Origin of the sequence: Leisingera sp. NJS201 (assembly GCF_004535885.1) — a bacterium.
Taxonomy (GTDB): Bacteria; Pseudomonadota; Alphaproteobacteria; order Rhodobacterales; family Rhodobacteraceae; genus Leisingera.
In genome coordinates, this window is record NZ_CP038234.1 from 57,672 (window position 1) to 170,149 (window position 112,478).

The window sequence follows — 112,478 nt, forward strand, 5'->3', positions numbered from 1 at the left end:
CGCCAATTCGCTGCGGTTCAGGCGGCCTGGGGCTTGTTCGATGGTGTGGAATGACATGGGTTTGCTCCTCATTCGTGACGGGTTTTCGTCCTCTCCTCCCTAGGCATTCCCCATCAGGGTGTTTCCTGTCAAGAAAAAAGATTTCATTTAAATACATTCGCGCGAGTGTGCGCCCGCGCGTCGCGCTCTCGCGTACGCGCGGGCGCACACTCGCGCGAGGGCGGCACGCCGGGGTCATTGTTCGAGGTGGAAATCCCCCTTGGCGGCGCGGTTGGCGTAGTAGAACGCAATCGCCTGGGCGCGGTTCTTGACCGAGAGTTTTTCGTAAAGGTTCGACAGGTGGAACTTCACGGTGTTGGTGGAGATTTCCAGCTCCTTGCTGAGCTCCTTGTTGGTCAGCCCTTTCGACAGTGCCTCCAGCATAGTGCGTTCGCGGCGGGACAGTTGCTCGATCGGATCGGCCTGCAGGCCGCGCACGTCGAGGAAGGGGAAAACCATCTTGCCCTCGGCGACGGCGAGGCAGGTATCCAGCACGTCTTCGACCGCGCTGGAGCGCGGCGCAAAGCCGGCCGCGCCCGCGCCCATCGCCTTGCGCGGCACGTCGCCGCTTTCGTCGGCGTAGACCACCAGCCGCGGCGCGTTGGCTTGCTCGCGCAGCACCTCGATCAGCTTGGCACCGCCAAGTGCCGGCAGGTTCCAGTCGATAATCCCGACCTGGACCGGCACCCGCATCACCGTTCCAAGGAAGCCTTCGGCGGTGGCGGAGGTCGCGACCAACGAGAATCGCGGGTCCTTGTCGAAGATCTCGGACATCGCCGACAGCACCAGCGGATTTGCGTCAGCAAGCATGACCGAAATCGGGGAAACTTTGTCGCTTATAGGAGCCATTTGGTGCCCTTTTGTTGAAAACTACCTGAATGGGTAGGGTCAGTTTCGGTATGCAACGGTATTTTTACCGGTTTGGGTAGGTTTTATACCATCCTATTAGATACCCAAAAGCAGGATATAGGAATGTTGCGGGTTTTGTCGACCTAGGGTTTCCTTGGGTTAACAGATGTTGCACGACAGGAAACAAACCTTCCCGCAGTGAAGACCACCGTGATGAAGGCCCGTGACCTCCGGCACATCGGCAACGGACACCAACAGAGGTTTGACCCGATGACAGAACCCACGATCTTCCCCAGCCTGGAAATCCCGGAAACCCTGGCCGCAGGCCCTGGCCCGGGTAATACCGACCCCCGCGTGCTGCAGGCCTTTGCCAACACCGGCCTGGCCGACCACATGCAGGCGGATGTGCTGCGCGGCATGATCGAGTGCAAGCAGATGCTGCGCGATCTTTGGGGCACTGCCAACACCTACACCTACGGCGTCGGCGGCACCGGCTTCTCGGGCCTCGATTGCATGCTGAACGCAATCCTGCCGGGCGACACCGTGGTTGCCTTCCAGAACGGCACCTTCTCGGGCATCGACGCGATGACCATCCGGATGAAGGCCGCCACCCGCGAGGAGCTGGCCGCCGACGCGATGAACCCGCAGCCTGCCTCCGTCACCGTGATCGACGTGCCGCATGGCGAGTCGGTCTCCGGCAAGCTGGTGGAACAGGTGCTGGCGGACAAGAAACCAAAGTGGGCCTTCATGGCACATTGGGAAACCGGCTCGGGCCGTATCAACGACCTCAAGGGCTTCTCGGACGCTTGTGAGAAGCACGGCGTGATGGGCCTGATCGACGCGGTGTCCTCGCTGGGCATCGAGGATTTTTCGATCGACGATTACCCGGGGGTGGCCGGCTGGGCGTCCTGCCCGCAGAAAGGCGTGCTCTGCCTGCCGCTGACCTATGCGCCGGTGTCCTTCACCGACCGCTACATCCAGACCGTGCGCGAGAACGGCTGCCATTCCTATGTCCACAACCCGATCCTGGAAGCCCGCCACTGGGGCATCGTGGACGGAGAGGATGTCGCGGCCGGCACTTACCACCGCACCCATTCCGGCTATGCGGTTGCCGCTTTCCACGAGGCGCTGCGCATCACCCTGCAGCATGGCCGCGCCCAGAAGGCCCGCGACTATGCCTTCCACGAGAAAGCCCTGCGCGATGCCGTGACCGCGATGGGTTGCGACGTGACCTCGAACATGACCAGCCTAGTGGTTTTGAACCTGCCCGGCGATCTGGCCGGCCGCGAAAAAGAGCTGGTGGGCAACTGCCGCGCCGTGGGCTTTGGCATCTGGCCGACCCTGTCGGAGCCGGTCCAGGTCCGCATCGGCATCCTGAACCAGATCACACCTGCCGCCATCACCGACATCGTCAACCGCTTCGGCAAGGCGATGAACGACATGGGGGCAAATGTCGACCTTGAGGCGATCAACGCCCTGCTCGACCAGCATTACACAGCAGCTCTTGAGCCCGCTGAGTAATAGATTTCCGCATCCATGAGGAGGAGAGGACCATGGATATCCACGAATATCAGGCCAAGGAAGTTCTTAGCAACTTCGGCGTGACCGTTCCGCCGGGCGCGCTGGCCTACAGCCCTGAGCAGGCGGCCTATCGCGCGCGGGAACTGGGCGGCGACCGCTGGATCGTCAAGGCTCAGGTTCACGCAGGCGGCCGCGGCAAGGCGGGCGGTGTCAAACTGTGCAACTCCGAAGCTGAGATCTATGAGGCGACCGAGAACCTGTTCGGCAAAAAGCTGGTGACCCACCAGACCGGACCCGAAGGCAAAGGCATCTACCGTGTCTATGTCGAAGGTGCAGTGCCGATCGCCCGCGAGATCTATCTCGGTTTTGTGCTGGACCGTTCCAGCCAGCGAGTGATGATCGTTGCCTCGTCCGAAGGCGGCATGGAGATTGAGGAGATCTCCGCCGAGCGCCCCGAATCCATCGTGCGCTCGACTGTTGAGCCGGCAGTGGGCCTGCAGGACTTCCAGGCGCGGGAAATCGCGTTTGCCCTGGGCATCGAACCGGCGATGACGCAGCAGATGGTGCGCACCCTTAAAGGCTGCTACCAGGCGTTCTCCGAACTGGACGCCACCATGGTTGAGATCAACCCGCTGGTGGTTACCTCGGACAACCGGGTCATTGCGCTGGACGCCAAAATGACCTTTGACGACAACGCCCTGTTCCGTCACCCGCAGATAGCTGAGCTGCGCGACAAATCCCAGGAAGATCCACGCGAAAGCCGTGCTGCTGACCGCGGCCTGTCTTATGTCGGCCTGGAAGGCAACATCGGCTGCATCGTCAACGGTGCAGGCCTGGCGATGGCGACCATGGACACCATCAAGCTGGCCGGCGGCGAGCCTGCCAACTTCCTGGACATCGGCGGCGGTGCAACGCCTGAGCGGGTTGCCAAGGCGTTCCGCCTGGTGATGTCCGACAGCAATGTGCAGGCAGTTCTGGTCAACATCTTCGCCGGTATCAACCGCTGCGACTGGGTGGCCGAGGGCGTCGTGCAGGCGTTGCGCGAGGTCGAAGTGGACGTGCCCGTTGTGGTCCGCCTTGCAGGCACCAATGTGGAGGAAGGCCAGAAGATCCTGGCACAAAGCGGCCTGCCGCTGATCCGCGCAACCTCGCTGATGGAAGCCGCTGAGCGGGCCGTCGGCGCGTGGAAAAACGACCTCGACCAGAACACTCGTGTGAGGGCAGTTAAATGAGCATCCTTCTTGATCGCGAAAGCAAAGTCATCGTTCAGGGCATCACCGGCAAAATCGCCCGGTTCCACACCAAGGACATGATCGAATACGGGACCAACGTTGTCGGCGGCGTGGTGCCGGGCAAGGGCGGCGAAACCGTCGAAGGCGTGCCGGTCTTCAACACCGTGAAAGAAGCGGTGGAGGCCACCGGCGCCAATGCATCCCTGGTGTTTGTGCCGCCGCCGTTTGCTGCCGACTCCATCATGGAAGCAGCGGATGCGGGGATCAACTACTGCGTCTGCATAACCGACGGCATCCCGGCACAGGACATGATCCGCGTGAAGCGCTATATGTACCGCTATCCCAAGGACAAGCGGATGATCCTGACGGGGCCGAACTGCGCGGGCACCATCTCGCCGGGCAAGGCGCTGCTGGGCATCATGCCGGGCCATATCTACCTGCAGGGCACCGTGGGCATCATCGGCCGTTCGGGCACCTTGGGGTATGAGGCCGCTGCGCAGCTGAAAGAGCTGGGTCTGGGCATCTCGACCTCGGTCGGCATTGGCGGCGACCCGATCAACGGCTCCTCCTTCAAGGATATTCTTGAATGGTTCGAGAAGGATCCGGAAACCGAGGTCATCGCGATGATCGGTGAAATCGGCGGCCCGCAGGAAGCGGAAGCCGCGGATTACATCAAGAACCACGTGACCAAGCCGGTTGTGGCCTATGTCGCGGGTCTGACCGCACCCAAGGGCCGCACCATGGGCCACGCGGGCGCGATCATCTCGGCCTTCGGCGAGAGCGCTTCCGAGAAGGTGGAGATCCTGTCGGCGGCCGGTGTGACCGTTGCCGAAAACCCCGCCGTGATTGGTGAGACCATCGCAAGCGTGATGAAAAAGAACGCCGCCTGATCCGGCTTTGGGTCAGGCGCGACGCTCCACCCCTGGCCTGGGGCAATGGCAGGGGTGGAGCGCATTAATAAAGCATAAGCACGACAGGGAGATGAAATCATGGCAAAGCCCAAGGTTCTGGTGACCCGCCGCTGGCCCGCCGCAGTCGAGGCGCAGCTTTCTGAAGCCTTTGATGCTGTGCTGAACACTGGCGACAAGCCATTGAGCGAGGCGCAACTGCGCGACGCAATGAGATCCTATGACGCTGTACTGCCGACGGTGACCGACAAGATCCCGGCCAGTGCGTTTGATATCACCAAGCCCCAGGCACGGATCCTCGCTAACTACGGTGTGGGCTACTCTCATATTGATATGCCCAGTGCGGCAGGCCACGGCATGACTGTGACCAACACCCCCGATGTTCTTAGCGAATGCACTGCCGACATCGCCATGACGCTGCTTTTGATGGTGGCCCGCCGCGCAAGTGAAGGTGAGCGTGAAGTGCGTGCCGGTGAATGGACCGGCTGGCGTCCGACCCATCTGGTCGGCACCAAAGTATCCGGCAAAACGCTGGGTATCGTCGGCTTTGGCCGTATCGGCCAGGAAATGGCCCGCCGCGCGCATCATGGCTTTGGCATGAAGATTGTGGTGCAGAACCGCTCCCGCGTGTCGCCGGACATTCTGGCCCGCTACAACGCTACTCAGGCTGACAGCTTGGAAGAGCTGATGCCGCAGTGCGATTTCGTGTCACTGCACTGCCCGGGCGGAGTTGCAAACCGGCATCTTATCAACACCCGGATGCTGAACCTGATGAAGCCGGACGCATTCCTTATTAATACCGCCCGCGGCGAGATTATCGACGAGCTGGCCCTGTCCCGCGCCCTGTGGTTCGAAACCATTGGCGGCGCCGGGCTGGACGTGTTCGATGGCGAACCGCGCATCAACCCGGATTTGATGGACTGCGACAATCTGGTGATGCTGCCGCACTTGGGCAGCGCCACCCGCGAGGCGCGCGAGGCGATGGGCTTCCGTGTGCTCGACAACCTGACTGATTTCTTTGCAGGGCGCGAGCCACGGGACCGGGTGATGTGATGGGAGATCCTGCTGAAACCGCGGACGCGGAGTACACCGGCGCAGGTTATGCCGCCGAGCTACGCACCGAATTGCACGCTCTTTGGCTGGATGTCCTGCGCCAGCGCGCGCCTGAGATGGCAGAACGGGCCACCGGCGAGCCTGCCTGGGATCTGTCCGATGGCCAGCACGCGACCGCCTATATGCAGGCGTTCAACATCTGGTTCCAGCTGCTGAAGATCGTCGAGGAAAACGCCGCCATGCGCGACCGCCGCATGGCCGAAACCCAGGATGGCCCGGAAGTGGTCGAAGGCAGCTTTGCCCGCGCCCTTGATCTGGCCGGCGAGCTGGCAACGCCCGAACGGCTGCAGGAGGTCGCGGGCCAGTTCTCCATCGGCCCGACCCTGACCGCGCATCCGACCGAAGCCAAGCGTGTCACAATTCTGGAAATTCACCGCCGCATCTACCGCGGGCTGGTGTCGCTGGAGGCCAAGCGCTGGACTCCGCGTGAACGCGCCGGCCTGCTGGAGGATCTGCGTTCGGAAATCGACCTGCTGTGGATGACGGGCGAGCTGCGCCGCGACCGGCCCAGCCTGCAGGATGAAATTCAATGGGGGCTGCAATTCTTCCGCGACAGCCTGTATGAGGCGGTGCCGCAGCTGTTCGAGCGCTACATCGACGCCGCCGAACCGCGGCTGGGTGACAGCGCTGATGCGCCCTGTCTTAAGTTCCATTCCTGGATTGGCGGCGACCGCGACGGCAATCCGAATGTGACGGTGGATGCCACGGCGGCAGCGCTGACCGCGAACCGCGCAGCCATTCTCAAGCGCTACCAGAAGGCGCTGGCCACCGCTGCTGAACGAATTTCGATCTCTGCCGCCGTGTTTGCACTGCCTGACAGCGCCTCCAGCCGGCTGGCAAAAATCATCACAGCGGCGCCGGGCGCTGCCGGCCTTGCGGCTCGCAACCCGGGCGAAGTCTTTCGCCAGGCGCTGACAGCTATTCATGCCCGTATCAAGGCAACCGCCGCCGAGCAAACCGGAGCCTATGCGCATCTGGGCGATTTCGTCAGCGATCTCACCCGGGTTGAGGAAGCGCTGGAGGAAATCGGCGCCAACCGGCTGGCGGCCCGTTACGTGCGTCCGATCCGCTGGCAGGCCGATGTCTTTGGCTTTCGCACAGTGACGCTGGACATCCGGCAGAATTCCACTGTGACCACTGAAACGCTGACTGAAATCTGGTCGCGCTCCGGCCAGGTGCCGGAACTCGGCAGCGCCGAATGGTCGGCGCGCCTCCGCTCTGAGCTGGGCAGTGCTTCGCTGCCCTATATGATGCCGGATGAATTGAGCCCGCAAAGCGGCGAACTGCTGAAACTGCTGCGGCTGATGCGCGATGCCGGTGCCGGCGAAGACCCGCATGCGATGGGGCCGTTTATCCTGTCGATGACCCGCTCTACAGACGACCTGCTCGGCGTCTATCTGCTGGCGCGCTATGCCGGGTTTGGTGCCGAAAAAGCTGCGCTGAAAGTTGTGCCGCTGTTTGAAACCATCGGCGACCTTCGGGCGGCCCCTGGCATTCTCAACGGCCTCTTGGACGTCCCCTTCGCCCGCCGCTCGCTGAAATCCGGCGACAACCGGATCGAGGTGATGCTGGGCTATTCGGACAGCAATAAGGACGGCGGTTTCCTTTGTTCCACCTGGGAGCTGGAGAAAGCGCAGCGCCTGATCACCCGCACCCTGGCCGCGCATCGGATGAAGCCGGTGTTCTTCCACGGCCGCGGCGGCTCGGTCTCCCGCGGCGGAGCGCCTGCTGAACGCGCCATTGCCGCCCAGCCCGCGGGCACCATCGCAGGCCAGTTGCGGATCACCGAGCAGGGCGAGGTAGTCAGCTCCAAATACGCCAACCGCGGCACCGCGCTGCACCAGCTGGAGCTGATGGCTTCCTCGGTCCTGCGCCATTCGCTGCAGGAAGGCACGCCGCCAGTGAGTCCAGAGCATGACGACGCGTTCGAGGCCCTCGCCGGCATGTCGCAGGCGGCCTATTCCAACCTTCTGAATGCGCCCGGCTTCCTGGACTACTTCCAGCAGGCCAGCCCGGTAGAAGAGCTGGCCATGCTCAAGATCGGCTCGCGTCCCGCCCGCCGCTTCGGCGCGGGCTCACTGGATGATCTGCGCGCCATCCCTTGGGTCTTTGCCTGGTCGCAAAACCGCCACATGATCACCGGCTGGTACGGCTTCGGCTCGGCGGTGGCCAGTTTCCGCAAGTTCCGCGGCGCGCGGGGTGATGGGGTTCTGCAGGACATGTTCCGTAACTCGCCACTGTTCCGTCTGGTGGTGGACGAGGTCGAAAAGACCCTTCTGCAAAGCGATATGGAGATTGCTTCGGATTACGCTACGCTGGTGCAGGACGCGGAAATCCGCGAGCGTATCTTCGGCACCATCCGCAAAGAATACCAATTGGCCCGAGAGGCGATTCTGTTCCTGACGGGTGACAGCAGCCTGGCCGGCCGCTTCCCGCGCTTGCGCGCCCGCTTTGGCCGGGTTGAGCCCATGCTGCGCGAAATTCACAAAACCCAGGTGCGTCTCCTGCGGGAAGAGCGCGCCGAGAAGCCTTCAACAGTGCCGGTCCCGCTGATGCAGTCGATGAACTGCGTTGCCGCGGGGCTTGGCTGGACAGGATAGACAGGAGCCCCGAATGTCCAAAGACCTCTTTTTCACCCAACCCCTCTCCGAGCGCGACCCTGAGCTTTATGCGTCGATCACCGCCGAGCTGGGCCGCCAGCGCGACGAGATCGAGCTGATTGCCTCCGAGAACATCGTCTCGGCGGCGGTGATGGAAGCGCAAGGCTCTGTGCTGACCAATAAATACGCCGAAGGCTATCCGGGGCGCCGGTATTACGGCGGCTGCCAGTATGTGGACGTGGCTGAAAACCTGGCCATCGACCGCGCCAAGGCGCTGTTCGGCTGCGACTTTGCCAATGTGCAGCCGAACTCCGGCAGCCAGGCGAACCAGGGCGTGTTCCAGGCGCTGATCCAGCCCGGCGACACCATCCTGGGCATGGATCTGGCCTCCGGCGGCCACCTGACCCATGGCGCGCGCCCGAACCAGTCGGGCAAGTGGTTCAACGCGGTGCACTACGGCGTGCGCGAAAGCGACAACCTGATCGACTACGACCAGATCCAGGCGCTGGCAACCGAGCACCAGCCCAAACTGATCATCGCCGGCGGCTCCGCCATCCCGCGCCAGATCGACTTCGCCAAGTTCCGTGAAATCGCCGACAGCGTCGGCGCCTATTTCATGGTCGACATGGCCCATATCGCGGGTCTGATCGCGGCCGGTGAGCACCCCTCGCCGTTCCCGCATGCGCATGTGGCCACCACGACCACCCATAAAACCCTGCGCGGCCCGCGCGGCGGCATGATCGTGACCAATGACGAGGCGATTGCCAAAAAAGTGAACTCGGCGATTTTCCCCGGCATCCAGGGCGGCCCGCTGATGCATGTGATAGCAGGCAAGGCGGCGGCCTTTGGCGAGGCGCTGAAGCCTGAGTTCAAGACCTACCAGAAGCAGGTCAAGGCCAACGCGGCGGCCCTGGCGGACCAGCTGATCCAGGGCGGGCTGGACATCGTCACCGGCGGCACCGATACCCATGTGATGCTGGTCGATCTGCGTCCCAAAGGTGTGACCGGCAACATCGCCGACAAGGCGCTGGGGCGGGCCCATATCACCACCAACAAGAACGGCATCCCGTTCGACCCGGAAAAGCCCACCGTGACCTCGGGCCTGCGCCTCGGGACCCCGGCCGGCACCACCCGCGGCTTCGGCGAGGCAGAGTTCCGCCAGATCGCCGATCTGATCATCGAGGTGATCGACGGTCTGGCCGCCAACGGTGAAGACGGCAATGCGGATGTGGAAGCGGCGGTGCGCGCCAAGGTCGCGGACCTCTGCGCCAGATTCCCGCTGTACCCGAACCTGTAAGCCTTTGCAGCATTGAGACCACAAACCGCCGCGGCCGATCAGCCGCGGCGGTTTTCCATTGCGGCAAGGGCAAGGCTCCCGCGCCCCGCAGGTGCATCAAAGATGCCCCGGCACGGGCCTTGGGCCCGGCAGCGCCCCTGCGGGGTGCTGCCCGCGCCGTGCACCAGCACGGCGCCATGCCCAACGCTTTCGGGTCTGCCTGTGGCAGGCTGGAAAGGGGCGGGAGCGGTTGGCGGCTGGACGCGAAGGTGCCCGTTTGCAGGAGAATGCCCGGCAAAAAGTGGAAAGACCCAAAAAAATGTGGGAAAATGTGGGTTGACCTTGTAAGCCGGAAAAAATCCATGCCTTATGGCGTCAGGCAGTTAATCGCGAACAGGCTCACTCTTGTCGGACTCACTTTCTCTATCTCACCGCGAATTGGAGCTGGTGGACGCTTTGCGGCGCTTGGGCGGATCAGCCCGCAGTGCAGAGCTTGCAAAAATGCTGGATGTTTCCGAGGAAACTGTGCGCCGCACCATCAAGGCTCTGAACAAGGCTGGAGCCGTGCAACGGGTGCATGGCGGTGCCTTTCTGGCAGGGCCGCAAAGCGCGACCAGCTTCGCCCGGCGGATTTCTGAGAACCAAAAGGAAAAAGCCCGGATCGCGGCCCGGATCGCTGGACATGCCCGTGATGGCATGGCGCTGTTTCTGGATGTCGGCTCTACCACAGCATTTGTTGCCGAAGAGCTGCGGCAGAAGACCGGGTTGATCGTGGTCACCAATTCTATCGGAGCGGCACAGGCACTGGCAAACCACAATGGCAACAGGGTGCATTTGCTGGGTGGTGAATTGCAAAGCAATGAGCGCGGCACCTTTGGTTTTGTGGCTGAGCAGCAAGTCCGGCGGTTTGCGCTGGATCTGGCCATACTGTCTGCAGATGCATTTTCTGCCAAACAGGGCGTACTCTATCACAGTGCGGCCGAGGCGCAGCTGGCCGGGGTGGTTGCCGATTGCACAGAGCAGGTGGCACTGGCCATGGCCCATCCTAAGTTTGCGGAATCTGCGCCGCATTGCGGACCCTCTCCGCGCAAGATCAGTCTGCTGTTTACCGACCGCAGACCTGACAAGAAACTCTCAGCAGCGCTGGCAGGCTGGGGGGTGAAAGTGGACGTTGTTCCAGGTGGTAAAGATGACTGACGAACAGCTGCCTCTGCGGCAGTCTGAAATGCAGGCCGCTTGATGGGCGGCCGCTGGAAATGCCCGCAGCAGCTGCCTCAGGAACGGGGTAAGATTGCATTGGTTGCGACTGGGACAGAAACACCCCGGCTACAGGCCGCAAGCAGGAACTGACATGGCGATTTTGACTTTTTTGATCAGTCTGGCGGGAGCCACGATGCTGCTTCTCTATGCGGTGCGGATGGTTCGCACCGGGATCGAGCGCAGCTATGGCGCCTCGTTCCAGCGGCTGCTGACCGGACGGCAAAGCCATCTGCAGGCGGGCCTGATGGGGCTGATGCTGGCGATCGTACTGCAAAGTTCGGCTGCCGTGGCGCTGCTCACCTCCGGGTTTGCGGCCAGCGGCTATCTGGCCTTTCCCACAGGGCTGGCCATCGTGCTGGGCGGCGATCTGGGTTCGGCGCTGATCATTCAGATCCTTTCCTTTGATCTTGATTGGCTGGTGCCGGTGCTGCTGGCGGCAGGCGGGTATCTGTTCGTCAAGACCGAGGCCAAGAAGGCGCGGCAGCTGGGCAGGATCTTGATGGGGGTCGCCTTCATTCTGATTTCGTTGCGATTTCTGCGCGAAGCGATGGATCCGATCCGCGACAGCGCTTTTCTGCCGGCGGTTGCAGGCTATTTGGCGCGGGATTACATCACGGCGTTTCTGGTCGGTGGCGCGCTGGCTTTTGTGATGCATTCGTCAGTAGCCGCTATCCTGATGTGCGTGACGCTGGTGCAAATCGGTGCGATCCCCTTTGCCGCAGGCCTTTCACTGGTATTGGGGGCGAATTTCGGTTCTGCCTTCATTCCCGTCTGGCTGAGCCGCGGAATGGATTTGCGGGCACGCCGCATCCCATATGCCAACCTGGCTTTGCGCGGCACCTGGGCGGTGATCTGCCTGTTCGGTGCCAATCTGGCGCTGCGCCAGGGGGTGTTGGGGGATCCGCAAGGCGGCCAGATGCTGGTCAACGCGCATCTGGCCTTCAATGCGTCACTGCTGGTGCTTGCGCTGCCGGTTTGCACAACGTTGGGAGAAATCTTTGCCCGGCTGTTCCCCGAACCCGCGCAGACAGAGATAAACCATCCTGGGCGGCCTGTCAGTGCGCTGGAGCAGGGCAGCTATGGCTCAGCTGCGGTGTCTGTTTCGAACCTTAAACGCGAGCTGCTGCGAATGTCGGATCAGGTTAATGCCATGTTCCGCCCGGTACTGGAACTGTACCAATCGGGTGGCAAGGAGAAAATCAAGACCGTCCAGCTGATGGACGCCGAGGTCAACGCTGGGCTCTCCGGTGTCCGGAAATATGTGGCTGCGATCCCCGAGGATGGCTTTGATAAAGAACAGCTGAAGACGGCCCGCAGCCTGATGGAATATGCGATCCGGCTGGAAACCGCTGGTGATGTGGTGGCGCGCCGGCTGACAGTTCTGGCGGGTGATTTGAACAAAAGGAACCTGAGCTTCTCCAGGGAAGGCTGGATGGAGATCACCCGGATGCATGAGGCAATCCTGGCCAATATGCAGCTGGCCTCCAATGTGCTGATCTCCGATGATTTGGAAAGTGCGCGGCTGTTGAGCCTGGAAAAAACCGAATTGAAGCGGATGGAGCACGACAGCCGGAAACGTCACCTGAAACGGTTGCAGAATGGTGCCCGGGAAAGCTTTGACACGTCCGATATCCATTTGGAAACGCTGCGTGCCTTGCGCGAATTCAACAGCCACATTGCAGCTGTGGCCTATCCGGTTCTGTACCGGAACGGTCAGCTGCTGGAGACCCGGCTAATCAATGAAATGCTGCCGGAAGACGCCGAGTGACGCTTGAAATCCAGCCGCCTGCCTAAAGGCCTGCCCAGAACATGACCCTTTTTATCATCGCTATCATCTTGTCGGCAGCGCTGTTGCATGCTGTGTGGAACGCCATCGTGAAGACGGCTGCGGACCGCACCACCACACTCGGGCTGGTTGCCTTTGGCCACGTGATCCCCAGTGCCGTGATGATCACAATTCTGCCGCTGCCTTCTGCTGAAAGCTCTGTCTATATCCTGCTCTCAACGGTGGTTCACTTCGGGTACTACTACATGCTTGGCCGCGCCTATCAGCACGGCGACCTCAGCGTCGTTTACCCGATCGCCAGGGGTATCGTGCCGGCGCTTGTCGGCATATGGGCGATGATCTTTGCCGGCGAGGTTTTGCCATTGCAGGCCTGGGCGGGCATTGCGGTGATTGCCCTTGGCATCCAGCTCAGCAGCTGGAAGGCGCTGCGCTCGGGTGTCGGGCGCGCGGCTCTTGGTTTTGCCGCGGGGACCGGTTTTTGCATTTCGATTTATTCATTGGTCGACGGTATCGGCGTGCGTTTGTCCGGTAACACGCTCAGCTACTGGGCCTGGGGGGCATTTCTGCACATTTTTATCGCCGGATTCATTGCTGTGCGCAAGCGCAGCACGCTAGCGGCTTTGCCCAGGCGGACATGGATCCTGGGGATTGCCGGAGGGCTGGTATCCATGACGGCTTACGGGCTGGTGCTTTATGCCAAGAACTTTGCCCCGCTTGGCGCTGTTTCCGCGCTGCGGGAAACGTCGGTGATCTTTGCCGCGCTGATCGGATTTTTCTTTCTCAAAGAAGGATATTGGATACGGCGGCTTGGTTCTGCGGTATTGATGGCCTGCGGTGTGGCCCTGATCGGAATGGCTGTCTAGATCCTGTGCGGCTTGATGCGCTGGCGCAATCAATGGGATTGGGTTGAGACCTCAGGCTCTTGCTCTGGGCTGCGTTTCAAGGGCGGCAGTATCTGTCAGAAATGATGCCAAAGTGTGCAGCAGAACTGCCTTTTTGACCGGCTTGGCCAAGAAGTGATCCATGCCCGCATCCAGGCAGGCTTGCCGGTCGCTGGAAAACGCGTTGGCCGTCAGGGCAATGATTACTGGCTGGGGAAAGGGCAGATTGCGGATCTCCCGGGTGGCCGCAATGCCGTCCAACTCGGGCATCGACATATCCATCAGGATAATATCCGGCTGTTGTTCCTTGAACATGTCAACTGCCGCGCGGCCATTCCCGGCTTCAGCCAATTCCACCGGCTGACCGCGCAGAAATTTGCGGATCAGCAGCCTGTTGGTCTGGTTGTCCTCAGCCAGCAAAACCTTGCAAGGCCTGATCTGAGGCGCGGTGTCCAATAAAAACTCTGCGGCCGGGGAGGGCGCTTGCCTGGCTGGCGACATTTGCAGTTCCAGCCGGAAGCAAGAGCCTTGGCCGGGATCTGATTTAACCGAAATGCTGCCGCCCATCCGCTTGGCCAGCATGCTGGAAATGGTAAGCCCCAGCCCGGTTCCGCCAAACTCCTTTGTCGTTGCCGCGTCTGCTTGGGTGAAGCGGTCAAAGATATGGCGCGCTTGTGAGTCGGAAATTCCGATCCCGCTGTCCTCAACTTCGGCGATCAGGCGGCATGGGTTTCCGTCGGCATGCGAGACGCGGACGTCAATTCTGCCTTGCGGCGTGAACTTGACAGCATTGCCGATCAGATTGACCAGAATCTGCCGCAATCGCCCGTCATCTCCATGCAGCCGCTCCGGTAGCCCGTCAGCGTAAGAGACCTGCAGCGACAGGCCTTTTTCCAGCGCTTTCGGGCGGAACAGCCCCGCCGCACTGCCAATACAGTCGCGCAGGTCGAAATCCTCTTCGGTTATAGAGAATTTCCCGGCTTCCAGCCGCGACAGGTCAAGGATGTCATTGATGATCTTCAGCAGTGCCTGGGCCGAACTGCGGATGGTTTCCACATTTTGCTGTTCATCCAGCGAAAGCTCCGCGTCAGCCAGCAAATCAGCCATGCCGATGATACCGTTCATCGGAGTGCGGATTTCATGGCTCATATTGGCCAGGAATTCCGTTTTGGCCCGATCGGCCTGTTCGGCCGCAACCTTGGCCTCGGCCAGTTCCCGTTCACGCAGTTTGCTATGGGTGATGTCGCGTTCAATGCCGATAATCAGGTCGACTGTGCCATCTTCGCGGGTCACTGGGACGATATTGGTATCGAACCAGGCTTCTTCCCCTGATTTGGTGTAGGTGAGCACTTCGTTGTGATAGCGGATGCCAAGGTCCTTGTGGCGGTTCATTTCCCGGATCACGCCAAGATCGGTATCCGGGCCGTCCAGCAATTCTGAAGGTGTCCGGCCAATTGCCTCGCTGGCGGCATAGCCTGTGACGCGGGTGAAGGCCTCGTTGACCCAGAGGATCTGCCGCTCTGCATCGGTCAGGATGATACTGTCGGACGCGTGTTTTGCGACCAGCGACAGACGGTGCAGTTCCGCCTGTTGTTTTTGCAATTCGGCATGGGCGTCTTCCAGTGCGCGTTTGCCGTGTTTCAGTTCGCTGTTCCGCTCGGACAGAGTCTGATTCGCACGGATCAGTTCTTCGCGCAGATGGACATCCTCCGACACATTCCAGTTGACGCCAATCATCCAGTCGCGGCCTTGCGCATCTGTAAACGGGCTGGCCAGCGCCCGGATATGCTTGAAGGTGCCATCTTCCAGAACAATCCGGAAGTCCGAGGCGAAATGTGTCTTGTCCCGTTCCGCTGACTGCAGTGCCTTGGCCACCCGGTCCCGGTCGCCGGGGTGCAGCATGGCCATCCATTCGGCTCCCTCCGGCGGCCCGTGCTGCACGGGTAGGCAGTAGAGTTCATGCATGCGGCTGTCCCAGCTCACCTTCTGACTCACCGTGTCGCATTCCCAAATGCCCACACGGGAAGTTTTGACTGCAATTTCCAACCGCCGCGAGACGGCCTCCAGCTCGGCTTCCCTGCGCCGCAGCTGGCCGATAACGGTTTGCCTTGCAGCAGACAGCCTGCCGGCCAGAAACGTCGGGAAAACGACAAGTGCCGCCGCCGCCAAAAGACCCAGCCTCAGCTTCCACAGGTTGCCAGGAATACTTTGCCAGCCGCCTCGGGGCCGGGCGGCCAATTTCCAGGAACCAACTGGCAGGTTTATGTCCAGCAGAACGGGATCTCCGGTCAGCATGTCCGGCACGCCGAAAAACTGGCGGCCAGAGGGGCCCGTCCCGTCTTGGCCGGTCAGCGCTATTTCCAGGCCGCCCTTGTTTCCATGGATTCCGGTCTCGGTGTAAAGAGTGCCGGTTGCGACCACAGCCGAGAGAATGCCCCAAAACTGCCGGTCAGTCCCCGACCCCGTGAAAATAGGCAGCCGGTAGATAAACCCGGAGCCGCCCTGTACCAGGTTTACCGGCCCGGCCAGCACCATGTCACCGCTATCGCGAACCCGGTGTGCCGCCGCCCGCTGTGCGGCATTCTGATTGTAGTCCAACCCGATGACGGGTTCGTTTCCTTTCACCGGATAGACCAAGGAAACCACTAGGCCGGGAGCTGCAGCGATGTGCCTGATGGCGGTCTTTCCCTCCAGCACCTGTGCGGCCATCCGGCTGAACCGCGCCTGCTGCATGTCCGGTTCGGTGGCCAGCATCGCTGCCAGCCCGCGCAGCCGCTGATAGTCGCCATTGACTTGGCCTTCCAGCCGGGACTTGAGCATCCCTGCCTCTTGCTGGACCCTGGCACGTTCAGACTGGTGGTGGATTGTGGCGTTTTGCTGCTCAGCGTAAAACCCTGCAGCACAGACTACCGCCAAGGCAAGCAGGGCGGGCAGGTATGTCCGGTTGCTGAAGGCGCGCAGCCAGCGAGCAGGAAGTTTAGACACGGCCATCTTGCCACCTTTGCATTTGCGCGAAGCACTGCTGGCATCCGTGTCCAGAATGTATGCCAAGTGTTCGGTTCAGCCCCAATGTCCTCTTAAAGTCTGAAAATAGGGTTTTCACAACACCGGTGCAGGCTGAGCGGCGCTGCGGCCGCCAACGCGGCGTCCGCAGCGGGCCGTTGCGCGACAGGTTTTGCAGCTAGGCTGTTGTCTTTGCCACAATGTGCTCTGCTCCAGTCGGGATCAAAAGTCCTGCCATTTTGCCAAGGCGGCCGAGCCCTCCGTGGCGGGAATGGCGGAATGCGTCTCAGGCAAATCATCCCAGCCATAGCCATGAGCGGATGGCTGGACTGGTTCCGGCACCTGGCGGGGCGAAGGTGTGTCCATACCGACATTGAAATTGTCCACCAGCCCGGCCAGCTTGGAGGCGTCGCCGTTCAGCAGCTGGCCTGCTGCCGTCATCTGCTCCACCATCGCGGCGTTCTGCTGGGTCACCTGGTCCAGTTGCATCACGCCGGTGTTGATTTCACCAATGCCCGTGGATTGTTCTGCTGCGCCCTCGGCAATCCCCGAGACAAGCCCCGAGATATGGGTAACCTGGGAGACGATGCTGTTCAGCGCCTCGCCGGCTTTGCCGACCAGATCCACGCCCTTTGCCACTTGGTCACCGGAATTGGAGATCAGCGCCTTGATTTCCATGGCCGCATCCGAGGACCGCTGCGCCAGGGCCCGCACCTCGGAGGCAACAACAGCAAAACCGCGTCCGGCATCGCCTGCGCGCGCCGCCTCGACGCCTGCATTCAGCGCCAGCAGGTTTGTCTGAAACGCGATATCGTCGATCACACCGATGATCTGCGAAATATGGGAGGCCGATGCTTCGATCCCGTTCATCGCAGAAACCGCGTTTCGCACCACTTCACCGCTGGCCTCGGCTTCGTCCCGGGCCTCGTTCATGGCGGTTTCCACCCGGCGTGCGCCATCGGCTGCAGCCTTAACGCTGGCGGTCATCTGATCCAGCGCGGCAGCGGTCTGCTCCAGCGTGGCGGCCTGGCTTTCGGTGCGCTGCGACAGATCATCCGAGGCCTGGCTGATTTCAGAAGTGCCATTGCGGATGCTGGTGGTGGCTTCCACCACTTCGCGCACTGTATTGTTCAAGGTGTCAGCCGTCTGGTTGAAATCAAGGCGCAGGCCCTTGTACGCTTCCGGGAAAGGTTCTGTAATCGGGTTCGAAAAGTCCCCGTTTGCCAGCCGCTTCAGGCCGTTACGCAGTTCACCAACAACGAGATCCTGCTGGCGTTGCAATTCAGCCCGTTCCTCTTCTGCCGTCTGGGCATTTTGCAAGTCAGTTTTGAAACCTTCGAGGATACCGGCAATATTGCCGAATTCATCGCCGGTGCCATGACCGGCGACCGGGTGATTGTAATCCTTGGCTGCGATGTGCTCGACACTGTCGGACAGGGCCGAAACCTTGCGGGCAATGCTGCGGGCTGCCACCCAGGACAGGAGTGCCACAGCCAATGCCACGCCAACGGCCTGCAGCATGGCGGCGTTGGACAGGCTGTTTTGGGCTGCCAGCGCCTCGGCGCTGTCAACTTCCAGGACAATGCCCCAGGTCCGGTCTTCGAGGGCGACGCCCGCAGCCATGGCTTCGACCGGTTGGCCCGCCAGGCCCGGAGTGCCCGAAAAACTGCTTTTCCCGCCGCCAAGTGCCGCCGTAATCTGTGCCAAACCGGGCAGGTCCGACAAGGCCTGATGCCCGTTGCCGCGGTCCGAAGCAGTCAATGCGACTCCATCGCCGCGCACCAGGTAGGCCTGGCCGGATTCCCCCAGCAGACTGGAGTGGGACAGAAGCTCAGAGATGTCTTCAACCGGGACGCGCAGCACCAGCGCCCCCATCATTGCGCCTTTCTTCAGGATCGGAGCTGAGATGAACATTGCCGGGCGGCCGCTATCGGCTTTGTAGGCAGCCATTTCCGACAGGAACACTTGGCCGCGCTCCAGTTCCAGCGCGGCGCGGAATGCTATGCCCAACCCGCTGTCCTGATACGGCCCATCCAGGTAATTCAGCGCAAAATCATCGTTCTTTTGCACCGCATAGACCATGTTGCCCTGCACATCCAAAAGATAGGCGTCCAGGAACCCCTGTTCTTCCAGAAAGGTGACAAATCCGGTGTGATTCATCTTGTGGCGGATGGACCAGGCGGATTTGTCTTTGGCATCGAGCAGCTTGTAGCGCTCACCTGCAGGGTTGGGGTTGCCGTCTGCATAGGCGGCGCGCAGATGCCCGCTGGGATCATCGCCCAGAGAATAGAAACCGTTGGAAAAATCCCGCAATGCCGTTTCAACTGCTTTACTGGCCACCAGTGTCCGGGTCTGCGAGCGCAGGTCGGCCACCCAGTTCTCCAGTGCCTCTTTGCGCTCTTCCAGCAGTGTCGCATATGCGGCTTCCCGGTTGGCCTTCAGTGCTTGCCCGGCCTCCCAGGCAAAGAATAGGCCAGAGGCGAGGGTCAGAATTATCGTGGGGGCGGCGATAGACAGCGGCAGTTTGCGGCCCAATGGCATATTCGCCCAGAATTTGAACAGTCGAGTCATTGCAGCGTAGTTCCCATCAACATTTGAGTCTGCCGGCAGCCTGGGAGCAGCCGTGAACGGTGCCAGCTGAGTGGCGCCTGATGGCAAAACACTTGATGGGATTCATTTCGGCAGCGTTAAATTATGTGCCAAAACCCCTGATTTGCTGCATTTGGCAGGTCATATGCAGCAAAAAAGCAGATCCATTTTATCTGTGCCCTTACGCGCCTGTTGCGAATCGCCGGTGCACCACTGAGCCGTGCCGCCCTCCGGCCGGGCTTGGAAGAGCAGCGAATCCCCTGCGCCAGTTTCAGTATCCGCTGCACAGGGTAAATTGCATTCAAGGGTGGCAGGACAGGCGGGCTGCGAGTCTGAGGATATGAAAACCCCTGTGCTCACGGTGATTTTGCGTGTTTGCTGCGCTCGTCTTACTGGAACAGGCTGCCGAAAAAAACCGGCACTATCTGGTCAGCATTCTGAAAACATTCAATTTTTGAAAGATGGTGCTGCTGGAGAGAATTGAACTCTCGACCTCTCCCTTACCAAGGGAAAAGGCCATTTAAAGAAAAGCAAGTAATATCAACATCTTGCGAAAACCTCAAAATGTCACTTCCCGGATTTTGCCCGGATCGCGCTTTCTGCCCGGCTTGCGCGCCCGTGCGGTTGTTCCTGGGTTTGGGCGGCGGTGAAAGGAAAATTCAAGTGCAAGAGCAAGCGACGGCGGATCAGCAGATCCTTGCCATTTTGGGGGAGCTGCAGGCGGCTATCGGGGGTGATGTTACCCGGCTCAAGCCTGATGAGGTGGACCGGGTGCGCGAGATACTCAGGCATGGCAAAATTCTGATTGAGATTGCCAAGTATGAGGAAGCCAAGGGAATTGTGCGTGCGCGCTGGCGCAGCGTGATCCTGGGGCTTGCGGCTGTTGCATCTGGTCTGGCGTTGCTTTGGGAAAAGTTTGCGGCCCTTGGTCGGTGGGCTTTGGGGTTGGTGCAATGAGGGGGCCGGTTCACCCGTGCCGTCGCAAGATGCGGCCTTTGGACTGGCTGAGCGCGGTGTTGATTGCGCTGGCGGTTGGATCTTCTGCAGTCCCTGTGGTTCTGCCGGAGATCCTGCGCGTGGTGCGCGCGGTTCCTGCAGCGCAGCCGGAATGCCCATCACAGCAGGCAGCGCCCCAACAGCTCAAAGTGTTTGATCTGTAAGGAATGCCAAAGGCCCGCCTGATGGCGGGCCTTTGGTGTGTTTTCAGTTGTCCGTGTAGTGGTCTTTGTTGGACTATTCGGTTTCGCGCGCCGCTGCGCGGTCGATGCGTTCAATCTCGGCGGCAATCAGGGCGCCAGCGCGCACCAGGTCCTCGCGTGGCGTCTTGGGCTTCCACCATCCAATATCCCAAGGCCAGAAGCCTTGCGGGTTGGCGGCATCGGCGCGGTAATTGGTGTTGGTGAAGGCACTGAAGGCATAAGCGGCAGCGGCGGCAGACATCGCGCCATCGCTGTGTTCGTCGTCATGCGCTGGCGTCCAGCCTTCCTTTTCAATCTGGCGCTGGCGCTCTGCCGCGATGGCTTCAATTCCAGTCATGGTTTGCTCCTGTGGTTTTGCGGGCATCCCTAGGAAGCCCCAATAGTCTTCCGGCCAAATATCGTCTGCCATGTCGGCCTCCGGGGCTTAGATGGATGAAATTGCGAGGGGCGCGCTCTGCTCCGAAACTGGTCGACGCAGGGAAAGATTGTCGCCAGCTCGCTTGCCAGCCTCGACGCCCTCGGAAAACACACTGACCTTGCGGTTAACCGCCTTTTTGAAGCCAAGGCTTTCATAGTGGTCATCCAGTTTCTTGTTTTTGACGATCATGACCTCTGTGCCAGTTCCTCGGCCTGCGTCGTCCAGCGTCTCGGACATGGCATAAAGCCGCTGCGCAATTCTTCTGGCCATGTAGATGGCAAATGACTTTCGGTCTTTTGCCCGAATATGTGGCGGATATGGCCCCGGATCGTAGTTTGCGCTTTCAACCTTGATGGCATTCAGGATGTGGCCATGCAGCCAAACTGCAAGGTCACGTTCTGCGCTGTAGCCGTGGTAAGTCATGGCCGAACCCTCAGAAACGCAACCTTTGAAGGCCACGCGGGTGTTGGTGAACGCGGCAATCGCATTTTGCACGTAAACCATTGCGCCGCCCGGCCTGCCATTGGTCCAGCGGGTGTAGCTGGCGCCGATATCTTCAGCCTGATCGCCGGAAATCTCATCCATCGTGAAGCCAAACTTACTCATCAAGTCCATGGACTTCTGCATGCACAGATTGACCTCTGCTTCACTTGATGCTGGGTCGTTCGCTCGGGCCAGCAGGGCCCGAGCGCGATCTCTCATAGAAAGTTGTGTCATGCTGTTTGCCTTCCATCTTCCTCAAAGGGTTCAAATTCTTCCGGCGGCAGGGGTGTGTATTCGTCTGCCGCCGCCGCGCGGGGTTTCGGTTTCGGGATGGCCGGCACATCTTCGCGCTTCATGCCCAAGGCGTGCCGGAGATCATCAAACATGGCGTAGACGTTGACCGGGTTGTCACAGGTCCATACGCCCGCCATCAGGATCGCGCGGGCGGTAACGCGCAGATGGCGGCCCGCGCTCACGGCGGCTTCGGTGGTGTCGGGGCCTGCGCCGAACATGGCCTTGATCCGGCTGGCCGCCGATTTCTCGACCATTTCGCGGGCGCGCTGTTCTGAGCTGAAGGGGCCTAGCACCTGGGCGGCACCTGGAAGTGAACACAGCCCGGCAAAGGTTTCGCCATTGGGGCCGGGCGTCCAGCCGGGTGAAACCTGCCCAACCTTGAGGCGGCCAATGAAATAGTAAGGCCCGGCCCAATGCGCTGCGGTCATTTGATGGCCTTCAGTTTGAAGCCGGTCCAGCCGGTAATTTGCTCCTTGAGGAAGCGGATCGACTTGCCGTTGATCTGGTCGATCTTCTGCAGGCGCATCTTGATTGTTGTCTGGGGCCATGCTGCGAGGCCTTCAGCCTCCTGCCATTTCTGGAACGCTGTGATTGCATCGCTTGTCGATGTGAAAGAACTGTCCGATCCGTCAACGCTGCAGCGTTCGGAAAGGAAGCGCTTGACGGTTTCCTGCGGGTCCTCAAGGGCGGCGCGCACAAGGGGATCGCTCTTGGCGGCCCCGGTGCCCCGCAATGTCTCGCGCGCCTCATCCCGCCGGTTTTCCTGGCTGTGCGCTTCATCCCGCAGCCGGAATGCCAGAAGTAGGAACACCTTTTTGCGGGCTTCTGCTTTGGCGCGCTGCTGGCCTTCTTCAAGGTTAAAGCTCTTGGGGTCCGCGCAGGCGCTTTCTCCGGTCACGGTGAAGCTGTTCTGCAGCTCAATAGTGCAGATGGTGAGCGTGGTGCCCTCTGGCACATGATAGAGTTCCCGGCGGATTTCGAGATCTACCATTTCGGGGGTAACGCGCAGGGCATCGGTTTTGTCGGTCATAGGGCTTCCTTTAAAGGTGTAAATACAGCTAAAAGGTGTCAACTGAGCAAAAAAAAGGTCGTGAGATCTTTGCCCGTCGTATGTGGGGCGAACGACCTGTTCTTGAAGTTCTCGATGCCCCCGGTTCATTGATGGGAGGGCGTACATGTGCCAGCGCCAACTTGCTTGAATTGCACGTGCGGCGGCCAGATTGGCGCTAGTGATCCCGTGTTTAATCTTGGCGCACTCAATCCGGTGCTCAAGATCCTGCAGTTCTGGTGACATTGGCTTCCTCCTATCAGCGCACGGCGCGCAGGTTGTTGGCGTTGGGTTGCAGTCCGCGCCGGAAGTCCCAGCCGTGTTGCAGCAGGCGTTCCGGCAGGTCGTCGGGCGCAATCTTGCGGTAAATGTTGGCGGTGTCCGCATCGGCCCATCCGCCTAGATCCAAGAGCTTTCCGAAATCCTTGGTTTGCGAATAGAACCATGTTGCCCATGTGTGCCGGATCGTGTGCGGCGTCACCTTGCGCGGTCCTTTGCTTTCCAGCCCGGCGCGGTCCCGTGCCTTGTTGAATGCCGTTTTGATCTGGCCGCCGGTGTTTTCGCGCGGCTCATAGGGTTTGCCGCGCGAGGTCAGAAACAGCTCGCGCGTTTCCGGCAGATCGTCGGTGCAGATCATCTGGCGGGCGCGTTCGGGAAACTCGACCATACGGGGGTGGCCGTTTTTCGTTTCCACAAGATACGCTTGCCGGGTGCCCTGGTAGAAGGTGGACGCTTGCAGGCTGAGGGTTTCGCTCACCCGTGCGCCCGTGCCGATCATGAACCCGATGATCCTGCTGAGATGTGGGGGCAGCTCAGCCGCGAAGGCTTCAAATTCCTCTGGCGTCAACCATCGGGTAGCTTTTGTATCTACCTTGCGCCGCCGGAGCTTGACCGCATCGCAAAGCTTGTCCTCGGCGGCCATGTTCATGATGGCTGAGACTGGTGTGATGAGCTGGCGGTTTATCGTGGCGGAACTGGCGTTCGGATACAGTTTTTTTGCTGCTGTATTGATCGCAGCATTGTCAATCTCGGACAGTTTCTTGCCCGCGAAATGGCGCAGCAGCGGCTCAAGAAAGCGTTCCTCACCGTCTGCCATCAGGTAATTTACTGTGGCTTCCTCGAAGGTGGCTGTCGCTTTCTTTCCAAGGGCAGCACGTTGGAGGATTTGCGCTTCCGTCCTGATGCGGATCGCGTCTGCCGCTTTTCGGTTACTAGTTTGAGTGCTGCGGTCAACGTGGATCCCTGCGACCGTGCCGCGGATGTACCAGTTGGGCGAGCCGGGTTTTTGTCTAAGCTTGAGGGGCATGTGTGTTGCTCCGTGATAAAGGCATCTGCCAGATCTTCGCGCCGGTAGAGTACTTTGAATTTTCCGCGGGTTTCGATCCACTTCAACCGGCCTTCACGGCGGAGAGTGTCAAGGCCGCTGCGATTGGTGACAATCCCATGCTTGGCCAGCCACGCAATGGCATCATCCGTATTGAGGTTCTTATCTGCGGTGAGGATCTGCAGCTTGTTCATTTGCCGGATCCCTCATGGAAAATCATGCCGCAGGTCAAAAAAAGAAAGAGAATCAATAGGCAAATGCCAAGTCCTGAGCCGTCAATCAGGGCCACAACCGGGCCATCTGATGGCGGCCATGCGCTTGCCTGTGGCAGTAGTGTGTCAACCTTGTCCATGCTCTCACCTTTAAGGGTGTATCCAAGGTGTATCACACATTTAAAGGTGTGACGCAAGCATTTAAGGTTTCAAAATAGAATTTAGGGTGTACATCTAGATGTAGTGCATCTCCGGGTTGACCGACGCAAGTTAGCGTCATATGGGTGTGTATATGCAGTTTTAAGGTTGGAAGGATAAAATAATGTGTGAGCCGCGATTGCCCCATATGGGCGGTGCGCAGCCAGTGCCGGAAAGCGTTGAGGCTTCCCGGTGCGGCGGTGGGGGTTCCCGCAAATTCAGTATGACGGGCCATGATCAAAGGCGGCCCGCTGTTGTTCAGGAAAGTGAGTTCGAAGTATTTGGCGCTCTTGCCGCCCTGGCTGCTGGCCGTGATGAGCAGGGTCTGAATGAGCTGGCCGATGATCTGGAAAATTTCATAGCAGCGCGTGGCTCTGCTTGATCAAACAAGAAAATGCGGCGCACGCGCCGCATTTCATTTTCTGAGTTTTGAATCTTTTGGCCTGATGCTGGCGTTAAGCCCCGCCTTTTTCGGCGGCAATAAACGCCTCAAGATCTCTTTCATCAATATTGTCGATTAGCTTAGCCAACCTGATCCGGGCCGGGGAAATTTGGTGATCGGATACGATGAGCGAGATCGGCACGCCTAACAGCTCACAAGCTGAAAGCAGGTTTGCTAAAGTAATGTCGGTTTCACCACGGCAGAACTTGCCTAGAACATTGTTGCTCATGCCGCCTTTTTGGGCAGCGGATGTTTCGCTGTAGTCGCTTAGCGCAATGGCCATTCTCAAATTAATGCGGGCGTTTTCGACTTTGCGCAGGACCTCGGGCCTGCGCTCGGACTTTGGTTTCGCCATTTGGATTACCTAATCAATTCTATTTTTTTGCGTGGCCGGGCTGTTGCCCCTGCTGGAATGGCTAACATTTAAAGGTGGGGTTGGCAACTTCAAGTATGGATTACCCCCAATAAGGTGCGATTGCCGGGTTGACCACACCCTTAAAGGTGTTATGCATACATATAGTGTTTGATTTGCGAGGAAGCACCAATGAAGGAACAAGGAATTTTGGCGGATTTACCGCCGGTCAACGTGTTTCGCGGCTGGCTCTTGTGTGCTGTTGCTGACTTGGAGCTTCCCGCCCAAGTTGTCTCCGGTGCTACTGGGGGTATTAATGCGGTTGGCCGTTTTTTGAGCGACGGCAGCAAGGATCTCATGTTGTCCCGTGCGAATGCCGTAGAGACATTTGTGCGAGCTGAGGCGGCCAGGAAAGGGCGGATCCTGCCGCCTGTCGCTGAGTATGACGTTCGATCCTATGCGGATCGCGTCTGCTCCAAGCTGGATGAGCGCTTCCCAAATTGGCGTAAGTCGTTCGCGGATCCGGCGGGGTGCGAAAATGTATGATTGCACCCTGACGTTGAGCGAGAGAGAGCAAAAAGACATTGCGCTCATTGCGCGTGATTTCGCCGCTCAAAATGGTCTGCCGCCGGTTTCGGTGGATGAAATGGCTACTGAACTGCTGCGCAGTCATTTGGTTCTTTGCCGCGATTGCCCTGGCGTCCTGCCCGCACCCGATCCGGACCGGCTTAAGCGGACGGTTCGCAAGCGACTGATCAAGGGTAAGGGCGGTGTGAGCCTGCAGGATGGCGTCAATGCAAAGGCTTGATCTGTCCCATTACGCTGCTGACTGTCGTCGCCTTGTGCGCCGTGATCAGCGGCGTGATCCCAAGATGCCGAATTGCGCAATTGGACTGCGCCGGATTTGCGGCACCTGTTCTGCCTTTCCGCCGGATGCGGAAATCCGGGCAAAGGCGCAACTTTGTTCGGTTCGGAAAATAGAAGTGGACGGCCCGCGTTGTGCGGCGTCCTGCCCTCTCTGGTCGCGCAAAAGCGCGCCTGTTTCTATCAATCACAAAGGAATTTCGTGATGCCCAAAGGTACACGTGAATATCGCACGATCATCGTTCATGGCCGGGCGGGCTGTGGGAAAACGCATCATGGCAAGGATCTCGCCCATGCCTTGGGTTGCCGCGAGGTCGTTGACGGCTGGGGCGATATGGGTCTTGCAAATGGTTTCCTGCCGCCGGTTACGCCCGGCGCGCTTCACCTGACAAATCTTGATCTGTCTCAGGCCGTTACGTGTCCGCCTAAGGATGTGCTTATCCTGTCGTTTGACGCGGCTATGTCGTCGGCCTTTGTTCTGGGGCGGTTTGATGGCGGGTTCACTTAACAAGGTGATGCTGATCGGGCACCTGGGCCGGGATCCTGAGGTGCGCTCATTCCAGAACGGCGGCAAGGTCTGCAACCTGCGCATTGCCACCTCTGAAAGCTGGAAAGACCGCAACACAGGTGAGCGTCGTGAGCGCACGGAATGGCATTCCGTCGCCATCTTCAATGAGGGCCTTGTGAAGGTGGCAGAGCAATACCTGCGCAAGGGGCCAAGGTCTATATTGAGGGCCAGCTGCAAACCCGCAAATGGCAGGATCAGAGCGGGCAGGACCGCTATTCAACAGAGGTGGTGTTGCAGGGCTTTGGCTCAACGCTGACCATGCTTGACCGGCGGGAGGGTGGCAGCTCGGGCGGTGGGTCTGGCGGCGGCTATGACGGCGGTTCCAGCGGTGGCTACGGTGGTAGCTCGGGCGGCGGATCCGGCGGTTTCGGTCACGGCATTGATGATGATGAAATCCCGTTCTGACATTGAACGGCCCGCGGGCGGTGACTTATTCCGCCCGCAAATCCCCCGATTTTCCCAACTGATTGAGGTGCCGCTATGGCGCTGGTGCATGATCCCCGGATTGATGATGCTCGCGACCGCTCGATGCGCGAGGTCTTGGACAAGTTGCCCCCACTCGCTGGCGTGAAATTCGGCAAGCGGGAAGGCGTTGGGCCGTGCCCCAAGTGCGGCGGCGATGATCGGTTCTCAATCAACCTGAAAACCCGTGTCTATAACTGCCGGTCATGCGGCGGAGGTGATCACATCGGGCTTGTGCGGCTCGTGCTTGATTGCGACTTCATGGAGGCAATTGAGTTTCTGGAAGGCGAGCGGGGAGTTGAGATTGATCCCGCTGAGCGCGAGCGTCGCCGGAAAGTCCGCGAGGATCAGAAGGAAAAGGATGAAGCCGATGAGGCGCAGTACCGCGCCTGGGCGATCCGCGATGCAATCAGCATTTGGCAGGCTTGTCAGCCGTTTCGGGGCACTCTGGCAGAGGAATATCTAGCCTTCCGGGTGCCGGGGTTTGAGTTCTTGCCTTTGGCCTTCATGTGTTTCCGGTTCATCCCTGACCTGCCCTATGTCAAGCGGATCAAAAAGCGGAACCACACGTTACATTCCGGCCCGGTTCTGGTTGCCGCGGTTCAGGCGCCTGATGGCATGATGCGCGCGGTGCATCGCACTTGGATTGACCTTGATCAACCAAGCGGCAAGGCGCAGATTTTCACACCCGATGGCAAGCCGCTGCCGTCCAAGGTGGTGCGCGGATCCAAACAGGGCGGCGCGATCCGTCTGACTGGCAATGCCTGCGGATCATCCATGGTTTCGGGTGAGGGTATTGAGACAACCCTGACCGCCCTGGTTGGCGGCGTCCTGCCGGGTGCGAGCTATTGGGCCGGTGTGGATCTCGGCAACATGTCGGGCAAGCGCGTCGGCGGCAAGTTTTCGGATGAGCCTGATATGGATGGCGGCCCGTCGTTTGTACCGCCCTGCACTGTAGATGATTTTTGGCTGATCAAGGACGGCGATAGCGAGCCGCGTGAAACCCAAGCAAAGCTAACAGCCTGCGCCAAGCGGGCGATGCGGATCAATCCCGGCCTTAGCGCGCACATCGTCCCAACTGTGCCGGGTGGCGATCTAAACACGATGATTAAGAGGCCGGGCGAGCAATGAATGAACAATACGATGATGTGCGCGCGTCCTTTGACCGGGCTGAGCGGGTCTATCCTGATGGCTATGACCCCGGCCCGGATCCCCGCACCCCTCAAGATGCCGGCCCATATGATCCCGCCCATGATCCCGATGAAATCCTTGCGCAGGAATGCGCGGTTTTTCCGCTGAACGACTACGGTAACGGCAAGCGGTTCAAGGGATACTTTGGTGCTGACTGCCTGTTTGTTCCGCGTGTGGCGTGGTTCACTTGGAAAGATCGCCTGTGGGAACAGGATGACGATCAGCTTGAAACTCGCCGCCTTGCACAGCAGGTTTCCGGCAAGATCACCCGCGAAGCGCAGTACATCCGCCTTGAAGAATGGGAGGAAATGCAGGTCGAGGCGGGTGATCAAGCGCGTGAGGAAGTGGCGGAGATCAAAGGGGTCACACCTTCCAAGCGCTCAGAGGAACAAAAGGCGCGTCTGCGGGATCTGGAAAAGGTTGTCGAGCGCGCCGACGATCTGAAAAAGAAACTGGCGGCCTTGCGCCGCGGGCACCATTCCCACGCCAAGGCGGCCGGAAATACAAGCCCGATCAACAACATGATGCGCGAGGCGCAGGTTGATCTTTATCAGCCGCTCACCCGGCTGAATGAGGATCCGCTAATGATCAACACCGAAACCGGCGTGATCCGGTTCCGGGTGGAAATGAACCCGCGGACCAATAAGAAAAAGCTGGTCCGCGAGGTGCTGCGGCATGACCGGGAACAGTACCTTTCAAAGATGATGGCGGTGGAGTTCAATCCGCAAGCTCAGTGCCCGGATTTTGACAAGTTCCTGCTTTCGATCCAGCCGGATCCTGAGCTGCGCGAGTTTCTGCAGCGCTGGTTTGGCTACTGTCTGACCGGCCTGACTGATGAGCAAAAGCTTTGCTTTTTCTACGGCGAGGGCCGTAATGGCAAGTCAACCATTGTGGATCTGATCGCAAAAATGATGGCGGCCTATGCCACAACGGTTCCGATTGAAAGCCTCGCCGGATCCGATCAGCGTAAAGGCTCGGATGCTACGCCGGATCTTGTGCGCCTCCCTGGTGCGCGTTTGGTGCGCGCCGCTGAGCCGGAGCGCGGCCAGAAGCTGAAAGAGGGCTTTATCAAGGCCATCACGGGCGGCGAGGAAATCCTAGTGCGTCGGATGCAGCAGGAATTTGTTGAGGTAACGCCTGAGTTCAAGCTGACGATCAGCGGCAACCATAAGCCGGAGATCCGCGGCACGGATAAGGGGATCTGGCGGCGCGTGCTGCTGGTGCCCTTTATGGTGTCTATCCCGGATGAGGATGTTGATCCGCTGTTGCCGCAAAAGCTGTGGGCAGAACGCGCGGGCATTCTGAATTGGCTGCTGGATGGGCTGGAAAAATGGCTCACGGATGGCCTGCAGATCCCGCAAGAGATCTTGGACGCAACAGAGGAATACCGCGAGGAAAGCGATCCGATGCTTGTGTTTATCAACAACTGCTGTGTTGTGGACGGCGATCAGAACGTGTTCACGCGCTCGCGTGATCTGATCGACGCCTTTAACTGGTGGTACGTTGACGCGGGTAAGGGCGATCCCTGGACGTCGAAAACGGTTTCCAAGCACTTCAGCGACAAATCAAAGTTTCACAAGACGCCTGACGGCAAAGGGTTCACCGCGGCCAAGGTCAGCGATACCGGCTATCGCGGGATCCGGCTCAGCCCGGAATTCATCCAGCTCCGCGAGGATGCAGAGGTGCGGGCAAAATACGGCACTGGCGGCGGCCCTGAGCCGGTTGTTTGAGGTAGTTATTCCTCAATCCAGCGGCAGCGCGTTCTCAGGTAATGCTCCAATGCTGGAAGGTCAAAGGTGCCTGCCTGAAATTGTTCTTCGATGAACCTGCCCGGTTCAGAGGATGAAAGGTTTATGTCAGCTTCTACCCCGTTGGCTTCGAGGAAGGCGAGCGCGGCAATGAGGGCGGTGCGCTTGTTGGCGTCATTGTATCCGTGAGCGATGGATACTCCGTGCCAGAGGCGAGCGGCCAAATTGATGAGATCGCAAATCCCGCCGATCTGGTGCGCGGTTATCGGTCGTCCAATGGCCGATTGCAGGTCATCTGTCTTTAAACACCCCTCCAGCCCGCCGGACTTGAGCGCCAATTCGTGAAAATAATCGATTTGGTCAAGCGTGAGGAAGACGATTTCTTCGCCTTCCTCCAAAACGGGTGAAAACATTAGGATAAGATCTGCATCGTCTCCTTGAACCGCTGTTCAATTCGAACGGCAGCTTTGAGCGGATCGCGGCGAACAACATTTTTGGGCTTTTGAGACGGGCCGAAATTGGCGTTTGCAACACGGTGCGCACTAAAGCGACCGCATTTGCAGTCCTGACAAGCCTTGTTTTTGCAGTTGTTCATTTTACTCACCCCTGGGAGAATACAAGCACTCTCCAAAGCCCATGTAAACAAGTATTGACTGAACAATTTGTTACGGTCTGGGCGTTAGCTGGGCTGATATATGGCCTTGAGTATGCCTGTCAAGTTGTGCGAGTCGCACGATTAATGATTGCGTTACACCTTTAAAGGTGTATATGTACCTATAAGGCGTTTGTGAAATTCTGTTCTGCTGAGGCTTGACACGGAATCAACAGATGGGCAACCTAAAGGCGCAGATCGCAAAAGGGTCTGCCAGGATTGAAGCCCTGTCTGTTCATAGACGCCTGTTAGCCCGCGTCATCTGTCGTGGGCTTTTCTTATGGTCAGGCGCATGGGGGCACCTTCGGGTGCGCCGTTTTCTATGGACGGTAGCTTCAACCCTGTGTGTCTGGCCGCCAGAGATTGAAGCCTCTCGCGGTTGGGTTTTGAAGCCTGAACATAGAGAGGGTCAATTATGACCATTCATACCCCATGTCTGAACCACCTGACCGCCGCAATGAATGTGGCGTCTGATGCTGTCGAGCTGGAAGGGCTGGCGCAGGCCATGCGCATCGTTGTGGCCGCTTTTGCCAGCGATCCCGATCTTGACGCCAGCAATGCCCTGGATGCCCTCGCTGTCGCGCTGCACGGCAAGGCCGTGGCTCACAGGCTGATGGCTGAGCAGGCGGGTGCTTTCTTCCCTGCAGATCTGAACACCTAAAGGGTGCGATCCACCTTTAAAGGTTGAATTTTGCTTGCATCACACATTTAAAGGTGGGATGCATACATTCAAGGCGCATCGCCTATTTCAGATAAGGACATGACATGATGAACCTGACTATTCAAGATTTCAACGGTGAACCCCGGATGCGGGATCTCGATATTGCAGAGGCGCTTGGTTACTCGCGGGCGCGTGACTTTCGCCAACTGCTTGACCGCTGCGCGGAGGCGCTAAGGGGATTTGGGGAAGTTATATGCGGTACGGTACCGCATATAAAAATGCGTGGTCGGGATCCGAAAGAATACTGGCTGAACGAACACCAGACGTTCTACATCTGCACGCAAAGCAAGACGGATAACGCCTTTGCCATAACCCGCCAGATCATCAACCTGTTTGTTGCGTGGCGCAATGGGCGGCTGAATGAGCAGCCGGAACAGGCGCAAACCGGCTTCCAGTTGGATGCAGATACTCAGACCTATCTCACCATGGTGCGTGAGGTCCGCATGACAAAGGGCAAGGCTGCCGCGAGCTGGCTGTATGACCGGCTGCCGTTGCCGCCTTTGCGGCCCAGCTCGGGGCCGCAACCCGTGGTTCAGGAGGGGCAAGAGGTGGACGATATCTTGCTGTTTTTGCAGGAAAAATGCGTGATATCGGGCCGCAAGTCGGATTGGATCCGCAGCCGTGATCTGTATGAGGCATACTGCGCTTATTGTGATGAGGGCGGAGTTACACCTCACCCTCACCGTGCTTTTGGCTTGCGCGTCAAGGCGCAGTCAGAGGTGTACAAGTGCCCTGATACGGGTGCCAGCTTCCGCCATGGAAAGCGCAGCGACACGGGCTTTCGCGGCTTGCGCTTGATGGAATAATTGCTCCACGGTGGAGTATATACGGGAACGCGCTCCGGGCTGGAGCGCGTTTTTTTTGTGCGCAGAGGTTTGCTCCACCGTGCAGCAAACCTCTGGTTATTGTCGCACCGTACGACAAATGCGTGGTGAAGCGCGGCGCCGTACCGCGCGGCGCGTATTTTCGAGTGAGTTGATCGTAAATTAGCCGCCCCAAGTTGTGGCCTGAGTTTGCGCCGACATGGCGCAAACCTTTAACCCACTGAAATAACAATAACTTCACTCGCCCGCGCATTCCTGCGCCCCTTCTCGCGATCCCCGCACCCCTCTTTTCCGGCTGCACACTTCTACCCCTAAGGCCCCTATAGGTATGTGGGAAAGGAAGGGGAAAGAAATGACTACGGGGTCATAGGGACCTGGATTTTGCGGGCCGGGACGTGGCATTTTCAGGGGTCCGGGTGATTTTCAAAGTAAATTCAACGCGTTGCGCAAAGGCTCGGGACCTAGGGACCTAAGGGACCTGAGTTGCAAGGTTTTGCCTCATGCATGTGCGCATGTGTGTTTTTGTGTTTTTATATTCTTCCTTATGTGTTTACGGGAAATCTGATCCCTTAGGTCCCTAGAGGTATAGGGGAAGTAAGAAAAACACCGAAAATACAGTCGGTTGGAAGGTGCGCGGCGGCAAAGTCTGTGGTCCCGTGACGGTCCCCCAGTCCGGGACCACGCATTTCACGGTCCCTAAGAAACATCTTTTAAGGTGTGGTACACCTCGTATATAGTGGCCGCACTTGGGGCGTTTCACTAGATTTTGTGGCTGAACAGAGGATTTGAGCATGAACCATGTAGCGGCGCGGCGGATCGCAGAGCGGGTCAACATCGCCATCATCACCAACCGGGCGCAGCGGCGGGCGCTGGTGGGTGTCGGCAGCGGCGAGCGGGCCACGCCCGGCCCGGCACGTGCAGCGGCAGAGCTGTGCGAGGCCAAGGGCAGCGCGCCAGCACCAACCACCTACGGCGGGGCAGAGGAAGCCTTTGAACTGGTGCCGCCGGGCGTGCAGGCAACCCGCCAGCGAATGCCCGCGCTGCTGCGCCGGATGGATGAACGGGATGCGCGCCGCGAGGCGGCGGAGGCATACGCCCATGCTGTTGAGAAAGTCGGATCCGTGGCAGGCGCATCGGCTGAGGGCGGCAAAGCTGATGGTGGCCCGGCCACCAATGACGGCGGGGTGACAACCCGGATCCTCTACGCTTGCACGATCTCGACGGTGCAAGGGGCGCTGGACCGGGCGGGCGTGGCGATGAAACCTAATGCGCAGGGTGGCGGCGCCCGCAAGCCGATCATGGCCCGCGCGCTGATGGATGCGATCTGCCTGGATGGCGCGGATATGAAAGCGGTGCTGCAGGGGGCCGGGTGGTCTGGCCATCGCCGTGATGTTGCCAAGCTGAACGTGCTGGCGGATGTGTATCTTGAGCTGATGGCCCGTGTCCTCGGGCTGGTGGCGCCCGATGCGCCCACGCCTTGGGATGCGTAACGCGGTACACTTTTTGGAAAGTGTTTGACAAAACGCGGAACCTCACCTTATAAGGTGTACCTACTGATTAAAGGTGTGTCCAGACGGCAACGCCCGCCCTGCAGCAGCAGCGCGGGCGTTTTCTTTGCCGCCGCCAGCGCCAGCCGAAAAGGGGTTTCAGCCATGAAGTAGCCTAGATCTCGCTCCACATAACACGAATATTTGCCGAACGCCCGCGAAAGCGGGTTTCTCAGCCCCTCGCCAAGGGGCAGGACCGCGTTAGCCCTAAGCACCTTGGGTGCAGGGCGCGCGGCCACAGTTTCAAATTGGCGCGCAACCGGAAACCCAACACATGATTGAACTGTCCGTAGACACGCGCGCCATAGGGCGGCGGCTGAACAGCATTGCATCAAGTCAACTGCCGTTCGCCGCTGCTCTTGGTATCAATGACGTGGCCGGTCAGATCCGCGACGCTGAGCAATCCGGCTTAGAACGCGATCTTGACCGGCCCGCCCCGTTCACCAAACGGGGAATGTTTGTCGCCCGCGCATCCAAGCGCCGCCTTGTCGGCGTGGTGGGCTTCAAGAAGGTTCAATCCAAATACCTCGGCCTGCAGGCTTCCGGCGGTAAGCGCCGTGCGAAGCGGCGGGCGGTGGTGGTGCCGGTGGCGGCCCGTCTCAACAAATACGGCAACATGCCCCGTGGCGCACTCAAGCGGCAGCTCGCCAAGCCTGATGTATTCTCCGGCACGGTCAAGGGTGTCGCGGGTGTATGGCAGCGGCCCAAGCGGGGCGCGCGCAGGACAAAGCTGGGCGGGGCGCAGTCGGGCCGGGTTGGAACGGTTGGAAAGCGCAAGGGCCTCAAGCTCTTGGCCGCTTACTTCTCCGCAGTGAAGTATTCGCCGCGCCTCAAGTTTGAGCGGCGGGCGAAGGTATTGGCGAGCCGTGAGATCGGCCCCGCCATCGCGAAGCATCTGGCCTATGCAGTGAAGACCGCGCGTTAAGGGTGTGTGGGGCTTTGGGTCCTTCCCGGCCCCGCACCGCATGCGGGTAATTCGCGCCCCGGTGCTTTGATGTGTTTCATGATGCTCAGGGATACAGATTAGGGTTGATGTTGTTGTTGCCCTGGCTCCTGACAGAAAGGGAGTTCCGGCATGTCAGAGGAAGCCGAAACCGCAGATGCAGGGGCAGCCGTGGGTGAGCCGCTGCTGAACCGTTCGCAGCTCGCGCAGATTTTCAACGTGTCGGAAAACACTGTCGATAAATGGCGCAAGAAAGGGATGCCGGTTGAGACTGAGGGCGGCAATGGCGTTGCCTATGAATACCAGTATTCCGCCTGCGAGGAATGGCGCGTCGAAACTGAGGCGCAAGCGGCTGAGGAAAGAAAGGCCGCGGATGATTTTGTTGCGCAAAAGCGCATGGCATTTCTCAATTTGGGGAAAAAGGATCAGGCGGCTGGGCTTACCGCCGCCCAGCGGAAAGAGCTGGCGCAGGCAGAGCTTGTATGGATGCAGGCGGCCCGGCAGCGCGGCGCACTTATCCATGTGGATGAGGTTGTTGAACTGCTGGATCAAATCTTTGGCGAGTTCCGGGCTGGCCTGGATGGGCACCCGGATTGGCTGGAGCGTGAGTTCAGCCTGACAGGGGATCAGGTGGAGCGGGCAGTTTCCTACAACGACGGTATCCTGCGCAGCGTTCAAGCCAAGATCAAAGCTGCCGCTCTGGGTGAGGATCCCGCTCAAGTTCTTGACCCGATGGATGGGAGATTGCTGTGAATGGTTGTGATGCCTAACCGGCAGGTTGGCGAGATCTCGGATCTGCCGCCTATGCCGCCCTATGCCGGTGCCTCGGTGGCGCTGGCGCGCGCGTTGCCCACTCTGACGCCCGCGGCCCGAATGGGGGTGATCGACGCGGCGGAGAAACACATGAAGGTCAACGCGAACGGGCGTTGGGTGGATTTTGACCGGAATGTCACGCCCTACATGAATGAACCGGCGGATATGACAGTCTCACGCCGTTATCGCGAGGTGGTCTTTGTAGGGCCAGCGCGTGCCGGTAAGACCGTCATGCTGCTATCGACGGTCAGTCACATAGTGCTTTGCAACCCCTGCGTCTGCCGCATCGTGCATATGACCGAAAAGACTGGCGAGGCATGGGTTGATGAGGAGCTGAAACCCATGATCGAGAACAGTCCGGACCTTGCCGCACGGCAAGGCACCGGGCGGTCAGATCGAAACATTCTGAGCAAGAAATTCATCGGCGGGGCCAAGATCCTAATCGGTGCGCCGACAAAGAATTTCCTTTCGGGGAACACAACGCAGGTTGTGCTCATTACCGACATTGACCGGATGAGCCTCAATGTCGGCAATCAGGGTTCGCCGTTTACCATGGGGGCTAAGCGGACGGAAACGCTTGGCTCGCGCGGCATGACGGTTGCAGAGGCATCGCCGGGTTATCTAGTCACTAAGGCAGATTGGAAACCTTCCACACCGCATGAGGCGCCGCCTTGTGCGGGGATCCTTGAGTTGTACAACGGCGGCACACGGGCGCGCTGGTATTGGGATTGCCCGGAATGTGGTGAGGCGTTTGAGCCGCACACTGACCGGCTGCACTATGACAAAAGCCTGTCACCCGCTGAGGCTGGTGAGGCCGCTGTGATGGTGTGCCCGCACGGCTGCTGGATCAGTCATGATCAAAAAGTTGAGCTGAACCGCAAGGGATACTGGCTGCATGAAACCGCTGAGGGCGGGCTTGCCCGGATTGACAGCGGTGACGTGCGCAAAAGTGAGCGGGTGAGCTATCACCTGAACGGTGCTGCTGCTGCCTTTGCGTCCTGGGCGCGGATCGTGACCAAGTACGAAACAGCCAAGCGGGCCGTGGATGCTGGTGGCGATGAGGAAACGCTAAAGGTTGTCGTTAACACTGATATGGGGCTTGCCTATGTTCCGCGGGCGCTCAGCACTGAGGGGGATCTGACCCTTGAGGCGCTGAAGCGGATGTGCCGGCCATTCGCACACAAGGTTGCGCCGGAGTGGGCGCGGTTCCTGATTGCCTCGGCGGATGTGCAAGGCAATCGCTTTGTGGTGCAGATCACGGCCTTTGGCCTGGATGGCCGCAAGCTGATCATCGACCGTTTCGATCTATTCACACCGCCGCCTGATGCGCCGCTTGTGGAAGGCCGGATGCTTGAACCGCATAAGTACATTGAGGATTGGGATGTGCTGCTGCCAGTTCTGCGGACACCTTACGCCGTTGACGGTCAGGACTATGGCCTGATCCCAATGGCCATGGGGTGCGACTTCCACGGCAAGCCGGGGGTTTCAGACCGGGCAACCAAGTTCTGGCAGGATCGCCGGGAAGAAGATGAGGCGGATCGCTGGTTCTTCATTCGCGGTCATGGCGGTTACAAGGTGCAAGGCCGGGTTTGGTACAGGGCACCGGAGCGCAAGAGCGATGGCGGGCAGGCCCGCGATATCAAGCTTTTGAATATTGCAACCGACAAACTGAAAGATACGGTTTTTTCTGCCCTGGCCCGCGAGGACGGCGGCCCCGGTTCCCTAATGCTGGGCGACTGGATGCCGGAGGATCCGCTGAAAGAGTTCACGGCGGAGCGGTGGACCGACAAGGGCTATGAGAAACTGCAGCCCCGAAACGAAAGCATCGACTTGAGCGGCTACGCGCAAGCGGTCGCTGAGCACAAGGGGCTGCAGCGCCTGGATCCTGCGGATCCGCACGATTGGGCGCGGGGCGGCCTGTCAAATCCATTTGCGGTGCCAATGAGCGAGGGCGGCGAGCCTGAACCTGTAGAGGGTCCGGTGCGACCCGTGCGGAAGGCGCCCCGCAAAATCAAGTATTTGGAGTGAGCTGCATGGCGACATACACGCAACAGGATCTTGCGAACATCAAGGCCATTATCTCGGGCGGTCTGGATCAAGCCATGATCGCCGGGGAGATGGTGCGCTATCGCAACTTGAACGATCTGCGCCGGATCCAAACCATGATTGAGGCGGATCTTGAAACCGCCCGCCCGGCGGTTTCGCTGGTTTATGCAGCCACCAGCAGGGGGCTTTAAGTCATGATGCATTTCAGCAATGCCTCTATGCTGGATAAGGCAATCCTTGCGGTTTCACCGCAGCGAGGGTTGTCCCGGATCCAAGCCAGGGCTGAGGCAAATATCCTCATGAACTATGACGCAGCGAGCAATGGCCGCCGCGTCAAAGGCTGGCGCGCTCCGGCAACGGATGCGGATGCTGCATCCCGACACGGTCGCGGAACAATGCGGCAGCGTTCGCGTGATATGATCCGTAATGCGCCCTTTGCCCGCCGGGCACAGTCGGTTGTGACAAACAATGTTGTTGGATCCGGGATTACGCCATCCATCACCGGCAGAAGCCAGAAACAGGCTAAAGATGCCGCTGCAATAATCCTGCCGTTTCTGCAGTCAACGGACCTGGATAAGCACCGGGCCTTAAACCTCGCTTCCATGCAAACCGTTGTGATGAACAGTGTGTTTGAAAGCGGGGAGGTTCTGGCGATCCGGCACGTGCGCCAGAATGACGGGCGGGCGCTGCCGCTGGCCGTCGAGCTGGTGGAAGTCGATCACCTGAACACGGTGATCACTGATCACGGTGGCAATGAGGTGCGGGACGGCATCGAATTTGACGCTGACGGCGTGGCGGTGGCCTATCACCTCTATGAGCAGCATCCCGGCTCCGCATCGCGCAAGATCTCGATCAAGACGCAGCGGATCCCGGCGGAGCATGTTCTGCACATCCGGCGGATCGACCGGCCCGGCCAGATGCGGGGCGTGCCTTGGCTTGCCCCGGTGATGGTGACGCTTGGAGAGATGCGCGATTATCAAGAAGCGCAGCTCCTTAAGCAAAAGATCTCTGCCCTGCTGGCCGGGGTTATCAAGCCCGGTGACGGTCCGAGGCCCAAGGATGCGCCGGGTCTTGATGAGATGGGGCCGGGCGCGCTGGTCTACGCGGATCAGGGGCAGGATGTGGTGTTCACCAACCCGCCCAAAGTGGACGATTTTGACGTGGTGATGCGTCTCGGGCTGTGCGCAATCGCTATGGGCAGCGGCATCACCTATGAAAGCCTTAGCGGTGATCTGAGCCGGGTCAATTACTCATCCATGCGGGCCGGGCGGCTTGAAATGGATAAGAACATCGAGACGTGGCAACAGCAGGTCATGATTGCGCAGTTCTGCGCAGGCATTGGCCGTTGGGCGCTGGATGCCTACCGGCTGACGCAGAGCAAGCGCCTAAGTCCGCTAGAAATCAAGTGGACAGCTCAAAGCCGCGCGATGGTTGATCCGGTCAAGGAAATACCGTCGATCCTTGCCAAAATTGCGGGTGGGCTTTCGAGCCTCAGCCGTGAGCAGCGGGCTATGGGACTGGATCCCGATATTGTTGCGCAGGAACGGGAAGCTGATGTGGAGCGCCTGAAATTTGTGGCTGCGGGCATGGCCGATCAGGAACGGCAGTCAGTCGGGATGCGGGCGGTGATCGCGCTCATGCAGCTTATCGCCGGGGATGATCCGGAGGATTTCACTGGCTCATTGAAAAAGGAAAGCGAGTATGAGCGATCTGATTAAGGCCGGAGCGATCTGGCTGTTTGGAACCATCGTCAAGGACGAATGGATTTGGCCGGGTGATACCGGCCTTTTTTCTGCGCAGATGGTGCTGGATGCCCTGGGGCAGTTTTCGGGTGACGTGACAGTCATGGTCAACTGTGATGGCGGGTCGCCCTCTGAGGGCGAGGCGATCCGGGCGGCGTTTGAGGCGCACCCCGGCAAGGTGACGGTGAAAGTCACTGGCAACGCCCATTCCGCCGCATCGCTGATGATCATGTCGGCGGGTCGCATCGAAATGTCGGCGGGTTCGCTGATGCTGGTGCATGACCCCTCCGGTCCCGCCTATGGCAATCCCAACCAATTGCAGGCTGCAGCGAATGAGCTGAGCGCGATGGCAGACGCTTATGCGGCTGTCTATGCGGCCCGCGCGGGCAGCACGCCGGACGCCGTCCGCGAGATCATGAAAGCTGAAACCATGTTCAACGCGCAAGAGGCGGTTGCAGCAGGGTTTGCCGATGCTGTCACGGCGTCGGCGGCGTCGGCGGATGTGGATCCGGTGATGCAATACGATGCTGCCAAGCGTGCGGCGCGTGCGGCGTTCAACCGTGCCCGAGAGGCACAAATGAAATTCGAGGCCCGCGAGGCGGGCCTTGGCGATGGCGCAAGCCAAGAAACAGGGCAGATGCCCAATGTGAATGAGGTTGTGAACATGTCCAATACCCCCAGAATGCGCCCGGCGCCGTGCCCCCGCAGCTCCGGCGGCTGTCGGTGTCGCAGGGCCAGAGCTGCAGATGCAGGCAGCCCCCGCGCCTGCCGCCCCGGCCCCGGCGCCCGCTCCGGCAGCAACCGCACCGCTGGTGCCTGCTGATCCGGCGCCCGTAATGCAGCAGGCCCCGGCTGCTCTGCCGCCTGCTGCTGCGCCGCAGATGAGCGCTGCGGATGCGGTTGCTGCGGATCGCACCCGGATGCAGGGCATCCGTGAAGCCGCGGCGCCGTTCATGGCACATATTCCGCAGGCGGAGGTTGATCGCATGTGCAGTGACGGCACCTCGCTTGAGCAGGCCAATGCACGGATCCTGGCGGTTATGTCAGCCAATCAGCCGCGTGGCGTGCGCGTCGAGGTGCGGCGCGATGAGGGGCAGACGCAGGTTGAGGGCATGATTGGTGCGCTGATGCACCGGGCGGCCCCGCAGATGCACGCCCTGGAAGGCCCTGCAGAACAGTTTCGCGGCTTGCGCCTGCGCAATCTGGCGATGCACCTTGGCGGCAGCTCGGCAGGCTTCAACGATCTCGACACGATCCGGTCAGGCATCCGCAGCACCACAATCATGTCGGGCGCCATGGGTGTTTCCGATTTTGCCTTTATTACCACAGAGGTGATGAACCGCACCCTTCGCGCCGCCTATGAGCGCCGGGCTTCGACCTGGCGCCGGATTTCGCGCCAGCGCAGCGCCTCGGACTTCCGCGCGCTGCATTCGATCACCGCGGGCGGTGATTTCCAGCTCAAGCCGGTGAATGAAAGCGGCGAGTATCTGCAGTCGAACATCACCGATGAGGCGTCGGGCCTCAAGGTGGCGAAGTACGGGCGTCAAATCAACCTGACCTTTGAGGCCATCGTGAACGACGATATGGGCGTATTCGAGCGCCTGCCGGGTGATTTCGCGCGTGCGGCGGGCACTCTGGAAAGCAAGATTGCGTGGGGTCTGATCCGCGACAACGCCAAGACCGGCGATGACAAGGCTCTGTTTCATTCCGATCACGGCAACCTCGGCGCCGCTGGTGCGATCAGTGTGGCCACGGTGGGCGAGGGTCGCAAAGCGATGTGGGAACAGCGCCCGGCGGGATCCAAAGATAAAGATGATTTCATCGCCGTTTCGCCGGATCTGCTGTTTGTGCCGCCCGCGCTGGAAACCACGGCACTGCAGTTTGTGACGGCGGCCACCCCGGCCAAAGCGGCGGATGCCAACCCGTTCGGATCCACCCTGACCCCGGCGGTTGAGCCGTCGCTTGGTGCGGCTGCGGGCGGCTCGGACAGTAAGTGGTATCTGTTCGCCTCGGATCTGCCCGTTTTGGAGCATGCTTTCCTGGATGGCTATGAGGCCCCCACGGTCATGACCAAAGAAGGCATGAACCCGGACGGTGTGAGCATGACCGCCCGCCACATTTTCGGCGCCTCGTCGGCTGAGTTCCGCGGGGCATACCGCCGCGGTTAACTCCCGGCCTTTCGGCTGATTTCGCAAAGGGGCGCCTGATAGAGGCGCCCCTTTGCGTTTCGCACTTTTAATCCTTCTGATCCAAAGGGGAAACCCCATGAAAAACTATATCCAGCCCGGCGACAATCTGACTGTTACCGCGCCTTATGACGTCAAGGCCGGTGAGGGTGTGCTTGTCGGCAATCTGTTCGGCGTTGCCACCAGTGACGCGGCATCGGGCGAGCTTGTGACTATTGTTCGCAAGGGTGCCTTCGATCTGAAAAAGACCTCTGCGCAGGCATGGACGGCGGGCGCCAAAGTCTACTGGAACGATACCACCAAGGAATGCACCAGCGCTGCCAGCGGCAACAAGCTGGTGGGCGCCGCGGTCAACGCTGCTGCTGATCCGTCTGCTACCGGCGCTGTGCTGCTGGACGGCGCAGTCCGCTAAGCGATGCAGGGACCGTTTCGCGGTGTCGCTGGCGCGCTGTCGCGCGCCTTTGGCGGCACCGTCACCATTCACCCCGGCACACCGCAAGCGCGTGATGTGACCGCGATTTTCCGCAAGGCTCCTTTCCTTGTTCCGGCGGCTGATGGCGCTGAGATCGAAACCCTTGTTCCAACCTTGCGGGCTTCGCGGGATGTGATGGCGGATCTTGCTGAGGGGGATCTGATCGACCCGAAAGACGGTCAGATCTACAAAATCCTCTTTGAGCGTGAAAACGCAAACCCGGCCTCGGATGCGCTGATCACGGCGGAATTGGAGGAAGTGCCTTGAGCGATATCCTGATTGCCAAAGAGCTGCGGCATCGGTTCAGGGCTGCAATCCTGGCAGATGGAATTTCCGTGGATCAGGGCGGTGATGCGGTTGCTGTCGAGATCCTGGAAACGCTTCCTGCCGGTTGGGTGCTCAAGGATGAAAAGCTGCCTGCGCTTTATGTGTTCGCCACGGGCGAGGGGTTGGATCACGGTCAGAGCATAAGCGAGGTGGTGCGCAGCCTATCGCTTGCGGTGGCGCTGATGGCCCGGCCCGGTGGAGATCCGATGGATCAGTTGGATGATCTGCAGCTCGCCGTTGAAAAGAAGGTGCTTGCCGCTGGGAACTTCGGCCTCGCCCAATCATGCCGCCTGTTGTCGGTGGAGATCGCGCGCAATCAGGGCGCGGCGATCATCGGCACGCGGATCATGAATTATGAGATCGTCTTTGGCGTCACGCCGGGTGATCCATCCCTTTAAACCCTGAAAAATCGGAGGATCTGATATGCCAGTGAGTTCGGCGCAGATCGGCATGGGCGCCACCTTTTCCATCGGTGATGGATTTGATGGCGGTTCGACCAACTACACCAAGATCAGCGAGGATGTGACTTCCATCACATCTCCGGGGGTCAACCGCGAAACCATCGACGCAACGCACTTGGAAAGCGAGGATGATTTCCGCGAGTACATTGCGGGCCTGCTGGATACGGATCCGGCAACCATCGCGTTCAACTATGTGCCGACGGCAGCGGATCCGCTTTATGCCGCGATGATCGCGGGCAAGGGCGATTTCCGCATCACCTATCCTGGCGGTGTCAAGTTGGATTTCTCGGGCATCCCGCAGAATTGGAAACCGGGCGATCCTTCGCCGGATAAGATGGCCGGGGAATTTACGGTGAAGCCTTCCGGCAAGCCGACGCTGAGCGCGTAACTGATGGGCGGCCAAGTGCCGCCCTCAGCATTTCAAACACCAGATAACAGGGGCGCTCTGATGGCGAACAAGGTGCGCGGCGAGATCTCCGCAAAATTCGACGGCAAGGAAATGAAGCTTGTCCTTTCGACCAATTCCATTTGCGATCTGGAAGAAAAAACGGGCCTGGGCATTCAGGACTTCCTTGATCGCTTCAGGGACACATCCAAGCTCAATATGAGTGATACGCGCCTGATGTTTTGGGCGTTGATGCTTGAAGATTGCGAGGATGCAACGATCAAGGACGCGGGGCGTCTGATCGACCAATTGAAAGGCCGTGAACACAGCATCATGACCGAAGCGGTTCTTGCTGCCTTTCCTGATGCCGAAGGTGAGCCGGGAAAGTAGACGGCGGGGCTGCGGTCTGGGATTGGCTTGAGCTGCACCGGGTCTATGTCTCCTATGGCTTGGACCCGGATAGCTTTTGGCACATTACCCCGCGTGAGATGGTTGCCCGGATTGAGGGCGCGCACCGCCGTGTGTCTGCTGAGCAGGATGGCCGGGCGTGGCTCGCCTGGACTACTGCCGCTCTGATGCGGCAGCAGAAGCTGCCGGAGCTTTCAAGCCTTATGGTCCGCGATGAGCCGCAGGCCCCGCAAACCCCTGCAGAGCAGGAAATTTCTCTCGACATGTTGTTTCTCGCCTGGGGCGGGGATCCGGCGGAGCTGGCGCAGATGCGCGAGCAGAAAGGGGCTGACTGATGACAAGCCAGAATATCGGTGATCTCAAGGTTCGGATCGGTTCCGATACCAAGGACCTCGCCCGCGGCATCGGGCGCGCTAAGGCTATGGTGCAGGGCTTTGGGCGTGTGGCCAAGGTGGCCGCGGGTGTGGCGGCTGCGTCCTTTGCTGCGGCTTCTGTCGGGCTTACCGCCATGACAAAGGGCGGGCTGTCATATGTGGATGCGCAAGCCAAGATGGCCCGTTCTGTGGATGGCACCATTGACGGTTTGCGCGCGCTGCAGATCGCGGGCGGGTATGCCGGCGCATCTGTGGAACAGGTCAACGGCGCCGTGCAACAGATGGGCAAGCGCCTTGCTGAGGCGGCACGCGAGGGCAAAGGCCCTGCGGCTGATGCTTTGAAACTGCTGGGCCTGAATGCAAAGGCGCTGATGGATCTGGACGTTGATCAGCGGGTTGGCGCCATTGCTGACCGGATGAATGAAATGGGCCTGAGTGCGCAAGACGCATCCGGGATCCTGCGAGATCTGGGCGTGCGCAGCAATGAAATGGCGCTTGTGATGCTGCAGGGGTCCGGCGCTATTCGCTCCGCCCGCGATGAGGTCCAGAAATTCGGGATCAGCCTGAGTGAGGATGCCGCTGCTGGCGTTGAAAGTGCCAATGATGCGCTGTCAAAGATTTCCTTTGTTATGGAAGGGCTTCGCAATCAGCTTGCAGTTGGGCTTGCCCCGATTTTGCAGCAGCTTGCATTAGATTTTCAGAATGCCAGTGTTGCGGGCGGCCCTTTGCAAACGTCGGTTGCGGCCCTGGTATCCGCGTTTTCCGATCTTGCGACTGCCATTTTGAACCCGGCCTTTGTTGAGGCGGCGGCGCTGTTTGGATCCACCATCGCGCGCGGCATCGCCCTGGCGGCAGATGCTTCGGTTGCCCTGGCCGAAAACGCAGAGCTTGCCGGGGTGGCGATGATAGCGCTCGGCGGCGCCATGGCGTTCTTTTCCGGGCCTATCGGGCTTGCTATTGCGGCTGTTTCGGGCGGGGTGTTTTTGCTGTCTACCCGGTTGGGGGATGCGGAAACTGCTGCCTATGATGCCTCAGAGGCAGAGCGCCAATTGTCTGTGGCGTTAGATGGCTTGGATACATCCAGTGGCAAGGCGGTGGATGCGGCGGTAGCGTTGACGGGCAAACATATTGAGCAGGCTGATGCAGCTTTGCGTGCCGCTGAGGCGGAATATGCCCTTGCACGCGCTCAGGCAGAAGGCGCTCTTGCTACCGCTCAAATGAAAGAGGGGGCGCACTTTACTCAGTTGGTGGGGCTACCTGAGGAATTTGAGAACGCAAAGCAGGAACTTGCAGATATTGATCAGTACTACCGGGAAAAAATTGAGAGTCTTTCAGCGCATAAAAAGCGTTTGGGGCAATCGTTGCAGGGAATTTATCAAAGGAAATTTCCTGGACGTGGCGAGCGCGGCGGTGCCTTGGGCGAAGGTGAGGGCGGTGGCGGTACTGATCCGCTTGCCGCAGATAAGTCCCGTGAGGCATTGGAAAGATTGCTTGGGGTAATCGACCCCGCAGCGGCCAAAGCAAAGCGTTTGGCGGAGGGTATGGCTGTTCTGAACGCAGCCTTGAAAAAGGGTGTGATTGATCAGGACGAATACAACCTGCGGCTTGACCAGCTCAATAAATCCCTTGGGGAAACCCCGGAAAAGTCGGGCGCAGCGAGTTCAAGCCTCTCAGAGCTTCTGAAAAGGTTGCAGGAAGGCGGAGACGCTGCCGGAACAATGTCTGATGATGTTAACTCGGCCATCGGATCGCTGATTGACCGGATTGATAGCGGAACAGATGCCTTACGCCAATTTGCGGTTGAGCTGGTCAAGATTTTTGCTGTCAGAGGGATTTCAAAGATCCTTGGTGGTGACGATTGGTTGAGTGCCCCGCTCATCGGCAAAAACGCCCTCGGAACCGATAACTGGCGAGGCGGCCTGTCATGGGTTGGTGAGCGCGGGCCGGAAGTGGTCAATCTTCCAAGGGGTGCGCAGGTCATTCCGAATAACCGCCTTGAGGGCGCGTTTGGCGGCGGCGGCGGTGGTTTCACCTATGCGCCCCAAATTGATGCAAAAGGCGCTTCATTGGCAGCGGTGCAGGAATTGGAGGGGCGGCTGGCAGAGGATGCTGTGCGTTTCAACGCCAAGGTTTTGCAGGCGGTGCAGCTCGGCCAAAAGGGGAGAAAGTTAAGGTGATTGTTTTCCCTCGCGCTGACATTTTCGACCTATGCAAGGTTAGGACCGCGAAATTCTGGCCGCTCTTGCGGCAGGAATTGAGCCGCACCGCAGGCGCGTCCTCGCAGGCCAAAGATCTCGGCTCGCCCCTATGGGCGGCCAGCTATACCACGGCGCCTGCGCATTTTCGTGATGCGCAGGCGATAGAGGCGGCCCTGATCTCTCTTAACGGATCTGTGGGATCTTTCCTCGCTTACGACACTCGTCGCCCATTTCCGTCCGCACATGCGGATGGTGATTTTGATGATACGGCACAGATTGCGGCGCTGGATGCTGGAAGTGCCTATCACTTGACGCTTGGCGGGCTTCCGCAGGGCTTCACGCTGAGCGCGGGCGACTATCTGGGGTTTTCCTTCGGCGCCAAGCCTTCCCGTGCCCTGCATATTGTGACGGTGGGCGGGGTGGCCGATGCTTCCGGGGAGATCCCTTTGACTGTCTCGCCCTGGGTTCGGCCTGGGGCGGCGGTTGGTGACGCTGTGACGCTCAAAAAGCCGTCTTGTGAAATGAGCCTGACCGGTTCGCCGCCGGAACCCGCTGCCGTGGATATGGTGGCCAGCTCAAACAGCTTTTCGGCTGTGCAGATCTTCTAACTCAACTCTGAACAATTGAGGTGCAACATGGCACGGGACATTCCTGCGGCCACTCAAGCCTTGCTTGAGGGGCGTACACTTGTTGTGCGCGATTTTTTGCGTATCACGGCGCGGCGCCGGGATAATGGCGCGCCTGTTTCTGAGTGCTTTTGGTCGGATCTTGGCGATGTGAATTTCCCGGTGATCGACCCGGAAACCCGTCTGGCGGTCTCGTATGATTTCAAGGGCGTTGGCGCGCTGATCGCGATGGATCCTATTCCGATGGTGTCCAATCTGACAGTGCAAACCCTGTCTATTCAGTTTTCGCAGTTGGAAGACCGAATTAATGAGCTGCTGCGCAAGTATGATCTGCGGCAGGCTGATGTTGTGGTTTGGCGTGGTGAGTTTGATCCGGCAACCATGCGGATGCTTGAACCTGCTGACGTGCGTTTTGTGGGGTATGTCGATGGCGCTCCTGTGGATACGCCAGCAGAGGGCGAGGCTGGTGAGATCACGCTTGAATGCGTGTCTACCTCGCAAGAGCTGACGCGCTCCAACTCGGATGTGCGTTCACATGAAAGCCAGCAGATCCGCGCACCCGGCGATGACTTTTTCAAGGATGTGGCGCAGGTCGATAAGATCAAGATCTTTTGGGGTGGTCCTCGCCGGATCAAGGCGGTGGGGGTTGAGGAATGAGCGGGCCGGTTCTGGTTCGTCCCGCGCGCTGGAGGGAGCGGTTTGGGGTTTTGAAGCTGGCGCGTGATTTTCACGCGGCAGCGGGGATCCCGTTTCCGTTCAATCCCGCGCACGCCTCTCAGGCCGCTCAGCGGTTTATTGAAGACCCTGACAAGCTCTGCCTTGTTCTGGAGGTTTCCGGCGTCCTGCGGGGCGTTCTGGCGGCGTCTTGGTCCATTTCTCCGCTGGCCCCTGTGCGGCTGGCTCAGGAGGTGATTTTTTGGGTGGATCCGCAGCACCGCGGATCCGCTGCGCGGCGGATGCTTGCGGCCTATGAGGATTGGGCGCGCAACCAGCGTTGCGATGCCGCCGGGCTGGCGGCCCTGAATGATCCGCGTGTTGCGCGGTTCTTTGGGGCTGCGGGTTTCAAGCCGGTGGAGGCAAAGTTTCTCAAAATTCTGGGGTAAGTCATGGCGGTTTTTTCTTCCATTGCTGCCGCCGTTAGCGCGGTTGCAACGTGGACTGTCACTGTAGGTGGCGTATCGGTTGCGGTTGGTAGTTTCCTGCTGCAAGCGGCGGTCAGTTTTGGCACCTCGGCGGTAGCTGCGGCGCTGGCGGGCAAGGATAGCGGCCCGGATAACTTTCCAATTCAAGGAACCCTCAGGGCTGGCGGGCAAGTGCCCCGGTCCTTTGTGATCGGGCCGGGTGGAACTGCCGGATCCCTGACTTGGCATACCGAATGGGGTCAGGAGGGAAGTACCCCCAATTTCTATTACACACAGGTCATTGCCCTGGCGGATTTTCCAGTTTCCGATTTGCGGCGCTGGTTCGTGGATGGTCAGCCCGTAACTCTTGAGGATACCGGGGCGGATCCGGGGCTTGCTGCAGTCGAATACCGTGTTGATGGGTGGGACCATGCGTGGATCCGGTTTTATGACGGGACACAAACAGAGGCGGATCCATTCCTTACGGATGTTGTTTCTGCCCGTGGATCGCGCCGTTATTCCCGCAGCCGGATAGGTGTTGGCGTTGCCTATGCGGTGGTGACATTTGCGATCAACAATGAGCTGTTTTCCGGCTTGCCAGAGTCATTTTTTGAGCTGGATGGTGTCAGGCTTTATGACGTGTCCAAGGATAGCACCGCGGGCGGATCCGGGTCGCACCGCTGGGATGATCAATCGACTTGGGGGGGCGATGGTGACGCGCTGCCTGCCGTCCAAGCGTACAACCTTGCGCGGGGTATCTATTTTGAGCGCAGTATCCTGAGCGGTGCCTTGGATGAAAATGGCACTGTTGAGCTGGATGCGGGTGCTTCCAAACTGTCTTTTGAAATTGTTGGCGGCGGCGGTGGCGGCGGCGCTGCCGCCTCTGCAGGTGGTGCAACAACGGTCACGCTCAAGGATGGTTCGGCTGTGGTGCAGCAATGGGCCGCGCAGGGCGGTGCTGCGGGTGCTGCGGCAAGTGGAATTGTCTATCAGCCGTCTGGCGAGGTTTCTGCGCTTTCGCCTCGCGGAGATGGTGGCCGCGGGGTTCGTGGTTACAAGGAAAAGGATCTGCCCCCCGTGAGTGGGGAAGCCGGTGGATCTGCCGGTGAATATCTGTCCGTGAAGGATTTTGATATTTCCGGTCTGTCTGAACCGTCACTTGAGGTTTCAGTTGGTGCGGGTGGTTCCGGGAACGGTAGCGCAGGCCGCGCAGGGGGGATCTCCTATCAGGCGGATGTTGCGCCGTCTTCGGTAGAGCCTCAGTGGCTCTACGGAATGCAGGGAGTAACGGGCGCCCGCTTACCCGCGGCGCACTGGATCGCTCAGATCGCGAAGTGCCGGAACCTGATTGAAAGCGGCTCGGGTTTGGAACCGGCTTACCGCTGCGCGGGTGAAGTCCGTGTGAATAGCGAGTTGGGCGCGACCTTTGAGGCGGTTCTTACTTCCTGTTCGGGCCGCATGAGTGAGATGGGCGGGGTCTACAAAATCTACGTTGGCGCCCCGGATGCCCCTGTTGCTCATATTGAGGATGGGGATATTTCGAGTTTGGCGCCGCAGAGCTTTACCCCGTTCCTTGGGTTGGCGGAAACGGTCAATGGCATTACAGCATCCTACCCGTCGCCTGATGAGGTTTTTGCGCTTCGGTCTACCCCGCCGCTCTACAGCGCGGAATATGAGGCTGAGGACGGCGGGCGGCGGCTGCTGGCAAATGTGCAGCTTTCTTTGGTGCCCTTCCCGGCGCAGGCGCAACGGCTCGTGAAAGGTGAGCTGGAAGCGGCCCGGCGTGCCCGGCGGCATTCGTTCACGCTGCTGCCGCGCTTTCGCCTGCTGGAACCGGGCGATACCCTGACTTTCACCAGTGTGCGGAACGGCTTTGTTGACAAGCTGTTCCGGGTGGATGGGATCATTGATCTGCCGAATGCGGATCTGATTGTTGACATTACGGAAGTTGATCCCGCGGATCACGGCAATTGGGAACCGTCAACCGATTACACCGATGTAACCCCTGCGCCGATTGTGCCGGTGGCGCCGGTCCCGCAAACAGTTAAGGGATTTGATCCGGCTCAGGGCGGTGTTCAGGATGGATCGGGTGCGGCGCGGGGCACTGGCCTGTTGATGCAATGGGATCCTGCGGTTGAGGATGTGGCAGGCATCCGGTTTCAGGTGCGGCTTGCCGCAACTGAAGTGGTTGTTGCCCGTGTTCAAACGCGGGATTTCAGCGACGGCAGTTTGCCGGTGACTGAGGGTATCGTGCGGGGTGAAGCCTATGAGGCGCGCGCCAAGTACATCCCCGGCAGTCATCGCCCTGTGATCTGGACAGGTTGGATACCTGTTACGGCGAGCGATGTGGGTGTTTCAGCTTCAGATCTCTCGGATGATGCCCGGCAGGATCTTGCGGATGATGCGGCGGCGGTTGCGGCATCGCTTGATGCGGATTTTGAGGTTCAGCATATCGCGCCGCTGCGCCGTGATCTGGAATTGCAGGCGGTCGAACAGCGCACGGTTGCGGAGGCTCTGGGCGTAATCAATGGGCACGTGCTTTGGGCGGTTCGCCATCTTTCGGATGTGGATAGCCGCCTTTCTGATGCGGGTATTGTGAAGGATCCCGAAACCGGCAATATCCGCATATATGGGCTTGAGGCGGAGGCGCAGCGGGTCAGCGAGGTTGAGGTTCGCGTGAGTGCTGCGGAGGCGATCTTGAGCCTGTCCGCAACGCAAGCCTACGTCAATCAGCAGATATCGGTTGCGTTAACCGATCCCGGTCAGTTCCCTCTGTTTGAGGGCCTGCAGCTTCAAGTTAATCAGGTGGCGATTGATCTGAATGCGGCAGAGGCGGCCCTTGCCTTGAAGGCTTCGCAAACCGTTGTTGATGGGATTGGTGCCCGGCTTTCGGTTGCAGAGGTTGCGGTTGATGCGGTTAAAGCGAAAATTGAGCTGAAAGCGGATCAAAGCGATTTCAGCGACCTGCAGGGCAGGGTGCAGACTGCAGAGGTGCAGATCAGCGCCTTTGATGGTCCTTCGATCTCGCAGGCTGTGGCGGATGGCCGGTATCTTTTGGATGGGCAGGATGCTGCTTCTGTCGGCACATTGAAGCAGCTACTGCAGGCCCATGACAACCGGGAAGCCGCAAAGACGGATCTTGGCTATGCCATGCAGGACATGCGGGCGAAAGTGGATGATGACCGTGCCGCAATGGCGAAAATCACAACTGCTTTGGGGCTGCGATTGGAGGTGCGAACGCCCTGATTGAGGCTGAGCGGAGTGTTCGGGCGACCGCGTATGAGGCGTTGTCTTTTGATGTTCTGACCCTGCAAGGCCGTGTTACATCTGCGGAAAGCGGGATTGCAGGAGGTGCTGAGGCGCATTCGCAACTTGCAACGCGGGTGACGGATGCTGAGGGTGCTATCACCAGCCAAAGCCAAAGCATTGTAAGCCTGTCTGCTCGTCTGGAAACAGCGGAAGGCGGGACCGCCGGTAATGCTGAGGCGGTCCAGTCTCTTGATACGCGGGTTTCAGGCACGGAGGATGCCGTTAACAGTCAGGCGCAAGCGATCACCACAATTGCAACCACGGTGGGCGAGAACACGGCCAGTGTGGAAGAGGTTGCGCAGAGCGTTGACGGGGTGATGGCTGAGAAAACCTTGAAGGTTGTCAGCGGAAACCGTGTTGCGGGCATGGTGGTGCGCTCTGAACTCGACGAGGACGATGCACCGATTGCACGGATTGCGTTTCAGGCTGACATGTTCGCAATCGTCTCGCCGGATGGATCAAACGAAACGGTGCCATTCACGGTTTACACTGAGGCCCGCACGATCAATGGCCGTGTGTACCCGGCGGGCGTCTATATGGACAATGCCTATCTTGGGGCGGCATCCATCGGGCGCGCTGAGATCGCAAATGTGATCAAGAGCGACGACTATGCGCAGGATGCCAATGGCATTCCAATCGCTGGAATAAAGATCAACTTTGATACCGGACAGATCAAAGCGGCGGGGCTGATTACTTCCCGTCCTATGATCCTTGCTCAAGGTTCATTTAGCGTTTCCGGGGATGTGCACGGCGGATCCCGATGGGCCTTTGTGAACACCGGGATCCGGGTTGGTAAGTCCGATGTTTGGCAGGCCAGCAATGTCGCTCTTGTGGCGGCTGCAGCGATCACATCCGGTGCAACAGCGCCGGGTGGTCTTGATCCGAATAACACCTTTTGGACGCTCAACGCTTCAATCCAGCCCGGCGCCCGCTGGAACGGATTTGGCGGCGCAAACCCGGATCCAGCCGCGTCCTGGCGCAAAGATCCGGCGGTGTTGGTGAACCCCTATTGGGCGACCGGAAATGATCAGCGGGTGTTTCTGGCAATCGACCTTGAAGCCATCGGGGGCGTCTATTTCAGCAACCCGAAAATTGAATGGACAGTGTTCCAAGTAACATGAGGAAAATCGAATGGCTTGGGTGAAATCGGGCACGGTAAGCGTGTCAAATGGAAGCTCTACCGTTGCGGGGACCGGCACAAGCTGGTTTGGCAGCCTGCAAACCGGATGGGCCTTTGTCGGCCCGGATGGCCGGGTTTATGAGATCCTGACCGTTGATAGCGCAACGCAGATTACATTGGCGTCTGACTATATGGGGGCCACGGCTGCAGCGCAGTCTTATGCTGCAATGCCGACAAGCTCGCTTGCCGCAGATCTGACAGTATCGCTGCAAACCCTGATTGGCAATTTTCAGGGTGTTTATGATGGTCCTGGGCAGGGAATGTTCGCTGGTCTGATCCGTTTCTTGGCGGATCAGGATACCGGGCTTGGAAATCCGTCCGCAAATGAGATCGGCTTGAAGGCTGGGGATGTTTGGCAACTTCTTCTTAAGGGCGGCGTGGCCAGCGGCGCGGCGGTGCAGTCCAGCGCGACGGATGCCACAGCAGACAAGCTGCTACTGACAAACGCCTTCGGTTGGGGCGACAAGGGCGCCCCGGTCCCGAACGACAACATTGATGACATCGCTACATCCGGATCCTACTTTCTGACCTCCGCGGTGTTGGGAAATTCCACCCTGCCAGCAGGCGAGGCGTTTTCTTCCGGCTCCTGTCTCCTTCAATTCCAGTACAACGCCGACAATGCGGCGCAAATCCTGATCGCGCATTCCAGCGGTAAGATGTTCACGCGGATCAAGGACGGCGGAGCTTGGCATGATTGGATCAGCCTAATCCCCAAGCGCGGCAGCGGCCCCAATGGCGAGTATGTGCGCTTCCCCGATGGGACGCAGATCTGCACTAAAGCCATCACTGCGGACAGTGGCGCTGACTCTGTTTGGGACTTCCCAGCAGCTTTCTCTACGACGACAAATCTTACCGTTCATATCACTGCCCGGTCCTCTGCAAATGCCATCATTGGTGGCGCACGGGCGCCGTCTGTTTTGGCCGTGTCCTGGAACGCGCACGACACTGCGGGCGTGCGAACTGCAACGCCTTGCAGCCTCAGGGCCGAAGGCCGCTGGTATTAAAGGAGATCATCATGAAAGTAACCTGCATCTGTGTGGCCGGTCCTCCCGGCCAATCTGAAACCAGCGCCAATGTGAGCGGCGATGTGATCACTGTGGGCGGCGTGTCCTTTGATCTGTCCGATGTGCCCGATGGCGGCTTTGCCGAACCGGAAGGCGAAAGCCATCCGTTCATAGGGCGCATCGAGCGGATCAATGGCGAGCTGCATGTTCAGCTGCGGTGGTTCTTTTTCGAGGCAACCGCAGAGCCGCACCAGCCCGCTGTCCCGCCTGCCTTCATGGTCATCATCGGCGCGGTGCCTGATCCGATTGTCCGTAAGCCTCTGATCAGCGAGGTTGAAGCATGACGTTTTCCCTGAAAATCACCACGGCTGAGCTGGTCGCCGCAGAGGCCCGCGCAGCGCTCCTGGATAATCTGGCCGACACCCGGTGGCAGATCCAAAACGGCGGCATCACGCTGCCCAGCGGGTTCCACGCCCGCACGGACCGCACAACCCGCGAAGACCTCACTGAGGCGCTGTTTGCTCTGCAACTGGGCATCAAGAGCGAGCCGTTCTCCTGGAAGGCCCCGATGGCTGGATCAAGCTGACGCGCGCGGACCTGGAACAGATCACCGCTGCCGTCGCGGCCCATGTGCAGAGCTGCTTTGATGCGGAGGAAGCCGTGGAGACGCAGATCGCCGCACTCAGCGACGCGGATCTGGCCGGGTTTGCTGTGCGGGCTGCGTTTGATGCCGCAATGGCGGCGTGACCTTCTATCAAAGTATTACTGAGCGCTTCTGACATTCTGCGCTTTGGCTTCTGTTGTTTGCCCGCCATTCGGCGGGCTTTTCTATTTGAGGAATGCGAAAATGAAACTCGTAGAAAACTGGAAATCCGTATTGCTGGGGGCTTGGTCTGTTCACCTCCTGGCGATTTCAACGCTTCTCTCTATTGCTGCCGTGCTTGTCGGCATCGTGGATGCTGAAATGCTGGGCATGAAGGCGGTTCACTTTTCGATCCTTGCGGCAGCGGCTTCCGCGCTAGGCCCGGTTGCCCGTATCGTCCAGCAGGCCGCAATTTCGGAGCTGCTGCGCAAGTTCCGCAGCGATGTATCGGGTGCTGTGCGGCGCGGTGTCTTGGCGGCGATGGCGGCAGGCGCGGTCGCAAGTTCTGCGGCCTTTGTGGCGCCTCGGGAGGGGTTGCGCACATCCACTTACATTGATGCCGTCGGGGTGCCTACGGTCTGTTATGGTCACACCTTGGGGGTAAAACCCGGCGATACTTACACTCCGGCGGAATGCGATGAGTTGCTGCGCGCAGAGCTGCAGCAGTTTGCCGGTAAGCTGGGTAAATGCCTCAAGGCTGAGCTGCCGGAGGGGGCTGCGGTTGCATTCCTGAGCTGGTCTTACAACGTTGGAACCGGTGCGGCCTGCCGGTCAACTCTGGTGCGCAAAGCCAATGCCGGAGATCTGCGCGGTGCCTGTGATGAGCTGCTGCGCTGGGATAAGGGCCGGATCCGCGGCAAGCTGCAACAGATCCCCGGCCTCACCAACCGGCGCGAGGCCGAACACCGCCTTTGCGTGCAATCTCTTGGGCCGCATCGCCCCTGGTGGGCGGTGCAGTCATGATCGGGGCGGCTTTGGTCGCCCTTAGCGCGCGCCCTGCGATCAGGGCGGCACTCTTGGCGGCGGCGGGTGGCCTGATCCTTTCTGCCCTTCTGTGGGGTGCCGTGGATCGCCTGCGGACAGACGCGGCGGTTGATGCGCGCCGCGATTTGGACGTGCAGCAAACTCAAGAGGTGAAAAATGCAATCAAACGGGCTGCGCCTGGGCCTCGCCCTGCTGGCGCTGAGTTTCTTGACTGCCTGCGGCGAGCCGGGCCGGGCTGTCTTTGATGCCTCGGCGGTGCCTGAACCGCCGCAGTACACGGCGAAATTCAAGCGCGATCTTGCGGCTGAGATTGAGGCCGCGCCGCGCAATGATCTGATCATTCAAGCACTCGTTGATGCCTCGCAGCACTATGACCGCATCCGGCGCTTGAAGGGAAAAGAGGGGAAACCCCAATATGAGTAGTAAACGCAAAACTGGCGCCAAGGATCCGGCGCGGGCGCAGCGCATCAAGGATGCGCTTGAGGCGGTGCTGAGGGATGGGTTTGACCCATTCCGGGATCCGCGCGGCGGTAAAGGATCCTCTGTTGTCGAGGCGGCGCGCAGGCTCACAGAGCGGGGTTATAAGACAAGCGAGCGGATGGTTAGATCCTTCCTGCAAGTTCAAGCTGCGGCTGAGGCCCGCGGCGATGAGCATTTCCTGCCGGATTGGGATCTGTTCGCCAAGCCTGGGGCGCCTGCTGCGGTTTTCCGCAAAGGCGAGGTGCGCCGCTGGCTGCTGACCTCGGCGCAGGATGATACAGATGTGCATCTGCGCTTTTGGTCCAACCTGCAGGCATATGGCCGCCACATCGGCGCAGAGGTGGTTGTTGGGGGGTTCACCTACAATCACGCGCTGTTTTCCGATCACCAGACCCGCAATGCGCAGTTTGCGCGCGAGGTGGAGCCGTTTATTCGGTTTGACCCCTATGACTGCGGGCCGGTGCTGTTCTGCGCGGAAATGAATACCCTGCCAACAGCCGTGCGCCCGCTAAGCGGTCTGACCACCTACGCGCAGGGGCGCACGGCAGTTTTCCCGCACGCTAAGCTTGCCTTTGAAAGCGTTCCTGCCATGCCCGGAAAATTCGTGCCATCGGTCATGACAACCGGGGCCTGCACGGTTCCGAACTACGTCAAGAAAAAAGCGGGCTTAAAGGCTGAGTTTCACCATGTTCTAGGCGCAACCCTGGTTGAGGCTGATGATCGTGGTAACGCTTGGTGCCGCCAGATCAGCGCCACCTCTGACGGGGCGTTTCAGGATCTTGACGTGATCGTCCGAAGCGGGCGGATCAGCACAGGAAACCGCGTCAAGGCGGTGACGTTCGGGGATATTCACATCCCAAGCCTTGCAGAGGATGTGTTTCAAGCGCTTTGGGGGCGGCATGGCGCAAGTCTGATTGACGCCCTGCGCCCGGAATATCAGTTCATTCATGATCTTATGTCGTTCGAGATGGCTTCGCGCCATGTGGACGGCGATCCGATCCATCGCGCCCGGATGCAGGCTGCCGGCCATTCCGGTATTCGCTGGCAGGTGCGTGAGGGCGCCCGGTTCCTGCGCCAGATCGAGCGGGAAACCTGTCGCACGGTCATGATCGAAAGCAACCACGATGATCGCCTGATGCAGTGGGCGCGCAAGGATGTTGACCGGATGGACACGGGCAACGCCGAATATTGGCATGAGTGCAATCTTGAATTGCTCCGGGCGATCCGTGATGAACGGGAGGGTTTCAACCTCTGCCGGTGGGCGCTCAAAAATGAGGATCCGCGCCAGCTTGAGGGGATCGATTTTGTGCCAATGGGCGGATCTTTCGTGATCTGTCAGGATAGCGGCGGCATTGAATGCGGGATGCATGGTCATCAGGGGCCAAACGGTTCGCGCGGCACTGCGGTAGGACTGGCAAAGATGGGCACGCGGCTTACGATTGCCGACAAGCACAGCCCGCAGATCCTGGATGGCGTCTATATCGCGGGCATGACCGGCGATCTGGATCAAGGCTACAACAGTGGCCCGTCGAGCTGGCAGCGCGCACATGTGATCACCTACGCCAATGGTAAGCGCGCTCTGATCAATCAGGCGCCGGACGCGAGGTGGCGGGCATGAGTGTTTCGCCTTGGCTTGCCGGTTCAACTCACCGCTGGCACACAAACCCGCTCTTTGCGGCGTCTGGGGATCGTGTGGATGGTCATTCTGCACGGGTTGCAATCCTGATCTTGCAATTCATGCCTGATGCGCCTGCCGAGCTGCTGCGGGCTGCTGTTGTGCATGACCTGGGTGAAAATGCGGTTGGGGATCTGGCATCCCCAGTCAAGCGCCGCAATCCAGACCTCTATGCAGAGTTTGAAGCACTTGAGGCTGAGGCGCTTGCAGTGATGGGGTTTGATTTCCCTGATCTGCCGCAGGATCTCGCCGCGCTATTGAAGCTTTGCGATGGGCTGGATGCCTACCTTTGGGCGGTGGTGTATCGCCCTGATTATGTGGGGCGCAATCAGGCTTGGGGCGCAATGTTCGAGCGCCTTTGCGCGCAAGCCTCGGATCTGGGGTTTGCTGAGAAATTTCATGAAATCGTGAAGGGGGTTTGTGATGGCAAATTCTAAGTGCCGAAATTGCGGCGGCCACGGCTGCCATGATTGGGCTTTCCTAGGGCTTGATGAGTGCAGTGTGTGCGATGGGTCCGGTGTGTCGCCGTTTGAGTTAGATCTAGGCAAGTCGGCGCGCCTGCTGATCATCGGGCATGGCCGCCACGGCAAGGATAGCGTTGGCGAGCTGTTATCCGAGAAATACGGAATGCGCACTGTGTCCAGCTCGGAGTTTGCTGCGCAGAAGGCGGTGTTCCCGCTGCTGCGGGATGTTTACCCGGATTGGCGCGCGTGCTTTGCAGATCGGGCAAATCACCGTGAGCTGTGGTTTCATGCGATTGCGGCTTACAATCACCGTCCTGGCCCGATGCTGGCGGAGCAGATCCTTGAGCATCACGACATTTACACAGGGATGCGCCGCCGAGGTGAGTTTGAGCGCTCGCGGCATCTGTTCGATATGGTGATTTGGGTCGATGCGGCGGATCGCCTGCCGCTGGAACCGCCTGGATCCATGGAGTTGACCGCTGCTGATGCTGATTGGATCGTTGACAACAACGGGCCTGAGGCAGCGCTTTCGGGTGAGGTGGCGAGGCTCGCCAGCGAGATAGGGAATCGGCTGGTATTGGCCGGTGCCTTTGACCGCCACGGCTAGGCGCGCGAATCCTTTCTTTTTGGCAGAACACTGCGCGAACACGCTTCCCGGATTTTGCCCGGGAAAAACGGGAAATGAACGGACGTAAACACTAAAGGTATGCAGTGAACCTTAAAAGGTTTGGTGTGCTTGTGAGTGCAGCAACACAAAAAGTGTGCTTGTTTTCAGTAACTTATCTGGTGAAAGATGGTGCTGCTGGAGAGAATTGAACTCTCGACCTCTCCCTTACCAAGGGAGTGCTCTACCTCTGAGCTACAGCAGCGCCGGTGAGGGGCTTTTAGGCATAAACGCTGAGGGGCGCAAGAGCATTCTGGACGGTTTTTTCCCACTCAGTTACAGAAGTCTTATGGCGGAAAAGAAAACACCGAAAAACGACAGGTCAGCGGCATCGCGCGAAGACCGGCTGAAGGCAGCGCTCAAGGCAAACATGGCCCGGCGCAAGGCTCAGGCCAAGGCGCGGGCGGAAAAGCCGGACCAGGATACGGGCAAAAACGGAGAGTAAGGGCAGATGGATTCGATTCTGGTAACTGGCAACGGCCCGCTGAACGGGCAGATTCCAATCGCAGGGGCCAAAAACGCCTGCCTCACGCTGATGCCTGCGACGCTCCTGAGCGAGGAACCGCTGACGCTGACCAATGCGCCGCGCTTGAGCGATATCAAGACAATGACATTGCTCTTGCAGTCACTGGGCGCCGAAGTGTCCAGCCTGCAGGACGGCCAGGTGCTGGCAATGTCGAGCCATGACCTGACCAGCCATGTGGCTGACTATGACATCGTGCGGAAAATGCGCGCCTCCAATCTGGTGCTGGGTCCGATGCTGGCGCGGCTGGGGCAGGCGGTGGTGTCGCTGCCCGGCGGCTGCGCAATCGGCGCCCGGCCGATGGATCTGCACATTCAGGGTCTTGAGGCGCTGGGCGCCGAGATTGAGCTGAAGGACGGGTATCTGCACGCCAAGGCCCCGGGGGGCTGAAAGGCGCGGTGGTGGAGCTGAGCTTTGCCTCGGTCGGGGCAACCGAGAATATCATGATGGCAGCCACCCTGGCAAAGGGCACCACCGTCATCAAGAACGCCGCGCGCGAGCCGGAGATCGTTGATCTGGCAGATTGCCTGCGGAAAATGGGCGCGCAGATCGACGGCGACGGTACCCCCGACATCACCATTCAGGGCGTCGACCGCCTGCATGGGGCGACTCATCAGGTGGTAACCGACCGGATCGAGCTGGGCACATATATGTTGGCACCCGCGATCTGCGGCGGCGAGGTGGAGCTGCTGGGCGGCCGCCGCAGCCTGCTGGAAAGCTTCTGCAGCAAACTGGAGGCGGCAGGAATCGAGATCACCGAGGGTAAAAACAGCCTGACCGTCAGCCGCAAGAACGGCCGGCTGCAGGCCGTGGATGTGGTGACCGAGCCATTCCCGGGCTTTCCGACCGACTTGCAAGCACAGATGATGGCACTGATGTGTACTGCTGAAGGCACGTCTGTTCTGGAAGAAAAGATCTTTGAGAACCGCTTTATGCATGCCCGGAACTCACCCGTATGGGGGCACAGATCGAAGTGCACGGCGGCCATGCAACCGTGACCGGCGTTGAAATGCTGAAAGGCGCTCCGGTGATGGCTACCGACCTGCGCGCCTCGGTCTCGCTGATTCTTGCCGGCCTGGCGGCGGAAGGCGAAACCAAGGTAAGCCGGGTCTACCACTTGGACCGCGGCTATGAGCATGTGGTGCGCAAGCTGTCTGGCGTCGGCGCCAAAATCGAACGGATCAGGGAAGAGTGATGGCGGATGCAAGCTTTGAAGACGGCCGCGAGGCGCCTCTGAATCTGGGCGCACTGGAGGAGGAGGATCTCAAGGTCCTGTCCTCATTGGTGCAGGATGCGGTGTTTCCGGTCACCGAAATGAGCTGGCGCGCTTCCGAACGCCGCTTTGCACTGCTGGTGAACCGTTTCCGGTGGGAGGACCGCGAGGCTGCGGAACGCCGTGGCAGGGCTTTTGAGCGGGTGCAGTCGCTGCTGGTGGTGAACAATGTCCTGGGCGTTTCCTCACAAGGCGTGGACCGCAAGGACAAGGACCTGGTCCTGTCGCTGCTCTCGGTTGAATTTGAGCCGGGGGAGGACGGTGCCGGCCATGTATTGCTGACCTTGGCCGGCGACGGCGCGGTTCGCTTGGCGGTCGAGGCGCTGGAGCTGTCCCTTCGTGATGTCACCCGCCCCTACCGGGCGCCTTCTGGCCATGCCCCGGACCACGGCAGCTGAACCATGCAGAACAAGCGCGGCATTTCCCAGGCTTTCGCCGCCCCGGCGGCACCGCTGGAAATCCGCCGCGCCAACGTTTTTGACGTCTTTGCCATGAGCCGGGTGCTCATCGCCTCGATCCGCGATCTGTGTCAGGCGGACCACGGCAGTGATGCCGCCCGGATCGCGGACTGGACCGCCAACAAGACGCCGGAGCAGGTCCGCGGCTGGATCGCCGGACCCGGGTGCTACTGGCTGGCCGAGCATGGCGGCGAGGCCGCTGCCGTGGGCGGGCTGTCTCCGGACGGCTCCATCTCCCTGCTGTATGTTGCCCCAGCCGCAGCCGGCCGGGGCACTGACGCCGTCATGCTGGCGTATCTGGAGGCGGAGCTGCTGCAGAGCGGCCATGCCGAGGGCCGCCTTGACGCCACCCGGACAGCACTGGACTTCTATCGCAGGCATGGCTGGCGGACGGCAGGAAAGACTGGTGGATGCTGCGGCACACCCTGCATTGCAATGCGCAAATCCTTACGCTGAGCTTCCCCTTCTTTCTGGTTCCAAATACCCCGGGGTGAATTGGCCGCCAGGCCAAGAGGGGCAGAGCCCCTTACCCTATTAAACCTGCGGGGCAGCGCCCCTGCCGCTTGCGTCCAATTGCACCGCTCGCACGCATAAATCTTGAGGCTCTGCGCCCTTGCGGATATGCGGGGGCCAAAGGAGATCCCGATGCCGCAGTTTCTGAACACCGCTGATGCCGGTTTTGAGCAGTCCTTCACCGCCCTTCTGGGCGCCAAGCGCGAGGATAGCCCGGATGTGGATGCTGTCGTGGCGGGGATCATCGCTGACGTGCGCGACCGCGGTGATGCGGCACTGGTGGAGCTGACGGCGAAGTTTGACCGGATGGAGCTGGAGCCTGCGCAACTGCGGATTACCGATGCTGAGGTGGAGGCGGCCATCGCCACGGTTTCCGCTGAAGAGCGTCAGGCGCTGGAACTGGCGGCCGACCGCATCCGCGCCTATCACATGCGCCAGATGCCGGAAGATGCGCAGTGGACGGACGAGGCCGGCGCAACGCTGGGCTGGCGCTGGTCGGCGGTGTCGGCGGCTGGGCTTTATGTTCCGGGCGGGCTGGCCTCTTATCCCTCTTCGGTGCTGATGAACGCGATCCCGGCCAAAGTTGCAGGCGTGCAGCGGCTGGCGGTCACGGTTCCAACCCCGGACGGCCAGATCAACCCGCTGGTGCTGCTGGCAGCAAAGATTGCAGAGGTGGATGAAATCTACCGGGTCGGCGGGGCACAGGCGGTGGCGGCGCTGGCCTATGGCACTGAAACTATCGCCCCGGTCGATAAGATAACCGGCCCGGGCAATGCCTTTGTTGCAGCCGCCAAGCGGCGGGTGTTTGGCAAGGTCGGCATCGACATGATCGCCGGGCCGTCTGAAATCCTGGTGATTGCGGATAAGGACAATAATCCCGACTGGATCGCACTGGATCTGATGAGCCAATCCGAACATGACGAAAGCGCCCAGTCGATTCTGATCACCGATGACGAAGGATTTGGCCTGGCTGTGGCAGCGGCGGTGGATAAGCGTCTGGAAACGCTGGAACGCCGCGCAATTGCCGGCCCCTCCTGGCGGGATTTTGGTGCGGTGATAACAGTGCGGGACCTGGATGAGGCGGCGGCGCTGTCCAACCGCATTGCACCGGAGCATCTGGAGTTGTGTGTCGCCGATCCGGTAGCCTTGAGCGAGAAAACCATCCATGCAGGCGCCATCTTCCTGGGTCAATACACGCCCGAAGCCATTGGCGACTATGTCGGCGGCCCGAACCATGTGCTGCCGACGGCGCGTTCAGCCCGGTTTTCCTCCGGATTGTCAGTTCTGGATTTTCTCAAGCGCACGACCCTTAGCCAGATGACATCGGACGCGCTGCGGGCAATTGGCCCGGCGGCAGAAATTCTGGCTCACAGTGAAAGCCTGCAGGCGCACAGTCTTTCCGTCACCGCCCGGCTGGATGCGCTGAACAAGTAAGCGGAGCAGGGGCGCTGCCCCTCTGCGCGAGCCGCGCATTCACCCCGGGATATTTTCCGCCAGATGAAAGGGATCCGCGCCCCGGGCCCGCCGGGGCGCTTCACCTGGCGCGGTCATCGGCGTCCCCGCCTGTACCGCAAGACTAGGGTCGCCAAGTTTGGTTAATGATCCGTTGCTTCATCTGGCCCCAATATCCCCGCCGGAGGCCGCAAGTCATTTTTCCCGGAAAAATGACGCAGCACTCAATAGTGCGCGGTATAGCCGCCATCCACAGCCAGCACCTGCCCGGTGATGTAGGACGCGGCAGGGGAGGCGAGGAACAGGATGGCGGGCGCCAGCTCCTCAGGCTCGCCCCAGCGGCCGAGCGAGGTGGCATTTTTCTATTTCACTGCAATTTCCGGGTCAGCGGCCGCGGACATGTTGGGGCTGGTTTTGAAGAAACCCGGGGCAATGGCATTCACTGTGATGCCTTTGGGGCCAAGCTCCGCCGCCAGTGCCTTGGTCATGCCGTTGATACCGGCTTTGGCTGTTGTATAGGCCGCATCCCCGGATTGGGCGATGAGACCGGCAATCGAGGATATGTTGATGATGCGGCCATACCCCTTTGGTGCCATTTGGGCGGCGGCCAATTGCGCAAGACGGAACGGGGCGATCAGATCAACATCCCATAGCGCTTGCAGATCGGATCGCGTGAAGTCCATGAGGTCGCGCCGGTCTCGCTGGCCCACGTTATTGACCAGAATATCGAGACCGCCTTCACCAGCGATGCCTTCGAATGCCGCGGTTGCAGATCCCTCATCAGCCACATCCAGAACCATTGCGCGGGCCTTTCCCGGCATCCGGCTCAAGGCCGCCGCCACCCTTTCTTTATTGCGTCCGTTCACCCAAACCTCGGCTCCGGCTTCAGACAGAAGGCGGGCAGCGGCAAACCCCAGCCCGTCCGTGGAGCCGGTCACCAGCGCGCGCTGGCCTTTGAGGGAAAACTGATCAAGCCCTGTCATCGTCCTGCCTCCTGTTGCAGGCAAGCTGTTCGTGCAGGCGTGGCCTGTCAAGCACTGCCGCAAATGGCGCAGGCTTTGACGCCCGCTGCTGCATTGCCCCAAGCGCGGCGGTGCGATAGTCATGGCCGGACGCCTTAGCGCATATTAGAGACAAAGACCCATGAGCCGCATCAGCCATATCGAATTGGACGACCGCAACCTGCCGCCTCCGACGCCCGAGATCGAGCAGGAGCGGAAAGTTGCGATTTACGACCTGATCGAGGACAACAGTTTTGCGCTGCCGTCCCGCGAAGGACGCGACCTGCCCGCCGGCCCTTATCATTTAGGACTGGCGATCCGCGACAAACGCCTGGTCTTTGACATTATCACGGAAGAGGGTGAGAAAGCAGCAGAGTTCCACCTGTCGTTGTCGCCGTTCCGTCAGGTGGTCAAGGACTACTATCAAATCTGCGAAAGCTACTTCAGCGCGGTGAAAACCATGCCGCCCAGTCAGATCGAGACCATCGACATGGCGCGGCGCGGCATCCACAACGAAGGCAGCCGGGTTCTGCAGGAACGGCTGGAAGGCAAGGCCGAAGTCGACACCGACACCGCCAGGCGCCTGTTCACCTTGATCTGCGTATTGCATTTCGGAGGCTGACGGGTGGAGGAGCTGCCGCAGTCCATTCTGTTCTGTTGCGACCACAATTCGGTCCGCTCTCCAATGGCGGAGGGCATTATGAAGAAATTCTTTGGCACCGGCACCTATGTGCAGTCCGCCGGTGTCAAGAACGACATGGAGATCGACGGTTTCGCCATCTCTGTCTGCCAGGAAATCGATGTCGAGCTGTCGCGCCACCGGTCGCGCTCGTTTGATGAGATGGAACGCTGGGGCGATGACCTGTCGTCCTTCGATCTGGTGGTGGCGCTGTCGCCTGCCAGCCAGCGCCGGGCGCTGGAACTTACCCGTTTTTTTCACCTCGATGTCGAATATTGGCCGATTATGGACCCTACCGGGCTCGGCGAGACACGCGCAGCCAAGCTAGATGTCTACCGGCAATCACGGGACCAAATCATCCAGCACTTGAAGAGCCGCTGGGGTGAACCGACGGAGAGAACATGACCGATACCATCGCGCGCTATTTCGCAGCCTTCAACGCCGCCGACACCGACGCCATGCTGGACTGCCTGGACGACCAGATTGCCCACCATGTGAACGAGGGCAAAATCCGGGTAGGCAAAGATAAATTCGCGGAATTCTGCGCCCACATGAGCCGCTGCTATAAGGAAGAGCTGACCGGTATGGTGATCTTTTCCAACGGCGACGGCACCCGTGCAGCGGCAGAGTTCATCGTCAACGGCACCTATCTGGTGACGGACGAGGGCCTGCCGGAAGCCAAGGGCCAGACCTACCGGCTGCCAGGCGGCTCGTTCTTTGAGTTGAAAGACGGCAAGATTTCCCGCGTCACCACCTATTACAACCTGGCGGACTGGATCGCCCAGGTTTCCGCCGGATGACGATCCGGGTTGAGACGATGACCGGCGCGGCGCTGGAGGCCGCGCTGGACGACGTGGCACACCTGCGCATCAAAGTCTTCCGCGCCTGGCCATACCTGTACGATGGCGACTTGGCGTATGAGCGGGAATACCTGCAAAGCTACCGTGACAGCACCCGCGCCGTGGTGGCCGGTGCTTTTGACGGTGAAACCCTGGTCGGGGCCTCCACTGGCGCACCGCTGAGCGATCATGCGGATGATTTTGCGGCGGCGTTCGAGGGCACCGGCATTGACCTGACCGGCGTCTTCTACTGCGCCGAATCCGTGCTGCTGCCGGAATACCGCGGCCATGGCGCCGGCCACGGTTTCTTTGATGCGCGCGAATCCCATGCCCGCAAGCATGGGTTCAGCAAGACCGCCTTTTGCAGCGTGCAGCGCCCGGCGGACCACCCGTTGCGGCCTGCGGACTACGCGCCGCTGGATCCGTTCTGGCACAAGCGTGGCTATGCCCCGTTGCAGGGTGCCATCGCGCATTTTTCCTGGAAGGATGTGGATCAGGCCGGGGAAACAGGCAAGCCGCTGCAGTTCTGGATCCGGGATCTGTAAGGGGGCAGGCGCCCGCGCGGGGCGCCTTAAACCTGAAATTCAGACGCCTTCGGGGCGGGCTTTTTGCAGCTCGTCCAGGGCCTGCTTGTGCTGGGCCAGGAAGAATCGCACGTCATCCTGAGCGGACTTGAAGCTGTTCTGCGCCGCAACCAGCGCCTTGCCGGTTGCAACCCGCTCCTTCTCGATGCCGGACTGTTTGGCGTATTGCTTCAGCAGGCTGGTGGCTTCCTTCAGGATCTTGGGCAGGGTTTCCTTGATGTTCTTGGCATGAAGCGCGATCTTGTGCTTCTTGATCAGCGCCCGAAGCGCTGCGTCGGCTTTGCCTTCGATATCCTCGCGATTGACGCCTTCCTTACTGTACTGCGTCTTCCAGGCCTTGCGGACGGCCTCCAAGTCCTTTTCAGCCTGTTTCACGTCCTTGACGATGTCATTGCAGGCGCCTTCGATCTTGGCACCACGGGTATGAAGATCCTTCAGCTCCTTCAGAACCAGCTTATTTTTCTGGTCATGCTCCTTCTTGAGCTTTTCCAGATGCTTGTCGGTTTCTTCATTTTCCTTCTCGACCTTCAGCTGCTGCGCCATCTGCTTTTGCTTGATCTTGTCCGCATTGCGGGCCAGCTCTGCTGCCGCATCCTCTCGCTTTTCGATCAGCTTGGCATAGGCCAGGCACAGGTCCCTGCTGTGCGATTGCAGCTTGCCGCATTTGCCGCGCGCCTTCAGCATCGCATTGGCCAGCATACTGAACGCCTGCACGATCTCAGGCATCTGGTCCAGATCTGCCTTGGACGGATCGCCCGACGGCGGCACGCCCATTTTCTCCAGCAGATCCATATATTTGCCCACGCCACTGCCCTTGCAGGCGCCGGCCCGGTATTCACGCCAGAATTTAGTGCGGAAGCCTTTTTTCGGGATGTCGGCAATAACGCCTTTCAGGTTCTTGTCATCAAGCTTGGTAGCCAAGGGAGTGGTCCTTTTTCAAATTAACAAATGAGTGTCTGCGCCCGAGAATGGCCAAATAGCCGCGCAACACCAAGATGGAACGCTGGATGCAGCTGTTTCCGTTGCAAAAATGCGCATCCTTTTCGAACTGTTTTTGCGGCCCGGTCCGGCGGCAGCTGCAATCTGTATACTGCCCCGCCTTGCGCCGGGCACCTTTGCAGGGCAATCCTGCCGGAAGGCCGCACCGGGATGCGGCTGCCGGCCACCGGAGAGACCGCATGAAAATCGCCACCGCCGCCTATCCGCTCGACTGGCTCAGCAGCTGGGCACAATATGAGGACAAGCTGGCCGCCTGGGTGGCAGAGGCTGCCGGAAATGGCGCCGAGCTGCTGGTATTCCCGGAATACGGCGCGATGGAGCTGTCAACGCTGGACGGCGCGGCGGTTGCCGCCGATCTGGAGCAGTCGATCCACTCGGTGTCGGAAAAAATGGAGGATGCTGCCGCGCTGCATCTGCGGCTCGCCGCCGAACACGGGGTGCATATCCTGGGTGCCTCTGCCCCGGTCAACAGCGGCCTCACCCGGCCGGTGAACCGGGCAGAGCTCTACACGCCCTCAGGTAAGCGGGATCATCAGGACAAGCAGATCATGACCCGGTTCGAGCGAGAGGACTGGGGCATCATGGGCGGCGGGCCGCTCAAGATTTTCGATACCGCCCTGGGCAGAATCGGGGTGCTGATCTGCTATGACAGCGAATTCCCGCTGCTGGGGCGTGCGCTGGCACAGACGGATGTGATTCTCGTCCCCTCCTGCACCGAAGCGCTGGCCGGATACTGGCGGGTGCGCATCGGTGCCATGTCCCGGGCGCTGGAAAACCAATGCGTGACTGCCATGGCATCTATCGTCGGCGCCAACGAATGGTCCGAGGCAGTCGACCTGAACACCGGTACCGGCGGCATTTTCGGCCCGCCGGACAAGGGCTTCCCCGGCACCGGCGTTCTGGCCGAAGGCACGCTGAACCAGCCGGGCTGGACCTACGCCGAGGCCGACCTGGAGGCCATCGCCCATGTGCGGGCATCTGGCGGGGTGTTGAACCGGCTGCATTGGGAAGAACAAATGCCGCGGGTGAAATCGGTCACAAAGGCCGCTCTTTGCTGATTGAGCCCTTGAAATATTGGAAAAATGACCCCATTTAGGCGCACGTCCCGCAGTTTGCGGGCTAACCCAATGATGGAGACAACATGGCCAAGGAAGATACGCTCGAATTTCCCGGTGTCGTGAAGGAACTCCTGCCTAACGCGACGTTTCGGGTCGAGCTTGAGAACGGCCATGAGATCATCGCGCATACGGCAGGCAAGATGCGCAAAAACCGCATCCGTGTTCTGGCAGGCGACAAGGTACAGGTGGAAATGACCCCCTATGACCTGACCAAGGGCCGGATCAACTATCGCTTTAAATAAGCTGTTGATCTGGAAGAAATATCAAGGCCCGGCATTCTGCCGGGCTTTTGTTTTTTCGGGCGGCCTTGCCGCCGCGGCCCCGGGCGGGGATATTTCTGACAGAAGGAAGGTGCAGGCGCACTTTTCCAATGCTGAAATCCACCCTATGACGGGCGCAAACGGACAAGAGGGCCACGGCATGGCATTCATTCTGGGATCGGGCAGCCCGCGGCGGCTGCAGCTTCTGGCGCAGCTCGGCGTGCATCCGGACGCGGTGCGTCCGCCGGAAATTGATGAAACGCCGCTGAAGGCTGAGCTGCCACGGGCCTACTGTGCGCGGGTCACACGGGAAAAAACCCAAGCTGTCCCCGCGGGGACAGAGGATATTGTTCTTTGTGCCGACACCACCGTTGCCTTGGGCCGGCGCATACTGGGCAAGCCGCGCGATGCAGGCGAGGCAGCAGAGTTCCTGCTGGCCTTGTCAGGCCGCCGCCACCGGGTGATCACCGCCGTTGCTGTGCGCTGCGGCGACCATGTCTGGGAAAAGGATGTGGTCAGCCAAGTGAAGATGAAAAACCTCTCCGACGAGGAGTTGAACGCCTATCTCGCCACAGGCGACTGGAAAGGCAAGGCCGGCGCCTATGCCATCCAGGGACCGGCGGGCGCTTTCATACCATGGATCAGCGGCTCCTTCACCGGGATTGTCGGGTTGCCGTTGTCCGAGACTGCCAATCTTTTGCGCGCCGCCGGGCTGCCGCTGTATCAGGAGGCCGCCGCATGAAGGGCCGCACCATCATTCTCGACCACATCCAGGACCGTGAAGCCGCAGCATTGATGGTGGACGGCAAACTGGAGGACTTCCTGGCCGAAAGCGACGCCCCCGCGCCCGGCACCATCTACCGCGCCCGCGCCGACCGGCCCGTGAAGGGGCAGGGCGGCATGTTCCTGACCACGCCTGACGGCCCGGCCTTCCTGCGCCAGGTCAAAGGACTGGCACCTGGCCAGATGATCCTGGTGCAGGTCTCCGGCTATGCCGAACCGGGCAAGGCGATTCCGGTCACCCAGAAGCTGCTGTTCAAGAGCCGCTATGCCATTGTCACGCCGGAGGCGCCGGGGCTGAACATCTCGCGCAGCATCCGCGACGAGGACGAGCGCGACCGGCTGCTGGAGATTGCACATGAGGAAATGGGCGAGTCGGGTTACGGCCTGATCCTGCGCTCTGCCTGCGCCGGCGCGGACAGCGAAGAGATCGCCGAAGACGTTGCTGCGATGGCGGCGCTGGCGGCGCAGGTAATGCAGGATGAAGGTTCCGAGCCGGAGGTATTGGCCGAAGGTGACACCCCCCATCTGCTGGCCTGGCGGGACTGGGTGGAACCTGCTGATGTGGAGCGCGAACCCGGCGGGTTCGAACGTCTGGGCGTACTGGATGCGCTGGACATTGCACAGGGTATCCGCGAGCCGTTGCCGGGCGGCGCCTTCCTGTTCATCGAGCCGACCCGCGCCCTGGTGGCGGTGGATGTGAACACCGGCTCGGACACCTCGCTTGCGTCGGGCGTTAAGGCCAATATGGCCGCCGCCAAGGTCCTGCCCCGCGCCTTGCGGGTGCGCGGCTTGGGCGGCCAGATCATCCTGGACCTGGCCCCGATGCCTAAGAAGGACCGGCGCGGCTTTGAAACCGCGCTGCGGTCCGCCTTCCGGGCCGATTCCGAGGAAACGGTTCTGGCTGGCTGGACCAACCTCGGCCATTTTGAGTTGCAGCGCAAACGCGGCCGCATTGCCCTGAATGAGGTGCTGAAATGAGCTGCCCGATCTGCGGCGGGGAAACGCAGAAGACACACCGGCCTTTCTGTTCCAAGCGCTGTGCTGATATCGACCTCGGGAAATGGCTGACCGGTGCCTATTCAGTGCCTAGCCAGGACCTGGAAGACATTGAAAACGCTCTGGAAGAAGCTGGCCGCGCGCAGGCGCCGGAAGAAAATCCGCAGCAAACCCGCCATTAGCGCTTTTCTTTGAAAAACCCTCTGGACACCGCCGCGCGCTCGTCATAGAACGCCCCCACCCAAGGCGAACAGCCTTCCCGTGCCCGGGTAGCTCAGGGGTAGAGCAGTGGATTGAAAATCCTCGTGTCGGTGGTTCGATTCCGCCCCCGGGCACCATTTACTTCAAATAACGCCTTTGAAGTCAGATGCTTACGTTATGTAGGTTGTTATCTATCCCCCTCTCTGTCCACCCGGTTAGGCTGGCTTGTAATGCGCCTACACATATGAACCGGGGTGCAACTTTTCGGTTTTGAAGACCGATGCTACTGGCGTGAGACGCAACACACTGAGGGGGCTTTGTTGTGGTTGCAACTTCGACGCAATGGCAGGCGCCACTATGCGCTCTCTACTGAAATGGCCAAGAAATTCGTTCTCAGGCTGCGTATGCCGAATGAAAACGATGGTGTGCTATCGCGGCCAAAAGAAGAAATCAGAAAATCTTGCCCACGCAGTAGTGGTGCCGCTAACTAAAATCAGGAAAAGGGCCATGATTAATATGCGTCACCCCACTTCAACAACGCCTCTGCCTGACTAAGCACGGTATTAATCGCAACGGGTGCCAAGTCGGGCGGATAGCCGAACTTCTTCAGAATGCGGCGGACCAACACACGTAGCTTTGCGCGCGCACTTTCTTTCAGGTGCCAATCCACGGTGACATTCTGCTGAAGCTGTTCGACAAGGACATGGGCAATTTTGCGCAGTTCTTCATTGCCCAGCATTTCAACCGCGCTTTGGTTCTGAGCGAGCGCATCATAGAATGCGAGCTCTTCCTCGCTCAAACCGAGGTCATCGCCACGCTGCACTGAGACCTTCATATCCTTGGCCATGTTGATCAGTTCTTGGATCATCTCAAGGCTAGTTATGGCGTTGGCGTGGTAGCGTGCCACAGCGGCCTCAAGGCGCTCTGAGAAGGCCTTGGCCTCTACAACGTTTCTTTGTCCGCGCGCTTTGATTTCGCCCGCCAACAGCTTTCTCAGCGCCTCCAAGGCGAGGTTCTTGTGCTCCATGTTCTGGATTTCAGCCAGGAACTCTTCAGACAGCACCGAGATTTCGGGCGTCCTAATGCCTGCTGCGGCCAACACATCGATGATGCTTGCATCGGCGATGGCGTCTGAGATGAGTTGACCGATGGCGAACTCTTTCTCTCGCTTACTCATGCCAGTCTTTGGCGATGACTTCGAAAGCGCAGCACGCACAGCTTGGAAAAAGCCCACCTCTTCCTTGACCGATTGTGCGTAGTCGCTAGCAGAGGCCAAGGCGAAGGCCTTGGATAGATTGGCGACCAGATCGGCGTAGTAGTTCAGCTCGGCCTTCTTAGCCTTTTCATCGGTTGCCTTGTCTGCGCGGGCCTTCTGTTTCTCCAGCGCCCATTCGATTGCCCCAGCGAGCGCCTTTAAGCGCTCCTGAGGCGCGCCTACGATCCCGGCCTGATAGTCGAAGCCCGAGAAGAAGTCTTGGCACCTCTCGACAAGCTCCTGAAGCGTGGCAACGGCCTCTTCCTCGTCAATCCCAGTTTGGTCACGGTCGGTGGCGGTATAGTTCTGGAGTGCCTTCTTCAAGTTCTGTCCGATGCCGATGTAGTCGACGACTAGCCCACCCGGCTTGTCCTTGAATACCCGGTTCACACGCGCAATCGCCTGCATCAGACCATGGCCACGCATCGGTTTGTCAATATACATCGTGTGCATACTGGGCGCGTCGAAACCGGTCAGCCACATATCCCGAACGATCACCAGCTTGAGTTGGTCTTCTGGATCACGCGCCCGTTTTGCCAGTAGGTCGCGGCGCATCTTGCTGCCGATGTGTTTTTGCCAATCCAGCGGGTCAGACGCAGACCCGGTCATAACGACTTTGACACCCCCTTCCTTATCATCCTCGGAATGCCATTCCGGGCGCAGTTCGGTGATCCTGTTGTAGAGGTCGACGCAGATTGCACGGCTCATGCAGACAATCATGCCCTTCCCGGCCATTGCCTCGACGCGATCTTCAAAGTGGGCCACGATGTCATGGGCAACCTTCTCAAGTCTCGGAGGCGCGCCCACAAGGCGTTCAACACTGCTCCATTTCGACTTGGCCTTCTCCTGCTCTGAGAGTGTTTCGTCATCAAAGAGCGCATCAACGGCGGCGTCGATCTCCGGCAGCTTGTCTTGCTGCAACTCCACACGCGCGAGGCGGCTTTCATAGTAGATCGGAACCGTGGCTTTATCTTCAACTGCACGGCTGATGTCATAAACATCAACATATTCGCCAAAGACAGCGGGTGTGTTCACGTCAGCAGCCTCAATAGGCGTGCCGGTAAAACCCGCGAAGGACGCATTGGGCAGGGCTTGGCGCAGATAATGCGCATAGCCATAGCGCCGCGCGCCCGTGGTGCGATCCAGTTTGGCATCAAAGCCGTACTGGCTGCGGTGTGCCTCGTCTGCGAGCACAATGATGTTCCGCCGATCTGAGAGCATAGGGAAGTCTTCCTCACCCGCCATCGGTGAGAATTTTTGCAGGGTCGAGAAGATCACGCCACCGGACTGGCGGTCCAGTTTTTGCCGCAGATCTTCGCGGTCTTCGATCTGCTCAGGCGTTTGGCGGATCAGGTCACGGCAAAGCGAAAACGTGCCATAGAGCTGGTCATCCAGATCGTTGCGATCTGTAACCACTAAGATCGTTGGGTTTTGCAGCTTAGGCGCACGCACCAGAAGTCCCGCAAAAAACGCCATAAGAAAGCTCTTGCCTGACCCTTGCGTGTGCCAAATCACACCTACCTTGCGGTCGCCATCCGCGCTGACAGCGTCAATAGCGCTTGCCAGTGCTTTGCGCGCTCCGTGGAACTGGTGATAGCCGCCAATGATTTTGAAAACGCCGTCGCCCTTGTCGCCAAAGACTGTGAAATCACGCACCAACTGCAAAAGGCGTTCAGGGTGCAACACGCCGCGAATGAGCGTCTCCATCTCTTTCGGCCCTTCGGGCGTGAAGTCGTCTTGTGCGCCCGTGACTGTGCGCCATGGCATGAAACGGTCCTCACCGGCGCTCAGCGAGCCAATCCGTGCCAGCAAACCGTCAGACGTGATCAGCGCTGCGTTCGTCCGAAACAGCGAAGGGATTTGCTGCTTGTAAGTCTGAAGTTGATTGAAGGCGTCCTCAATCGTCGCGTTTTCACTCGCCGCGTTCTTCAACTCGACCACGACCAAGGGCAGGCCGTTCACAAACGCCACGACATCCGGGCGACGATTATGGCCGCTTTCAACCACGGTGAATTGGTTCGTGACCATCAGATCGTTGTTGGCGGGACTAGCGAAGTCGATCAGACGCACCTTGTCGCCTTTGATGGAGCCATCCGGGCGGCGGTATTCAACGTCGATCCCATCGACCAGCAACCGATGAATGCGCCGGTTTTCTTCGATAAGTGACGGGGTTTCGGAGACCTGAACTTGGCGAAGCGCAGACTGCAACGCCTCCTGAGGTATATCCGGGTTCAGCCGCCCAGCAGCAGCTTCCAACAAGCCCCAAGAACAACCTCACCGTATGCCCCACGTTGCCGATTGGGACCATCAGGGGCGATCTCAAACGGGTCTTCAAAGCGCCAGCCCAGCTCTTGCAAAATGGCCAGAACGGCTTGTTCTACGAGGTCCTCGTTGATGCTCATGGCGCAGGCACCTCGCCGTCATCAGCCACATCGCGATACTTGTCTGGGTCTAAATCTCGGACACGCAACCGAAAGGCGTGGTTGAAAGCGTCCAACTTCTCAACCATCCAATCGTGATACTCTGGCCAGCGAGCTTCATCAGACAGCGGACAAGACTGTTTGTAGAGGATGATCCTGCACGCGCGTTTTTCGGGCAGCGGCAGCCATTCGGGCGCAAAACCAAGATCACTCTCGATCACCGCGCGATCTTCGGACAGCTCCAAGAAATGCGCATGGGCGTTTTCATCGCCCAGATATAACTCAATCCCAATCCATTCTTCGCGTGTATTGATCACTGCACCTAGGTGCATTCCCGATTTGCCGATAGGAAAGATAGTCCAAGACTGCGGGCGCGCTTTGCGAGAGCGCTGCAAGGGGTGTTCAGCCATGTGATCAGCCAACGACTGCCAATAGGCCAACTGACGCTGCTTGGTTCCTGTGAGGGCCTCGGTTTCGATCCGCCGGGTAGCCGCTCCGACAGTCTTTGACCACTCATTGGGCTTTGACACGATGTTGAACTTCGGGGCAGCAGGACTATCCCCAATGCGCCAAAGTTCGACCTCAAGCGCAAAGAACCGGAAGTCGTCGTCTGTGACCGTGTTCAGCCAATCCAACGCGGCACGATGCTCTTCTGTGAAGGTCGCTGCGACCCACACAATTGTCACAGCCTTCAGGCCCGCAGCATAGGTGATCAACTGGCCTAGATGCTTGTGATCGGTGCGCTCAAGCTGGTTCTCAATCAAGACCCAACTGTCGTTCCGCAGATCCTTGCACAGAATATCCGCGCGAAAAGGACCAACCTCTTTTTCTTGCGCCTCAACCTCCAATTCTAAGCCCAACGCATCGGCTAACAACCCGATGTTGCCTTCCCGCGCCAGCCATGGCGTGAAGTCCTGATCTTCGGTGCGCCAGATGTCGCGCAGGTCGATCTTTTCTAAACGGCCAAGGTCAGTCATCTTGCCCCCGCATGCGGAACGGTAACTTGACATTTACGCATTTTGCATACACTTAGAGTGTAGCTCATCTGCCATGCGTAGAAGGAGTATTCGAGGCCGCTCCGGGAAACCGGCGCGGCTTCAGCCTTTTTAGGGCGCGTTCCAAGCTGCATCCCTTTCCTTCCTAAGTTTTTGAACTCTATGATTTCTATCTGTGCAGTATGCCGTCTTCAGCAGGAAGTTCTGCTGCCGTGAAGCCAACACCACGAGATACTCTTCTCCGAGCCACAACAAGGTGTTTTGCTCGCGACCGCGCCGATTTTGCCAAACGTCGATCTCTGCACACCGAGCCTCGTTTTCAATGATCCAACGAACCCAAGCCAACCGCTCACATCGGCGCAAGTCCGGCGTGCGGTCATCTTCAACGCGACCCTCAGAGATCAAATGCCAGAAACCCGCCCACTTTCGCTCGTGCTCTGGTGTGCGCCTCGCGGTAACTTTGGCCCCGCGAAATCGCAGATTATGTTGCAGAATGTCCTGGTCAAATTGAGCATAAAGCGCGTCCTCATAGCGCGCCCAGTCACCGCCATACTCATTGAACAGTATAAGGTTTGGAAGGGTCATACGGCCCCACCGTTGGGAACCCAGCGCAAGAGGTTGAATTTCTCCGCGCCAAAAGAAGATGTTCGCGTCAAAACTTGATCCCCAAGGCGAACCTTCAGATCTTCTATCAATCGCAACTTCGCAGCACTGCCCGACAGACCACGATTTTCATAGCCTACCGCGCCGATCAGCAGGTCAGCCAGTTGTAAAACCGGGCTTTCGTGTGATCGAATTTGCTGCACACGACGAATGGTTTGATGGTCGAAGTCGTAAATTCGGTTACACAGAACATCGTGCAGACGATCCACCTTCTCACTGCCCAGCGTGTCCTTGATATCGAGATAGACGTTATAGGCGTGTGGCGGTTTGAACACGTATTGCAGCATGAGGTAATACATCTTGTAATACCAATCATCATGCGACTGATAATGTGCTTCATGATCCAAAATCGTCTTGTCCGGCACCAACACGCCTCGAAAATGCAGGGCGGTGTCGTTCAAGAAAAACGCGATCAGCTCGCGATAAAACGGCAATGCACCATTTGAGACTTTGGTCCATTTGATTTCGAACCCGGGCGCAATGGCGTGGCGATCCTTGATGCCGCGAATGGCGTTGGAAATGCGGCGCGTTTGATCTGCATCGCAATACACGCCGCCCAGTACCATGACCTGTTCCCGGTCATTTTCGAGGTGACAGCTTTCGTCGCAGTAAATGTTGATGAGCCTAGCGGTCATAGACAGGCCTCCGCGTCTTTCAGGCGGATTTCGCCGGACATGAGTTTGGGCAGAAGGAGGTCGCGGAGGGCGGCGAGGGTTTGGTTTTCTTCGGTGTTCGCCCTGACTTTCGCCAAAATCCTCCTTGCTACTTTGGAGTAAGCGTTTTCAAGGGCTTGCCCCGGACACAAGATTGGCATCGAACGAATGGTTTTCGAATTGACCGCGTTCGCAATCGAAGAAGTGCTTCCCAGAGTTCCATAGTCAAACTGCTTCATCCATGCATAAGTATATTCGGTAGGTGCAGATTTTTCGGTCGGATTGAGATGTGCAATCGCCTCGTTCGTGGCCATTGAATTCGCTGCTATTGCCACTCGACCCACAGTGAGTTTGAAGCTGACCAGAACCGTTTCGGCCTTGACGACCGGTACTCGACAGGAAGCGACCGAGCTTTCTTCTAGCGTTTCTGCCGTATTAAATGCGAATGCGCCGGATGAGCCAAGGTCTCTGATTGACAACCAAGGCACACCACGACCATCACTCCGAAAATGCCATTTTTCTTTTCTTGGTGGCGTTCTGCCAATTGTGATCTTGTAGCGATCAGCAAGCGCACTGTTCTTCCACCCCTCAGGCAGGCCATCGTCGCCCAGCTTGGCGGGGAAGAGGGGGCGAGGGTAGCGGCTGTTAGAGGTTTAGTGGTCGATATGCCGGACGCGGAACCGGTGACCACTTCCGCTGGCATATCTCCGGCGGGGAAGGCGTGGCCCATGATGGCGGCGGGGTCGGTGGCTCCTTCCATCTGACGGCGGGTGGGTCCGAAATCGACGAACCAATCCCGGAACAGCGCCCGCGCCATCTCTTCCAACGTCTCATTCATCCGCCGGTTCAGCTCGATTTTGTCGAAGATCAGTTTTACGCGCTTGGATACCTCCTTCTGATTGCTCAAATCGGGGAATGGTATCCTCAGGTGATTGATGTCCCGAATGGGAAGCTGAGGTTGAGCGCTCCCAGTCTGCAACGACGCGACCTGTCTGGAAAAGGCGGGAGACCGCAATGCGTAGTACAGAAACTCAGGATCAAGCGCGATTTTGTCGGGGCGCATCAAAACCATACCCGAGTTTATTCGAACATGCTCGTATGGGACGCTCTCGTCATACAATGCCAAGTTACCAACGGTCCCACGCGTGGTAAGTATTACGTCGTCTCGTTGTGCCTTACCTTTTCTAAGCAACTGGTCCTTCTCTTCTGATATGAAAGCCGTATCAGAAAAGCTAAACCCACTCGCCGAGACATTGCCAGCGTTTAGGAATAGGCAATGGCCGCGCGCTGAGAACTCGTTCGTTTTTGGATAATTGGCCCCTCGGTCACCATCAATTATTTCAAGTGGGAGTTCGCTCAAAGCCTTGTTTGGGAACATCACCTGCCCCCAGCTCACCAAAGAGACGAGCTATCGCAGTCTGTAGATCATTTGACTTCGAAAATTGAGCCATGGCCTTGGCAGAAAGAGCTTTGAAGCGTTCCTCAAACGGCACTCCGTCGCCTTCATCCTCTGCCGCCCCAACATACCGCCCCGGCGTCAGCACGTGGTCAAACTTGCGGATGATCTCCAGCCCTTCGGATTTGCAAAACCCCGCCTCGTCGGCGTAGGCCTCCCAGCCTTTCTCCTCCAGCGTCTCGGGCTCGGCGCGCCAGCGGCGGTAGGTGCCTGCGATCTTTTCGATGTCCTCGTCCGAGAACTCGCGCCGCACCCGGTCCACCATGTGGCCCATATTGCGGGCGTCGATGAACAGTACCTCTCCGCGCCGGTCCCGCAGCCCGTTTGCGGATTTGTTCCGGCTCAAAATCCACAGACAGACGGGAATTTGCGTGGAATAGAAAAGCTGCCCCGGCAGGGCGACCATGCAATCAACGCGGTCTTCCTCGATCAGGCGTTTTCTGATTTCGCCCTCGCCGCTGGTTTGCGAGGACATGGAGCCATTGGCGAGCACCACGCCCGCATGGCCGCGCGGGCGAGGTGGTGGATGATGTGCTGTATCCACGCGAAGTTGGCGTTGCCCTTGGGCGGGATGCCGTATTGCCAGCGCTCATCCTCGGCCAGCCGGTCACCGCCCCAGTCCGAGATGTTGAAGGGCGGGTTGGCGAGGATGTAATCGGCCTTCAGCCCCGGATGAGCGTCTTTGTGGAAGCTGCCCGCGCTGTCCCATTCGATGGCGGCGTCGATGCCGTGGACAGCAAGGTTCATCTTGGCGAGCCGCCAAGTGGTGTGGTTGATCTCTTGCCCGTAGACCGAGAGGTTCAGCGGGTTGCCGCCGTGGTCTTCGATGAACTTTTCGGACTGGATGAACATGCCACCCGAGCCACAGCAGGGGTCGTAGACGCGGCCTTGGTAGGGTTCGAGCATTTCAACGAGGGTGCGGACGACGGAGCGGGGCGTGAAAAACTCGCCACCACGTTTGCCTTCGGCGCTGGCAAAGCCCGAAATGAAGTATTCATAGACCCGGCCCAAGAGGTCGCGCGCACGGTCAGCGCTGTCGTGCATTTTAACGTTGGAGAAGAGGTCCACCAGCTCGCCCAGCATTGTCTTGTCGAGCGTGGGCCGGGCGTAGTTCTTGGGCAGCACGCCTTTGAGGGTCTCGTTGGTGGGTTCGGCCTCGATAGCCTCCATCGCGTCGTCAATGATCTTGCCGATGTTTTCTGAACGAGCATTGTCCTGAATGTAGGACCAGCGGGCGGTCTCGGGCACCCAAAATACGTTCTCAGCGAGGTATTCTTCGGGGTCCTCAGGGTCTGCAAAGTCGTCTGCGGTGAGCTGATCGTGCATCGCCTGAAAAGCTTCAGAAATGTATTTGAGGAAGATCAGGCCTAGCGCGACGTGTTTGTATTCAGAAGGCTCTAGACCGCCTCGCATTTTGTCAGCGGCTTTAAAAAGATCCGCAGCGAAGTCGAGGTCTGCCTGTCGTGAAGTGTTGGCCATGAAATGCGCGCCCTGCGAATTGCTTATTGTTTGCAACAATCCATAGCCAATTGCCGTTTGGCTGTCGAACCGAAATCAACCAGTGGTAGCGGGCGTGCTTCCTTGGCGCAACACGTGCACCCCGGTTCATCACATCGTTTTCAGCACGCGGTAGAGAGTGGACCGACCAAGCCCGAGCTGGGTTGCGATATCTGCAACCTTGACGCCCTGTGCTTTGAGGCTTCGGGCGCGCTCGACCTTCTCTACGGCCAAGGGCGCGCGGCCTCTGTATTTGCCTGCCGCCTTTGCTTTGGCGATGCCTTCGCGTTGCCGCTCCAACATCATCTCACGCTCAAACTGGGCCATCGCTGCGAACATGGTCAGCATCAGTTTACCGCTTGGGGATTTGGTATCCACCTCAGCGCCACCGAAATCAAGGATGCGGAGGGCTACGCCTTTGGCTTCCAGCTCATCAACGATCTTGAGCAGGTGCTGGGTGGAACGTGCAAGACGGTCCAGCTTGGTCACGACCAGCGTGTCTTTGCGCCGCACAAACTTCAGCACGTTTTCTAGTTCTGCGCGCTGGGCAACCGAGGAGACTTGTTCGCTGAACACCTCTTCGCATCCGGCTTCGATGAGATCACGTTTCTGGGCCTCGAACCCTGCGACTTGATCTGCGGTTGATGTACGTGCGTAGCCTACCTGCATGATGAAGGTCCCAATAGCATCTAGAGTTGGAGAGAAAGGCGTCTCTCTTTGTAAAACCATTTCATAGAGACAGGTTTTGAGCCGCGCGGTCTGTCTCTGATAACCCCGCCCTAAAGAGAACCGGGCAAGGTAAGAGCCGTCGCGCTGGGTTGTTGTTTCCAGCCAATATTGAACGCGTTGTCATTCTTGAACCGCTTCGGCTCCGTGCAGGGCAGAGAGGTCATCAGATGGTCTGCAAGGTCCTGCCAACCACCATGGCCGGTGTGGCCTTCGTTGAAGGCAGGGATGACGATGCAGGCAGATGCTCCAGCACTGCCGTCAGGATCGCGATGGTCCCAGATGTGCGCGGCGTAGTTCTTTTCGTTGCTTGCGCATTTGAGGCCGAGCCTGTGCCCCAGCGCATTCAGGCTGGCGGAGCGAAAGCCAGAGCGCACGATGACGGGGCCGAACTCAGACACGATGGGTTCCAGCACATTGGCGCACAGACCACGCCCCATCTCTATAGCCAGTTCAGCGTCATCGGGCATGTTGACGATGCCATACGCAGCGGCGATTTCAGAATGGAGGAACTGGCGGAACGTGAAATGTTTGGACAGCTTGACGCGTCCGAGCCTCTCCAGCTCCCAGAAGGTAGATTTCATTTTGGGCCTCATGGGGGATGGGTGCAAAGGGTGGCATCGCTGGAGCGGTCCAATGCGCGCGAGCAATCCACTGCCTTTGCACCCGGGTTCATTTGCGGGCGGGATCAGTCAAACAGCTTATGTATTGCTGCGTGATCGATCTGGCCCGTGAACTCGGCAAGATGCGCGCGCGGAGCGCCGGGGGCTTGGAAGGACTTCAGATCGCCAACGCTCGTTATGTGGCTAGATGTCAGTCCGTTGATCGGGGCGAGTGCCAACTGCCCATTCTGAAGTTTGCCCACGACAAACACATCCCAAGTAGAGGGGTTCGAGAACGATTGAAGAATGCACCCCACCAGATGCTGGTCATCGACGTTTTCGCGCCTGCAGCTAACGGCTCCATACCGCTTGTTGTCGAAGTAGGGTGAAGTCCCCCTCTCAAGGTTCATCTTATAGAACGCCCGAAGAGCTTTCAGAGCCTCCTTTGCGTCAGACCGGGGCGTTGCCGCAGCAAGTTCAGGCGTGATTACACCCCAGCCTTTGTTCTTTGTGCGGCAGTGCGTGGCCCAGGCGGCGTTCATTGAAAGGTTATTGAGCTCCCATTCTGCAATGCCGAGCTGAGACGCAAGATTGACCTGCAGTTTCCGCTGCAGGGTATCATACTTGCCTAATATGTCCCTGCGGGCTTGTTCGCCGGGATTGGCCTCCATTTCTGCATCGCGTTGCCGTGACAGGGCAAACACTTGGGTGGACATATCGCACCACTGCGCGATTGCTTTGGCATTGGACCTGCACCGTTTTCGTTCCGGTGTGTAGCTCATGTTAGGCGGCGATCTTTTCGAAAGCCACGGGTGATTTCCAGCCGATGGCCGAATGCCGTCGGCGTGGGTTGTAGAAGCCGTTGATGTATTCGAAGACGGCCAGTTCGACCTCTCTGCGGGTCTGCCAGGTCCGGCGCCAGATTAATTCGGCCTTCAGCGACTTGAAGAAGCTCTCGACGGCCGAATTATCATAGCAATTTCCCTTTCCGCTCATCGACGGCACCAAGTCGTGCTTGCGCAGACGCTTTTGATACTCGTGGGCACAGTATTGGGCGCCGCGATCAGTGTGGTGGATGCAGCCCGGGGGCGGCTTTCGTAGGGCAATCGCCATGTCCAAAGCGCGCAAGGCCAGATCCTGTTTCATGCGGTTGCTCAGGGCCCAGCCGATCACCCGTCGCGAATAGAGGTCGATGATCACAGCAAGATAGGCCCATCCCTCGCGGGTCCAAATATAAGTGATGTCTCCCGCCCACTTCTGGTTCGGGGCGCTTGCGGTGAAATCCTGACGCAACAGGTTGGGCGCGATATTGAAGGTGTGATTGCTGTCGGTCGTGCGCTTGAACTTGCGGCTGCGCAGCACCTGGATGCCGTTATCACGCATGATCCGCGCCACACGGCGTTGCCCGACATGGATGCCCAGTTCATTGAGTTCCTGCGTCATGCGCGGACGACCGTAGCTGCCCAGGCTCAAGCGATGCTGCTCTCGAATATGCGCCAAGAGCACCATATCCCGACGTTGGCGGCGTGACGGCGGCCTGTGCCGCCAGGCCCGAAGACCACGATCCGTCACCTGCATCAGGCGACACAAATGGCTGCGTGGCAAATCCCCGCGGTAATCCGCAATGAACTGAAATCTCATTGCTTTTGACCCGCGAAGAAGATTGCCGCCTTTTTTAACACCTCCCTCTCCTCCCGAAGAATGCGGTTTTCTTTGCGTAGGCGTTCGTTCTCGCGCCGAAGCTCAGAATCCTGGGTCGCGGTAGAAGGATCGTCCGAGAACTGACGTATCCATTTGCCCAAGGTCGAAAGGCCGACCCCCAGATCCGACGCGACTTGGCGACGCGTCAGCCCGCTGCTTGTCGCGATCCGAACCGCTTCGCGTTTGAAATCGTCACTGTGTTTGGGTGCCATTTCCGGTCTCCTCTATGGCGAGCATTGCTCGCAGAAAACCGGAACAAAAGTGAAGCAGGTCCAATGTGAGGAACAGGAAGCTGTCTCCGTACTCCCTTCGTCACTACGCTAAACTAGGGGCCTCAGGAAAAACTCCGGCGCAATTGGATTGCGCCGGAGCTCAGGGCTTAGGAAGTGAATTTCTTCAGCTCGCCACCTTTCAAGCGAGCGGTGTAGGAAAAGAGTTCCTTTTTCACCAGTTTCATCAAGAAGTAGAGGCAGAAGATGTTGACCACAGCCATGGCAAAGATCGCTGCATCAGAGAAGTCGATAACCGGACCCAGGCTTGCTGCTGCACCAATCACGATGAAGATGCAGAAGATGATCTTGAAGGTCAGCTCCGCCAGTTTGCTTTCGCCAAACAAGTAAGTCCAAGCCTTCAACCCGTAGTAGCTCCAGGAAATCATCGTCGAGAAGGCGAAGAGCACAACTGCGATAGCCAAGACATAGGGGAACCAGCTGATGCCGGAGGCAAAAGCGGCGGAGGTCAGCGCAACACCGGAGTTGCCATCGACAGTTGCAATGGCTGTGCCCGCTTCGTTCAGCATGTAGTTGCCCGTCGCCGGATCGATAAGCAGCTGCTGCGAGATGACGATCACCAGCGCCGTCATGGTGCAGATGACAACCGTATCAATCAGCGGCTCAAGCAGGGACACAAAACCTTCGGTGATCGGTTCCTTGGTTTTTACCGCAGAGTGCGCGATCGCCGCCGAACCGACACCAGCCTCGTTTGAAAACGCCGCTCGTTTGAAGCCCTGGATCAGCGCGCCAACCATGCCGCCTGCCACGCCAAGACCGGTAAAGGCGCCGTCAAAAATCTGGCCGAAAGCCCAGCCGATCTTGTCATAGTTCACCGCCAGAATGACCAGTGCGGCGCCGACATAGAGGATCCCCATAAAGGGCACGACCTTTTCTGTCACATTGGCAATGGATTTGATGCCGCCAATGATCACGGCAAAGACAATGCCAGCAAAAACGAGCCCGGTGATCCAGCCCGGATAGTCTCCGACGATGCCGGATATCTGGGCATGTGCCTGGTTCGCCTGGAACATATTGCCGCCGCCTAGCGCACCAAGGATGCAGAAGACCGAGAACATGATCGCCAAGAACCGTCCGCCCGGCAGGCCAAGTTCTTTGAAGCCCTTGGAGATATAGTACATTGGTCCGCCGGAAACGGTCCCGTCAGAGTATTCGTTACGGTATTTCACACCTAGGGTGCATTCGGTGAACTTGGATGCCATGCCCAGAAGACCTGCAAGGATCATCCAGAACGTCGCACCAGGCCCGCCGATTCCAACGGCAACCGCGACCCCTGCAATGTTGCCAAGGCCGACCGTGCCGGAAAGAGCGGTGGCCAGCGCCTGGAAATGGCTCACTTCGCCCGCATCGTTGGGGTCAGAGAAGTCGCCTTTGACCAGCTGGACAGAATGTTTGAAGAAGCGGAACTGAACAAAGCCGAAGTATAGGGTGAAGATGCTGGCAGCGATGACCAGCCACATTACAATCCAGGGAAAGCTGGTGCCTGGAAACGGTGCAAAGATCAGCCCTACAAAGGGGCCGGTCAGATCCGCAAAGACCTGATTGACCTTTTCGTCAATACCCATCGCCTCCTGAGCGGAAAGCGGGGTGGACGCGAAGGCCGCGGCTGCGGCCAGCCAGAGTTTGGTCATTTTCATGATCTGCCCCTATCCTACAACCGTGACGGGCACATCGGCGTGCATCACGAGGTTCTGCGTCGAGCTGCCGAAAATGCGTTTGGCAAATCCGTCCGAAGAGGCCCGGCCAACGATGATCTGCGATCCGCCGTTTTCGACTGTGATCTTGTTCAGGGTCTCGGCCACATCGCCGTGCCGCACCAGACCGGTTGCCTTGAACCCGGCCTCTTTCAGCGCGCTGACCGCAGGTTCGACAATCCGGCTGTTGGCCAGTTTGATCTCCTCCTCGCGCCGTTTGTGGCGCTGAGCGTTTTCTTCGGGAGTCTGAAACGTAAATGGCGACCATTCGATGACATAGACGGCAAGCAGCTCACAAGCGTCGATTTTCGACGCCAAGTCCTTTGCAAAAGTGAGTGCGCGTTCACCGGTATCTGTCCCGTCAAGCCCTATGACGATTTTGACAGTCATTTTTTCCTCCGTGTGCAGTGTATTTTTTGACTTGGAGCGCGGCTGCTCCTGGACTGAGGCAGGCGGGATGCAAATGATTGACACCCTTGATCCCCAGGATCAGTATCAGTGATATTCACTAGTAATTGGGCATGTTGTCAGCGTTTGTGCAGGAAATGTTGCCTGCAAACAGCCGAAGAACAGGGAATATCACTGATGGGCAGGGATTTGGATAAGATTGACAATCGGATCCTGGAAGAACTGGAATCTGACGGGAGACTTTCGATTGTCGAGCTTTCTCAGCGGGTGAACCTGACCAATACCCCCTGTTCAGACAGGGTCAAGCGCTTGGAGAAATCCGGCTATATCAGCGGTTACCGGGCAGTTTTGAACAAGGAAAAGCAGGGACTGGGCCATTTGACTGTTGTGCAGGTTTCACTTGCGGCAACTGGCGGTGACAATTCGCTTGATGCGTTTAACGCGGCTGCGGCCCTAGTTCCTGAAATTGAAAGCTGCCTGATGATCGCCGGTTCATTTGACTATCTTCTGACAATCCGCACCCGGGACATCTCGCATTTCCGCCAGGTTCTGGGGGACAAAATCAACAGGCTGCCGAACATCCACCAGACCAATTCCTACACAGTTATTGAAGTTGTAAAGTGATCTGTGGTGGAGGGGGCGGAGTTCGGCACGGCTGGGTTGCCAAGCTCAGCAAAAAAACAATCCAGAAAGTTGGAACTCGCGGCAATGTTCCTCGGCGTTTCCTGGCAGAAAACCCTTGCCGCAGCCGGGGCCGCCACCTCCTGCCGGATTGCTGCTTTCGGAACAATGACCCAAGTGCTTCGCGCGCTCGGCATTTTGGCGATTTTACAGAGCACGCACGCCTTCTCTGCTAGGCTTGCCACAGTCGTAACACATCGGACTTTGCGGCGAGCAAAGACAGCCTTCCCGCATCAACCGCATATGTCTTTAAAGCGAGACCCAGGACGTGTGCGACATTGAGTATCCGGGTGCCCTGCGCTCGATGCACCGGCAAATCGGCATTGGTGCAGCAGGCCAGACCTGCCATTCATAGCCGCCAGAGGCTTCACAAATGGCGAAAGCCGATTCCAAATTGCCAATCTGGCGGAGATGTCTTCTGGTTGCTGCGGGAGAACTGTTGATCTCTACCTGCCGGCCAGCCGTCCAACAGATGCACCACAAGGCTGGTTTTGGAGTCCTCAAACGCGATGATGCGGTCTGGCGTGGATCGAGTTTAATTGTTCACATCGAATTCCTGATCCTTGGTCATCTGCGGCCGCGAAGGCCCTTCTGCCGTTTGGGCGGCCGGACATATGGCGCGGCAGTTGCGGGATATTTTGCGACCGTATAACCACTGACTTTAGGTCTGCCTCAGGGCCGCCCGCCCGCCCGCCACCGGTTCACCGGATGGCTACCCGGAGAACCGGCCGGCTTCAATCAGACAGAGGCTGGATTGAGGGCAATATCGCACACATAACCCTCACGGGTGAATTGAGCCGCAGGCTCAAGAGGGGGCAGCGCGCCTGTGGCGGCAACTTGCGGGGCGGCGTCCCTTTGTCCTTATACGTCTCCCGCCTTGCAATCCGCGTGCGCGCTCCGCATATCCTTCGGGCAGTAACAACCGGAGCGCCCATGATCCGCCCAGCCCTGACCGCCCTTGCCATTATTCTTGCCTTGCCGGCTGTGGCAGAGACCCGTGTGCCGCAGAAGCAGGCGGAAGTAACCCTAGGCTTTGCGCCTTTGGTCAAGGAAGCCTCGCCTGCAGTGGTGAATATCTATGCCAAGGTGGTGCGCCAGGTGCAGCAGCGCCGCCGATCGCCTTTCATGAACGATCCGTTCTTCGATGATTTCTTCCGCGGCTTTGCCAAGCCGCAGCCGCGGGTGGAGAACTCGCTGGGTTCGGGCGTGATCTTGTCGGCGGATGGCATCGTTGTGTCCAACTACCATGTTGTCGGCAGCGCCACCGAAATCCGCGTGGTGACCTCTGACCGGCGCGAATACAATGCGCGGGTGATCCTGGGCGACAAGGCCAGCGACCTGGCAATCCTGCAGCTGGAAGAGGCCGCAGATCTGCCGCATCTGGACCTGCGCGACAGCGACCAGGTCGAGGTGGGCGAACTGGCGCTGGCCATCGGCAACCCCTTTGGGGTTGGGCAGACCGTCAGCAGCGGCATTATCTCGGGCCTCGCGCGCACCGGCATGGGGGCAGGCGATGGTTTCGGCTATTACATCCAGACCGACGCGCCGATCAATCCGGGCAATTCGGGCGGGGCGCTGATCGACGTGAACGGCGACCTCATCGGCATTAACACCCGCATCCTGTCCCGCTCCGGCGGTTCCAACGGCATCGGTTTTGCGATCCCTGCAAACCTGGTGACGGAGTTCGTTAATCAGGCCCGCAAAGGCGCGGAAGAGTTCCAGCGCCCTTGGGCCGGCATGGCCGGGCAGCCAGTGGATGCCGATCTGGCAGCCTCGCTGGAGATGGACGTGCCTGAGGGTATGGTGATTTCCGATCTGCATGTTGAGAGCCCTTTTGCCAAAGCGGGGTTCAAGGTGGGCGATGTGATCACCCATGTGGATGGCGAAGTGGTGAATTCACCTTCGGAAATGGTGTTCCGCATGTCTGTCGCCGGGCTGGACGGTATGTCCGCAATCACCCGGCTGCGCGGTGAGGCGCGGGAAGAGATTGCGGTGCCGATGATCGTGGCGCCTGATCAGCCGCCCGCAAATCCGGTGCAGCTGGATGAAGACACGGCATTGCCCGGCCTGACCGTGGCGCGGATCAATCCGCAGGTGATTGCGCGCCTCGGCCTGCCCCTGTCGGCCGAAGGCGTGGTGGTGACGGACCCCGGTCCCTATGCCGGACGCGGCGGGGTGCAACCCGGCGACGCACTCTTGGCGGTGAACGGCCAGCCTGTCGCCAGCACCGATGAAGTCTATGCAATTCTGGCAAACAGCGGCCGCTGGATTCAGCTGGATCTGAACCGGCGCGGCCAGCGTGTGACCCTGCGGTTCCGGACCTGATGGCGGATCTGTTCGGCAGCCCTGCGCCTGCAAGCGGCGATGCACAGCAGCCCAACCGGCCGCTGGCCGACCGGCTGCGGCCGCGGTCGCTGGCAGAGGTGATCGGCCAGCAACAGGTGCTGGGGCCGGAGGCGCCGCTGGGGGTGATGCTGGCGTCCGGCTCCTTGTCATCACTGATTTTCTGGGGGCCGCCCGGCGTAGGCAAGACCACCATCGCACGGCTGCTGGCGCAGGAGACCGACCTGCATTTCATGCAGATCTCGGCGATCTTCACCGGCGTGCCGGAGCTGCGCAAAGTCTTTGAGGCCGCGAAGATCCGCCGTCAGAACGGCCAGGGAACGCTGTTGTTCGTGGATGAGATCCACCGCTTCAACAAGGCCCAGCAGGACGGCTTCCTGCCGCATATGGAGGATGGCACTATCCTGCTGGTGGGGGCGACAACCGAGAATCCCTCGTTTGAGCTGAACGCCGCTGTTCTGTCGCGCAGCCAAGTGCTGGTGTTGGAGCGCCTGCAACTTGCTGATCTTGAACGCCTGACCCAGCGCGCCGAGAAGGAGCTGGGCCGCGCCCTTCCGCTGTCAGGCGATGCCCGCGATGCGCTGCACGAGATGGCCGATGGCGACGGGAGGGCGCTGCTGAACCTCATCGAACAGGTTTCTGCCTGGAAGGTGGAGGCACCGCTGGGGCGCGAGGCACTGTCTAACCGGCTGATGCGGCGGGCGGCCAAGTTCGACAAGTCCGGCGACGAGCATTACAACCTGATTTCCGCCCTGCACAAATCCATCCGCGGCTCGGATCCGGATGCCGCCCTTTACTGGCTGGCGCGGATGTTGGAGGGCGGCGAGGATCCGCGGTTCCTGGCCCGGCGTCTGACCATGATGTCGACCGAGGATATCGGCATGGCGGATCCGCAGGCCAATACCGTCTGCCTCAATGCCTGGCAGACCTATGAGCGGCTCGGCAGCCCGGAGGGCGAGTTGGCGCTTGCGAATGCCGCCGTCTATCTGGCGCTGGCGCCGAAATCCAACGCGGTTTACGTCGGCATCAAGGCCGCCCGGCGGCTCGCCAAGCAGACCGGCAGCGCGCCGCCGCCCAAGCATATCCTGAATGCGCCGACCAAGCTGATGTCGGAGCAGGGGTATGGAGACGGCTATGCCTATGACCACGACGCCGAGGACGGGTTCTCCGGCCAGAACTACTTCCCCGACGGGGTCAAGCGCCCGGTACTGTATCAGCCAGTTGAGCGCGGGTTCGAGCGCGAGCTGAAGCGGCGTACGGACTACTTCGCGAACCTCAGGGCGAAGCGGAACAAGTAAAGCGGCTTTGCAGGCAAAGCCGCTGCCTCCGGCGGGAGTATTTGGGGAAAGATGAAACGGAAGCTCTGCACCCCATGCAACACGGGCAAAACTTGACATCCTTGCCTGTGCCGGCGACAGGACGGGGATGATTTCTTCGGTTTCCATGGTGGCCCTGGGCGGCGCAATCGGGGCGGTGTGCCGTTATCTGGCCGGGCTGGGCATCATCCGGGTCATGGGGCATCACGACTTTCCGGTTGCGGTGGTCACCGTCAACGTGATCGGCTCCTTTCTGATGGGGATGTTTGTGGTGGCTGCGGCGATGCGCGGGCTGACCCACCTCAGCCCCTTGGTGATGACCGGGCTTCTGGGCGGGTTCACCACTTTCTCGGCGTTCTCGCTGGAGACCGCCAACCTGATCGAGCGCGGCGCCTTCGGGCAGGCGGCGCTTTATGTTGTTCAGTCCGTTGGATTGTCCGTGGGCGGTTTGTTTCTGGGCCTGATGGCCGCAAGAGGAGTGTTCGCATGAGCGGCGTTCAGATGATTACTGTCAGCGAAGACGATGGCGGCCAGCGCATTGACCGCTGGCTGCGGCGGCTGTTTCCGCATGTGAACCAGGGCCGCATCGAGAAGATGTGCCGCAAGGGCGAGCTGCGGCTGGATGGCGGCCGGGTCAAGGCCAATACCCGTGTCGAGACCGGCCAGGTGGTACGGGTGCCGCCGCTGGCGGACAGCGACCTGAAACCTGCCGCGCCGCGCGAGTTGAAGATCTCGGACGCCGATGCCAGGATGATCCAGGATTGCGTGATCTACCGCGACGACGATGTGATCGTGCTGAACAAGCCCGCAGGGCTGGCGGTGCAGGGCGGCTCTGGCACCACCAAACATGTGGACGGGCTGGCGGAGGCGCTGAAGTTCGGGCTGGAGGATAAGCCCAAGCTGGTGCACCGGATCGACAAGGACACCTCCGGCATTCTGGTGCTGGCGCGCAACCGCAAAGCGGCGCAGGGGCTGACCGCTGCTTTCCGCCACAAGAATACCCGCAAGATTTACTGGGCCTTGGTCGCGGGTGTTCCGACGCCCTATCTGGGCGAGATCAAGAACGGGCTGGTCAAGGCACCGGGCCATGGCAAGAGCGGCGAAGGCGAGAAGATGATCAACGTCCACCCGCAGGACATCGACGAGACATACGGCGCCAAACGGGCGCATACGCTGTACGCGACGCTGTACCGTGTTGCCTCCCGCGCTGCCTGGGTGGCGATGGAGCCGATTACCGGCCGCACCCACCAGCTGCGGGCGCATATGTCGGGCATGGGCCATCCGATTGCCGGGGACGGCAAATACGGCGGCTCGGGTCAGGAGAACCTGGGCGACGGCTGGGGTGCGCAGTTTGGCGGGGTGATTTCCAAGAAACTGCATCTGCACGCCCGCCGGATGGTGTTCGAACACCCGGTGACCCACAGGAATGTCTCGGTTGTGGCGCCTTTGCCCGACCATATGAAAGAGAGCTGGGACACCTTCGGCTGGAGCGAGGATCTGGCGGCGGATGACCCGTTTGAGGATCTGAAGTGAGTTCACCGCTGCGGCTGATCCTGTTTGATGTGGATGGCACGCTGGCGGACAGCCAGGGCGCGATCACCGGCGCCATGGCTGAAGCCTTTGAGGGGGCCGGCCTGCCGGTGCCGCCGCGCGCGGCGATCCTGTCGATTGTCGGCCTGTCGCTGCCCTTGGCGATGAAGGAGCTGGCGCCGGATCAGAATGCCGCGACGCTGGAGGCGCTGGTGGAGGGGTACAAATCCTCCTACATGCTGGCCCGCGAGGCGGCCGGGGCGGGGCATTCGCCGCTGTATCCCGGTGCGCGCGAGGCGCTGGCGGACCTGAATGCGGTGCCGGAGTACCTGCTGGGGGTTGCCACCGGTAAATCCCAGCGCGGGGTTGAGGCGCTGATTGCGGCGCATGGGCTGGATTGCTTTGTGACCCGGCAGGTGGCCGACCACCATCCGTCAAAGCCGCATCCGTCGATGGTGCTGACGGCGATGGCGGAAACCGGGGTGGAGCGCGCGAGCACCGTGATGATCGGCGACACGCGGTTTGACATTGAAATGGGGCGCGCAGCGGGGGTCACCACCATTGCCGTGCCCTGGGGATACCACCCGGCAGAGACATTGGGCGCCGATTATCTGATCCGCGATTTCGCGGAGCTGCGCCCGCTGCTGGCAGAGATTTGGAAGGTGTAAGAAATGAGCGGCTGGGCACAGAAACGGTTCTGGAAAGCAGTCTCGGTTGTGCAGACCGAAGACGGGTTCGCGGTGGAGCTGGACGGGCGCCGGGTAAAGACGCCGGCCAAGGCGCCGCTGGCGGTGCCGACCCGGGCCATGGGGGACGCCATCGCCGCGGAATGGGACGCGCAGAGCGAATCAGTTGACCCCGGAACCATGCCTTGCACCCGGTCTGCCAATGCTGCGATTGACAAGGTGACACATCAGCACAGCGAAGTTGCGGCCATGCTGGCTGAATACGGCGATTCCGACCTGCTGTGCTACCGCGCCGACGCGCCGGTTGAGTTGACGTTGCGTCAGGCTCGGGAATGGGACCCGGCGCTGGACTGGGCAGCAGGGGCGCTGGGCGTGCAGCTGCAGCCCAGGACCGGCATTCTGCACCAGCCGCAGGAGACAGCGGCGCTGGCGGTGCTGGCGGAAAAGGTGCAGGCTATGACACCGTTCCAGCTGGCGGCTTTCCATGATTTGGTAGGGATTTCCGGCTCTTTGATCCTTGGCTTTGCTGCTGCGCAGGGCTGGCGCAGTGCCGATGAGATCTGGCAACTGTCGCGTCTGGATGAACGCTGGCAGGAAGAGCAATGGGGTGTCGACGAGGACGCTCAGGCTGCGGCGGAGGTGAAGCGGCAGGAATTTCTGCACGCCAAGCGGTTTTACGATTTCTCCTGAGAGAACAGAAAATTACCGAATGACCCCGTGAGGCGTAAATAAATTTACTCACGGGCAAACTGTGCGTATGCCGCGCATCGAATTTCCTGATCCCACCCTTGACGTTTGTTGATGAATGCGCCCACACTTGGGCGCGAAAAAGGGGTAAACCCTTCTTCAGTCTCAATTCCGGCGGGGATCGCCGGTTAATAAGAACCGCCGAATGGCGGACTATTCCGCTGAATGGCGGGCTATCAGGAAGAGGTAAATATGAAAAAATCCGTACTTTTGGGCGCAATGGCTTTTGCCGGTCTTGCGGCTGGCGCGGCATCTGCCGGAACGCTGGACGATGTGAAGGCGCGCGGCAAACTGAACTGCGGCGTCACCGTCGGCCTGGTCGGCTTTGCGGCTCCGAATGCGAACGGGGAATGGGAAGGGTTCGACGTTGCCGTGTGCCGGGCTGTGGCTGCAGCTGTGCTGGGCGACTCGACTGCTGTTGAATTCGTGCCGACCACCGGCAAGACCCGCTTTACCGCGCTGGCGTCCGGCGAGATCGACATGCTGGCCCGCAACACCACCTGGACCTTCAGCCGCGATGTCGACCTGAAGTTCGAATTCACCGGCGTCAACTATTATGACGGCCAGGGCTTTATGGTCCCGAAAGAGCTGGGCGTGTCCTCGGCTAAGGAACTGGACGGCGCCACCGTCTGCATCCAGACAGGCACCACCACCGAGCTGAACCTGGCGGACTTCTTCCGCTCCAATAATATCTCGTATGAGCCGGTTCCGATCGAAACCAACGCCGAAGCGCAGCAGCAGTACCTGGCCGGTGCCTGCGACGTTTACACCACCGACGCCTCCGGCCTGGCTGCGACCCGTGCCACCTTTGATGATCCGGGCGCGCATGTGCTGCTGCCGGAAATCATCTCCAAGGAACCGCTGGGCCCGCTGGTCCGCCACGGCGACCACGAGTGGGGCGACGTTGTCCGCTGGACCCTGAACTCGCTGATCGCAGCTGAAGAGCTGGGCATCACATCGGCCAACCTGAGCGAAATGTCCGCCGGCACCGAGAACCCGGAAATCAACCGTCTGCTGGGCAGCGAAGGCACCCTGGGCGAGATGCTCGGCCTGGACGCCACCTGGGCACAGAAGGCCATCGCTTCGCAGGGCAACTACGGTGAAATCTTTGCCAAGAACATCGGCGAAGACACTCCGGTCGGTCTGGCCCGCGGCCTGAACGCACAGTGGACCGAAGGCGGCCTGCTGTACGCTCCGCCGTTCCGCTAATCACACCACCGGGAAGGGCGCAGGAGTTTCCTGCGCCCTTTTCCTATCAGAAAATAAGCTCCGGACCGCTGCGGAGCGGGGACAACCCCGCCAGGACAGAATACCGGAACCCAGGGGATCACACTATATGTCAACGTTAACTGACCCTCCAAAGGAGCAGTTCCGGCTGTCTATGCTCCTTTATGACACCCGGTACCGGTCGGGGACCATCCAGGTCATCGCCATGTTCGGCTTCATGCTTTTGGCAGCCTGGCTGATCAACAACACGCTGAGCAACCTGGCCGCACTGGGTAAGCCGATCGATTTCGGCTTCTTTGCGGAACCGGCCGGCTATGATATCAACCAGCGCCTGCTGGAATACACCTCGCGCGACAGCCATTTGCGGGCCGCGCTGATGGGGCTTCTGAACACGCTGGTTGTGGCCTTCCTCGGCTGTATCACCGCAACAATCCTGGGCGTGATCATCGGCGTTCTGCGGCTGTCGTCGAACTGGCTGGTGGCGCGTCTGATGACGATCTACGTCGAGCTGTTCCGCAATGTGCCGGTGCTGTTGTGGATTGTCTTTGTGATGGCGATCCTGATCGAAACCCTGCCGGCGCCACGGGCGTTCCGGGGCGAAAACCCCGAAGCCACGATGAGCCTGGCCGACAGCGTTGCCGTGACCAACCGCGGTGTCTACATCCCCGAGCCGTTGTTCTCGCGTTCGCTGGGCGATGCGCATCTGTTTGGAGAATCCTCGCTGCGGTTTGATGTCAGCCTGGACCTGATAGCCATTCTGGTGGTGCTGGGCCTCAGCCTGTTTGCGTCGATCAAGATCCGCCAGCGCGCGGACCGCATCCAGGAAGCCACCGGCGACCGTCCGGTCACTTGGCATATGCGCACCGCCGTGGTGGTGGTACCGATGGCGATCCTGCTGGCCGTGCTGGGTTTTTACCTGGGCTACCCCGAGCTGAAAGGCTTTAACTTTCAGGGCGGCACCCACATGCGCAACTCGCTGATCGCACTGTGGCTGGCGCTGTCGCTGTACACCGCCGCCTTTATCGCGGAAATCGTGCGCGCCGGGATCATGGCGATCTCCAAGGGCCAGACCGAAGCCGCCGAGGCACTGGGCCTGCGCTCCAACAAGATCATGTCGCTGGTGGTCCTGCCGCAGGCGCTGCGGGTGATCATCCCGCCGCTGATCTCCAACTATCTGAACCTGACCAAGAACTCGTCGCTGGCGATTGCCGTGGGTTACATGGACATCACCGGCACCCTGGGCGGCATCACCATGAACCAAACGGGGCGCGAGCTGGAATGTGTTCTGCTGCTGATGGTGGTGTATCTGGCGATCTCGCTGACCATTTCCGGGGTCATGAACTGGTACAACGAAGCCGTGAAGCTGAAGGAGCGCTGAGATGTCTGATATCGGATTTGTCCGCACTGAAATGCTTCCCGAGCAGGATCCGCCCGCCTCTGAGGTCGGGGTGATCGGCTGGGCGCGGCATAACCTGTTTTCCAACTGGTTCAACTCGATCCTGACCATCGCGTCCTTTGCTGCGGTCTATTTCGTGCTGGCCGCCATTGTTCCCTGGATCCTGTCGCCCACCTGGAACGGCACCTCGCTGTCCAATTGCCGTGAAACGCTGGCAGCCGCCGGCCACGGCGATGCTCATGGCGCCTGCTGGGGCGTGATCAAGGAACGCTGGGTCCAGCTGATCTTTGGTTTCTACCCAAGCCACCTGTACTGGCGCCCCATCGCTGCCTTTGTCCTGCTGGGTGCGGCACTGGCTCCGGTGCTGTTCTCGGACCGGGTGCCGTCGAAACTGCTGATCTTTTCGGCGCTCTACCCGTTCATCTTCCCCTGGCTTTTGTGGGGCGGCACCATCTGGATGCCGATTGCCGCGCTGGCAGGTTTTGTCATCGGCGGGCTGGTCTACAAATTCGCCGCAGAAGCGCTGAGCACACTTCTGGGGGTGATCCTGGGCGTTGCCGCGGCTGTTATCTGGTGGATGCTGCTGGCGGCGCCGGTCTCGGGTCTGCTGGATGGGATCCTGCCCATCGGCATCGAAGCGGTGGAAAGCCGCAAGTTCGGCGGCTTCATGCTGTCGGTGACCATTGGTGTTGTGGCCATTGCCTGCTCCTTGCCGATCGGCATCGTGCTGGCGCTGGGCCGCCAGTCGGATCTGCTGATCGTCAAATACATCTGCGTGGGCTTTATCGAGTTCATCCGGGGTGTGCCGTTGATCACGCTGTTGTTTGTGGCTTCGACCCTGCTGAACATCTTCATGCCGCCGGGAACCAATTTCGACATCATCCTGCGGGTGCTGATCATGGTCACGCTGTTTGCCGCGGCCTATATGGCCGAAGTGATCCGCGGCGGTCTGGCAGCCTTGCCCCGCGGCCAGTATGAGGGCGCCGACAGTCTTGGCCTCAACTACTGGCAGGCGCAGCGGCTGATCATTATGCCGCAAGCGCTGAAGATCTCGATCCCCGGCATCGTTTCGACCTTTATCGGGGTGTTCAAGGACACCACGCTGGTCTCGATCATCGGGCTTCTGGACCCTCTGGGCCTGTCAAACGCCATTCGCGCGGACTCCAACTGGAACGGCATTGTCTGGGAGCTTTACGGCTTTATCGCCCTGTTGTTCTTCGTCTTCTGCTTCTCCATGTCCCGCTATTCCATGTATCTGGAGCGCAAGCTTCAGACTGGCCACCGTTAAGGAGTTCAACATATGTCTGAACTTATGACCGACCGTCAAATCGACCGTTCCAAGATGCAGGTGAGCGACGAGGTCGCCATCGAAATCTCCAACATGAACAAATGGTACGGGTCTTTTCACGTGCTGCGCGACATCAACCTGACGGTGAACCAGGGCGAGCGTATTGTCATTGCCGGCCCGTCCGGTTCGGGTAAATCCACCCTGATCCGCTGTCTGAACGCCCTGGAAGAGCATCAGCAGGGCAGGATTGAGGTGGATGGCACCGTCTTGTCAAATGACCTCAAGAACATCGACAAGATCCGTTCCGAGGTTGGCATGGTGTTCCAGCACTTCAACCTGTTCCCGCATCTGACCATTCTGGAGAACTGCACCCTGGCGCCGATCTGGGTCCGCAAGACACCCAAGAAGGAAGCCGAAGAGCGGGCGATGCATTTCCTGGAGAAGGTGAAAATCCCGGAGCAGGCCGACAAATACCCCGGTCAGCTGTCGGGCGGCCAGCAGCAGCGTGTGGCCATCGCGCGCTCGCTTTGCATGATGCCGCGCATCATGCTGTTCGACGAGCCGACCTCGGCGCTGGACCCGGAGATGATCAAAGAGGTGCTCGACACCATGATCGAGCTGGCCGAAGAAGGTATGACTATGCTCTGCGTGACCCACGAGATGGGCTTTGCCCGTCAGGTGGCGAACCGGGTGATCTTTATGGACGCAGGTCAGATCGTGGAGCAGAACGAGCCGGAAGAGTTCTTCAACAACCCGAAGAGCGACCGCACCAAGCTGTTCCTCAGCCAGATCCTGGGCCATTAAGGCAGCTGTATCACGAAACAATGAAGGCCGGGCATTGCGCCCGGCCTTTTTTTGTTCAGGTGTTCTAGGCCGGGCCGCCTTGATCAGGCCGCCTCGATTAGGAGTGGCTGGCGAACACTTCTGCCGTGCCATCAGCCAGGATCAGCAGGGTGTCAAACGCCTCGCGCTCATCCCCCATCTCCATCCCCGGCGAACCGATCGGCATGCCCGGAACGGTCAGTCCCAGCGCCGCAGGCTGTTCCGTCAGCAGCCGCTGGATGTCACCTGCCGGCACATGACCCTCAATCACATAAGGCCCGGCCATTGCAGTGTGGCAGGAAGCCAGATCGCCGCTGACGCCGAGCCGTTCTTTCATTGCCCACAGATCCTCATCCGCCACATTGCGCACCTCGGCCGCAAAACCGGCGGCGGCCAGATGATCGGCCCAGGCCGTGCAGCAGCCGCAGGAGGGCGACTTCATGATGCGGATGGTTTCCGCTGCCGTGGCAAACCCCGGCAGGGCGGTGAGGGGGAGGGCGGCTGCGGCCAGCAGCAGGGAACGGCGGCGCATGGGGATCTCCAGTCCTGGCAAATACGGGTTCGTCAGGCAACCTAGGTCCGCGCCTGCAACCGCGCCATGCCCCTCCCGCGCAGGATGCGCGGTATTGCCGCAGCCGCAACCGTGCTATTCGCCCAGCAGTTCGCGCGGAACGGCAAAGCCGACGGGTTTGCCGCTGCTCCAGGCCAGGTCGCGCCAGCTGCTGATATCAAACTCCGCCACCAGCGTTGCCCCGGTCGGGTAATCGTCGAACCGCGAATGATCCGGCGGGCTGGAGACGATGGAATGGGCAAAGGCGGCGATGCCGGGATTATGCCCGATCAGCATGACCCGCGGCTGTTCGGCCTCTATCAGCACCTTGAACATCATTTCCGAATTGGCGTGATACAGACGCTCGGTGAACCGCGCAGGCACACCCAGCTCCATCAGCTCGCAGGTTTCGCGGGTGCGTTGCGCGGAGGATGAGATTACCTGATCCGGCACATATCCTGTGTCCCGCAACCAGGCGGCGATGGCCGGGGCAGACCGGCGCCCTCGTTTGTTCAGCGTTCGGGCGTGGTCGCTGGGGACATTGGCGTCCCAGGCGGACTTGGCATGGCGGGTCAGGATCAGGGTGCAGGTCATTGGGGGTGAAAATGCCTCATGTGATGTGCGGTTTGTTCCGGGTCGCGGCCGGCGGTGCGGCTCAGCGGGCAGGCGCGGCGGGCCAGACAGCCGCCTGCCATGCAGCCGGCGCCGGCGGGAGTGTCAAGATAGTCATGGCAGGCTGCCAGATCGTAGGGGCCGCCGTCTGCCAATGCGCTGACGGGACAGGCGCTGAGACAGGGGCGGGAGTGGCAGCTGCGGCAGGGAGACTCTGCCAAAGGCGGAGGGGGAATGTCAATTTCCTGTTGGAAATGAAGGCCCCCCGCAAGGATATCAGCATGCCGGCGCGATCATGCACCATCATTTGTGACGGGGATGTGAAAAACCGGCCCGATGCCAGTGCCCAATTGATGAAAGGCGTGTAGGGCGGCCCGCCAAAGGGGAAATAGGCGCTGCCGCGCAGGTCCTGGGCCAGGGCGCTGACCACCCGCTCGGACCAGCGGTCCACCGGGTGCGGGGCGCCGTCGCGGTGCTCCGGACTGCTCTTGAAGACGGGCCAGAAAGCGGCGGCGGTTCCCAGCAGGATCAATGTGCCATCTTCCAGCGCCTTGACGGGCTGGCGCGCTGGATGCAGGGCACCGCAGACCGCAAGCCCGGCCTGCGCGGCGGCGGCTTCGATCTGAGGATAAGACAGTGCCCCTTGGGCACATTGGACACGGTGGTCCGGCAGGTCGGTCTGGGTCATATGCGGCATCCGGTCAGGGGCTTAGCGCGAGCCTAACAGCGCAAGCCTGCTTGCCAGAGCGCAAAAACGTCCCGTCCTGTTCTGCCGGCGTCTTCCCGCCGGCGCGGTCAGAAGCGGCGGAACGGCAGCCGCCGGCTCCAGTCCAGCCTTGCCGGGGGTCCGCCCTGCCAGTGCAGCGCCGCCGCCAGCTTCGCGCTCATATGCCGGAACGCCTGAATGTGGTATGATCCGGCCCCGGGGGAATGCGGGCCGGGCTGTGCGGCATCGGGCCCATCGCCGGCTTGCAGGTTTCGCCCCAGGGAGAGACAGAATGCCAAGATTTATCGTGACCGGCTGTTACACGGCCTCTGCCATGAAAGCGATGATTGAAACCCCCAGTGACCGCGAGGCGGCAGCCCGCGCAATTGTCGAAGCGGCAGGCGGGACTTTGGAAAGCTACTATCTGACCACCGGCGACAGCGATTTTGCGATCCAAGTGACAATTGACGACGCAACGGGCCTGCTTGCGGGGCTGATGGCAACGGGCGCCAGCGGCGCCGTCAGCAACCTGAAAACCGTGCGGGCGTTCACCTCGGACGAATTCACTGCAATACAGAAGAAGGCCGGCGGCATCGCCAAGGTCTACAAAGCGCCAGGAAGCTAACGCAGCCAGCGCCGGACGGCAGCCGTCCGCTGCCATCCGGCTTCTTTCTGGTCAAAAATACCCCAGGGTGAATTGGCCCAAGGGCCAAGAGGGCAGCGCCCCTCATACCCTCCTTCCACCTGCGTCAGGCGCGGATCATCGAGCCGGCGCCGTGATCGGTGAATAGCTCCAGCAGCACCGAATTCTGAACCCGCCCGTCGACGATGGTGCAGGCGCGCACGCCGTTGCGCACCGCATCCAGCGCGGTTTCGGTCTTGGGGATCATCCCGCCGGCAATCACGCCGCTGGCGGTCATTGCGTCGACATCCGCGGCCTTCAGCTCGGTGACCACCTCGCCGTCGCCGTTTTTGACGCCCGCCACATCGGTCAGCAGCAGCAGCCGGTCAGCCTGCAGCGCCTTGGCGATGGCCCCGGCAGCAGTGTCGCCATTGATGTTGAAGGTCTCGCCTTCCCGGCCCGCACCGATCGGGGCGATCACCGGGATCATGTCTTTTTCAAACAGACCGTACAGCACCTTGGGGTCCAATTCGGACGGGGCGCCGACAAAGCCCAGATCCGGGTCGGCCTGATCGCAGGTTATCAGATTGGCGTCCTTGCCTGACAAGCCAACGGCACGGCCGCCCTGCCGGTTGATCGCCTGCACGATACGCTTGTTGACGACGCCGGACAAAACCATCTCCACCACCTCCATGGTGGCGGCATCGGTGACCCGCTTGCCGTTGACGAACTCAGACTGGATCTGCAGCTTTTCCAGCATCGCATTGATCATCGGTCCGCCGCCGTGGACGATCACAGGGTTCACCCCCACCTGGCGCATCAGCACGATATCGCGGGCAAAGGTCTCCATCGCCTCGTCGCTGCCCATGGCGTGGCCGCCCAGCTTGATGACAACAATGGCCCCGTCATAGCGCTGCAGATAGGGCAGGGCGCTTGAGAGGGTCTCGGCAGTGGCAATCCAGTCGCGGTTCATGTTTTGTGTCTTCATCGCTGTCATCATTCCTTTGACAGAAGGGTTTAGGCGGTTCCGGGGCCGCTGCCAAGCGTTGCGTGCGGCACGCCGGGCGCCGCCGCAGGCGGGAGGCCATTGCGGTTGCCTGCGCCGGTGGTAGGCTCAGCCTGGAAATCTCCTGTGAGGATCAACAGATGCGTCAGAAGACCTTGCTATTGACCGGCGCCAGCCGCGGTATCGGCCATGCAACGGTGCGCCGCTTCAACCGCGAAGGCTGGCGGGTTATCACCTGCTCGCGGCATCCGTTCCCGGCGGAATGCCCCTGGGGCGGCGGCCAGGAAAACCATGTGCAATTGGACCTGTCAGACCCGTCGGACACGATCAACGCGGTGGGCCAGATCCAGGACCTGCTGGACGGCCGCTTGGACGCGCTGGTCAACAATGCCGGGATCTCGCCGAAAGGGCCGGACGGCGAGCGGCTCAGCACGCTGGATACTGATCTGATGGATTGGGGCAAAGTATTCCACGTGAATTTCTTCAGCTCGGTTGTGCTGGCGCGGGGTTGAAGGAGGAACTGGCAGCCGCCAAAGGGTCCGTCGTCAATGTGACCTCAATTGCGGGCAGCCGGGTGCACCCCTTTGCCGGGGCCGCCTATGCCACCTCCAAGGCGGCACTGGCGGCGCTGACGCGGGAGATGGCGCATGACTTCGGCCCTTGGGGGTGCGGGTCAATGCCATTGCACCGGGCGAGGTGGAAACCGCGATCCTGTCGCCAGGCACCGACAAGATTGTCGAGAAGCTGCCGATGCAGCGGCTGGGCCAGCCCGAGGAGGTGGCCTCGGCGATCTATTTCCTGTGCTCGGAAGGGAGTTCCTACATCTCCGGCGCCGAGATTGAGGTGAACGGCGCGCAGCACGTTTGATTGCGGGCACACCGCCCGGCCTAAAGGCCGGGCGGTGCTCTGTCAGCTTACCGCGCGTTTCAGCACCGGCAGGTTGCCCAGCAGCAGCACGTCAATCGCCAGCACTGCCAGCAGCAGCAGGCCGGTCAGCGGGAAGGCCAGCGAGACCAGCACCGCAATCAGCGCAGCCCCCTTCCAGAACGGCATCTCTGCCGGTTCCGGCGGTGCGGCCAGGCGGCTGGCACCTGCGGGGCGGCGTTTCATCCACATTACCAGGCCGGAGACGCAGACAAAGATCACTGCCAGGCAGAACACCACGTTCAGCACGAAGCTCCAGGTGCCCATCAGACCCATGTGGAAGGGGATGCTGACGGCCATTGCCTTGCCCGCGAGCGAGTAGTCCTCGTATTTCACGTCAGCGAGAATCTTGCCGCTGTACTGGTCAATATGAATGGTGCGGTCGATGAAAGGATCGTCGCCGTCGCCGCTCATGCTGTCGCGGTTGATGGTCCAGACGCCATTTCCGCCGCCGGGATAGGCCAGGCGGAAGCGGCCCTCCATCCCCAAAGCGCGGCCTAGGGCGATAATGTTGCCTGCGTCTACAGGCTGGCCTTCGGAAATGCCGGTAATCCCGGCCTCAGAGCCGGAAGCTGGCATCGGGGTCTGTTCCAGCGCCCAGGGCACATCGTTTGTATGCCCATGGTTCATGCTGGCGTGAATATCGTCGGACAGGGGCACGTTGTCCCATTTGGCTGCCGGAAAGGTGCTCCAGGCCTGCATCATCTGGCCGCCCCAGATGCCGGTCCACGACAGGCCGGAGATCAGGAAGACAACCAGCAGTGCCGACATCCAGAAGCCGGTGACCGCGTGCAGGTTCTTCCACAGGGCGCGGCCCTTGGCGCGGAAATTGGGGACAAAGGCACTGGCGGCATTGCCGCGCGGCCACCACAGGTACACCCCCGTAAGGACCAGCACGATGCCAAGGCCCGCGGCGATCTCGATCAGCCGGTCGCCGGTGTCGCCGATCAACAGGGTCGAATGGATGTTGTCGGCCAGATCATACCAGCCTGCGCGGCGGTCCCATGTCTCGATCACTTCGCCGGTGTACTGGTTCAGTGCCACCAGACGCTGGCCAGCCTCGGTTTTGACGCGGAAAACGGCGGCCAGATCCGGCGCCTTGGGGCCGATCCATTCGGCAATGGTGCCGGGCTGGGCGGCCAGCACGGCGGCGGATTGATCAGCGATGCTGAGTTCAGCCGTGCCCTGCGTAACGGTGATGGTCTCGCCGTCGCGGCCGTCGAACTGAGTGATGAACATCATCATCAGGCCAGTGACAGCCAGCATGATCAGGAACGGCACCACAAACAGGCCGGCGTAGAAGTGCCAGCGCCAGGCGGCGAAGTAGAATTTCTCGGACAGCGGGCGCGATTGGCCCGCGGATTGCGGTTGGCTGGTCGCCATGGGAGTCTCCATGTCTGGGCGCCGGGCACAGATGTGCCGGCAGGTATATTGGGGGTTTGGGGGATGAAAGGGCCAGGACCCATTGATCCGGCCAGGTCCAGACATTGCTGCACGGGAGAACGCGCCGGGCGTTGATCCAATGCAGCAAAGCAGACAGGCGGCGCGGCTGTCAGGCGGCGGGCAGGGGGACCTGTGCGCTCAGCCAGTGCCGGGGGCCGGATGAAAGGGGGCTGACCCTAGGCCGCGGCGGGCGGGCCGCGGGCGTCGTAGCGCCAGTGGAAACCGGCGCTGTGATGAGTGAACACCTCGCGTGACCAGCGGTCGGCCAGCGGTGCATCAAGGCTGAGGTGCAGCGTGCCGTCCGGCAGCAAAGCCGCCGTGGTAAACCCTGAGAAGGGGCAGCTGCGGTCGTCCATTGGTTCAGCAGGATCATGTGAACCATCATCACCCGGATCGACCCAGGCCTCCTGCACGCCATCGGTGGTGCAGATCACCAGCAGCACCTTGCCGTCCTGTGCGGTGCTTGGCATCCAGCCGGCCGGGATCAGCCCGGCAACGGCCAGGGCGATCACAACCAGAAAGGAGGACAAGCAGCGCAGCATGCGGTTACAGCCCGGCGATGATCGAGCGCAGAGTGGCGATGCCGTCGCCCTTCTCGGACGAGGTCAGGACGATCTCAGGGTAAGCAGCGGGGTGTTTGGACAAGGCGTCCTTCACCTGCTCCAGCACCTTGGCGCGGTCCGTTTCCTTGACTTTGTCGGCCTTGGTCATGACGCATTGGAAGGTAACGGCAGAGCTGTCCAGCAGCTTCATGATCTCGGCGTCCACCGCCTTGATCCCGTGGCGGCTGTCAATCAGCACAAAAGCGCGGCGCAGGTTCTGGCGGCCTGACAGGTAGCGTTTCAAGAGCTTCTGCCACTGCTCCACCACTTTCAGCGGCGCGTTGGCATAGCCATAGCCGGGCAGGTCGACCAGATACAGCTCGGGCCTTGAGTGAAGAAGTTGATTTCTTGCGTGCGGCCCGGTGTGTTGGAGGCCCGCGCGATGCCCTTGGTTCCGGTCAGCGCGTTGATCAGGCTCGACTTGCCGACGTTGGAACGGCCGGCAAAGCATACCTCCAGCCGGTCGGCATCGGGCAGGCCGTTCATCGCAACCACGCCTTTCAGGAACTCGGTCTCGCCCGCAAACAGCTTGCGGCCTTTTTCGGCAGAGATGTCATCCGGCGCCTCGGCCAGGGAGAATTGCATTTGCATCACAGCACCTTTACCGCGTCGCCAAGACGGATCTCACCGCTGCGCACCACTTCGGTGTAAACAGAGAAATCCTGGTGGCCCCAGTTGTCTTTCAGGGTCTTGAGCGTATCGGCGTCGCGTTCGCCGGTTTCGGGATTGGCGGTGGTCGCCAGGCAGCGTACCACCCGTTCGCGTACCGCAAAAACAGCCTCGCCGATCTGCACTTCGCGGCCCAGCCAGTCGTTTTCGGCCCAGGCCTCATCCAGATCGAACCAGATGTTGCCGCGCCAGCGCTTGGGTGACAGATCATGACCGATGGCCTGTTCCACAGCCCGGTGAGAGGCCCGGTTGCACAGGGTAACCGAGGGGAAAGGGGTATCGGTCATGCCGCGGCCCGGCACCCGGATGATCCGGGCAGAGGCGGCACGGCCCGCCGGGGTCAGCGGCTTCTCCCAATCAAGGAAACGTTGCAGATCCGCAGGATTTTCCGGGTCGAATGTCAGGTCAGGCCGGTGCGGGTGGGTCAGCGTCAGCTGGCCGCTGGCATCGTCCAGGCGGGCATTGATGGCCATCAGCCCGGGCGCCTTGGAGCCGCGGGTGAAGTTCTGGCAGGGCGCCCATTCGGAACCGTCCGCCTTGGAGACCTCATGCGCCACCGCCCAAACGCGATCGCCGGGCATGGTTTGCCCGGCGGTCAGGGTTACATTTTCCAGCGCTTCACGCCCGTGGGACTTGAGCGGGTGGCGCCAGATGTCCGTAACTTGGTGCGTCATCAGCTGTCAGCCTTCGGCTTCTTCTTGAAGCCCGACTTGATGTTGCCGAACACGTCCGGCTTGTAGCCGTGGCTGCGCATGATCAGGTACTGCTGGCTGAAGGTGATCGTGTTGTTGGCAATCCAGTAGACGACCAGGCCGGAGGCAAAGCCGCCGAGCATGAACATGAACACCCAGGGCATCCAGGCAAAGATCATCTGCTGGGTCGGGTCGGTGGGCGCCGGGTTCAGTTTCTGCTGCAGCCACATCGAGATGCCGAGCAGGATCGGCAGGATACCGATGAAGACCAGCGCCATGATGCTTTCCGGTGCCGGGGAGGCAAAGGGCAGCAGGCCAAAGAGGTTCATGATCGAGGTCGGATCCGGCGCGCTGAGGTCCTGGAAGGGACCGAAGAAGGGCGCGTGGCGCAGTTCCAGGGTGACGAAGATCACCTTGTAGAGCGAGAAGAAGATGGGGATCTGGATCAGGATCGGCAGGCAGCCCGCGGCGGGGTTCACCTTCTCCCGCTTGTAAAGCTCCATCATCTCCTTTTGCATCTTCTGGCGGTCGTCGCCGGTGCGCTCCTTAAGCTTCTCCATCTCCGGCTGAAGCTCTTTCATCTTGGCCATCGAAGCATAAGATTTATAGGCCAGCGGGAACACCAGGATCTTGATCACAACGGTCAGGCCGATGATAGCCCAGCCCATGTTGCCGATCAGCACGTTCAAGTTGTGCAAGAGCCAGAACATCGGCTTGGTCAGGAAGAAAAACCAGCCCCAGTCGATGACATCCAGGAAGCCTTGGATGCCTCCCTTTTCATAGCCGCGAATGGCTTCCCATTCCTTGGCGCCGGCAAACAGCTGGGTGGTAACTTCAGAGGACTGGCCCTCTGCCACGGTGATGGTCGGCAGCACGATGTCGGTCTGATAGATCTCGCGGCGTTCGTCGAATTTCGCGATTGAGCGGAAGGCCTGGCCCGGTTCGGGGATCAGGGTCGACATCCAGTAGTGGTCGGTAAAACCGATCCAGCCGTTCTCTGCGACCTGTTTGACCTCGGCCCGGGAGCCGTCGCGCGGGTCGGGCTCAAAGTCGGCCATGTCGTCATAGTCGGTTTCGGCCAGTTCGGCGTCCGACATTCCAACCAGGCCTTCGTGCAGGATGAAGAAGTTCTTCAGGTCCGCAGGCTGGCCATGGCGGGCCAGGGTGCCGTAGGGCGCCAGGGCGACGCTGCCGCCGGAGGCATTGGCCACCGACTGTGTGACCGAGAACATGTAATCCTCATCCACCGCGATGGTGCGGGAGAAGGTCAGGCCCTTGCCGTTGTCCCAGGTCAGGGTGACGGGGCTGTCGGTGGTCAGGGCGGCGTCTGCCGGCGCGGTCCAGATGGTGTTGGCACCCGGCACATCGTCCAGCGACAGGCCCGCACCCGGCGCCCAGCCGTAGAGCGCGTAATAAGCACCTGCGTCGCCCACGGGCTTCAGCAGTTTGACGATCGGAGACCCCTCGTCCAGCGTCTCGCGGTAGTCCTTCAGCGACAGATCGTCGATCCGGCCGCCCTGCAGCGAGATGCTGCCGGCCAGGCGCGCGGTGTCGATGGCAACGCGCGGCGCATCGGGGGCTTCGGCCTCTTCCGCGGCGGTCTCGGCCACCGCGTCTGCGGAGGCGCTGGGGACCAGGGCGGTATCGCCTGCGGGCGCGGATTCGCTGACCGCGGTTTCAGGCGCCTGTTCCGGCTCTGGCGGCGGGAAAAAGGTGTACCACCCCAGGATCACCAGAAAGCTGAGTACGGTTGCGAGAATAAGATTTTTGTTCTGATCGTCCATTGGGGACTGCCACCTCGTGTAGGGAAGGACACGTGGGGTTCAACAGAGGTGGGCCGCAAAGGTCAAGCAGAATCGCGGCGCGCCGGGGCGGCATAGGGCCCTGGCGCAGCAGAAAATCAATGGAATTGAGTATTCAGGGGGTCTGGCGGCCGATCGCAGGCGTGTCCTGCAATTTGGCTTCATGGGACGTGATCCAGTCCAGCGTCTGGTCGAACGGCATCGGGCGGCCGATGCCGAAGCCCTGCACATGGCCGCAGCCCAGCTGCGCCAGCAGTGCGTGTTCGCCTGCGGTTTCGACCCCTTCGGCCAGGGTTTCCAGCTCCAGCCGTTCGGCCATGGTAAGGATCGCGGAGATCAGTTTCTGCTGTTCCGGATCCTGATCCGCTTTCATCACAAAGGAGCGGTCGATCTTGATGCGGGAGATGCTGAAGCGGCGCACCGCGGCGATGGAGGCATGGCCGGTGCCGAAATCATCCAGATCGATGTGGCAGCCCATTTCGCTGAGGGCGAGGATGTTGCGGGTGATCACACCGTCGGGCTGATCGGTCATCACGGTTTCCAGGATCTCCACACACAGGCGGCTGGGCGGCAGCTCAAATCGTTCAAGCTCCCATTTGATGCGCCCTGCAAGACCGGGATTGCGCAGTTCCTGAGTGGCAAAGTTCACCCCGACACAAGGCACCTGGACGCCGGCGGCATCCCAGGCCTTGATCGCCACCAGGGAATTGTAAAGCATCACCTGGCTCAGCCGGTCCATCAGCCCGGCTTCCTCCAGTGCGGGCAGGAAGGTCGAGGGCGGGATCAGCCCCTGCACCGGGTGCGACCAGCGGGCCAGTGCCTCGAACCCGGAAACCCGGCCGGTGTCGGTGCAGATCTGCGGCTGGAACCAAGCCTGAATCTGACCGGATTCAAGGGCCGAAGCAGCCTCTTCACGCAGGTTGGAACGGGTCCCGCCGCGCCCGGACATATCCACCGAAAAGGCGCGGATGCCGCCCGGGCCATTGCTTTGCGCCTCGGCCAGGGCAGTCACGGCGGCGCCGGTCCAGTCGGACCCGGTCTTACCCGGAGCCCGGTTGCGCTGGCAAAAGCCGATGGAGCAGGTCACGTAGATGTTGGTGCCATCCAGCGGCACAGGTTCCTCGGCGGCGGTCTGCATCCGGCCGGCCAGCTGGATGCACAATTCCAGATCCAGCTGCAGGGTCGGGGCCAGGCAGATGGCAAAGCGGCTGTCGCCGATCCGGGCAATTGTATCGTGCTGGCGCAGGACCGAGGCGATCTGCGTGCCGCAGTGCTGAACGATACGGTCGCCGGCCTCAAGCCCGTGCCGGTCCGCCATTTCTTTGTAATCGTCCAGTTCCAGGATGAAGACCGCGGAGCGCAGATCCGTTTCCGCGCATTCGTCATAGATGCGCGCGGTGTCATGCTCGAACCCGTCGCGCAGCATCATGCCGGTGACACTGTCGCGCGGCAGGCCGCCGCCACCGCCCAGTTTGCTGAACCCGCCGGCGACGGCAATCAGCACCGGCAGGCCAAGTGCCACCGAAAGCAATGCGGTTTCGCCGCCGAGCCAATAGGTGGCCAGGGTCAGGGCAGGCAGGAAAGCGAGCACAGGCGGCCCGAAAAGTGCCGGGGCAAGGGTTTGCCGGAGCCGTGCCAGGAGACCTGATCCTGTGTTTGTCATTCTCAGACCTTTCGTCTGCAGCCAGTCGTTTCGGCATGAGACTAGGGTGCTGATCTAACCCGGGAGTTAACGCAGCTTGGGAATATCCGGTATTTCCGGCCCGGAATCCGGGTTCTTCAGTTCCAAACCGGCAAAATCGAACAGTTTCGGATCCAGCAGGTGCGAAGGCCGGGCATTCATCAATGCGCGGAACATCACCTGGCGGCGGCCCGGGCTGTTTGATTCCCACTGATCCAGGATCTGTTTCACCTGCTGACGCTGCAGCCCGTCCTGGCTGCCGCACAGGTCGCAGGGGATGATCGGATAGTTCATGGAACGGGCGAATTTTTCGCAATCGGCCTCGGCCACATGGGCCAGCGGGCGGAACACAAAGAGGTCGCCTTCCTCGTTCACCAGTTTTGGCGGCATGGTCGCGAGCCGGCCGCCGTGAAAGAGATTCATGAAGAAGGTTTCCAGAATGTCGTCCCGGTGGTGGCCGAGCACCACGGCGGAGCAGCCCTCTTCGCGCGCGATACGGTACAGGTTGCCGCGGCGCAGGCGCGAACAGAGCGCGCAAAATGTCCGGCCCTGCGGAACCTTGTCCATCACGATGGAATAAGTGTCCTGATATTCGATCCGGTGCGGCACGCCCATCTTTTCGAGGAACTCCGGCAGCACTGTGGCCGGAAAACCGGGCTGGCCCTGATCCAGGTTGCAGGCGAGCAGGTCCACCGGCAGCAGGCCGCGCCACTTCAGCTCATAAAGAACCGCCAGCAGGGTATAGCTGTCTTTGCCGCCCGACAGGCAGACCAGCCACTTGGGCGTGCTGCCGTCCGTGCGGCGCTCCACCATGCCGTATTGGTCGATCGCCTCACGGGCATAGCGCACAATGCGCTTCCTGAGTTTCTTGAACTCGGTGGTCGAGGGGGCGCCGGCAAACAGCGGGTGGATTTCGTCCAGATCATCATCAAGCATGGGCGCGCCCTAGCTGAGGAAGTGCGTTTTGCCAAGAAAAAAAGGTGTTCCGGCTTCAGTCCTTGCCGCCAGGCACCGGGTCATAGCCATCGCCGCCGAAGGGGTGGCAGCGACCGATCCGTCGGGCAGTAAGCCAGGAGCCCTTGATCGCGCCATGCTTTTCGAGCGCTTCCAGCGCGTAGGCCGAGCAGGTGGGCTGGTAGCGGCAGTTGAAGCCGACCCAGGGGCTGAACAGCAGCCGGTAGGCGCGCACAGGCAGGGCGAGGATATGGGCCAGCGGGGTCATGCGGGTTAGATAGGGTGAGCTGCGCCGCATGGCAATGAGGGCAGCGCCCTCCCGAGGGGAGGGTCGGGCGCTGTCCAGCCTATCGGCCGGAGAAACTGCAGCCATAGTGGCACGGACTTCCCGCGGACATGCGCGGAGCCTGGTTTTTTCTGGCTTACTGGCCGTGGATCTTTTTCAGCGCATAAATCAGGTCGCGCTTCAGTTCCTCGAACGGGCGCTGGGCGGTCTCCATCGCGCGGCCGATCAGCACGTAATCCCATCCCGGACGGCCATGCGCGGGGAGAATCATCCGTGCGGCCTCGCGCAGCCGGCGCTTGGCGCGGTTGCGGGCGACGGCATTGCCGACCTTTTTGGAACAGGTGAACCCCATGCGGATGCCGCCATTATCCTGGCGGTTGCGGCCCTGGACCATCATGCCCTTGGTGCCCTGCTTGCGGGCAGGCGGGCGGGCACAGGCAAGGAAATCACGGCGCTTGGCCATGACCTCGATCTTTGGCGCATCAGCTGCGCAAACGGACACCGCCGGAGGCGTGTCCCCGCGGGCAGCAGTGCCGTCCTTGGGGCCTCCGGCGGTGTCATGTCCGTCAGAACTGGAACTGAGCTTATGCGCTCAGTTCTTTCCGGCCGCGGGCGCGGCGTGCGTTCAGGATCTTGCGGCCAGCTTTGGTGGCCATGCGCGCACGGAAGCCGTGGCGGCGTTTACGAACCAGGTTCGAAGGCTGATAGGTGCGTTTCATCGCTCCGGTCTCCACATTGTATCTTCGGGCAGGGCGCGGAATCGCCTCCCGGGGGTCTATCTCGAAGCCCGGTCTTTAGGAGGGAACGGCGGGTAAGTCAAACCCTGCGAGGTGAGAAAACACCTTTTAGGGTGAGAAAACCCCTGTAAGCATGGCGGCGCGGAACCCTGGCGTGCAACATTTCCGCCAAAAACCGCACCGGAACAGCCTCCGGGCAGGGCGGATGTAACATCCGGGCAGTGATTCTGCCACAAACCTCACGAATCCGGGGGCAAGTGATCAAGCAGCCGTGAGGCAGGGCTGCCCACCCTCGCCTGCGGGCCATTTAACACGTAGCTACACTGCACTGCCACAGAGACGGACGTATGAGCGATATGAGCGAGACACCCAAGACCGATTCCGAGCCAAAGGATCAGCCTGCGGCCAAGCCGGGCATGGCCCGCCATCTGCCGTTGATTGCCGTCGCGGTGGTGGCACTGATCGGGGCGGTGACGTTGAAGGACTACCTGAGTTTTGACACGCTGCGCGACAACCGCGAGGCGCTGATGGCGTTCCGGGATCAGAATTACCTTGGTCTCGTGGCGCTGTTCATGGGGCTCTACATTGTGATCGTGCTGTTTTCGCTGCCGGGTGCGGCGGTGGCCTCGGTCACTGGCGGGTTCCTGTTCGGACTGGCGGCGGGCACCGCGGTCAACGTGATTTCGGCCACCATCGGTGCGGCGGGCATCTTTCTGGCGGCGCGCTGGGGGCTGGGCGCCGCGCTGACCGCCAGGATGGAAGCGGCAGAAGGCCGGGTGCAGATGCTGAAACAGGCGCTGCGCGAGAACGAGGTCGAGGTGCTCTTGCTGTTGCGGCTGGTTCCGGCGGTGCCGTTTTTTGTCGCCAACCTGCTGCCCGCGCTGGTCGGTGTGAAGTTCCGCAACTTCCTGTGGACCACGGCGGCGGGGATTATTCCGGGCGCCATTGTGTTTACCTGGATCGGGGTCGGGGTCGGGGCGGTGTTCGACCGCGGTGAAGACCCGGATCTGAGCCTGTTGTGGGAGCCGCATGTGATCGGGCCTATTCTGGGCCTGTGCGTGCTGGCGGCAATGCCGATCCTGGTCAAATCCGTCCGCGGCACTCTGCGTGGCAAGAACAGCAAGGATACCTGAACATGAGCCGCATAGAATGTGATCTCCTGATTATCGGCGCCGGGTCGGGCGGACTGTCGGCGGCGGCTGGTGCCAGCCAGATGGGGGCGTCGGTTGTGCTGCTGGAAGGCCACAAGATGGGCGGCGATTGCCTGAACTACGGCTGTGTGCCCTCCAAGGCGCTGCTGGCCAGCGGCAAGGCGGCGCACGCCCAGGCGCATACCCAAGCCTTTGGTGTGCCGGATCAGCACCCGCAGGTGGATTATGCCGCGGCCAAGGATCATGTGCAGGCGGTGATTGATACCATCGCCCCGGTCGACAGCCAGGAACGATTCGAGGGCCTTGGCGTGCGGGTGATCCGCGAGTTCGGCCGCTTTGTTTCGCCAACAGAGGTCGAAGCAGGCCCGCACCGGATCATTGCGCGGCGGGTGGTGATCGCCACGGGGTCTTCGCCGCTGGTGCCGCCGATCCCAGGGCTGGACAAAGTGCCTTACGAGACCAACGAGACCCTGTTTGAACTGCGCGAGAAGCCGGAGCATCTGTTGATCATCGGCGGTGGCCCGATCGGCATGGAGATGGCGCAGGCGCATGTGCGCCTGGGCTGCAAGGTCACTGTGATCGAAGGGCTGAAGGCGCTGGGCAAAGATGATCCGGAGGCCGCAGCGCTAGTGCTGGACAGCTTGCGCGCAGAAGGTGTGGAGATCGCCGAGGGCGCCATGGTCTCGCGCATCGGCGGTCAGGCCGGCGCGGTTGAGGTGGAGGCCAGGGACGGCAGCCTGTTCAAGGGCAGCCACCTGCTGATGGCGGTGGGGCGCAAGGCCAATATGGAGCGGCTGAACCTCGCTGCCGCCGGGATTGAAACCAAAGGCAACGGCATCAAGGTGGACGGCAGTCTGCTGACCACCAACAAACGTGTCTATGCCATCGGCGATGTGGCCGGCGGGCTGCAATTCACCCATGTGGCGGGCTATCACGCAGGCATAATTATCCGCTCAGCCCTGTTCGGCCTGCCGTCCAAGGCCAAGACCAGCCATATCCCCTGGGCCACCTATACCGATCCGGAACTGGCACAGGTCGGCCTGACCGAGGCGCAGGCGCGGGATATCTACGGTGTCAAACTGGAGGTGGCACGGTTCGATTACCATCACAACGACCGTGCCATTGCCGAACGCAGGACCAAAGGCTTCATCAAGGTAATGGTTTTCAAGGGCCGTCCCGTAGGCGCCACCATCGCAGGCCATCAGGCGGGGGAATTGATCGGCCTGTGGTCGATGGCGCTGGCCAACCGTTTGAAAATGAGCCAGATTGCAGCCATGGTTGCGCCTTACCCCTCCATCAGCGAGATTAACAAACGGGTTGCCGGGGCCTATTTCACCCCGCGGCTGTTTGAGAGCGGTTTTGTGAAACGCGCTGTGCGCGTGGTGCAGCGCTGGATACCTTGAGGTAAGGGCGGCGGGATGCTCAACACGCTTTCGGGCAGATTTCTGGTCCTGACCACGGTCTTCGTGATGCTGGCCGAGATCCTGATCTTTGTGCCTTCGATTGCGCGGTTCCGCGAGGATTTTCTGGCCGACCGGTTGCAGCGGGCGCAGATCGCGTCGCTGGCGCTGCTGGCTGATGACATGCTGGCGACGGAACTGGAAGCGGAGCTTTTGGAGAACGCAGGTGTCTATAACGTCGTGCTGCGCCGCGACGAGATCCGCCAGCTGATGCTGGCCTCGCCGATTCCGCAGCAGATCACCGGCACCTATGATTTGCGGATGGCCGGGGCAATGACTCTGATCCGGGATGCGGTGCTGCGGCTGTCCCGGCCGGAAAACGAGATTATCCGGGTAATCGGCGCACCGGTGCGCGATGCGGGGATATTGATCGAAGTCACCATGGAAACTGCGCCCT

General features: G+C 60.1%; 110 protein-coding genes, 2 tRNA genes and 9 pseudogenes (2 of these 121 cut by a window edge). 78 read left to right on the forward strand and 43 right to left on the reverse strand.

What is annotated here, in order from left to right; translation table 11 throughout:
• Together ETW23_RS00250 and ETW23_RS00255 are read right to left on the reverse strand one after the other, a co-directional pair.
• Positions 1-57 carry the start of a CoA ester lyase gene (locus ETW23_RS00250; protein WP_134828733.1) on the reverse strand. Its footprint begins 921 nt before the window's first position, so 57 of the gene's 978 nt are visible here — the first part of the coding sequence; the start codon lies at positions 55-57; its stop codon lies beyond the left edge, outside the window.
• Between the two features lie 177 nt (positions 58-234).
• Positions 235-849, reverse strand: coding sequence for a response regulator transcription factor (locus ETW23_RS00255; protein ID WP_129372974.1), 615 nt, complete (start codon positions 847-849; stop codon positions 235-237).
• Positions 850-1,158: 309 nt separating this feature from the next.
• On the opposite strand from ETW23_RS00255, the gene ETW23_RS00260 reads away from it, so the two are divergent.
• From ETW23_RS00260 to ETW23_RS00300, 9 genes are all read left to right on the forward strand, one after another.
• A complete protein-coding gene (locus ETW23_RS00260; RefSeq protein ID WP_134828734.1) occupies positions 1,159-2,409 on the forward strand; it encodes an aminotransferase class V-fold PLP-dependent enzyme in 1,251 nt (416 codons plus the stop codon).
• A 32-nt stretch (positions 2,410-2,441) separates the two neighbouring features.
• Positions 2,442-3,641, forward strand: coding sequence for a malate--CoA ligase subunit beta (locus ETW23_RS00265; protein ID WP_129372294.1), 1,200 nt, complete (start codon positions 2,442-2,444; stop codon positions 3,639-3,641).
• Complete coding sequence (gene sucD, locus ETW23_RS00270) at positions 3,638-4,531, forward strand: succinate--CoA ligase subunit alpha (protein WP_129372293.1); 894 nt, start codon at positions 3,638-3,640, stop codon at positions 4,529-4,531. The genes ETW23_RS00265 and sucD overlap by 4 nt, the downstream gene beginning before the upstream one ends.
• Before the next feature lie 99 nt (positions 4,532-4,630).
• Positions 4,631-5,602: a D-glycerate dehydrogenase gene (locus tag ETW23_RS00275; RefSeq protein ID WP_134828735.1), complete on the forward strand. Its 972-nt coding sequence runs from the start codon at positions 4,631-4,633 to the stop codon at positions 5,600-5,602.
• The gene (locus ETW23_RS00280) at positions 5,602-8,262 is read left to right on the forward strand and encodes a phosphoenolpyruvate carboxylase (RefSeq protein WP_134828736.1); all 2,661 of its coding nucleotides are present in this window, start codon (positions 5,602-5,604) and stop codon (positions 8,260-8,262) included. The genes ETW23_RS00275 and ETW23_RS00280 overlap by 1 nt, the downstream gene beginning before the upstream one ends.
• 13 nt (positions 8,263-8,275) lie before the next feature.
• Positions 8,276-9,559, forward strand: coding sequence for a serine hydroxymethyltransferase (gene glyA / locus ETW23_RS00285; RefSeq protein ID WP_134828737.1), 1,284 nt, complete (start codon positions 8,276-8,278; stop codon positions 9,557-9,559).
• A gap of 384 nt (positions 9,560-9,943) precedes the next feature.
• Positions 9,944-10,735 (forward strand): DeoR/GlpR family DNA-binding transcription regulator, encoded by a 792-nt coding sequence (locus ETW23_RS00290; protein ID WP_134828738.1) that lies wholly within the window; start codon positions 9,944-9,946, stop codon positions 10,733-10,735.
• A gap of 154 nt (positions 10,736-10,889) precedes the next feature.
• Entirely contained in the window at positions 10,890-12,566 is a 1,677-nt protein-coding gene (locus ETW23_RS00295; RefSeq protein ID WP_134828739.1) for a Na/Pi cotransporter family protein, read from the forward strand.
• Positions 12,567-12,607: 41 nt separating this feature from the next.
• Positions 12,608-13,447 (forward strand): DMT family transporter, encoded by an 840-nt coding sequence (locus ETW23_RS00300; RefSeq protein WP_134828740.1) that lies wholly within the window; start codon positions 12,608-12,610, stop codon positions 13,445-13,447.
• A gap of 51 nt (positions 13,448-13,498) precedes the next feature.
• On the opposite strand, the gene ETW23_RS00305 is transcribed toward ETW23_RS00300, so the two are convergent.
• Positions 13,499-16,285: an ATP-binding protein gene (locus ETW23_RS00305; RefSeq protein WP_254695099.1), complete on the reverse strand. Its 2,787-nt coding sequence runs from the start codon at positions 16,283-16,285 to the stop codon at positions 13,499-13,501.
• 405 nt (positions 16,286-16,690) lie between these two features.
• A complete protein-coding gene (locus ETW23_RS00310; protein WP_134828742.1) occupies positions 16,691-19,039 on the reverse strand; it encodes a methyl-accepting chemotaxis protein in 2,349 nt (782 codons plus the stop codon).
• A gap of 642 nt (positions 19,040-19,681) precedes the next feature.
• On the opposite strand from ETW23_RS00310, the gene ETW23_RS00315 reads away from it, so the two are divergent.
• Positions 19,682-20,014 (forward strand): hypothetical protein, encoded by a 333-nt coding sequence (locus tag ETW23_RS00315; RefSeq protein WP_134828743.1) that lies wholly within the window; start codon positions 19,682-19,684, stop codon positions 20,012-20,014.
• A 276-nt stretch (positions 20,015-20,290) separates the two neighbouring features.
• Here ETW23_RS00315 and ETW23_RS00320 read toward each other — a convergent pair whose 3' ends face one another.
• The 7 genes from ETW23_RS00320 to ETW23_RS00345 all read right to left on the reverse strand — a co-directional run bounded on the left by ETW23_RS00320 (position 20,291) and on the right by ETW23_RS00345 (position 25,030).
• A complete protein-coding gene (locus tag ETW23_RS00320) occupies positions 20,291-20,665 on the reverse strand; it encodes a hypothetical protein (protein WP_217621249.1) in 375 nt (124 codons plus the stop codon).
• A 15-nt stretch (positions 20,666-20,680) separates the two neighbouring features.
• The gene (locus tag ETW23_RS00325; protein WP_134828744.1) at positions 20,681-21,391 is read right to left on the reverse strand and encodes a hypothetical protein; all 711 of its coding nucleotides are present in this window, start codon (positions 21,389-21,391) and stop codon (positions 20,681-20,683) included.
• Positions 21,388-21,879 (reverse strand): hypothetical protein, encoded by a 492-nt coding sequence (locus ETW23_RS00330; RefSeq protein ID WP_134828745.1) that lies wholly within the window; start codon positions 21,877-21,879, stop codon positions 21,388-21,390. Before ETW23_RS00330 ends, ETW23_RS00325 begins: the two co-directional genes overlap by 4 nt.
• Positions 21,876-22,745 carry a Gp49 family protein gene (locus ETW23_RS00335; RefSeq protein ID WP_205879926.1) on the reverse strand — a complete coding sequence of 290 codons (870 nt, stop codon included), beginning with the start codon at positions 22,743-22,745 and terminating at the stop codon, positions 21,876-21,878. Before ETW23_RS00335 ends, ETW23_RS00330 begins: the two co-directional genes overlap by 4 nt.
• Before the next feature lie 13 nt (positions 22,746-22,758).
• Entirely contained in the window at positions 22,759-23,886 is a 1,128-nt protein-coding gene (locus ETW23_RS00340) for a site-specific integrase (protein WP_254695100.1), read from the reverse strand.
• A gap of 127 nt (positions 23,887-24,013) precedes the next feature.
• Positions 24,014-24,175, reverse strand: a complete 162-nt coding sequence (locus ETW23_RS24980; protein ID WP_167738050.1) for a hypothetical protein — start codon at positions 24,173-24,175, stop codon at positions 24,014-24,016.
• A 513-nt stretch (positions 24,176-24,688) separates the two neighbouring features.
• Positions 24,689-25,030 (reverse strand): helix-turn-helix transcriptional regulator, encoded by a 342-nt coding sequence (locus tag ETW23_RS00345; RefSeq protein WP_134828746.1) that lies wholly within the window; start codon positions 25,028-25,030, stop codon positions 24,689-24,691.
• A gap of 189 nt (positions 25,031-25,219) precedes the next feature.
• On the opposite strand from ETW23_RS00345, the gene ETW23_RS00350 reads away from it, so the two are divergent.
• From ETW23_RS00350 to ETW23_RS00375, 6 genes and pseudogenes are all read left to right on the forward strand, one after another.
• Positions 25,220-25,573: a hypothetical protein gene (locus tag ETW23_RS00350; protein ID WP_134828747.1), complete on the forward strand. Its 354-nt coding sequence runs from the start codon at positions 25,220-25,222 to the stop codon at positions 25,571-25,573.
• Positions 25,566-25,835: a hypothetical protein gene (locus tag ETW23_RS00355; RefSeq protein ID WP_134828748.1), complete on the forward strand. Its 270-nt coding sequence runs from the start codon at positions 25,566-25,568 to the stop codon at positions 25,833-25,835. Before ETW23_RS00350 ends, ETW23_RS00355 begins: the two co-directional genes overlap by 8 nt.
• A gap of 72 nt (positions 25,836-25,907) precedes the next feature.
• Positions 25,908-26,399: a hypothetical protein gene (locus tag ETW23_RS00360; protein ID WP_134828749.1), complete on the forward strand. Its 492-nt coding sequence runs from the start codon at positions 25,908-25,910 to the stop codon at positions 26,397-26,399.
• Positions 26,383-26,864: pseudogene (ssb, locus tag ETW23_RS00365) on the forward strand (single-stranded DNA-binding protein). The gene ETW23_RS00360 and the pseudogene ssb overlap by 17 nt, the downstream one beginning before the upstream one ends.
• 75 nt (positions 26,865-26,939) lie before the next feature.
• Positions 26,940-28,052 carry a hypothetical protein gene (locus tag ETW23_RS00370; RefSeq protein ID WP_134828750.1) on the forward strand — a complete coding sequence of 371 codons (1,113 nt, stop codon included), beginning with the start codon at positions 26,940-26,942 and terminating at the stop codon, positions 28,050-28,052.
• Positions 28,049-29,842, forward strand: coding sequence for a phage/plasmid primase, P4 family (locus tag ETW23_RS00375; protein WP_134828751.1), 1,794 nt, complete (start codon positions 28,049-28,051; stop codon positions 29,840-29,842). Before ETW23_RS00370 ends, ETW23_RS00375 begins: the two co-directional genes overlap by 4 nt.
• A gap of 5 nt (positions 29,843-29,847) precedes the next feature.
• Here the strand turns inward: ETW23_RS00375 and ETW23_RS00380 are convergent, their stop codons facing one another.
• A complete protein-coding gene (locus ETW23_RS00380) occupies positions 29,848-30,273 on the reverse strand; it encodes a type II toxin-antitoxin system death-on-curing family toxin (protein ID WP_134828752.1) in 426 nt (141 codons plus the stop codon).
• 654 nt (positions 30,274-30,927) lie between these two features.
• Here ETW23_RS00380 and ETW23_RS00385 point away from each other — a divergent pair.
• The 31 genes from ETW23_RS00385 to ETW23_RS00535 all read left to right on the forward strand — a co-directional run bounded on the left by ETW23_RS00385 (position 30,928) and on the right by ETW23_RS00535 (position 58,052).
• Entirely contained in the window at positions 30,928-31,173 is a 246-nt protein-coding gene (locus ETW23_RS00385) for a hypothetical protein (RefSeq protein WP_134828753.1), read from the forward strand.
• A gap of 104 nt (positions 31,174-31,277) precedes the next feature.
• Positions 31,278-32,039 carry a Bro-N domain-containing protein gene (locus tag ETW23_RS00390; RefSeq protein ID WP_134828754.1) on the forward strand — a complete coding sequence of 254 codons (762 nt, stop codon included), beginning with the start codon at positions 31,278-31,280 and terminating at the stop codon, positions 32,037-32,039.
• Between the two features lie 809 nt (positions 32,040-32,848).
• Positions 32,849-33,547 (forward strand): hypothetical protein, encoded by a 699-nt coding sequence (locus tag ETW23_RS00395; RefSeq protein ID WP_134828755.1) that lies wholly within the window; start codon positions 32,849-32,851, stop codon positions 33,545-33,547.
• 331 nt (positions 33,548-33,878) lie between these two features.
• Positions 33,879-34,529: a hypothetical protein gene (locus ETW23_RS00400; protein WP_134828756.1), complete on the forward strand. Its 651-nt coding sequence runs from the start codon at positions 33,879-33,881 to the stop codon at positions 34,527-34,529.
• 150 nt (positions 34,530-34,679) lie between these two features.
• Positions 34,680-35,300 carry a terminase small subunit gene (locus ETW23_RS00405; protein WP_134828757.1) on the forward strand — a complete coding sequence of 207 codons (621 nt, stop codon included), beginning with the start codon at positions 34,680-34,682 and terminating at the stop codon, positions 35,298-35,300.
• Entirely contained in the window at positions 35,301-37,388 is a 2,088-nt protein-coding gene (locus ETW23_RS00410) for a phage terminase large subunit family protein (protein ID WP_134828758.1), read from the forward strand.
• Positions 37,389-37,393: 5 nt separating this feature from the next.
• The gene (locus ETW23_RS00415; protein ID WP_134828759.1) at positions 37,394-37,597 is read left to right on the forward strand and encodes a phage head-tail joining protein; all 204 of its coding nucleotides are present in this window, start codon (positions 37,394-37,396) and stop codon (positions 37,595-37,597) included.
• A gap of 108 nt (positions 37,598-37,705) precedes the next feature.
• The gene (locus ETW23_RS00420; protein WP_167738051.1) at positions 37,706-39,124 is read left to right on the forward strand and encodes a phage portal protein; all 1,419 of its coding nucleotides are present in this window, start codon (positions 37,706-37,708) and stop codon (positions 39,122-39,124) included.
• Positions 39,108-39,971, forward strand: coding sequence for a head maturation protease, ClpP-related (locus tag ETW23_RS00425; protein WP_134828761.1), 864 nt, complete (start codon positions 39,108-39,110; stop codon positions 39,969-39,971). The genes ETW23_RS00420 and ETW23_RS00425 overlap by 17 nt, the downstream gene beginning before the upstream one ends.
• 13 nt (positions 39,972-39,984) lie before the next feature.
• Positions 39,985-41,316, forward strand: a complete 1,332-nt coding sequence (locus tag ETW23_RS00430; RefSeq protein ID WP_134828762.1) for a hypothetical protein — start codon at positions 39,985-39,987, stop codon at positions 41,314-41,316.
• Positions 41,317-41,413: 97 nt separating this feature from the next.
• On the forward strand, positions 41,414-41,746 hold the full coding sequence (locus ETW23_RS00435; protein WP_134828763.1) for a DUF2190 family protein: 333 nt from the start codon (positions 41,414-41,416) through the stop codon (positions 41,744-41,746).
• A gap of 3 nt (positions 41,747-41,749) precedes the next feature.
• Positions 41,750-42,073, forward strand: coding sequence for a hypothetical protein (locus tag ETW23_RS00440; protein WP_134828764.1), 324 nt, complete (start codon positions 41,750-41,752; stop codon positions 42,071-42,073).
• On the forward strand, positions 42,070-42,531 hold the full coding sequence (locus tag ETW23_RS00445; RefSeq protein WP_134828765.1) for a hypothetical protein: 462 nt from the start codon (positions 42,070-42,072) through the stop codon (positions 42,529-42,531). Before ETW23_RS00440 ends, ETW23_RS00445 begins: the two co-directional genes overlap by 4 nt.
• A 25-nt stretch (positions 42,532-42,556) precedes the next feature.
• Positions 42,557-42,982 carry a phage tail tube protein gene (locus ETW23_RS00450; protein ID WP_134828766.1) on the forward strand — a complete coding sequence of 142 codons (426 nt, stop codon included), beginning with the start codon at positions 42,557-42,559 and terminating at the stop codon, positions 42,980-42,982.
• Between the two features lie 60 nt (positions 42,983-43,042).
• Complete coding sequence (locus tag ETW23_RS00455; protein WP_167738052.1) at positions 43,043-43,369, forward strand: GTA-gp10 family protein; 327 nt, start codon at positions 43,043-43,045, stop codon at positions 43,367-43,369.
• A 59-nt stretch (positions 43,370-43,428) separates the two neighbouring features.
• On the forward strand, positions 43,429-43,722 hold the full coding sequence (locus ETW23_RS00460) for a hypothetical protein (protein WP_134828768.1): 294 nt from the start codon (positions 43,429-43,431) through the stop codon (positions 43,720-43,722).
• Between the two features lie 197 nt (positions 43,723-43,919).
• On the forward strand, positions 43,920-45,938 hold the full coding sequence (locus ETW23_RS00465; protein WP_134828769.1) for a hypothetical protein: 2,019 nt from the start codon (positions 43,920-43,922) through the stop codon (positions 45,936-45,938).
• Between the two features lie 77 nt (positions 45,939-46,015).
• On the forward strand, positions 46,016-46,567 hold the full coding sequence (locus ETW23_RS00470) for a hypothetical protein (protein WP_134828770.1): 552 nt from the start codon (positions 46,016-46,018) through the stop codon (positions 46,565-46,567).
• 27 nt (positions 46,568-46,594) lie between these two features.
• Positions 46,595-47,242, forward strand: a complete 648-nt coding sequence (locus ETW23_RS00475) for a hypothetical protein (RefSeq protein WP_134828771.1) — start codon at positions 46,595-46,597, stop codon at positions 47,240-47,242.
• Positions 47,239-47,688, forward strand: a complete 450-nt coding sequence (locus tag ETW23_RS00480) for a GNAT family N-acetyltransferase (protein ID WP_134828772.1) — start codon at positions 47,239-47,241, stop codon at positions 47,686-47,688. The genes ETW23_RS00475 and ETW23_RS00480 overlap by 4 nt, the downstream gene beginning before the upstream one ends.
• Before the next feature lie 3 nt (positions 47,689-47,691).
• Positions 47,692-50,952, forward strand: coding sequence for a phage tail protein (locus tag ETW23_RS00485; protein WP_134828773.1), 3,261 nt, complete (start codon positions 47,692-47,694; stop codon positions 50,950-50,952).
• 41 nt (positions 50,953-50,993) lie between these two features.
• Positions 50,994-52,136: a DUF1983 domain-containing protein gene (locus ETW23_RS00490; RefSeq protein WP_134828774.1), complete on the forward strand. Its 1,143-nt coding sequence runs from the start codon at positions 50,994-50,996 to the stop codon at positions 52,134-52,136.
• Between the two features lie 343 nt (positions 52,137-52,479).
• Positions 52,480-53,199, forward strand: a complete 720-nt coding sequence (locus ETW23_RS00495; RefSeq protein WP_167738053.1) for a pyocin knob domain-containing protein — start codon at positions 52,480-52,482, stop codon at positions 53,197-53,199.
• Positions 53,200-53,210: 11 nt separating this feature from the next.
• Positions 53,211-53,543 (forward strand): hypothetical protein, encoded by a 333-nt coding sequence (locus tag ETW23_RS00500; protein ID WP_134828776.1) that lies wholly within the window; start codon positions 53,211-53,213, stop codon positions 53,541-53,543.
• A complete protein-coding gene (locus ETW23_RS00505) occupies positions 53,540-53,785 on the forward strand; it encodes a hypothetical protein (protein ID WP_134828777.1) in 246 nt (81 codons plus the stop codon). Before ETW23_RS00500 ends, ETW23_RS00505 begins: the two co-directional genes overlap by 4 nt.
• 44 nt (positions 53,786-53,829) lie before the next feature.
• Entirely contained in the window at positions 53,830-53,946 is a 117-nt protein-coding gene (locus ETW23_RS25530; RefSeq protein WP_254695101.1) for a hypothetical protein, read from the forward strand.
• Positions 53,947-54,046: 100 nt separating this feature from the next.
• Positions 54,047-54,805, forward strand: a complete 759-nt coding sequence (locus ETW23_RS00515) for a lysozyme (RefSeq protein WP_134828779.1) — start codon at positions 54,047-54,049, stop codon at positions 54,803-54,805.
• A gap of 177 nt (positions 54,806-54,982) precedes the next feature.
• Positions 54,983-55,249 carry a hypothetical protein gene (locus tag ETW23_RS00520; protein ID WP_134828780.1) on the forward strand — a complete coding sequence of 89 codons (267 nt, stop codon included), beginning with the start codon at positions 54,983-54,985 and terminating at the stop codon, positions 55,247-55,249.
• A complete protein-coding gene (locus ETW23_RS00525) occupies positions 55,242-56,924 on the forward strand; it encodes a hypothetical protein (RefSeq protein ID WP_134828781.1) in 1,683 nt (560 codons plus the stop codon). The genes ETW23_RS00520 and ETW23_RS00525 overlap by 8 nt, the downstream gene beginning before the upstream one ends.
• Before the next feature lie 119 nt (positions 56,925-57,043).
• Positions 57,044-57,418 (forward strand): YfbR-like 5'-deoxynucleotidase, encoded by a 375-nt coding sequence (locus ETW23_RS00530; protein ID WP_134828782.1) that lies wholly within the window; start codon positions 57,044-57,046, stop codon positions 57,416-57,418.
• Positions 57,405-58,052 carry a hypothetical protein gene (locus tag ETW23_RS00535; protein WP_134828783.1) on the forward strand — a complete coding sequence of 216 codons (648 nt, stop codon included), beginning with the start codon at positions 57,405-57,407 and terminating at the stop codon, positions 58,050-58,052. The genes ETW23_RS00530 and ETW23_RS00535 overlap by 14 nt, the downstream gene beginning before the upstream one ends.
• Positions 58,053-58,239: 187 nt before the next feature.
• Here the strand turns inward: ETW23_RS00535 and ETW23_RS00540 are convergent.
• Positions 58,240-58,314: transfer RNA gene (locus tag ETW23_RS00540), tRNA-Thr, on the reverse strand.
• A gap of 84 nt (positions 58,315-58,398) precedes the next feature.
• Here ETW23_RS00540 and ETW23_RS24985 point away from each other — a divergent pair.
• From ETW23_RS24985 to hisD, 5 genes and pseudogenes are all read left to right on the forward strand, one after another.
• A complete protein-coding gene (locus ETW23_RS24985; RefSeq protein ID WP_164982766.1) occupies positions 58,399-58,554 on the forward strand; it encodes a hypothetical protein in 156 nt (51 codons plus the stop codon).
• A 6-nt stretch (positions 58,555-58,560) separates the two neighbouring features.
• Positions 58,561-59,827, forward strand: a pseudogene (gene murA, locus ETW23_RS00545) (UDP-N-acetylglucosamine 1-carboxyvinyltransferase).
• Positions 59,827-60,303, forward strand: a complete 477-nt coding sequence (locus tag ETW23_RS00550; RefSeq protein WP_134828784.1) for a DUF2948 family protein — start codon at positions 59,827-59,829, stop codon at positions 60,301-60,303. The pseudogene murA and the gene ETW23_RS00550 overlap by 1 nt, the downstream one beginning before the upstream one ends.
• A gap of 3 nt (positions 60,304-60,306) precedes the next feature.
• The gene (locus ETW23_RS00555) at positions 60,307-60,819 is read left to right on the forward strand and encodes a GNAT family N-acetyltransferase (protein WP_134828785.1); all 513 of its coding nucleotides are present in this window, start codon (positions 60,307-60,309) and stop codon (positions 60,817-60,819) included.
• 189 nt (positions 60,820-61,008) lie between these two features.
• Positions 61,009-62,310, forward strand: a complete 1,302-nt coding sequence (gene hisD, locus ETW23_RS00560; RefSeq protein ID WP_134828786.1) for a histidinol dehydrogenase — start codon at positions 61,009-61,011, stop codon at positions 62,308-62,310.
• 242 nt (positions 62,311-62,552) lie between these two features.
• Here the strand turns inward: hisD and ETW23_RS00565 are convergent.
• Positions 62,553-63,434, reverse strand: a pseudogene (locus ETW23_RS00565) (SDR family oxidoreductase).
• A gap of 37 nt (positions 63,435-63,471) precedes the next feature.
• On the opposite strand from ETW23_RS00565, the gene ETW23_RS00570 reads away from it, so the two are divergent.
• Genes ETW23_RS00570 through ETW23_RS00585 form a run of 4 tightly spaced genes read left to right on the forward strand, consistent with a single transcriptional unit; the run spans position 63,472 to position 65,392 of the window.
• Complete coding sequence (locus tag ETW23_RS00570) at positions 63,472-63,951, forward strand: UPF0262 family protein (RefSeq protein WP_129372256.1); 480 nt, start codon at positions 63,472-63,474, stop codon at positions 63,949-63,951.
• A gap of 3 nt (positions 63,952-63,954) precedes the next feature.
• Entirely contained in the window at positions 63,955-64,413 is a 459-nt protein-coding gene (locus tag ETW23_RS00575; protein ID WP_129372255.1) for a low molecular weight phosphatase family protein, read from the forward strand.
• A complete protein-coding gene (locus ETW23_RS00580; protein WP_134828787.1) occupies positions 64,410-64,808 on the forward strand; it encodes a ketosteroid isomerase-related protein in 399 nt (132 codons plus the stop codon). The genes ETW23_RS00575 and ETW23_RS00580 overlap by 4 nt, the downstream gene beginning before the upstream one ends.
• Complete coding sequence (locus tag ETW23_RS00585; RefSeq protein WP_134828788.1) at positions 64,805-65,392, forward strand: GNAT family N-acetyltransferase; 588 nt, start codon at positions 64,805-64,807, stop codon at positions 65,390-65,392. The genes ETW23_RS00580 and ETW23_RS00585 overlap by 4 nt, the downstream gene beginning before the upstream one ends.
• 39 nt (positions 65,393-65,431) lie before the next feature.
• Here ETW23_RS00585 and ETW23_RS00590 read toward each other — a convergent pair whose 3' ends face one another.
• The gene (locus ETW23_RS00590; protein WP_134828789.1) at positions 65,432-66,352 is read right to left on the reverse strand and encodes a hypothetical protein; all 921 of its coding nucleotides are present in this window, start codon (positions 66,350-66,352) and stop codon (positions 65,432-65,434) included.
• A gap of 257 nt (positions 66,353-66,609) precedes the next feature.
• Between ETW23_RS00590 and ETW23_RS00595 the strand changes: the two genes are divergently transcribed.
• The 6 genes from ETW23_RS00595 (at position 66,610) to ETW23_RS00620 (ending at position 69,925) form a co-directional block, all read left to right on the forward strand.
• Positions 66,610-67,488, forward strand: coding sequence for a carbon-nitrogen hydrolase family protein (locus ETW23_RS00595; RefSeq protein WP_134828790.1), 879 nt, complete (start codon positions 66,610-66,612; stop codon positions 67,486-67,488).
• An 83-nt stretch (positions 67,489-67,571) separates the two neighbouring features.
• Positions 67,572-67,790 carry a translation initiation factor IF-1 gene (gene infA / locus ETW23_RS00600; protein ID WP_005978431.1) on the forward strand — a complete coding sequence of 73 codons (219 nt, stop codon included), beginning with the start codon at positions 67,572-67,574 and terminating at the stop codon, positions 67,788-67,790.
• Between the two features lie 178 nt (positions 67,791-67,968).
• Positions 67,969-68,550 (forward strand): nucleoside triphosphate pyrophosphatase, encoded by a 582-nt coding sequence (locus tag ETW23_RS00605; protein WP_134828791.1) that lies wholly within the window; start codon positions 67,969-67,971, stop codon positions 68,548-68,550.
• Positions 68,547-69,569 carry a ribonuclease E/G gene (locus ETW23_RS00610; protein WP_134828792.1) on the forward strand — a complete coding sequence of 341 codons (1,023 nt, stop codon included), beginning with the start codon at positions 68,547-68,549 and terminating at the stop codon, positions 69,567-69,569. Before ETW23_RS00605 ends, ETW23_RS00610 begins: the two co-directional genes overlap by 4 nt.
• Positions 69,566-69,769 (forward strand): DNA gyrase inhibitor YacG, encoded by a 204-nt coding sequence (locus tag ETW23_RS00615; RefSeq protein WP_134828793.1) that lies wholly within the window; start codon positions 69,566-69,568, stop codon positions 69,767-69,769. Before ETW23_RS00610 ends, ETW23_RS00615 begins: the two co-directional genes overlap by 4 nt.
• Before the next feature lie 81 nt (positions 69,770-69,850).
• Positions 69,851-69,925: transfer RNA gene (locus ETW23_RS00620), tRNA-Phe, on the forward strand.
• Between the two features lie 374 nt (positions 69,926-70,299).
• Here the strand turns inward: ETW23_RS00620 and ETW23_RS00625 are convergent.
• The 14 genes and pseudogenes from ETW23_RS00625 to ETW23_RS00685 all read right to left on the reverse strand — a co-directional run bounded on the left by ETW23_RS00625 (position 70,300) and on the right by ETW23_RS00685 (position 84,130).
• Positions 70,300-73,299, reverse strand: a complete 3,000-nt coding sequence (locus tag ETW23_RS00625; protein WP_205879927.1) for a type I restriction endonuclease subunit R — start codon at positions 73,297-73,299, stop codon at positions 70,300-70,302.
• On the reverse strand, positions 73,275-73,445 hold the full coding sequence (locus ETW23_RS25330) for a hypothetical protein (protein WP_205879928.1): 171 nt from the start codon (positions 73,443-73,445) through the stop codon (positions 73,275-73,277). Before ETW23_RS25330 ends, ETW23_RS00625 begins: the two co-directional genes overlap by 25 nt.
• The gene (locus ETW23_RS00630) at positions 73,442-74,440 is read right to left on the reverse strand and encodes a DUF4268 domain-containing protein (protein WP_134828794.1); all 999 of its coding nucleotides are present in this window, start codon (positions 74,438-74,440) and stop codon (positions 73,442-73,444) included. The genes ETW23_RS25330 and ETW23_RS00630 overlap by 4 nt, the downstream gene beginning before the upstream one ends.
• Positions 74,441-74,569: 129 nt before the next feature.
• A complete protein-coding gene (locus ETW23_RS00635; RefSeq protein WP_134828795.1) occupies positions 74,570-75,043 on the reverse strand; it encodes a hypothetical protein in 474 nt (157 codons plus the stop codon).
• Positions 75,040-75,756, reverse strand: a complete 717-nt coding sequence (locus tag ETW23_RS00640; protein WP_134828796.1) for a DUF3800 domain-containing protein — start codon at positions 75,754-75,756, stop codon at positions 75,040-75,042. The genes ETW23_RS00635 and ETW23_RS00640 overlap by 4 nt, the downstream gene beginning before the upstream one ends.
• On the reverse strand, positions 75,753-76,385 hold the full coding sequence (locus ETW23_RS25535) for a restriction endonuclease subunit S (RefSeq protein ID WP_134828797.1): 633 nt from the start codon (positions 76,383-76,385) through the stop codon (positions 75,753-75,755). Before ETW23_RS25535 ends, ETW23_RS00640 begins: the two co-directional genes overlap by 4 nt.
• A gap of 266 nt (positions 76,386-76,651) precedes the next feature.
• Positions 76,652-77,152: pseudogene (locus ETW23_RS25540) on the reverse strand (restriction endonuclease subunit S); the annotation flags it as partial.
• Positions 77,115-78,709, reverse strand: a pseudogene (locus ETW23_RS00655) (type I restriction-modification system subunit M). The pseudogenes ETW23_RS25540 and ETW23_RS00655, both read right to left, overlap by 38 nt.
• Before the next feature lie 129 nt (positions 78,710-78,838).
• Positions 78,839-79,396, reverse strand: a complete 558-nt coding sequence (locus tag ETW23_RS00660) for a recombinase family protein (protein ID WP_134828799.1) — start codon at positions 79,394-79,396, stop codon at positions 78,839-78,841.
• Positions 79,397-79,506: 110 nt separating this feature from the next.
• A complete protein-coding gene (locus ETW23_RS00665) occupies positions 79,507-80,037 on the reverse strand; it encodes a peptidase M15 (protein ID WP_134828800.1) in 531 nt (176 codons plus the stop codon).
• A gap of 104 nt (positions 80,038-80,141) precedes the next feature.
• The gene (locus tag ETW23_RS00670; protein WP_134828801.1) at positions 80,142-80,837 is read right to left on the reverse strand and encodes a hypothetical protein; all 696 of its coding nucleotides are present in this window, start codon (positions 80,835-80,837) and stop codon (positions 80,142-80,144) included.
• 1 nt (position 80,838) lies between these two features.
• Positions 80,839-81,968 (reverse strand): IS3 family transposase gene (locus ETW23_RS00675; protein ID WP_134828802.1). Its coding sequence is split into 2 segments (ribosomal slippage): positions 80,839-81,734 and positions 81,734-81,968, totalling 1,131 coding nucleotides; the frame shifts between segments, so codons are not numbered across the junction.
• Positions 81,969-82,135: 167 nt separating this feature from the next.
• Entirely contained in the window at positions 82,136-83,683 is a 1,548-nt protein-coding gene (locus ETW23_RS00680) for a sodium:alanine symporter family protein (protein WP_129370024.1), read from the reverse strand.
• 9 nt (positions 83,684-83,692) lie between these two features.
• Entirely contained in the window at positions 83,693-84,130 is a 438-nt protein-coding gene (locus ETW23_RS00685) for a universal stress protein (protein ID WP_129370025.1), read from the reverse strand.
• A gap of 108 nt (positions 84,131-84,238) precedes the next feature.
• On the opposite strand from ETW23_RS00685, the gene ETW23_RS00690 reads away from it, so the two are divergent.
• From ETW23_RS00690 to ETW23_RS00740, 11 genes are all read left to right on the forward strand, one after another.
• On the forward strand, positions 84,239-84,772 hold the full coding sequence (locus ETW23_RS00690; RefSeq protein WP_254695104.1) for a winged helix-turn-helix transcriptional regulator: 534 nt from the start codon (positions 84,239-84,241) through the stop codon (positions 84,770-84,772).
• A gap of 990 nt (positions 84,773-85,762) precedes the next feature.
• Entirely contained in the window at positions 85,763-87,154 is a 1,392-nt protein-coding gene (locus ETW23_RS00695) for a trypsin-like peptidase domain-containing protein (RefSeq protein WP_134828803.1), read from the forward strand.
• Positions 87,154-88,470, forward strand: a complete 1,317-nt coding sequence (locus tag ETW23_RS00700; protein WP_134828804.1) for a replication-associated recombination protein A — start codon at positions 87,154-87,156, stop codon at positions 88,468-88,470. Before ETW23_RS00695 ends, ETW23_RS00700 begins: the two co-directional genes overlap by 1 nt.
• Positions 88,471-88,597: 127 nt before the next feature.
• On the forward strand, positions 88,598-88,978 hold the full coding sequence (crcB, locus tag ETW23_RS00705; RefSeq protein WP_134828805.1) for a fluoride efflux transporter CrcB: 381 nt from the start codon (positions 88,598-88,600) through the stop codon (positions 88,976-88,978).
• Positions 88,975-90,021 carry an RluA family pseudouridine synthase gene (locus ETW23_RS00710; RefSeq protein ID WP_134828806.1) on the forward strand — a complete coding sequence of 349 codons (1,047 nt, stop codon included), beginning with the start codon at positions 88,975-88,977 and terminating at the stop codon, positions 90,019-90,021. The genes crcB and ETW23_RS00710 overlap by 4 nt, the downstream gene beginning before the upstream one ends.
• Positions 90,018-90,686, forward strand: a complete 669-nt coding sequence (locus ETW23_RS00715) for an HAD-IA family hydrolase (protein WP_134828807.1) — start codon at positions 90,018-90,020, stop codon at positions 90,684-90,686. The genes ETW23_RS00710 and ETW23_RS00715 overlap by 4 nt, the downstream gene beginning before the upstream one ends.
• A gap of 3 nt (positions 90,687-90,689) precedes the next feature.
• On the forward strand, positions 90,690-91,394 hold the full coding sequence (locus ETW23_RS00720) for an ATP12 family chaperone protein (RefSeq protein WP_129372198.1): 705 nt from the start codon (positions 90,690-90,692) through the stop codon (positions 91,392-91,394).
• 249 nt (positions 91,395-91,643) lie between these two features.
• A complete protein-coding gene (locus tag ETW23_RS00725; protein ID WP_129372197.1) occupies positions 91,644-92,660 on the forward strand; it encodes an amino acid ABC transporter substrate-binding protein in 1,017 nt (338 codons plus the stop codon).
• A gap of 127 nt (positions 92,661-92,787) precedes the next feature.
• Entirely contained in the window at positions 92,788-94,056 is a 1,269-nt protein-coding gene (locus tag ETW23_RS00730) for an amino acid ABC transporter permease (RefSeq protein WP_129372196.1), read from the forward strand.
• Position 94,057: 1 nt separating this feature from the next.
• The gene (locus ETW23_RS00735) at positions 94,058-95,362 is read left to right on the forward strand and encodes an amino acid ABC transporter permease (protein WP_129372195.1); all 1,305 of its coding nucleotides are present in this window, start codon (positions 94,058-94,060) and stop codon (positions 95,360-95,362) included.
• Between the two features lie 12 nt (positions 95,363-95,374).
• Complete coding sequence (locus ETW23_RS00740; RefSeq protein WP_129372194.1) at positions 95,375-96,166, forward strand: amino acid ABC transporter ATP-binding protein; 792 nt, start codon at positions 95,375-95,377, stop codon at positions 96,164-96,166.
• A gap of 97 nt (positions 96,167-96,263) precedes the next feature.
• On the opposite strand, the gene ETW23_RS00745 is transcribed toward ETW23_RS00740, so the two are convergent.
• The 3 genes and pseudogenes from ETW23_RS00745 to ETW23_RS00755 all read right to left on the reverse strand — a co-directional run bounded on the left by ETW23_RS00745 (position 96,264) and on the right by ETW23_RS00755 (position 98,034).
• Complete coding sequence (locus tag ETW23_RS00745) at positions 96,264-96,716, reverse strand: DUF411 domain-containing protein (RefSeq protein WP_129372193.1); 453 nt, start codon at positions 96,714-96,716, stop codon at positions 96,264-96,266.
• A gap of 114 nt (positions 96,717-96,830) precedes the next feature.
• Complete coding sequence (locus ETW23_RS00750; RefSeq protein ID WP_129372192.1) at positions 96,831-97,328, reverse strand: histidine phosphatase family protein; 498 nt, start codon at positions 97,326-97,328, stop codon at positions 96,831-96,833.
• Positions 97,325-98,034: pseudogene (locus ETW23_RS00755) on the reverse strand (ferredoxin). Before ETW23_RS00755 ends, ETW23_RS00750 begins: the two are co-directional and overlap by 4 nt.
• A 310-nt stretch (positions 98,035-98,344) precedes the next feature.
• Here ETW23_RS00755 and ETW23_RS00760 point away from each other — a divergent pair.
• Complete coding sequence (locus ETW23_RS00760) at positions 98,345-98,677, forward strand: GYD domain-containing protein (protein WP_134828808.1); 333 nt, start codon at positions 98,345-98,347, stop codon at positions 98,675-98,677.
• 124 nt (positions 98,678-98,801) lie between these two features.
• Here the strand turns inward: ETW23_RS00760 and argB are convergent, their stop codons facing one another.
• A complete protein-coding gene (gene argB, locus ETW23_RS00765; RefSeq protein ID WP_129372189.1) occupies positions 98,802-99,662 on the reverse strand; it encodes an acetylglutamate kinase in 861 nt (286 codons plus the stop codon).
• A gap of 158 nt (positions 99,663-99,820) precedes the next feature.
• On the opposite strand from argB, the pseudogene ETW23_RS00770 reads away from it, so the two are divergent.
• A pseudogene (locus tag ETW23_RS00770) lies at positions 99,821-100,547 on the forward strand (SDR family NAD(P)-dependent oxidoreductase).
• Between the two features lie 42 nt (positions 100,548-100,589).
• Here ETW23_RS00770 and ETW23_RS00775 read toward each other — a convergent pair.
• The 10 genes and pseudogenes from ETW23_RS00775 to rpmH all read right to left on the reverse strand — a co-directional run bounded on the left by ETW23_RS00775 (position 100,590) and on the right by rpmH (position 109,452).
• Positions 100,590-101,987, reverse strand: coding sequence for a PepSY domain-containing protein (locus ETW23_RS00775; RefSeq protein WP_134828809.1), 1,398 nt, complete (start codon positions 101,985-101,987; stop codon positions 100,590-100,592).
• A 236-nt stretch (positions 101,988-102,223) separates the two neighbouring features.
• On the reverse strand, positions 102,224-102,589 hold the full coding sequence (locus ETW23_RS00780) for a DUF2946 family protein (protein WP_134828810.1): 366 nt from the start codon (positions 102,587-102,589) through the stop codon (positions 102,224-102,226).
• Between the two features lie 4 nt (positions 102,590-102,593).
• Positions 102,594-103,240: pseudogene (gene yihA / locus ETW23_RS00785) on the reverse strand (ribosome biogenesis GTP-binding protein YihA/YsxC).
• Positions 103,240-103,992 carry an MOSC domain-containing protein gene (locus ETW23_RS00790; RefSeq protein ID WP_134828811.1) on the reverse strand — a complete coding sequence of 251 codons (753 nt, stop codon included), beginning with the start codon at positions 103,990-103,992 and terminating at the stop codon, positions 103,240-103,242. The pseudogene yihA and the gene ETW23_RS00790 overlap by 1 nt, the downstream one beginning before the upstream one ends.
• A complete protein-coding gene (gene yidC, locus ETW23_RS00795) occupies positions 103,992-105,794 on the reverse strand; it encodes a membrane protein insertase YidC (protein WP_134828812.1) in 1,803 nt (600 codons plus the stop codon). Before yidC ends, ETW23_RS00790 begins: the two co-directional genes overlap by 1 nt.
• Before the next feature lie 133 nt (positions 105,795-105,927).
• Positions 105,928-107,475 (reverse strand): bifunctional diguanylate cyclase/phosphodiesterase, encoded by a 1,548-nt coding sequence (locus tag ETW23_RS00800; protein ID WP_134828813.1) that lies wholly within the window; start codon positions 107,473-107,475, stop codon positions 105,928-105,930.
• 66 nt (positions 107,476-107,541) lie between these two features.
• Positions 107,542-108,429: a tRNA 2-thiocytidine(32) synthetase TtcA gene (gene ttcA, locus ETW23_RS00805; protein ID WP_134828814.1), complete on the reverse strand. Its 888-nt coding sequence runs from the start codon at positions 108,427-108,429 to the stop codon at positions 107,542-107,544.
• A gap of 55 nt (positions 108,430-108,484) precedes the next feature.
• A complete protein-coding gene (gene yidD / locus ETW23_RS00810) occupies positions 108,485-108,715 on the reverse strand; it encodes a membrane protein insertion efficiency factor YidD (RefSeq protein WP_129372970.1) in 231 nt (76 codons plus the stop codon).
• Positions 108,716-108,869: 154 nt separating this feature from the next.
• A pseudogene (rnpA, locus tag ETW23_RS00815) lies at positions 108,870-109,294 on the reverse strand (ribonuclease P protein component).
• Positions 109,295-109,317: 23 nt separating this feature from the next.
• Positions 109,318-109,452 (reverse strand): 50S ribosomal protein L34, encoded by a 135-nt coding sequence (gene rpmH, locus ETW23_RS00820; RefSeq protein ID WP_008554144.1) that lies wholly within the window; start codon positions 109,450-109,452, stop codon positions 109,318-109,320.
• 374 nt (positions 109,453-109,826) lie between these two features.
• On the opposite strand from rpmH, the gene ETW23_RS00825 reads away from it, so the two are divergent.
• The 3 genes in view from ETW23_RS00825 to ETW23_RS00835 are tightly spaced (at most 15 nt apart) and all read left to right on the forward strand, a layout consistent with a single transcriptional unit that may run on beyond the window.
• On the forward strand, positions 109,827-110,603 hold the full coding sequence (locus ETW23_RS00825) for a TVP38/TMEM64 family protein (RefSeq protein ID WP_247676943.1): 777 nt from the start codon (positions 109,827-109,829) through the stop codon (positions 110,601-110,603).
• A 2-nt stretch (positions 110,604-110,605) separates the two neighbouring features.
• Positions 110,606-112,024: an NAD(P)/FAD-dependent oxidoreductase gene (locus tag ETW23_RS00830; RefSeq protein ID WP_134828816.1), complete on the forward strand. Its 1,419-nt coding sequence runs from the start codon at positions 110,606-110,608 to the stop codon at positions 112,022-112,024.
• A gap of 15 nt (positions 112,025-112,039) precedes the next feature.
• Positions 112,040-112,478, forward strand: partial view of a HAMP domain-containing sensor histidine kinase gene (locus tag ETW23_RS00835; RefSeq protein ID WP_134828817.1) — the 5' end (the start) only. The gene runs 947 nt beyond the window's last position; the window shows 439 of its 1,386 coding nt (coding positions 1-439); it begins with the start codon at positions 112,040-112,042; its stop codon lies beyond the right edge, outside the window.

Coding starts and splice junctions, on each gene's coding strand:
- ETW23_RS00260 (WP_134828734.1), top strand. CDS start 1,159: ATGACAGAACCCACGATCTTCCCCAGCCTGGAAATCCCGGAAACCCTG.
- ETW23_RS00295 (WP_134828739.1), top strand. CDS start 10,890: ATGGCGATTTTGACTTTTTTGATCAGTCTGGCGGGAGCCACGATGCTG.
- ETW23_RS00330 (WP_134828745.1), bottom strand. CDS start 21,879: ATGACCGCAGCGCATTGGGCCGGGCCTTACTATTTCATTGGCCGCCTC.
- ETW23_RS00580 (WP_134828787.1), top strand. CDS start 64,410: ATGACCGATACCATCGCGCGCTATTTCGCAGCCTTCAACGCCGCCGAC.
- ETW23_RS00790 (WP_134828811.1), bottom strand. CDS start 103,992: ATGACGCACCAAGTTACGGACATCTGGCGCCACCCGCTCAAGTCCCAC.
- ETW23_RS00500 (WP_134828776.1), top strand. CDS start 53,211: ATGAAAGTAACCTGCATCTGTGTGGCCGGTCCTCCCGGCCAATCTGAA.
- ETW23_RS00745 (WP_129372193.1), bottom strand. CDS start 96,716: ATGCGCCGCCGTTCCCTGCTGCTGGCCGCAGCCGCCCTCCCCCTCACC.
- ETW23_RS00440 (WP_134828764.1), top strand. CDS start 41,750: ATGCAGGGACCGTTTCGCGGTGTCGCTGGCGCGCTGTCGCGCGCCTTT.
- ETW23_RS00255 (WP_129372974.1), bottom strand. CDS start 849: ATGCTTGCTGACGCAAATCCGCTGGTGCTGTCGGCGATGTCCGAGATC.
- ETW23_RS00485 (WP_134828773.1), top strand. CDS start 47,692: ATGGCGGTTTTTTCTTCCATTGCTGCCGCCGTTAGCGCGGTTGCAACG.
- ETW23_RS00400 (WP_134828756.1), top strand. CDS start 33,879: ATGATTGAACTGTCCGTAGACACGCGCGCCATAGGGCGGCGGCTGAAC.
- ETW23_RS00345 (WP_134828746.1), bottom strand. CDS start 25,030: ATGGCGAAACCAAAGTCCGAGCGCAGGCCCGAGGTCCTGCGCAAAGTC.
- ETW23_RS00730 (WP_129372196.1), top strand. CDS start 92,788: ATGTCAACGTTAACTGACCCTCCAAAGGAGCAGTTCCGGCTGTCTATG.
- ETW23_RS00670 (WP_134828801.1), bottom strand. CDS start 80,837: ATGAGCTACACACCGGAACGAAAACGGTGCAGGTCCAATGCCAAAGCA.
- ETW23_RS00480 (WP_134828772.1), top strand. CDS start 47,239: ATGAGCGGGCCGGTTCTGGTTCGTCCCGCGCGCTGGAGGGAGCGGTTT.
- ETW23_RS00435 (WP_134828763.1), top strand. CDS start 41,414: ATGAAAAACTATATCCAGCCCGGCGACAATCTGACTGTTACCGCGCCT.
- ETW23_RS00325 (WP_134828744.1), bottom strand. CDS start 21,391: ATGACACAACTTTCTATGAGAGATCGCGCTCGGGCCCTGCTGGCCCGA.
- ETW23_RS00825 (WP_247676943.1), top strand. CDS start 109,827: ATGAGCGAGACACCCAAGACCGATTCCGAGCCAAAGGATCAGCCTGCG.
- infA (WP_005978431.1), top strand. CDS start 67,572: ATGGCCAAGGAAGATACGCTCGAATTTCCCGGTGTCGTGAAGGAACTC.
- ETW23_RS00775 (WP_134828809.1), bottom strand. CDS start 101,987: ATGGCGACCAGCCAACCGCAATCCGCGGGCCAATCGCGCCCGCTGTCC.
- ETW23_RS00725 (WP_129372197.1), top strand. CDS start 91,644: ATGAAAAAATCCGTACTTTTGGGCGCAATGGCTTTTGCCGGTCTTGCG.
- ETW23_RS00570 (WP_129372256.1), top strand. CDS start 63,472: ATGAGCCGCATCAGCCATATCGAATTGGACGACCGCAACCTGCCGCCT.
- ETW23_RS25330 (WP_205879928.1), bottom strand. CDS start 73,445: ATGAGCATCAACGAGGACCTCGTAGAACAAGCCGTTCTGGCCATTTTG.
- argB (WP_129372189.1), bottom strand. CDS start 99,662: ATGAAGACACAAAACATGAACCGCGACTGGATTGCCACTGCCGAGACC.
- ETW23_RS00415 (WP_134828759.1), top strand. CDS start 37,394: ATGGCGACATACACGCAACAGGATCTTGCGAACATCAAGGCCATTATC.
- ETW23_RS00830 (WP_134828816.1), top strand. CDS start 110,606: ATGAGCCGCATAGAATGTGATCTCCTGATTATCGGCGCCGGGTCGGGC.
- ETW23_RS00455 (WP_167738052.1), top strand. CDS start 43,043: ATGGCGAACAAGGTGCGCGGCGAGATCTCCGCAAAATTCGACGGCAAG.
- ETW23_RS00385 (WP_134828753.1), top strand. CDS start 30,928: ATGACCATTCATACCCCATGTCTGAACCACCTGACCGCCGCAATGAAT.
- ETW23_RS00720 (WP_129372198.1), top strand. CDS start 90,690: ATGAGCGGCTGGGCACAGAAACGGTTCTGGAAAGCAGTCTCGGTTGTG.
- ETW23_RS00395 (WP_134828755.1), top strand. CDS start 32,849: ATGAACCATGTAGCGGCGCGGCGGATCGCAGAGCGGGTCAACATCGCC.
- ETW23_RS00680 (WP_129370024.1), bottom strand. CDS start 83,683: ATGAAAATGACCAAACTCTGGCTGGCCGCAGCCGCGGCCTTCGCGTCC.
- ETW23_RS00760 (WP_134828808.1), top strand. CDS start 98,345: ATGCCAAGATTTATCGTGACCGGCTGTTACACGGCCTCTGCCATGAAA.
- ETW23_RS00300 (WP_134828740.1), top strand. CDS start 12,608: ATGACCCTTTTTATCATCGCTATCATCTTGTCGGCAGCGCTGTTGCAT.
- ETW23_RS00505 (WP_134828777.1), top strand. CDS start 53,540: ATGACGTTTTCCCTGAAAATCACCACGGCTGAGCTGGTCGCCGCAGAG.
- yidD (WP_129372970.1), bottom strand. CDS start 108,715: ATGACCCCGCTGGCCCATATCCTCGCCCTGCCTGTGCGCGCCTACCGG.
- ETW23_RS00665 (WP_134828800.1), bottom strand. CDS start 80,037: ATGAAATCTACCTTCTGGGAGCTGGAGAGGCTCGGACGCGTCAAGCTG.
- ETW23_RS00475 (WP_134828771.1), top strand. CDS start 46,595: ATGGCACGGGACATTCCTGCGGCCACTCAAGCCTTGCTTGAGGGGCGT.
- ETW23_RS00430 (WP_134828762.1), top strand. CDS start 39,985: ATGCAGCAGGCCCCGGCTGCTCTGCCGCCTGCTGCTGCGCCGCAGATG.
- ttcA (WP_134828814.1), bottom strand. CDS start 108,429: ATGCTTGATGATGATCTGGACGAAATCCACCCGCTGTTTGCCGGCGCC.
- ETW23_RS00380 (WP_134828752.1), bottom strand. CDS start 30,273: ATGTTTTCACCCGTTTTGGAGGAAGGCGAAGAAATCGTCTTCCTCACG.
- ETW23_RS00635 (WP_134828795.1), bottom strand. CDS start 75,043: ATGACCCTTCCAAACCTTATACTGTTCAATGAGTATGGCGGTGACTGG.
- ETW23_RS00370 (WP_134828750.1), top strand. CDS start 26,940: ATGGCGCTGGTGCATGATCCCCGGATTGATGATGCTCGCGACCGCTCG.
- ETW23_RS00320 (WP_217621249.1), bottom strand. CDS start 20,665: ATGGCAGACGATATTTGGCCGGAAGACTATTGGGGCTTCCTAGGGATG.
- ETW23_RS00420 (WP_167738051.1), top strand. CDS start 37,706: ATGAACTATGACGCAGCGAGCAATGGCCGCCGCGTCAAAGGCTGGCGC.
- ETW23_RS00710 (WP_134828806.1), top strand. CDS start 88,975: ATGAGCGGCGTTCAGATGATTACTGTCAGCGAAGACGATGGCGGCCAG.
- rpmH (WP_008554144.1), bottom strand. CDS start 109,452: ATGAAACGCACCTATCAGCCTTCGAACCTGGTTCGTAAACGCCGCCAC.
- ETW23_RS00535 (WP_134828783.1), top strand. CDS start 57,405: ATGGCAAATTCTAAGTGCCGAAATTGCGGCGGCCACGGCTGCCATGAT.
- ETW23_RS00610 (WP_134828792.1), top strand. CDS start 68,547: ATGAAGGGCCGCACCATCATTCTCGACCACATCCAGGACCGTGAAGCC.
- sucD (WP_129372293.1), top strand. CDS start 3,638: ATGAGCATCCTTCTTGATCGCGAAAGCAAAGTCATCGTTCAGGGCATC.
- ETW23_RS00280 (WP_134828736.1), top strand. CDS start 5,602: ATGGGAGATCCTGCTGAAACCGCGGACGCGGAGTACACCGGCGCAGGT.
- ETW23_RS00390 (WP_134828754.1), top strand. CDS start 31,278: ATGATGAACCTGACTATTCAAGATTTCAACGGTGAACCCCGGATGCGG.
- ETW23_RS00350 (WP_134828747.1), top strand. CDS start 25,220: ATGAAGGAACAAGGAATTTTGGCGGATTTACCGCCGGTCAACGTGTTT.
- ETW23_RS00355 (WP_134828748.1), top strand. CDS start 25,566: ATGTATGATTGCACCCTGACGTTGAGCGAGAGAGAGCAAAAAGACATT.
- ETW23_RS00335 (WP_205879926.1), bottom strand. CDS start 22,745: ATGTCACCAGAACTGCAGGATCTTGAGCACCGGATTGAGTGCGCCAAG.
- ETW23_RS00555 (WP_134828785.1), top strand. CDS start 60,307: ATGCAGAACAAGCGCGGCATTTCCCAGGCTTTCGCCGCCCCGGCGGCA.
- ETW23_RS00750 (WP_129372192.1), bottom strand. CDS start 97,328: ATGACCTGCACCCTGATCCTGACCCGCCATGCCAAGTCCGCCTGGGAC.
- ETW23_RS00700 (WP_134828804.1), top strand. CDS start 87,154: ATGGCGGATCTGTTCGGCAGCCCTGCGCCTGCAAGCGGCGATGCACAG.
- ETW23_RS00265 (WP_129372294.1), top strand. CDS start 2,442: ATGGATATCCACGAATATCAGGCCAAGGAAGTTCTTAGCAACTTCGGC.
- ETW23_RS00550 (WP_134828784.1), top strand. CDS start 59,827: ATGGCGGATGCAAGCTTTGAAGACGGCCGCGAGGCGCCTCTGAATCTG.
- ETW23_RS24985 (WP_164982766.1), top strand. CDS start 58,399: ATGGCGGAAAAGAAAACACCGAAAAACGACAGGTCAGCGGCATCGCGC.
- glyA (WP_134828737.1), top strand. CDS start 8,276: ATGTCCAAAGACCTCTTTTTCACCCAACCCCTCTCCGAGCGCGACCCT.
- ETW23_RS00685 (WP_129370025.1), bottom strand. CDS start 84,130: ATGACTGTCAAAATCGTCATAGGGCTTGACGGGACAGATACCGGTGAA.
- ETW23_RS00310 (WP_134828742.1), bottom strand. CDS start 19,039: ATGACTCGACTGTTCAAATTCTGGGCGAATATGCCATTGGGCCGCAAA.
- ETW23_RS00595 (WP_134828790.1), top strand. CDS start 66,610: ATGAAAATCGCCACCGCCGCCTATCCGCTCGACTGGCTCAGCAGCTGG.
- ETW23_RS00515 (WP_134828779.1), top strand. CDS start 54,047: ATGAAACTCGTAGAAAACTGGAAATCCGTATTGCTGGGGGCTTGGTCT.
- hisD (WP_134828786.1), top strand. CDS start 61,009: ATGCCGCAGTTTCTGAACACCGCTGATGCCGGTTTTGAGCAGTCCTTC.
- ETW23_RS00605 (WP_134828791.1), top strand. CDS start 67,969: ATGGCATTCATTCTGGGATCGGGCAGCCCGCGGCGGCTGCAGCTTCTG.
- ETW23_RS24980 (WP_167738050.1), bottom strand. CDS start 24,175: ATGGACAAGGTTGACACACTACTGCCACAGGCAAGCGCATGGCCGCCA.
- ETW23_RS00525 (WP_134828781.1), top strand. CDS start 55,242: ATGAGTAGTAAACGCAAAACTGGCGCCAAGGATCCGGCGCGGGCGCAG.
- yidC (WP_134828812.1), bottom strand. CDS start 105,794: ATGGACGATCAGAACAAAAATCTTATTCTCGCAACCGTACTCAGCTTT.
- ETW23_RS00405 (WP_134828757.1), top strand. CDS start 34,680: ATGTCAGAGGAAGCCGAAACCGCAGATGCAGGGGCAGCCGTGGGTGAG.
- ETW23_RS00530 (WP_134828782.1), top strand. CDS start 57,044: ATGCCTGATGCGCCTGCCGAGCTGCTGCGGGCTGCTGTTGTGCATGAC.
- ETW23_RS00740 (WP_129372194.1), top strand. CDS start 95,375: ATGTCTGAACTTATGACCGACCGTCAAATCGACCGTTCCAAGATGCAG.
- ETW23_RS00630 (WP_134828794.1), bottom strand. CDS start 74,440: ATGACTGACCTTGGCCGTTTAGAAAAGATCGACCTGCGCGACATCTGG.
- ETW23_RS00695 (WP_134828803.1), top strand. CDS start 85,763: ATGATCCGCCCAGCCCTGACCGCCCTTGCCATTATTCTTGCCTTGCCG.
- ETW23_RS00375 (WP_134828751.1), top strand. CDS start 28,049: ATGAATGAACAATACGATGATGTGCGCGCGTCCTTTGACCGGGCTGAG.
- ETW23_RS00800 (WP_134828813.1), bottom strand. CDS start 107,475: ATGACAAACACAGGATCAGGTCTCCTGGCACGGCTCCGGCAAACCCTT.
- ETW23_RS00410 (WP_134828758.1), top strand. CDS start 35,301: ATGGTTGTGATGCCTAACCGGCAGGTTGGCGAGATCTCGGATCTGCCG.
- crcB (WP_134828805.1), top strand. CDS start 88,598: ATGATTTCTTCGGTTTCCATGGTGGCCCTGGGCGGCGCAATCGGGGCG.
- ETW23_RS00450 (WP_134828766.1), top strand. CDS start 42,557: ATGCCAGTGAGTTCGGCGCAGATCGGCATGGGCGCCACCTTTTCCATC.
- ETW23_RS00585 (WP_134828788.1), top strand. CDS start 64,805: ATGACGATCCGGGTTGAGACGATGACCGGCGCGGCGCTGGAGGCCGCG.
- ETW23_RS00735 (WP_129372195.1), top strand. CDS start 94,058: ATGTCTGATATCGGATTTGTCCGCACTGAAATGCTTCCCGAGCAGGAT.
- ETW23_RS00275 (WP_134828735.1), top strand. CDS start 4,631: ATGGCAAAGCCCAAGGTTCTGGTGACCCGCCGCTGGCCCGCCGCAGTC.
- ETW23_RS00615 (WP_134828793.1), top strand. CDS start 69,566: ATGAGCTGCCCGATCTGCGGCGGGGAAACGCAGAAGACACACCGGCCT.
- ETW23_RS00660 (WP_134828799.1), bottom strand. CDS start 79,396: ATGCAGGTAGGCTACGCACGTACATCAACCGCAGATCAAGTCGCAGGG.
- ETW23_RS00305 (WP_254695099.1), bottom strand. CDS start 16,285: ATGCTCAAGTCCCGGCTGGAAGGCCAAGTCAATGGCGACTATCAGCGG.
- ETW23_RS00425 (WP_134828761.1), top strand. CDS start 39,108: ATGAGCGATCTGATTAAGGCCGGAGCGATCTGGCTGTTTGGAACCATC.
- ETW23_RS00640 (WP_134828796.1), bottom strand. CDS start 75,756: ATGACCGCTAGGCTCATCAACATTTACTGCGACGAAAGCTGTCACCTC.
- ETW23_RS00520 (WP_134828780.1), top strand. CDS start 54,983: ATGCAATCAAACGGGCTGCGCCTGGGCCTCGCCCTGCTGGCGCTGAGT.
- ETW23_RS00780 (WP_134828810.1), bottom strand. CDS start 102,589: ATGCTGCGCTGCTTGTCCTCCTTTCTGGTTGTGATCGCCCTGGCCGTT.